This is a genomic window from Streptomyces sp. S063 (assembly GCF_002832675.1).
GTDB lineage: Bacteria > Actinomycetota > Actinomycetes > Streptomycetales > Streptomycetaceae > Streptomyces > Streptomyces sindenensis.
Genome location: NZ_CP021707.1, coordinates 7350927 through 7466269 on the forward strand (window position 1 = coordinate 7350927; position 115343 = coordinate 7466269).

The window sequence follows — 115343 nt, forward strand, 5'->3', positions numbered from 1 at the left end:
TCGCGGCGGCCCACGGTCACCACCTCACCGAGGCGGAGGGCGCCTCGGTCCTCGGCCGCACCTGCGCCGACACGGCCGTCACCCTCGCGGAGCTGTGCCCGGAGCCCACCACCGTCGCCGGGCTGGAGGCCGAGCTGGAGGACATGTTCCTCGCCTCGGTCGCGGCGGGCGTGGAACTCCGGCCCGGAGCACGCGCCCTGCTGGACCGGCTGGAGAGGGAAGGCCCGCCCGCGGCTCTGGTGTCGGCCTCGCCGCGCCGGGTGGTGGACACGGTCCTGCGCACCCTGGGCGGCGAGGCGTTCCGTACGACGGTGGCGGACGGCGAGAGCGACCGCTCCAAGCCCTTCCCGGATCCCTACCTCAAGGCGGCCGCGCGGCTGGGGCTGCCGCCCGAGGCCTGTCTGGCGGTCGAGGACAGCCCCACCGGGGTCGCCGCTGCGGAGGCGGCGGGCTGCCGGGTACTGGCCGTGCCGTCGGCGGCGTCGATCGCGCCGGCCCCGGGGCGGCGGGTACGGGCGGACCTGACGGCCCTGCTGCGGGACTGGGGGCCGGAGGGGCGGGCCTGACGAGCCGTCATGAAGACGCCGGGGCCGGCGGGCGCACCGCCCGCCGGCCCCGGCGTCCTCGTCGTCACGCGGCGTGCGCCCGCCCCGGGGCCAGCACCGCCATCAGCCGGGTCACGGTCCGGGCCATCGCGTCCCGGCCGTCCGCCAGATACCGGCGAGGGTCCACGCCCCGGTCGTCCTGGGCGAGCCGTTCCCGTATCGCCCCGGTCATCGCGATGTTCAGCGCGGTCCCGATGTTCACCTTGCGGATCCCGCCCGCCACGGCGCGGGCCAGCTCCTTGTCGGAGGCCCCGGACGAACCGTGCAGCACCAGCGGAACCGGCACCGCCGCACGCAGTCCGCCCAGCAGATCGTGGTCGATGACGGCGTCCCGTGAGGTCATGGCGTGCGAGGTGCCGATCGCCACGGCCAGCGCGTCGACCCCGGTGGCCGCGACGAACGACCGCGCCTCCTCGGGATCCGTACGCGCCCCGGGCGCATGGGCGCTCAGCGGCGGCTCCCCGTTCTTCCCGCCGACCTCTCCGAGCTCGGCCTCCAGCCACAGGCCCCGCTCGTGCGCCCAGACGACGGCGGCGCGGGTGGCCGCGAGATTCTCCGTGTACGGCAGCCGCGCGGCGTCGAACATCGCCGAACTGAATCCGCAGTCCGCCGCCCGGTGCAGCAGCTCCGTCGACTGCACATGGTCGAGGTGCAGGGAGACGGGGACGGCGGCCTGGTCCGCGACCTCCGCCGCGGCGCGCGCGATCGGCCGGGGCCGGCCCCGATGATAGGCGACGGCGTTCTCGCTGATCTGCAGGATCACCGGTGACCCAGCCGCCTCCGCGCCCTCGGCGATGGCTTCCGCGTGTTCCAGGGTGATGACGTTGAACGCGGCGACCGCACGGTGCTGTGCGGCGGCCTCGGCGATCAGATCGCCGGTGGCGGCGAGGGGCATGGCGACTCCGGGATGAGGCTGAGGGGCTGAGGACCGGCGGGCGGGGAAAGGACGGCCCGGCGCTACGAGCCGTGGTGCCGCCGTCAGGCCGTGGTGCTGAGGATGACCGAGCGGGTGAGGTGGCGCGGCCGGTCCGGGTCGAGGCCGCGCGTGTTCGCGATGGCCAGCGCCAGCCGCTGCACCCGGACCAGCTCCGCCAGCGGGTCGAGGCCGCCCGCCACCCATCGGGCGCCGGTCGCGTGCACCTCGTCCATCAGCCCCGACGGGGCCTCGCCGAGCATCCAGGTCGCGGTGGAGCGGGTGGAGATGCTGATCGGGCCGTGCCGGTACTCCATCGCCGGGTACGCCTCGGTCCAGGCGAGCGCGGCCTCGCGCATCTTCAGCGCCGCCTCGTTGGCGAGCCCCACGCTCCAGCCCTGCCCGAGGAAGGTGAACTGGCTGCACTCCACCAGACCCGCGGGCAGCGGCTCGGCGAGCGCGACCTGGGCGTCCTCGACGACCGCGTCGCTGTGCAGACCCAGATGGGCGCGGAGCAGGGTCAGCGCCGATGTCGCGAAGCGCGTCTGCACCACGGACTTCTCGTCGGCGAACTCGAGCACGATCGTGTCGTCGGCCATGGCGGCCATCGGGGTGTCGGGGTCGCCGATGACCACCGTGCGACGGGTCGTGTCACCGATCCGGCCGAGGAGCCCGAGCACTTCCGTCGTGGTGCCCGAGCGGCTGAGCGCCACGACCCGGTCGTAGGGGCGCCCGGCGGGGAACTCGGATGCGGCGAAGGCGTCGGTCTCGCCCTGGCCGCTGCCCTCCCGGAGGGCAGCGTAGGCCTGGGCCATGAAGTACGAGGTCCCGCAGCCGACCACGGCGATGCGCTCGCCCGCCGCCGGAAGCCGGTGGGCCAGCCCGTCCGCCATGCCGGCGGCCACCTGCCAGCAGTCGGGCTGGCTGGCCAGCTCCTGAGCCACGTGCGTCATCTGTGCTCCCTGTTCGTGGCGATCGATGCTCGAAGCTGCATATTAGGCAACCGTTTCAAGCAATATCAAGCAGACAGGTGTCGGGTTCGTGCGCCCGGCGCGACCCGCCCCGCCTCGGCCCACGGGCCGGGTCGCCGCCGGGTGCCCCCGCTGGAAGCGCGGTGGTCGCTCCTTCGCGGTCGCGCATTTCGTCGCGGCCGATGGGTAGGGTGAATGCGTTTCGCGAGATCTGCGGAAAGGCCGAGCCAGGGGGAACGATTCATGAGTTCGCTGACAGGAAAGGTCGCGTTGGTCACCGGTGCCAGCCGCGGCATCGGTCGGGCGATCGCCCGGCGGCTCGCGCGTGACGGGGCCCTGGTCGCCGTTCACTACGGTGTCCAGGGGGACAGGGCGCGGGAAGTGGTCGAGGAGATCACGCACGCCGGCGGACAGGCTTTCGCGCTGGGCTCCCTGCTGGGGGCGCCGGGAGACGTCGAAGCCCTGTACGAGGCGTTCGGCACGGGAATGGCGGACCGGGGAGAGGATCCCGTGCTCGACATTCTGGTCAACAACGCCGGTGTGAGCGGATCGGGTCGGATAAGTGACGCCTCGCCCGAGGTTTTCGACCGCCTGTTCGCGGTCAACGTGAAAGCGCCGCTCTTCCTCATCCAGCAGGGATTGACCCTGATGCGGGACCGGGGCCGGATCATCAACATTTCGTCGGCCGCCGCCCACCGGTCCTTTCCGGAGTCCGTGACCTATGCCATGACCAAGGGCGCGCTGGAGACGCTGACGCTTGCGGTGGCAAAGGAAGTGGCGGAGCGAGACATCACGGCGAACACCGTGGTGCCCGGTTTCGTGGAGACCGACATGAACGCCCGGCGACGCGAGACGCCCGAGGCCGCGGCGGTTCTCGCCGCCCACTCCGTGTTCGGCCGCATGGGCCGGCCGGCCGATATCGCCGACGTCGTCGCCTTCCTCGCCTCGGAGGACTCCCGCTGGGTCACCGGCCAGAGCATCGACGCCACGGGCGGCATCGGGCTCTGAGGGGCGGCGAGGCGACGGGGCAAAGTGGCGAAGAGGACGGTGCCGGGCTCGGAGAGGCCGACGGTGCGGCACCGGAACCTGAGCGATGCCCGGGCCGGTGCCGGGGCGACCCAGATCGCCCCGGCACCGCACACCACGCTCACGCACCCCTGAGCAGCGACTCCCACGCGATCGCGGTATCCGGGTGACGGGCCGCCAGCGCGGCGCCGTCCGGGCCCGCAGGGCCGTCGTCGGAAGCGGCCCACGTACCGTCGCAGCCCAGCAGCTCCGCGACCGCGTCGAGCGTGCCCGGGTGGGCGAAGAGCAGCGTGGCACCACGGCTTACGCCACCGGCCGCCCTCGTCCGGCCGCCGTCCGGCGCACCGGCCCGCGGCATCTCCCGCCACGGCGGCACCCACGCGTCCAGCGCCGCGAGCCGGGCCGGGAAGACCCGCCCCGCTTCCCGGATCAACAGGGGCGCCAGATCCGCGGCTCCGGCGCGCAGGGTCGTGATCAGGCTCGGCAGCCACGGCAGCAGAACCGGATCCGGCAGCCGCCCGAACGCGTTGGACACGGCCTCCACCACCACGTCCGCCAGCCCCGGCACCGGCACCAACGCGTGCACGAAACCGCTCAGATAGCGCGGATAGGCCGGCACCACCATCGGGTTGGCCAGCAGCTCACCGCAGCGCTCCCGCAGCTCGGCCCGCGACAGGGCGCCGAGCTGCACCTGTGCCGCCCACAGGAGCGCCGTCCGCTCCGGGTCGGTGGGGCGGGACTGGGCGACGGCCAGCTCCAGCTGGGCCCGGTCGCAGCCCAGGGACAGCGCGAGGCCCTCCATGCTGAACAGGAAGCCCAGCATCGCCGCCACCTGCCCCACGGTCGCGTCCTCGTCCGTGAACGCCGTCGGCAGCAAGGTGCAGTAGTGCGCGTAGCCGGCCTTGACGAAGGACTCCACCCACGGCGGCAGCACCGGCTCGGCGGTCCGGTAGTACGCCAGCAGCCCCCGCACCCGGCGCAGCACCTCCGGGGCCCCGTCCACCGTGCGCTCGGCGGCGAGGACCTCCAGCGCGCGGGCGCCCAGCTCATCGGCGAGCCGACGGCTGCCGAGATACAGCGTGGCGTCCTCGACGGCGGCGAGGACCACCGCCGTCGTCGCCCGCGGCCCGTACGCATCGCGGCGCAGCCGCTGTTCGAGGACCTGCTCGATGCTCACGCCCTCGTACCCCAGCTCGATGAGCGCCCGCTGATGGGTGCCCAGCGCCAGGTCCCACGACTCCTGGATCGACCGCTCGCCGAGCTTCCGCTCACCCATGATCGGCCGGGCCGCGCCGTGCGGCATCAGCCGGCGCAGCATCCACAGCACGTCCGAGCACGCCCCCAACTCGGGGCGGGAGTTCAGGTCCAGCAGGGCACGCTGCACGCCCCGCTGCTGGAGCTTCAGCTCCAGCGGGGCCAGCCGGTCGTGCACATCGCGGGCCAGCGGCGGCAGCGCGTCGTAACCGACCCGGCCGATCCGGTCGCCGCCCATCATGATCTCGACGAGCCGCCGCACATCGCGCCGGCCCGGCACCGCGTCCTTCTCGATGCAGGTGATCGCCGCGTCCTGGAAGTCGTACGGGGTGGGCTTGGCCCGGTCCCGCATCCCGGCGAGCAGGATCGACGTCTCGAACACCGCGATGGCGTCGGCGGTCGACGCCAGATAGCCACTGCGCCGCGCGGCGCGCACGATGTCCACCGACCAGCCCAGCAGCTCGGCCTCGTCCAGCGTGTCGAGGACCGGTGGCCGCCGCAGGAACCCGGAGAGCCGGTCCTCGGCCGCCCCCGGCGGGGGAGCGGCGAGGGCCGCGGCGGTCTTCTTCGTCGCGCGGGGCTTCTTCGCACCGTCCTGCCCCGCCAGACGGTAGGACTGCACCCGGGCGCGCTTCAGGTTCTTCGCCCACTGGGACGCGGCGATCGACACCGACCCCGGGGCCAGCCCGAACTGCGCCTCGATCGCGGCATGGCTGGACGGGATCAGCCCGTGCTGCCAGGTGGTGGCGGACCGGGGGGAGATGGCGAACGATCCGCCGCCCGCCACCCCGAACTCCTCGACCCGGCTGGCCGCGTGGAAGGCGCCGCACACGTACAGGCAGTCCTCCGGGTCCGCCCCGCCGGCCGTCAGATGTTCGCGGATCCGGGTCCACATGTACCGCTCGCGGTCCTCGTCCACCCGGACCCGGTCCCCGTCGCCCGGAGCGAGCCGCCGGAACAGACTGCCGACCAGGAACATCACCTGACGGTAGGCGTCGTGATCGCTGTCGCCGAGCGGCACCTCGACGTACTGGTGCCACCACTCCGACCAGTGCCGCACCTTGCCGTGGCGCAGCAGATGCTCCTCCAGCTCGGCGAAGCGGGGCCGGAGGTCGCCGATCTCCACGCCCACCGCCTCGCCGTGCAGCGCCGCTTCGGGCTCCGGCGCCCCGTCCGTCGGAGCGGGCGGCTCCTGCGGGGTGTGCTCGCCGTGGCGGTTGTCCCACTGGAAGACATGGTCCGAGGACCGGTCGACGAGGACCAGCTCGACGCCCGGGGTGTCCAGCGCGTACGCGATGGCCTGGTACTCGGCGGACGCCTCGGTGATCGGGGCGACGACCGACAGCGGCGCCCACTCGGCGGGGAACCCGTCGACGTCGCTCGCGAAGGCCTGGACCGCCACCGGCAGGCGGCAGTTGCGCAGCTCGTCCAGGAGTGGCGCCATGTCCTCGCACAGCTCCAGATACACCACCTTGGGCTGCTTCTCGCGCAGTCGGCGGGCCATGGCGAGGGCGGAGGCGGGAGAGTGGTGGCAGACCGGGAAGATCTCCAGCGGCTCGCGCACCGCCCGGTCGACGTCGTCGACCATGCCGAGGAGAATGCCCTCCAACGCGCCGGGCCCGTCGGCGAAGGCGGTCGCGGCCTCGTGCAACTGCTCGCGCAGCGCCGCGAAAGACGCCTGCCCGGGGCTGTTCGCGGACGTCGGGGCGGACCCGTTCGTGGCGGGCGACCGGCCGGGCCGGTTCGTCGGGGACCCGGTCATGACAGCGTGGCGATCGTGTCGCGGCCGCCGTCCAGGAACTCCGGCCAGGAGCCGCCCTCCTGCTTGCTGCGCGGCTCGACGACACCGTGCAGGTACTTGTTGAAGATGGCCAGGTCCTCGGGGTCGCGCCGGGCGAGGGAGCCGACGAGCGAGGAGGCGAGGGTCCGGGCGGTCAGCGTGCGCTCGCCGAAGAAGTTGCTGTGCAGGACGGCGTCCTCCAGCACACCGATCTGCTCGGCCGTCGACAGCGAGGACTCCAGCTTCTCGTCGTCGCTGCCCGCCGCCGCTGCGGAGGCCCGCAGATCGGCGAAGCTCTGGAGCAGAACGTCCAGGAGCGTCGGTGGCACGTCCAGGTCGATCGCGTGGCGGCGCAGCAGCTCCTCGGTGCGGAAACGGACGATCTCCGCCTCGCTCTTCTTGTTCGTCACGACCGGAATGCGTACGAAGTTGAACCGCCGCTTGAGCGCGGACGACAGGTCGTTCACGCCCCGGTCGCGGCTGTTGGCGGTCGCGATGATCGAGAAGCCGGGCTTGGCGAAGACGATGTTGTCGCCCGCGTCCGTACCGTCGCCCTGCAACTCGGGCACGGAGATGTACTTCTCCGAGAGGATCGAGATCAGTGCGTCCTGGACATCGCTGGTGGAACGGGTCAGCTCCTCGAATCGGCCGATGGCGCCCGTCTCCATCGCGGTCATGATCGGCGACGGGATCATCGACTCACGCGACTGCCCCTTGGCGATGACCATGGACACGTTCCACGCGTACTTGATGTGGTCCTCGGTGGTGCCGGCCGTACCCTGCACCACCAGCGTGGAGTTGCGGGAGATCGCGGCGGACAGCAGCTCGGCCAGCCAGCTCTTACCGGTGCCGGGGTCTCCGATCAGGAGCAGACCCCGGTCGGAGGCGAGGGTGACGATCGAGCGTTCGACGAAGCTCCGGTCGCCGAACCATTTCTGGGAGATCTCCCGGTCCAGGCCGTCGGCGCGCTCGGAACCCAGGATGAACAGCCGCACCATCTTCGGGGAGAGCCGCCAGGAGAACGGCTTGGGGCTGTCGTCGACCGACTCCAGCCAGTCGAGCTCCTCGGCGAACTTGGTCTCGGCGGGGGCACGCAACACGTCGGACATCGGAAAGCCTTTCTGAACAGGCGAGAAGAGCGAGAGAAGAAGCGAGAGAAGAAGGGAGGGCGCGGCGGGGGAGTGCACGCGATGACGGTCGGCGGTCACACCCCGCGGGGCCTCAGGTGAGAAACGTCTTGAGTTCGTGGACGAGCTTGTCGATGTGCCCGGAGACCACCGGCGTGCCCAGAGCCTTGAACCGCTCCCGGAACCACGGATTGACCTCCTGCCGCCCGGAGCTGGTCACCGAGCCGACGGGGATGAACTTCACCCCGGAGCGGTGAACGGCCTCGATGCCTTCGAACAGAGGCTGGGAACGGTCGAACTCGTAGAAGTCCGAGATCCACACCATGACGGTGTTCTTCGGCTCGGCGATCTTCGGGCGCGCCATCGCCATCGCGACGGGCCCGTCGTTGCCCCCGCCGAGATTCGTGCGCAGCAGCACGTCGAACGGATCGTGCACCCACGGCGTGAGATCGATCGAGCGGGTGTCGTAGGCGATGAGATGGACGTCCACCTTCGGCAGCCCGGCGAAGATCGAGGCCAGGATGGTGCAGTTCACCATCGAGTCGACCATGGAACCGGACTGGTCCACGACGACGATCAGCCGCTGCGGTGTCGTCCGGCGCACCGTGTGCCGGTAGTAGAGGCGGTCGACATACAGCCGCTCCTCCTCCGGACTCCAGTTGGTGAGGTTCTTCCAGATCGTGCGGTCAAGGTCGAGATTGCGGAAGACCCGCTTGGGCGGCACTGAACGGTCCAGCTCGCCGACGGTGGCCTTCTCCACCTGGGTACGCAGCACCTCGGCCACCTCGTCGACGTAACGGCGGATGAGGGACTTCGCGTTGGCCAGGGCCACACCGGACAGATTGCCCTTGTCCCGCAGCAGCTGCTCGATCAGCGACATGCTGGGCGTCAGCCGCGCGGCCAGCGCCGGATCGGCCAGCACCTCCCGCAGCCGCATGCGTCCCACGAGATCCGCCTCGATCGCCGCCAGCTCGGGCCCGAGACCGCCGGCGTCCAGGCCCGCCCCCGACGCCCGCCCGCCGCGAAGTCCGCCCGGCGGACAGCCCAGCGCACGCTCCAGCCAGCCGGCGTCGGACTGCCAGCGCGCCAACTGCTCGGCGGTCACCGCGCTCGAACCGGTCGCGAAGACATTGAGCAGCACCTTCGACACCAGCGCGGCACGCCGCACCTCCGCCGCCCGGTCACGGGCGCCGTCCGCACCGTCCTCCGGCGTCATCAGTCCGTCGAACTCGGCGGCCAGCTCCGGATGGCGCTGCACCACCGAGTCGAGCGACGTCCCCGGATCGAGCAGCGCCGACGGCAGGCCGATGTCCTCGACCACACCCAGGCTCGCCGACTCCAGGGAGGGCTGCTCCTCACCGTCGAGGAGACGGGCCAGGAGTCGCCAGTACAGCACCTGACGGCGGTTCTCGTACGGGTCGGGCCCGGCAGGCGACGGGTCGGCGACGGGGCCGGGCGACCGCCCGGTGAGGTCCTCGGTCATTTCCGCAACAGCCTTCCGGCGCGCTCGCGCAGCACGGCGACGGCATCGGTGGCGGCCTTCTCCGCCCGCACACCGGCCTTGTCGGTGGTGCCGCCCGCCCACGCCCCGGCGTGGACGGCGACGGTCTTCTTCCGCACGGTCGTCTCGACCGCGAGCGGCTGGAGGAGGAACTCCCCGGCATCCCAGCGCAGCAGCCCGACGCAGGCGCGGGAGGCGGCGACCGCCCCGGGCGTCAGCGGACCGGCGGCGGGTATCCGGTCGGTGTCCACGGCAAGGCGCTGCCCGGCGAGATCGAACGCGAGCCGCCCCTCCTCGCTGTGTGCGGCATACCCCTCCAGCAGCACCGGCACGGCGATCCGCACGGGATGCCGGTCCAGTGGAGCGACACGGGCGGCCGTCGCCGCCGACAGCCTCACCCGCGCCGTGGCGAAGGGATCGGCCGGCTCACCCGCACGGGCCCGCTCGTCGTCCCAGACCAGATCCCCCTCGGCCGTCACCGGCATGGCGTCCAGATCCATCGAGCGGCCCTCGCTCACGGCACCGAGCAACGACATCCGGGGACGCAGCAACTGCCACAGCCCCGCCCCGACGACCGTGTCGGGCTTCGGCGCCGACACCCCGGCACGCACCAGACGGGGCGCGCCCCCGTCCGCCGGCTCGAACACGGCATGGACCTGGGCCTGTACGGCCGTCGCATGCTCCTGCACATCGACACCGAGCGGCAGCAGCCGACCGGTCACCGAACCGTCGGGCCGATCCCCCGCGGAGCCCGGCACCGTCAACAGCAGGGCACGGGACCACAGATCGGCCCAGCGGCGCACCGGAACCCGCTCCAGGGCCGCCCCCGGGCAGGACGCGGCGAGTTCGGCGGCGAACCCGTCGAGCAGCGTCGCCCGGCGGCGCAGACCCGGATCGGGCAGCATCGCGGAGACCACCGGGGCGGCCCCGGCGACCAGCTCGTGGTCGATGCCCCGCCAGCCGCTGCGCGCCAGGTCGCACAGCCAACTGCGAGCCGCCGCGAGAAGGTTCGTCCCGTTCTCCGGCCCGGCGGCGGCCGGACCGGGCTTCTCCTCGGGGGCGGGCCTGCCGACGGCCTCGTCGATGCGCAGCGCCAACGCGTCGTGGACGGAGCCGAGCAGCGCGCCGCGGGCGGCCGCCAGCGCCACGAAGTGATCCTCCCCGGCGGCCCCGGCCGCCGCCTGCTCGGCCGCCTCCGCGACCCGGGCGGCCAACGGCGTCCCCGCGACGGACTCGGCGAGCCCGGCGACCGCGGCCGCCTGCGCGGCCCCCGGCCGCAGCAGACCGGCCACCAGCGCCTCGTCGAAGGTGTCGACGGCGGCGAGCGCCTCGTCGAGCCCCTCGACCGGATCGGACAGCAGATCGCCGCGCATCACGCCACCGCCCTCGTCGGCGGGAACCACTGCATCTCGGGCAACGGCGACGTGACCGGGACCAGTTCGAGATAGGCCAGCTGCCGCAGGAACCGGCTGAACACCTGGGCGGCCGCCGAGGAATCACTCTTCTCGGGCCGCGTCGCGGTCATGGCGGCGGTGAGCGACTGCGCGTCCGGTTCCCCGTCCGGGGGCTCCACCGCGAGATAGCGGGCGACGCGCCCGGCCCCGTACTGCAGCACCGCCTCGCCGACGAGCGCCTGGATGTGCTTGCAGAACATGCCGCGCGCACCGCCGCAGGGCCGGTTGTTGTTGGTGCTGCACGCGAACGCGTACGTCCGCGCCGCCACCGACGACACATACACCCGCCCGATGTCCGACCCGCTGGAGACGACCCCTTGCAACCGCCCGTCGGCCAGTTCGACGAACGGCACCTTGGCCAGCTTCCGCGGGCGCGCGGGCGCCATCACCCGCGCGGTACTCGACTGCTCCCAGACCGACAACGCGCCAACTCCCATGCATGCGAAAGGGGACGTCCACGCCTTCGTGGCGGGACATCAACGAACCTAATCCCGACCACTGACAACGCCGTCGATCATCCCCGGGCCGATGGTGCGGGTGAGGAGGTGCAGGGGTGCGGCGCGGATGCCCGCCGTCTCCGCCGCTTCCCAGTAGGCAAGCCCGGTGGCCGCGTCGACCGGGCCGTGGACGAGCGGCACCGCGGCGCCCGAGGCGTGGAGCAGGGACTCCAGCCGACAGGACGCGACGGTGTCCGCCACCATCGGCTGCGCCAGATAGCCGGCCTCCGCGGCGGCCGGCAGCCCCTCGGCCACCTGCCGCTCGGCGGGCCCGGCGCTCAGCAGCCCGCCCCCGACGACCAGGACGTCCTTCGCCCGTTCCATCCGCCCGAAGGCGCGCGTGGTGTCGAAGCAGTGCGGGAACGAGTCGTCGACCACCGTCGTCCCCGGGGCGAGAGCGTCGATGTCCAGGAGCGTGCCGCCCCCGCTGACCGCCGCGACGATCAGACGGGCCCCGTACACGGCGTCGGGCAGCCCCTGGTCCGACTCGAACACCTCCACGATTTCGGCGAGGCCGCGTTGCAGAAGACCGTCGGCCAGTTCCTTGAGACGCGGTCCGCTGCCCGGTACGTCACAGAGCAGCAGCCGGGAGGGCGGGTCCTGGGCCAGGGTGAGCAGCAGCTCCAGCGAGGAGGATCCGATCGAGCCGAGCCCCACGAACGCGACGGTGAGGGAGCCCAGTTGCTGCCGCGTCGCGTCGAGCGCGGCGTGCACGGTCCCGACGACGGACACGACGGTCGCCGCGTGACCGGTGGTGATGGCAGGAGCCGATCCGTCCGCCCCGACGGTCCGCAGGACGTCGAATCCGTAGCCGGTGAGCGACGGGATCATTCCGGCCAGGGACACGGCCCGCGCCCCGAGACGCGAGGCGAGCTCCACGCCGCGTGTGGTGTGCCCGAGCAGACCGTCGCCGGGGGCGAGTTCGTCCGCGAACAGCGGGACGCACACGAAGCCCGAACGGCCCAGCGGGGTGCGCAGCGTCTCCAGGAGCCGCGGTCGTCCGCCGGGGAACAACAGGGTCCGCAGCTCCTCGCGCGGCAGGGCCGCCGCCGGCAGTCCCGCCATCCGCGCGAGGTCGGCCGGGGAGGGCAGATAGCCGACGAGCGCGGCGTCCACCGGCTCGTCCCGGCCCGCACGGTCAGACGTGCCGGGCCCCTCGGGACGGCTCGTCAGGCCGAGCCCGCGAGGACCGGCGCCGGGCACGGCCGAGGCCGCCGCGTGCGCCAGACCGTCGCGTACCGCGTCCGCGAACGCGGCCAGCGCCCGAGGGGTGAACGCCGTGGCCGACGCGCGGACGGTGATCCGCAGCCGCCCGCCCTCCGGACCGGCGGCCAGGAACACATCCGTACCGGCCGGAGGTGGCGTGTACAGGCTGTCGCCGTCCTCCCGGGTGACGGTCAGCGTCTCTCCGCTCTCCGGGCCCAGGGCGGAGAAGTCCAGATAGGTGAAGAAGAACTGCGAGGCCAGAGGCAGCCCGTTGGGAAGCGAGGGAACCGCCCCCTCGTACGTCCGAGCTTCGGCGGCCTCCAGGGCGAGATGCCGCAGATCGTCCTCGAACCCGGTGCCGTCCCCCCGAACCGACGCCGGACCCGCGGGTCGGAGAGGAACGGCCGTGGCGAACGGGCCGAACACCCGGTGTACGTCGGGCAGGGCGTCGTCCCGGCCGCTCACCGCGAGACCGAGCACCAGATCCGCCCGGCCGGTGGTGGCTGCGAGTGCCCGGTAGTAGGCGGTGAGCACGGGGGCGTAGAGGGTGGTCCCGGTGCGCACGGCGAGACTGCGCAACGCCTCCACCTGTTCGGCGTCGACCGTGAACCCGTGCGTGTGGAAGAGCGGACTCGCCGCGGTGTCCGGCCGAGCGTCGGTGTCCGGCCGTGCGCCGGTGTCCGTACCGGCGGAGAACACGGGAGGCCGGTAGGGGGCACTCAGCCGCGCCCACCGGTCGTCGCGGGGCGGGACCCGGGGATCCGTCATGGTGGCATCCGCGGACTCCGCGAGGCGGACGGCGTGGTCGCGGAAGGTACTGCGCAGGGGCACCTGAGCAGGCACCTCACCCCGGGCCAGGACGTCGTACACGGTGATCAGCTCCCGCACCAGGAGCGCGGCGCTGTAACCGTCGCCGATGATGTGGTGGGCGTGTGCCACCAGGACGTGCTCGTCGGCAGCGAGGGTGAGCACCCGCAGACGCAGCAGGGGCCAGGCCCAGGGTTCGAAACGGCGTGCCCGCTCGGCGGTGACGCGCTCCTCCACCTGCTCCGGGTCGGTAAGCGTCTCGAAGTCGACCGGCAGACGCAGCGAGGACGGCAGCTCCTGCTGGACGGTCGGGCGCGCCCCGGCGGGGAAGACCGTGCGCAGCATCGGGTGGCGCCCGACGAGCGTGTCCACCGCGCTCTGGAAGCGGACCGTGTCGAGGCGGCCGCGCAGGCGGAACCGGGTGAGCCAGGACGATGTCGTGCCCGGCGCGATCGCCTCGGCCAGCAGGAAACCCCGTTGGGTGGGGGTCAGGGGGAAGGGAGCAGGCGCCCCGGTACCGGCGGCGGCGTCCGTGGAGGTCTCAACCGTGTGGGCGGAGGCCGCTGCCGCGTCCACGGCGGAGGCGAGGGCCGCGAGCGTGCGGTTGCGGTAGATCACGGTCGGCCGGGGGAGCGGCCCGCCCTGCTTCTCCAGCCGGTCGAACACCTCCAGCACGAGCAGGGAGTCGCCGCCCAGGACGAAGAAGTCGTCCTCGCGGCACACGTCGTCGGCCTGGAGCAGCGCGGCCCAGATGGCGGCGAGCCGGATCTCGGTCGGCGTGCGGGGCGCTGTACGGGCCGCTGCCGCACGGGACGGTGAACGGGGAGGCGCTTCCCGGAGACTCGCCAGCGCACGGCGGTCGATCTTGCCCGTGCCCGTGAGCGGCATCGCTTCGACGCGGGTGATCCGGGACGGGATCATGTACGCGGGCAGCGCCTCCGCCAGATGACGCCGCAGCTCCACGGCATCCGCTCCGGACGAACCGGAATCCCCGGATGCCCGCGACGGACCGGGCCCGGGGGTCACGAAGGCGGTGAGGCGTCCGTCCTCGGCGAGAACGACGGCGTGGGTGACACCGGGATGCGTCTGGAGCACCGCTTCGATCTCGCCCGGCTCCACCCGGTTGCCCCGGATCTTCACCTGGTCGTCCAGCCGTCCGAGGAACTCCAGGGTGCCGTCCTGTGAACACCGCACGCGGTCGCCGCTGCGGTACCAGCGCCGCCCGCGCCGAACGGTGAACGCGGCCTCGGTCAGGGCCGGCTCCCCGAGGTATCCCGGGGTCAGACCGATTCCGGCGATGAGGAGTTCGCCGGCCTCGCCGGGCCGCAGTGTCTCCCCGCCGGGTCCGACGACCTCCACCTCCGTGCCCGACACCGGGCGGCCGATGGGCAGCCGCCGCACCCGGTCGGCGGGCCGGTCGCCGATGATGTGGCAGCTCGTGTTGATGGTGGCCTCGGTGGGGCCGTACAGGTTGGCGATGCGCTGACCGTCGCCGAAGAGATCGAACCAGCGGCGTACGTGCGCGGGTGACAGGGCCTCGCCGCCGACGTGGACCCACCGCAGGGCGGAAAGGTCCGGCAGCGGCGCACCACTTCGTACGCGTGCCTCGGAGGCGCTGAGGAGTTGTTCCCAGAGTGTGGGGACCGAGCTCCAGACGGTGATCCGGCGGCGTTCGACGTGGGTCAGCAGCCGGTCGGGATCGCGCAGGAGGTCCCAGTCGACCGTGACCACGGTGGCGCCGACGAGCAGCGGGGCGAGGAGCTGGCGGACGGAGGCGTCGAAGCAGGGCGACGCGGTCTGGGCGAGCCGGTCGTGCTCGTCGTACCCGAAGGTGTCGATGGCCCAGTCGAGGTAGTTCTCCATGGACCGATGGGTGATGGGCACGGCCTTGGGCCGGCCGGTGGACCCGGATGTGAAGATCACGTACGCGATGCCGTCGGCAGCGGCGCAGGCATCGACCAAGGGGCCGGGCGTGGGCACCCCGCTCCCGTACCCCGGGGAATCCTGCGGGAGTGCCGACGCCGGTACGTCGACGGGGACCAGGGTCACGTCGCCGAGCGCTTCCCCCACCGCGCGGGTCGCGGCATGACAGAGCACCGCACGAACCCCCGAGCGCGTGAGCTGGTCCACCAGGCGCGCGGTCGGGTGTCCCGCGTCCAGCGGAACCCAGCCCGCCCCGGCGCGCAGGGCCGCGACGACGGCGACGACGGTGTCGGCGCCGGGTTCGGTGAGGAGCCCGACGAGGCTGCCAGGGGTGACGCCACGGGCGAGGAGCGACGCCGCGAGAGTCTGCGAGGCACGGTCGAGTTCGCCGTACGTCAGGGTGGCGGCGCCGGTGTCGACGGCGACCGCGTCCGGGGTGGCCCGGAACCGCTCGACCAGTCGGCGTACGAGCGTGGCGGACCCGGACCCGGACCCGGACCCGGACCCGGCCCCGGCGGCCGGAAGGGGCGCGACGGCCGTCGCGGCCAACTCGTCGTGGAATTCACGGTCCAGGCGGGCCACCGTCTGCGGAGCGAAGAGCCGGACGGGGAAGTTCCACGAGAAGCGCAGGGCCGCCCCGTCCTGCCAGCACAGCAGGCTCAGCCGGGTCGCGGCGGTGGCGGTCCCGGCGGCGGTCGGCCGCACGCTCACCGGACACCGCTCGTCGAGGGCGGCCGGGAAGCGCGAGAAGCTGAAGCCGGCCGGACCGACCGTCCGGGGCCCGGACCCGACCGGGTCCGACGGCAGCAGCCGTGCCAGGTCCAGGCCGGTGACCCCGGCGTGCCGCTCGCTCTCCAGCCAGATCCCCGCCAGCCGTTCGGCCAGGGCCCCGACCGGCTCGTCCGGGTCCGTCGAGCACAGCAGGGGGAGGGAGTCGGCGAGCGGTCCCACGAGCCGGTCGAGGCCCGCCAGCCGGTCGTCCCGCCGGGCGCGGGCGACGTTCACCGCGACCTCCCGCTGCCCGCTCCACCGGGCCAGACAGCGCACGTGCACGGCGAGCAGCAGATGGAACAGGCTCACCCCGTGGTCCGCCGCCCGCTTCTCCAACGCGGCGGTCAGCGCCGGGTCGAGACTGCTCTGATGCGTGGTCAGGGGAGCCGAGGGAAGGGCCCACGGATCACCGTCGTACGGCAGCCTCAGCGGTTCGCCGCGGGAGGCCAGCCGGTCCGCCCAGTACCGCCGGTCAGCGGCGAGGTCGCGCACACCGTCCGTGGAGGCCCGCTGTTCGGCGGCAGCGGTCGCGTACCGCGCGAAGTCGGTGCCGAGCGCGGGCAGCGTCGGAGTGTCCCCGTGGGCGAAGGCGGTGTAGAGGGACCAGAGTTCCCCGGCGAGGACGTTGAGGCTGTATCCGTCACCGGCCGCGTGGTGGATCACCAGCACCAGGTGGGACAGCTCGGGGCTCTCCCGCGCCAGGACCGCGCGAACGGGAGGCTCGGCGGAGAGATCGAACGGCCGGTTGCACAGGGCCGTTTCGAGTTCCTCGATACGACCGGGCAGCTCGCGGACCTCGTACCAGGTGGACGGATCGGCGGGCGGTGCGACGTACTGCACCGGTGACGCGGAACCGGTCCCGCCACCGGCGCCCGCGGAGTCGTCGATGCGGATCCGCAGCATGGTGTGGCGGTCGGCGAGCGCGGCGAGCGCCCGGCCCAGGAGCCGGGTGTCCAGGGGGCCGCGGACGGTCTGGCGGATGTAACCGTGGGCCGGGACGTCCGGGTGGAGCCGGCTGCTGGTGTGCAGGGCCAGTTGGACGGGGGTGAGCGGGAAGGGGGACCCGTCCGGGACGGGGGCCGGCGTACGGGGGAGGGCGGCGGCGACGACGGGTGTGCCGTCGAGGTGCGCGGCCAGTTCGGTGACGGTCCGGTACTCGAAGAAGAGGGTGGCGGGAAGAGACCTGCCCAGTTCCCGTTCGAGCTGCCTGACGAGGTCGACGGCGGCGAGTGAGTCGAGGCCGAGAGCGAGGAACGGCTCGTCGTCCGGAACCGCGGTGGCAGGCAGCCGCAGCGCCGAGGCGAGCAGCCGCCGAAGCAAGGCGGCGGTGCTGGAGCCGACGCCTGTGCCTCGGGAGGACACCGGCCCTGATCCTGTTCCCGTGGTTCCCGCGGTCGTGGGCGGGGCTTCCGGGGGCGCCGGGTTCCCGGGCGGCGAAGGCGGTGCCAGATCGGCGAGCAGCAACTGCGCCGCGTCGACACCGCACGCCGTACGGAGCGCCCCCAGCGCCGGAGCGAGAGCAACGGGCCGCTCCCCGGCGCTCCGTACGGTGGCGGAACCCCCTGTCGTCCCGGTGCCGAGGGCCGCCGCCATGCCCGTACCGGCCAGGGCGGCGAGGTTCACGGACTGCCAGGGCCTGCCCGCGTGTCGTTCCGAGGCGGCGAACGCGTCGAGGAAGGCGTTGGCACCGGCGTAGTCACCCAGCGCGCCCGCCGACCCGGGCAGTACGGCACTCACGGAGGAGAAGGCGACACGGACCGCCGGGTCGAGCCCGTGCCGGTGCAGGGCCAGGGAGAGCAGCAGGGTGCCCCGGGCCTTGGCGGCCAGGGCGTCCGCCGTCTCCCTGGGACGCCTGTTCCGCAGGGTGCCGGGCCGCACGACACCCGCGGCGTGGAAGAGGGCGTCGAGACGGGGCAGCTCGGCGAGGAGCGCGTCGACATCCCGCTCCACCGAGACATCGGCCACGCGGTGGTGAACGGTGGCGCCGAGCGTACGGAGCTCGTCGGCCAGGCCCTCGGGAAGCCCGGGAGAGCGCCCGGTGAGGACGAGGGTGGGCCGGCCCCGGCCCGCGAGGTCCCGGGCGAGTGCGGCGCCGATCCCGCCGCCGCCCCCGGTGATGAGGAAGGTGCCGTCGGGCGGCAGCGGTGTGCGCCTCGTCCCGGGGCCGCCCGTCGGCGTCGGCAGGGGGACGAAACGGCGGGTGAGCCGTCGTCCCGCGCGCCAGGCGACGACGGTCGTGCTGCCCGGGGTACCACCCGACTCCAGCTCGGCCAGCACGGCCGTCAGATGCTGGGACGGGGTGTCCAGCGAGCAGAGGTCGAGGGCGGTGGCCGCAGCACGCGGAGTCTCCCGCGGCAGCGCCAGCAGGAGTCCGCCGAGGACGGCATGGGCGGGCCGTGGCCGTTCCCGTACGGTGCCTGTGGCATGCACGTCCTGGGTCACCACCAGGAGCCGGTCCGCGTGCGTCTCGTCGAACCGTACGAGGGCCTCGTCGAAGGCGGCCGACGCGGCACCGAGGGCCCGGTCGAGGGCCTCGCCGGTGTCCTGGACGGGAGCAGGCCCCGCCACCAGGACCACGGCGTCCGGCCGCCCGTCGTCGCCCGCTTCGTACCGATGCACCCCTGCGGCGGAGAGCTGTGAGGCGAGCCGGTCGACCGACGCGGGGTCGGGCCCGGTCAGCAGCACCGAACGCACGGACCCCACTGCCCTCGCCCCCTTTCCGGGCAGGGCGTCGTCCTCCCACCGGACCCGGTGCAGCAGAGGACGCGGCGCGGGTGGTCCGGCCCAGTAGCGGCGGCGCTGGAAGGGATAGGTGGGCAGGGGAATCCGCCGGTGGCCCGCGTCGAGCGCGGTCCGGTCCAGGCGCATGCCGAGCGACCACAGCCGGCCGACGGTCTCCAGAAGGTCTCCGCGTCCGCCGTGCCGGTCATCGGCCGGCGGAGCGTCGTCCGACCGGTCGGCGGCACGCCCCGGCAAGGCGCACATCACCGAGACGCCACCGCCGGACTCACCTGGCGCGTACGCCTCGGCCGCCGCGCGGACCGCACCCGACAACGTCGCTCCGTGGCCGATCTCCACGAAGGTGTCGTACCCCTCCCGGGCCAGGCGTTCCACGGCCGCCCCGAACAGCACCGGGCGCTCGGCGTGGTCGCGCAGGTACTCCGGATCGAGGACCGGCTGCCACGCGCCGGTGACCGTGCTCATGAGGGGCACGGACGGGACCCGCGGCGTCAGCGCACGGGCCGCGTCGGCGAGCCGGCCGGCCACCGGACGCATCAGCGGTGAGTGGAAGGCCCGCGAGACCCGCAGGCGGCGGGTGGGGACGCCCTGGGCTTCGAGGGTGAGAGCGGCGTGCTCCACGGCGGCGACGGTCCCGGAGAGGACCTGGAGTCCGGGACCGTTGTACGCGGCCACGGTGAGGTTTCCGCCCGACTCCGCCACCGCCGCCGCGACGGCCTCCTCACCCCCGCGAACGGCGAGCATGGCACCGGGACCGGTGAACGCCCCCATGAGGCGACCCCGTTCGGCCGCGAATCGCACCGCGTCCCGGAGCGTCAGCACCCCGCTGACACAGGCGGCGGCGATCTCCCCGACGCTGTGCCCGGCGACCGCTTCGGGCTCCACACCCCAGGTACGCAGCTGGCGGGCGAGCGCCACCCCGGAGGCCACGAGGAGCGGTTGCGCCACCTCGGTCATGGCCTGCGCGGCCGGATCCACATCCGGGTCCAGCCCCCAGTCCAGCAGGGGGCGCCCGCGGACGGGCCCGAGGAGAGCGGACGCCTCGTCGAACGTGTCCCGGAAGACCGGAGCCGTACGGTACAGCGTCCGGTCCTGGCCGGGGGATTGCGCACCCTGCCCGGGAAACAGGAAGGCCACGCGCGGCCGGGAACGGACGACACGCGCCCCGGGCACGCCGGACCCGGCGCGCCCGCCCGCCCCGCCCGTTCCCGTGCCCCCGCCCGCTCCGCCCGTCCCGGCGGCGATGGCGGTGAGCCGTTCCCGTAGATCACCGTCGACGACGACGGCGAGCCGGTGCGGCCCCGCGTCCCGGGACGTGCTCGCGGTCCGGCAGACATCGCCGTCGCCCAGTTCCGGACGGCTTTCCAGATGCGCGGCCAGGCGGCCCACCGCGTCCCGGAGCGCACCCGCACTCCGTGCCGAGAGAGTCAGCAGGTGCGGCCCCTCGACCCCGGCCTCCCGGGCGCCACCCGGCGGCGAGGCCGGGGCCGCCCCGGGGGCAGGGGCGGGGCCTCTGCGAGAACGGCATGGGCGTTGGTGCCGCCGAAACCGAAGGCGTTGATCCCCGCGACGAGGGGCCCGGCGGACGTCCAGTCCCGGGCCTCGGTGACCACGGAGAAGCCCGCGGGGGCGAGTCCCGGCGCGGGCGGGGCGTGGTGCAGCGAGGGCGGCAGCCGACGGTGGCCCAGAGCCAGCACGACCTTCACCAGCGCGGGCAACGCGGCGGCGTTCAGCAGATGCCCGATGTTCGTCTTCACCGAGCCGAGCAACCGCGGCTCGCCGTCGGGCCGTACGGGAAACGCGTGGGCCAGCGACCGCAGCTCGATCGGGTCGCCCACGGCCGTGCCCGTCCCGTGGGCCTCCACATAGGTCACCGATGCGGGGTCGACACCTGCCGCCTCGTACGCCCGGGTGATGACCTCGCGCTGCCGCAGCGGATTGGGCGCCATGAGGCTCATCGACCGGCCGTCGTTGTTGACGGCCGTGCCCCGGACCACCGCGAGCACCTCGTCGTCCGCGAGCCGGGCCGCGTCGAGACGGTTCAGGACGATCGCCGCGCCGCCCTCACCGGGGACGAAGCCGTCGGCGTCGGCACTGAAGGCGCGGCTGCGCCCGGTGGGGGACAGGGCCTGGGCGTCATCCAGGAGCCGGTGCGGGGTCGAGGTCAGGTGGAGGTTGACCCCGCCGACGACGGCGAGGTCGCACTCGCCGTCCAGCAGGCTGCGCCGGGCCAGATGCAGGGCCACCAGACCTGACGAGCAGGCGGTGTCCACAGCGAGCGCGGGCCCGTCGAGGTCGAGGCTCTGCGAGACCCGGGCGGCTGTCAGGGCCGGCAGATTGCCGGTGAGCGCCGTCGGCAGGGGCGAGCCGTCGGCCGAGGCCCGGTCCAGCACCTCGCGGTAGCCGCTGTCGCCGACCGCCGCGAACACGCCGATACGGCGACCACGCCGACGCGGTCCCGCGTATCCGGCGCGTTCGAGTGCCTCGTGCGCCAGCTCCAGGAAGAGCCGCGCCTGCGGGTCGATCGCGCGGGCCTCGTCCTCGCCGATACCGAAGTAGTCGGCGTCGAAGGCCGCCGGGTCCTCCAGGAGCGCTGCCCAACGCTTTCGGGGAGCGGCCGGACGGTCGCGGGCGTCGTCGTCCCAACGCCCGTACGGTACGGGGGTGACGGCGTCGTACCCGTCGATGAGCAGGTCCCAGAAGTCCTCGGGGGTCTCGGCGCCGGGGAACCGGCACGCCATCCCGATGACGGCGGCGACGACTTCCCCGTCTGTTCCGTCTGTTCCGTCTGCGCCGTCTTCTCCGGTCCTCCCGGTGTCGGTGGCGGACGACGGCGGACCGGGCGCCACCGTCAGAAGGTGACCGGCGAGGGCGGCCACCGTGCCGTGGTCGCGGATGACCGCCGGCGGCAGCGTCACCCCGAAGGAGTCCTCCAGCGCCACCAGGACCTCCATCGCCTTGAGCGACGTCCCCCCGAGGCTCCCGAACGGCTCGTGCGCGCCGATCGACTCGGCGGGCCGCTCCAACACCCGGGCCCACACCTCCCGGACGGCCTCGACAGTCCGAGCCCGCGCCCGGGGCACGGCCGCGCGGGGAGCCGGGGACGGAACACCGTCGCCGCCGCCCGCCGGCCGCTCACTCTTCGACCACGCACCAGCCCCGAACGCACCCGCCTCGAAACGCTCCCGCAACCGCCGACGCTGCAGCTTGCCACTCGTCGTCCGGGGGAACGCCCCCGGCGGCAGGGCCAGCACCCGCACATCGTCATGGAGCAGCGCCTCGCGCACCCGGGCCGCGACGCGTTCGAGCACCTCCGCCGCCTCGCGCGGGGGCCGCGCCCAGGGGACGAACACGACGACACGCTCCGCACCGGTGACCGGGTCGGTCGAACCGACCACCGCCGGGGCGCCGGGCGGCAGCCCGGGTGTCCCCGCCGCCACCTCCTCCAGGTCCGTGGCGTGGAAGGTGCGGCCGTTGAGGAACAGCACGTCCTTGTGCCGGCCGGTGACGCACAGCCGGCCGTTCCGCAGGAACCCGAGATCACCGGTGCGCAGCCACCCCTCGGTGAACGTCTCCGCGCTCGCGCGGGGAAGGCCGTGGTAGCCACGGGCCAGTTGGGGACCGCGCACCATGATGTGCCCGACCCGCCGGTCCCCGAGGACCTCGCCCTCGTCATCGACGATGCGGACGGCGCAGCCGGCCACCGGCCGCCCGACGTCCATCAACTCGACCGCGCCCACGCCCGGTTCGGCGTCCACCGCCACACCGCCGCTCAGCGACGCCCGGTCCAGGACCAGCGGCTCGGCCACGTCCCCCGGCGGCGGAAAGGTCACGGCGAGCGTCGCCTCCGCCAGGCCGTAGACGGGCTGGGCCGCCGCCGGATCCAGCCCTGCGGGCCGCGTCCTGGCGGCGAAGGCACGCCACACCGCGGGCGCGATCGGTTCCGCCCCGACCAGGAGCAGCCGTACGGCCGAGAGGTCCAGCCGGGCCAGGACATCGGCGGGAACGCGGCGTACGGCCAGCGCGAGGGCGAAGTTGGCCGCGGACAGCACCGTCGCCCGGTGCCGGGCCGCCACCTCGAACCACAGGCGGGGCCGCTTGGCGAACGACAGCGGACCGATCTTGACCTGCCTGGCCCGGGCTGCCAGCGGAGCGAGATGCGTACCGATGAGCCCCATGTCGTGGAAGTACGGCATCCAGCTGACCACCACGTCGTCGGCGCTCAGCGCCGACGCGGCCCGTATCTGCTCCAGATTGGCCAGCACCGCACGGTGCGTCACCTCCACCCCCTTGGGCGCGCCGGTGCTGCCCGAGGAGAACTGCAGGAACGCGACGTCGTCGCGCCCGCCGGGCGCGGATTCACGCAGCACCGGCCCCTCGCGCAGGGCATCGAGGGCCAGCGCGCGGGCACCCTCGGGCAGCTCATCGAGGAGCGGCGCGGTCGAGGCGTCCACGACGAGGAGTGGCCGCCCCAGGTGCTCCCAGACCGGCAGGACCCGACGGGCATCGGGGGCCAGCGGAACGGGAACGAGACCGGCCGCCACGGCGCCCCAGAACATCGGCTGGAAGTCCTCGCTGCGATCGGCGAGCAACGGCACACAGGTCCCGGGCGCGACGCCCGCCTCCCGGAAGCCGCCGGCCACCCGCAGGGAATCGTCCAGAAGCTCGCGCAGGGTGACCGCCAGCTCGCTTCCGTCGCCCCGGACATGCACGACGATCTGCCCGGGGGTTTCACGGACAGCGTCCAGCAGTACATCCAGCAGCGTCATGTGGTGCTCCACCGGTCGATCGATCCGTTCTGCGCGAGTTCTCCGAAGTTCCCGGATGTTCTCCGAAGAATGATCTTAAAAACGCGCGGGACGGGGGGAATCACCCGCCGGGAGGAGACCGCGTGCACCCTGGGACTGACACGGCGGAGGGGTTCGGGCCCCGGCCCCGGCGCGGAGTCGCCGGCGTGATCGCTGTGAAGGTGGGCACGGCAGGGGGGAGCGGCCTGGCCGGCCGGTCCAGGACCGGCCGGCCAGGCCGGCACATCGGTGTGCGCTCGCCTACGCGCCGGTCGGCGCGGCCTGCTGCACGACCTCGAAGGACCACACCGTGGAACCGCTCGCCGCCGGCTTGGGGCGCTCGCCGCCGGAGGCGTCACCACCCTGGTGGGCCGCCTTCATCGGGCCCTCCATCCACGCCTGGAAGGAGGCCTCGTCACGCCAGCGCGTGTAGACGAGGTAGTCGTCCGTGCCCTCGACGGGCCGGAGAAGCTCGAACCATTCGAATCCGTCGGAGCTCTCCACGGCATGGGCACGGGACGCGAAACGCTTCTCCAGCGTCTCGCGCTGTTCCTGGGGGACGGTCAGCACATTGATCTTGACTACGCTCATGGCACCATCCTGCCGTACGAGGTCCGGACCTCGTCGCTTCAGGGGGAGGGAAGGGTCCGCGCCGATCCCCGATCCCCGCTCCCGCCGTCCGGGGGAAGTTCCACCCTGACGCGCAGCCCGCCGCCGGCGCGCGGGGCGAGGACGAGCGTCCCGTCGTGCGCGCGCGTGATGGTGTCGACGATGGCCAGGCCGAGGCCGACCCCCGCGTGGTGGGTCCGCAGACGCTCGGCGCCCCGCTGGAACGGTTCGGTGAGGGTCGAGACCAGCTCGGGGGAAAGGGGGGCACCGGAGTTCTCGACCGTCAGCACCACGGTCCCGGCGCGGACGCCCGCCGTGACCTGGACGGTGCCTCCTTCCGGCAGGTTGTGGACGATGGCGTTGTGCACGAGGTTGGTGGTCAGCTGGAGCAGCAGCGTCGGCGAACCGGTCGTGGTCGCGATGTCGCCCCGCGTCTCCAGGGTGACGCCGCGTTCTTCCGCGAGAGGGAGGAGACCCTCGGCGGCCTCTTCGGCGATCAGCGACAGATCGACGCGTTCCGGGGTGAAGGAACGCCGGTCCGCCCGGCTGAGGAGGAGCAGCGCCTCGGTGAGGTCGATCGCCCGGCCGTTGACCGTATGGAGCCGGTCGATGATCTCGCCGGTGTCGCGATCGGGATCGGCGCGGGCCACCTCCAGCAGCGTCCGGGAGACGGCGAGGGGCGTGCGCAGCTCGTGGGAGGCGTTGGCCGCGAAGCGCTTCTGCTCGGCGACGTGCGCCTCCAGGCGGGCGAGCATCGTGTCGAAGGCGTCGGCGAGTTCACGGAACTCGTCCTTGCGGCCGGGCAGCCGGATCCGGTGGGAGAGGGATCCGTGGGTGGCCGTGCGGGTGGCTTCCGTGATCCGGGTCAGCGGGGCGAGCATCCGGCCGGCCAGGAACCACCCGCCCACGAGCCCGAAGACGAGAAGGATCGCCAGCACGGTGCCCGCCGCGGGGGCGAAGGTGTACGCGAGGAGCTGGCGGTTGGGGTTCTGGTGCAGCATGCGCTGGTCCCAGTCATCGGGAACGTACTGCAGGAGGTACACCCACACCGCGGTGAGCAGCAGAATCCCCGCGACCATGAGGAACCCGGCGTAGCTGAGGGTGAGCTTGAGGCGCACACTCAACCCGGGCGGCCTGACCACGGCCTTGTCCGGTGCGCTGACCGCCCCCTCGGCCCCGTTCGGCTCGCCTCTAGCCACGGCTCTCTCCGCTCTCGCCGTCTCCCCGTCCGGCGTCGGCAGCCGGTTCGATGCGATAGCCGATTCCGGGCACGGTCGCGATGATCCCGGGTTCTCCGAGGCGTTTGCGCAGAGCCGATACGGTGATGCGCACGGCGTTGGTGAACGGATCGGCGTTCTCGTCCCAGGCGCGTTCGAGGAGTTCCTCGGCGCTGACGACGCCGCCGTCGGCGCCGATCAGGACTTCGAGCACGGCGAACTGCTTCCGGGTCAGCGCGACGTACCGGCCCTCCCGGTACACCTCCCGGCGGAACGGGTCGAGCCGCAGCCCCGCGATCTCCCGCACGGGAGGCCTGCTGTGGGCCCGTCGGCGGTCGAGTGCCCGGAGCCGGAGGGCGAGTTCCCGGAGCTCGAAGGGTTTCGTGAGGTAGTCGTCGGCGCCGAGTTCGAACCCGGAGGCCTTGTCGTCGAGCCGGTCGGCCGCGGTGAGCATGAGGATCGGGGTGCCGCTGCCGGAGGCGACGATGTGCCGGGCGATCTCGTCCCCCGAAGGCCCGGGGACATCACGGTCGAGGACGGCGATGTCATAGGTGTTGACGCTCAGCAGCTCCAGCGCGGTGTCGCCGTCGCCCGCGATGTCGGCGGCGATCGCTTCGAGACGCAGACCGTCGCGGATGGCTTCTGCCAGATAGGGCTCGTCCTCGACGATCAGCACACGCATGTCCCCGATGGTAGGAGTCGCCGCATGTCGTCGGCGTATCGAAAAGCGCATACGCGCCGGCAACCCCGCGCTGCCTTGACTGGGCAGCATGACTCGACCCCCGCCGTCGGCGCGTACGTCGACCTTCCGCTTCCGCAGACCCCTCGTCGTCGGCCTGGTGGCCGTCCTGGCGGGGATCGTCGTGGCCCTCGGCCACCCGCTGCTCAAGCCCTCCCCGGGCTCGGCGGCCACCCCGGACCAGGACTCCTCGACCCTTCTGCCCGCCCCGTCCCCATCCGGCCGGCCGCCCTCTCACGCCCCGCACCGCGGGGGCCGGGGCGCGCTCGCCGAGGCCGACGGTGTCGTACCCGACGGTGCGACGGTCCTCGACCACGAGGTTCCGGCGGTGGCCAACCTCGACGCGGAACTGCTCGACGCTCTCCGCCGGGCCGCACGGGACGCCGCGGACGACGGAGTCACGTTCACCGTCAACAGCGGCTGGCGTTCTCGCGCGTACCAGGAGGAACTGCTCCGCAAGGCGGTCGCGCAGTACGGCTCCGAGGCCGAGGCCGCCCGCTGGGTGGCCTCCGCGACGACCTCTCCCCATGTGTCGGGGGACGCGGTCGACATCGGACCCGACAGGGCGACGGACTGGCTCTCCGAACACGGCTCCGCGTACGGGCTGTGCCGGGTCTACCGGAACGAGCCCTGGCACTTCGAGCTCCGCATGGACGCGGCTGACCGAGGCTGCCCACGCATGTACGCCGACCCCGCACAGGACCCGAGGATGCGACAGTGACCGGCAGTGAACGAGGACAGACGACGGCGACGCGGGTGGACGCGGGATTCGCGGCAGACGTGGCCGACACGGGTGCCACACCGGAAGCAACCGAACCCTCCGGCCCGTCCGGCATCTGGCGCCGGGGCCGCGTGCTCGCGACGGCGGCGCTGCTGCTGGGCCTGCTCCTGCTGCTGCACGCGAGCATCCCGAACCGGACCGGGAACCTCGGCAGTCTGGTCGAGACCTTCCTGCCGTGGTGCGGCCTGCTCGTCCCGCTGCTGCTGGCCGGCGCGCTGCTGCGCCGCTCCGCCACCGCGGTGATCGCGCTGCTCCTGCCGGTCGCGGCCTGGCTGAACCTCTTCGGCGGACTGCTCATCGACAAGTCCCACCCGGGCGGCGACCTCACGGTGGTCTCCCACAACGTCGGCGCGGACAACCCCGACCCGGTCGGTACCGCCCGGGCCCTGGCCGGCTCCGGCGCGGACGTGCTGGCACTGGAGGAACTGGCCGCCCGGGCCCGGGGGACGTACGAGAAGGAACTGGCGAAGGCGTACCCGCACCACATGGTGCTGGGCACGGTCGGGCTGTGGAGCAGGTTCCCGTTGTCGGACACCCGACCGGTCGACGTGAAGCTGGACGCAGGACCGCTGGGGGACGCCAAGCCCGCCGAGGTCAAGATGGTCTACAACCGGGGGATGCGGACCACGGTGGCCACGGACCACGGGCCGCTCGCGGTGTACGTGGCACACCTCGGGTCCGTACGCGTGAACCCCAGGGCCGGGCTCTCGTCGGGGCAGCGGGACGCCGGCGCGCAGTCGCTGGGGCAGGCCGTCGCGGCAGAGGAGAACGAGCGGGTGGTGCTGCTCGGCGATCTGAACGGGACCATGGACGACCGCGTGTACGCGGGGCTCACCTCGCGGATGGAGTCGGCCCAGGAAGCGGCTGGGTCCGGCTTCGGCTTCAGTTGGCCGGCCACCTTCCCCGTGGTGCGGATCGACCAGATCCTGGTGCGCGGCGTGGAGCCGGAGAGCGCCTGGGTACTGCCCGCCACCGGCAGCGACCACCTGCCCGTGGCGGCCCGCGTCAGCTGGTGAAACCGGTGAACGCCGAGGGCTGCCCCGGCCCTCCCCGAGACCGGAACGGACGTACGCGCTAGGCTGCGGACTCGTCACGGGGGAAGTCCGGTCAAAGTCCGGCGCTGACCCGCAACGGTAGACGGACCCCCGGTCCGTGAGCCCGATCACCCGCGGCACGGAAGGCTCCTGACCATTCGCCGTGGACTGCGAAAAGGGACGCTGCGCGGGACGGCCGCCGTCCGGGGCCGCTCCTTCTTGTGCGACGCACGGCCCGAGGCGAAAGCGACCGGCCCGTGGCCACGTCTCTCGACCGCATACCCGCCAAGCCGCCGCGCCCCGCGCGCGTCGGCACCGGACCGGCGCCGCCCCGCCGTGTCCCCCTGCCGCTCCTCCTGACCGGCCTGGGTCTCGCCCTTCCCCTTTCGCTCGTCTGCGGGGCGGCGCTCGGGGCGTCAGGGCTCTCCTGGGCCGAGGTGACGCGCTACCTGTGGGCAGGGCTCACCGGCGGGCCCATCGGCGCCGACGAGGTCCCGGCCTACACCATCGTCTGGGAACTGCGCCTGCCACGAGCGGTTCTGGCAGCTGTCGTCGGTGCCGGTCTGTCCGCCATAGGCGTCGCCGTCCAGGCCATGGTCCGCAACGCGCTCGCCGACCCGTTCGTGCTCGGCATCTCCTCGGGCGCCGCGGTCGGCGCCAACGCCGTCCTCATCTTCGGGGCCCTGGGCGCTCTGGGCATCTGGGCGCTGTCCGCCGCGGCGTTCGGCTCCGCGCTCCTGGCCATGCTGCTCGTGTACGCGGTCGCCCGCACCGAACGCGGTCTCACCCCGCTCCGGCTCGTGCTGACGGGGACCGCGATGTATTACGGCTTCTCGGCCGTCACCACGTTCATGGTGTTCGCGGCCGAGCGCGGGGAAGCGGCCCGCTCCGCGATGATGTGGCTGCTCGGCAGCCTGAGCGGGGCCAATTGGGCCGCGGTGCCGATCGCCGCCGGGGCGGTGCTCGCCGGCCTCGCGCACCTCGGCTGGTCGGCGCGGCGCCTGAACGCCCTCGCCATGGGCGACGAGACCGCCGCCGCGCTCGGCGTCGACCCCGGTCGACTGCGCCGGGAACTCTTCCTCGTCTCCGCGGCCGTCACCGGGGCGGTCGTCGCGGTCAGCGGGGCGATCGGCTTCGTCGGCCTGATGGTCCCGCACGCCACCCGGATGCTGGTCGGCGCGGACCACCGGCGGCTCCTGGCCGTCGCACCCCTCGCCGGAGCCGTCCTGCTGATCTGGGTGGACATTCTCTCGCGCGTGGTGCTCGCCCCGGCCGAACTGCCGGTCGGCGTCCTCACCGCGGTCATCGGCGTTCCCTGCTTCATCCTCCTCATGCGCCGGCGCGCCTACTCCTTCGGGGGCATCTGATGAGGATCGACATCGACGCGCTCACCGTCGAGATCGCCGGCGCCCGCCTGGTCGACCACGTCACCCTGGGCGCGGCCGAGGGGCAGCTCGTCGGCCTGGTCGGCCCCAACGGCAGCGGGAAGTCGACCCTGTTGCGCTGCGTCTACCGCGCCCTGCGGCCGTCCGCCGGCGCCGTCAGGATCGGCGGCGAGGACCTCCACACCCTCTCCACCCGGGAAGGCGCCCGCCGACTGGCCGCACTTCCGCAGGACGCGGTCGCCGAATTCGACTTCACCGTCGCCGAGATCGTCGCCATGGGCCGTCTGCCGCACCAGGGACCGATGGCCCGCACGACCGACGAGGACCGCCGCCGCTGCGACGATGCGCTGGACGGTGTCGGGGCGAGGCACCTGGCCGAACGTGGCTTCCTCACCCTCTCCGGCGGCGAGCGGCAGCGCGTCCTGATCGCCCGTGCGCTCGCCCAACAGCCCCGGGTCCTGGTACTCGACGAGCCCACCAACCACCTGGACATCGCCCATCAACTGGAGGTCCTCGCCCTGGTCCGCGGCAGCGGCCTGACCGTGCTGACCGCCCTGCACGACCTGAACCTCGCCGCCCTGCACTGCGATGTCGTCCACGTCATCGACAGCGGCCGGATCGTCGCCTCCGGCCCCCCGCACGACGTCCTGACCACCGGGCTGCTGGCCGACGTCTTCGGCGTACGGGCGCACCGCGTCACACACCCCGAGACCGGTGCCCTGCAACTGCTCTTCGACCTTCCCCCGGCCCGTCCCACCTCCTGAAGGAGATTCGCCTCCCATGCCCCACCCCCTGCGCCCCGCGGCCCTCGTCCTCGCCGCCGCCCTGGCCCTCACCGGATGCGGAGCGGACGTCACACCGGCAGTCGACGGGAAGGACGGCACCGCACAGCCCGACCGCCACTACCCGGTGACCGTGGAGAACTGCGGTGAGGAGAAGCGCTACGACAAGGCCCCGCAGCGCGTCGTGACCAACGACGTCGGCATCACCGAGATCATGTTCGCCCTCGGGCTCGAGGACCACATGGCCGGATACGTGATGCCCGACGACAAGGGCGACATGACGTCCGTCCCCTGGAAGGACGGCTACAAGAAGACCAAGTGGCTCTCCAAGGAGCGCATCAACAAGGAGCTGGTCCTCGACGCCCGGGCCGACCTGGTCTTCGCCGGCTGGAACTACGGATTCAACGAGGGCGAGGGCTTCACCCCCGCCGAGCTGAAGCGCGTGGGCGTCGACTCCTACCTGCTCAGCGAGTCGTGCCGGAACGGCCAGGGCAAAGCCCGCGGCGTCATGCCCCCGCTCGAAGCGCTCTACACCGACCTGCTGAACCTCGGGAAGATCTTCGACGTCGAGGAGCGGGCGAAGTCCCTCGTCACCTCGTTCCGGAAGGAGGTCGCCGACGCGCGCTCCCGTGCCGCGACGGGCGACGACCGCCTCCGCGTCTTCCTCTACGACGACGGCAAGGACAAGCCCCTGACCTCGGGCGCGTACGCCGGACCGCACGACATCATCACGAAGGCCGGCGGCGATCACATCATGAAGGACCTCAAGGACAGCTGGACCACGGTCGGCTGGGAGACGGTGGTCGACCGCGACCCCGAGGTCATCGTCATCAACAACTACGGCGACACCGGCGCGGACGAGAAGCGGAAGTTCCTGAAGTCCTACAAGCCCCTCGCCGGCGTATCGGCGATCAAGAACGACCGCATCGTCGTGCTCGACTACGTGGACCTCGTCGAGAGCCCGCGCAATCCGGCGGCCGTCAGCTCGCTCGCCGAGGACCTGAGGCACTTCGCACGGTGAAGGAGCATGGCGTGCGTACGCGGCAGGGATCACCGCGTACGCACGCCGTGCCGCCGGGCCGGGTCAGCCGTTGAACGTGTCCGGGTCGGGCCCGGTGCGCTCGTCACGGTTGAGGGCGGAGATCTCACCGATGTCCCCCTCGGTGAGCTCGAAGTCGAACAGCGCGAAGTTGTCCTGGATGCGCTTCAGCGTCACGGACTTGGGGAACACGATGTCCCCGCGCTGCACATGCCAGCGCAGCACCACCTGCGCCGGCGTCCTGCCCACCCGCTCGGCGATCCGCGTGATCGTCGGGTCGGAGAGCACCTTGCCCTGGGCGATGGGCGACCACGCCTCCGTGGCGATGCCGTGCTCCGCCCCGAAGGCCCGCAGGGGCTCCTGCGTGAGGTACGGGTGCACCTCGATCTGGTTGACGGCGGGCACCACCGTGCTGCTGTCCAGCAGCCTGCGCAGATGGTTCTCCTGGAAGTTGGAGACCCCGATCGCCTTGGCGCGCCCGGACCGGTAGATCTCCTCCAGCGCCTTCCACGTCTCCACGAAGTCGCCCGGACCACCCGGCAGGGGCCAGTGGATGAGGAAGAGGTCCAGGTAGTCGAAGCCCAGCTCCTCCAGGGAACGGTCGAACGCCCGGCGCGCCTCGTCGGGTGCGTGCGCGCCGTTGTTCAGCTTGCTCGTGACGAAGACGTCGGCGCGGTCGAGCCCGGATTCCCGGACCGCTTGGCCGACCTCCTTCTCGTTGCCGTACATCTGCGCCGTGTCGATGTGCCGGTAGCCGGTCTCCAGAGCGGCGACCGTGGTCTCGCAGGTCTCGTCCGGCGGGATCTGGAAGGTCCCGAAGCCGAGCTGCGGGATCGCCACACCGTTGTTGAGGGTGATGGGCGGTACTGAGGGCACGGTTGCTCCTTGCTCTGTCGACGGCCTCGGAGGGCGGTGAGAGGGATGGACGCTTGGGATGAGGCGGTCAGCCGCCTCCCACAGGGGTACCCGACTGCCCAAGCAGAAAACTGCTCATAGGCATCTATATCGGTAATAAGTCGCGTTCGCAGAGTGACGGGGAGAGGGGGAGCGAGAGGGGGCGCGCGTCGCTCCCTACGCGGGTCCTGCCGTCGCGTCGGCGTGGACGGGAACTCCGAGCCGGGCCGCCGCGGCGGTGAGGGCCGATCCCAGCGGAAGCGCGATCCGGGTCACGGCGTGTCGGTCGCCCCGGGTCGCATCCCGGTTGACGATCAGCACCGGCGTACCGGCCCCCGCGGCCTGGCGGACGAAGCGCAGCCCCGACATCACGGTCAGCGAGGACCCCAGGACCAGCAGGGTGCGCGCTCCGCGGACCAGGGTGCGGCAGTGCTCGACCCGCCGCGGGGGCACGGCCTCGCCGAAGAACACCACGTCCGGCTTGAGGACGCCCCCGCACACGGCGCAGGGCACCACCCGGAAGTCCCCGACCTGCTCGTCCGTGAGATCCGCGTCGCCGTCCGGGTTCATCGAGGAGGCCACCGGCGCGAAACCCTCGTTGGCCGCCTCCAGCCGGTGCGCCAGCTCGCGGCGCGGGCTGAAGGAGCCGCAGGAGAGGCAGACGACCCGGTCCAGACGTCCGTGCAGGTCCACGACGTCCTGGCTGCCCGCGGCCTGGTGCAGGCCGTCGACGTTCTGGGTGATCACCCCCGCGAGCAGGCCCTGTCGCCCGAACGCGGCCACGGCCCGGTGTCCGGCGTTGGGCCGGGCGCGGCCGAACGTACGCCAGCCGAGGTGGCTGCGCGCCCAGTAGCGACGCCGGGCCCCGGCATCGGCCGTGAAGTCCTGGTAGGTCATGGGAGTGTGGCGGCTCAGGCTCCCGCCCTCGCCCCGGTAGTCGGGGATGCCCGACTCCGTGGAGATGCCCGCCCCGCTCAGGACCAGGACACCGCCACCGCGCAGCGCCTCGGCGACCGGCTCCAGATCCGTCGTACCCGGCGGAGGCTCCTCGGCGGAGGTCCAGCTCAGGGTGGGTCGCATGCGCATGCCCTCCAGGGTACGGAACGGACCCCGGAGCCGTCGGTCTCGCGCCACCACGGGGTGGGGGTCGAATTCCGGCCTCATTTCATGACAGGGGCATGACCAAGACGCGATCGCGGCATAGCTCCTGCGGCCCGGGAGGAACGGCAGCCGGCCATCGAGGCCGTTCGGTTCCCCGCGAACCGGCCGTTCTCCCACTCGCCCGGCTCCACGCGGAGCCGGGCCCCCCATGAGTGAAGGGACGAACAATGCTGGATTCCCGATGGTTCAAGGCGGCCGGTGTCGCCGTGGCGCTCACCCTGGCCTCGGTCTCGGCCACGGCGGCGCACGCCGCTCCCGCGCCCGACCCGGCAGCGGAGAGCACGGCGGCCGTGGTGACGCTCCGCTATGACGACAGCCGGGCCGGCGGCTGGGAGGCTGCGATCGCGGCAGGAGTCGCCTCCTGGAACGGACACGTCGGCAACGTCAAGCTCGTCGAGGCCGCCCCCGGCACGCGGGCCGAGATACAGATCGTGGCCACCAGCGGCTGGCCGCAGGCCACGCTCGGCCCGGTCCGCCCCGGAGGCCAGGCCCGGGTGGAGCTGGGCAGCCTGGCGGTCGCCCAGGGCCACGACAAAACCCGTATCGCCGCCCATGAACTCGGCCACAGCCTGGGCCTGCCGGACACCAAGCCCGGCCCTTGCTCCCAGCTGATGTCGGGCTCCAGCGCCGGTACGAGCTGCGCGAACGCGGTTCCGAACGCGGCCGAGCGCGCCCGCGTGGAGTCCGCCTACGCGGGCGGTCTCGCCTCCCGCGTCCCGGCCGACGGCCGCGTCCTGGTGGACGCCCCGTAATCGGCCGTACGGCGAAGGGCGGGGAGCCGGGCTCGCACCGAACCGGCTCGCCGCCGAGCGGCGGGCGAGGACCGGGGAATCACCGGTCCCTCGGGGCGAAGGGCCCGCCGCAGCCGAAGGCGTGCCGAGCGAAACGTTCGGCGATACGCCGGTGGGCGGCGGGATCCGGGTGCAGACCGTCGGGCAACGGGAGCTCGGCGTGGTCGTCCGCGCCGTAGAGATCCAGCCCGTCGAGGTGGTGCAGATGGGGATCGGTGGCCGCACGCTCCTCGACGATCCGGGCCAGCTGGTCCCGGATCACGGTCAACGTGAGCTTCCCCGCGGCGACCTCCGCCGGATCGCCGGTGGCCATGAACCCCACCCGCCCCTCGCTCATCGCGGTGAAGTCCGGGGCGAGCGGCCCCGGGGTGTTCTCGTGGATGGGGCAGTGGATGGGCGAGATCACCAGCAGCGGTGCGCTGGGGTGCCCGTCGCGAAGGGTGTCGAGGAAGCCGTGGACGGCCGGACCGAAGGCGCGCAGCCGCATCAGGTCGGCGTTGACGATGTTGATGCCGATCTTGACGCTGAGCAGGTCGGCGGGGGTGTCGCGCATGGCCCGGGCGGTGAAGGGATCGAGCAGGGCGCCGCCGCCGAACCCCATGTTGATCAGTTCGGCGCCGCCCGAGGCCGCGGCCAGGGCGGGCCAGGTGCCGGTCGGGGTGGCGGCGTTGGAGCCGTGGCTGATGGAACTGCCGTGGTGCAGCCAGACCGGTCGGCCGTTCGGCCGGGGGCTCCCGAGCGGCGCGTCGGTGCGCAGGGCGACGAGGAGCGTCGTCTCGTCGTGGGGCAGCCAGATCTCGACGTCCTTCTCGCCGTCCGGCAGGCCGTTGAACCGGAGCGTCTCCACGGGGCCCGGCCGGGTCTGAGCCGTCCCCGTGGACATGTCGACGGTGAGCGTGTCGCCGCCGGAAGCGCAGGTCCGGCCCATGAGGCGGCCGTCCACGAGGAGTTCGTACACCCCGTCGGGGCGCGGCGGCGCTCCGACGTAGACGCGCTTGGTGGCCACCACGTCCAGTTCGACGGCGGTGGCCCGGGTGCGGAACGCCAGCCGGACGCCGGCGGGCTGCGATTCGGCCATGGCCAGCTGGGCGTCGGAGATCTGCGCCCGAGCCCGGGCGGGCAGCCGGTGCGGCAGTACCCCACGGTCGGTCTGCTCGAGGTCGAGCGCGCCCCGCAGGATGTCGGCGCTGATGGGGGTCGTCGTCCAGCCGTGCCGGGTGGTCATGTCCTCGGTCTCTTCGTTCGTCGGGAGGGGAGGGGCGCCCGGGTCAGGAGGAAGCGGGCCAGTTGCGCAGCAGGGAGTCGAGTGCGTCGAGGATCCCCGTCCAGCTCTCCTCGGAGGAGGGGGCGCTGTGGCCGAAACTGCCCGACATCTCCAGCTCCACGTAGCCGTTGAAGACGCTGCCCAGCAGACGTACCGCGTGTGTCTCCTGCAGTTCGGTCAGGTCGTAGCCGCGCAGGATCGCCCGTGTCATCCGGGAGTGGCGCACGCCCGCGCTCGCTGCCGCCGCGTCCGCGTCGAGGCGGAACCGGGCCGCGGCGAAGCGGCCCGGGTGCTGGAACGCGTAATGCCGGTAGGCGTTGGCGAAGGCGACGAGCGCGTCCCGGCCCGCCCGCCCCGCGATGGCCGCCGACGCCTGGTCGGCGAGTTCCTCCAGGACCAGCAGGGCGATCCTGGTCTTGAGATCATGGGCGTTCTTGACGTGCGAGTACAGGCTCGCGGTCCTGATGTCCAGCTTCCGGGCGAGCTCGGAGGGGGTCACCTGCTCGAAGCCGATCTCGTCCGCCAGCTCGGCGCCCGCCCGCACCACGCGCTCCACGGTCAGCCCCGCTCGTACCATGCCGTCCTCCGAACGTTTCCTGACTCTCGCCTAAAGAAATATACGTTTGCCTAACACTCTTAGGCAACTTAGCGTGGAACGCATGAAACCCCTGACCGAGCGAGAGATTCGCAGTGCCTTCGTGAACTGCACCAAGGGCGAGGCCAAGCGCCTGTCCGTCCCCCGTGACCTGGCCGACCGGCCCTGGGACGACCTGGACTTCCTGGGGTGGCGCGACCCCCAGGCCCCCGACCGGGCCTACCTGGTGATGGAGTCCGGCGACGGCCACACGGCCATCCAGTTGCGCTCGACCGACGCCGGCTCCTGGCAGACCCGCCGCAGCATGTGCTCGTTGTGCATGACCGTCCACACCGGGGGAGTCTCCCTGCTGGTGGCCCCCAGATCCGGAAAGGCGGGCCAGCAGGGCAACTCGGTCGGCGCCTACATGTGCAGCGACCTCGCCTGCTCGCTCTACGTGCGCGGGAAGAAGGACGCGGGCACGGGCGGACGGCTCCGTGAGTCCCTCACCCTGGAGCAGCAGATCGAACGAACCGTCGTGAATCTCGCGGCATTCATCGCCAAGGTCACCGCGTGACGCGCTGAGCGTCCCGCAGCCGCGCGGACTGTGCGATTCCGGACAGCCGGGTGAGCGGATTCGGGCCCCGCGTATACCTGGGATCTGTCCGAATCCCGCCCGTCACTCCCTCCCGGCCTGAGGGGATGCGTAAGCGTTCGATCATGTGCGAAGAAGACCGGCCAGATCCGATGCTCCGCGATGTGGCCGGTCCACGTGTCGACCAGATAGGTGCCTGGGGCATCCAATTGGTGGTAGGTGCGGAGCGACCCGCTCCGCACCTACCACCGAGCACTGCGAGGCGACCGCTCCATGACGGAACCCATGACGGAACCGGCCCGCCAGGACCGTGCCTTCACCGGCACTTCCACCGAACCGACCCCCGCACCACCGTTCCCGCAGGACCGTGAGTGCCCCTACCACCCGCCCACCGGCTACGAATCACTGCGTGCACAGGGCCCGTTGAGCCGGGTCACGCTCTTCGACGGACGCCCGGTCTGGGCCGTCACCGGGCACGCGCTCGCTCGTCGCCTCCTCGCGGACCCCCGGCTCTCCACCGACCGCACCCACCCCGGCTTCCCCATTCCGGCCGAGCGGTTCACGCAGACGCGCCAGCGGCGCGTGGCGCTCCTCGGCGTCGACGACCCCGAGCACAACGCCCAGCGCAGGAAGCTCATCCCGAGCTTCTCGGTGAAGCGGATCGCCGCGCTGCGCCCACAGATCCAGGAGACGGTGGACGGGCTGCTGGACGCGATGGAGCGGCAGGGGCCGCCCTCCGAACTGGTCGCCGACTTCGCACTGCCGGTGCCGTCGATCGTGATCTGCGCGCTCCTCGGCGTGCCCTACGCCGACCACGCGTTCTTCGAGGGCTGCTCGCGCCGCCTTCTGCGCGGCCCGGCTGCGAGCGACGTGGAGGGCGCGCGGATCGAACTGGAGGAGTATCTGGGCGCGTTGATCGACCGCAAGCGCGCGGAACCGGGCGATGGGCTGCTGGACGAACTGATCCACCGGGACCATCCGGACGGGCCGGTCGGCCGCGAGGATCTCGTCTCCTTCGCCCTGATCCTGCTCGTCGCGGGACACGAGACGACGGCGAACATGATCTCGCTCGGCACGTTCACGCTGCTGCGGCATCCCGGTCAACTGGCGGCGCTGCGGTCCGGGGAGACGACGACGGCCGCGGTGGTCGAGGAACTCCTGCGTTTCCTCTCCATCGCCGAAGGCCTGCAACGGTTGGCGGCCGAGGACATCGAGGTGGACGGGACGACGATCCGCAAGGGCGAGGGCGTCTTCTTCTCGACCTCGCTCATCAACCGCGACGCCGACGTGTTCGATCATCCCGAGACGCTGGACTGGGACCGGTCCGCCCGCCACCATCTCGCCTTCGGCTTCGGCGTCCACCAGTGCTTGGGCCAGAACCTGGCCCGGACCGAGCTCGACATCGCCCTGCGCACCCTCTTCGAGCGGTTGCCGGCCCTCAGGCTGGCCGTACCCGCAGACGAGATCCGGCATAAACCGGGCGACACCATCCAGGGTCTGCTCGAACTGCCCGTGGCCTGGTGAGGGGTATGGGCATCCGGGTCGACAGGGAACGCTGCGTGGGCGCCGGTATGTGTGCGTTGACCGCGCCGGACGTGTTCACACAGGACGACGACGGGTTCAGCGAGATGCTCCCCGACCGCCCGGCGGTGACGGGGAGTCACCCACTGGTACGGGAAGCCGCACGAGCCTGCCCGGTCGGGGCGGTGTCCCTCGCCGACGACTGAACCCCGACGACTGACGACGGCGGGGGATGGTCCGGGACGCGGGGTCCGGACCGGGCCGGACCCGGCGGGGGAGAGAGGCACCTGCCCCGCCGGGTCCCGGCCGCTACGCGGCGGGGGTCGGGTTGACCGTCACCCATCCCGTGTTGTTGCGGGGCTTCGGGTCGTGCGGGAAGCCGGTACCCCTGATCACCGGACGCAGGGCCACCTGCCCCTTCGCGTCGGGCACGACCGTGTCGACACGGAGATCGAAGCGGAAGGTGCGCACGGTGTCCTCCAGCACCCAGTACGGCATCTCGCACACGTAACGCGGAGCGCCCAGACGCCCGGACCGGTCATTGCCGTCATCCAGCGTGCGGGGGTCGCACGCGGCGGGTGCGCGGGTGACGGTGACACCCTCGGGGACCGTGAAGTCGACCAGGGCGACCGAGTCACCCGAACCGAGGTTGCCGATCCAGCCCGGCCCCTTGTTGCGGAAGGTGAGCGAGGCCTTCACGGTCTCGCCCACGGCGCCGCTGACCCGGGAACCGCGTACCGCGAAGTCGGCCGTGTTCACCGCGTCCACCGCGAGAATCCTGTAGTTGTTCTCGTCGTTGATGTCCGCGACCCCGTCGGCGGGCTGCACGCCGACGTCGAGACGCTCCCGCAACGCGTGGTCCGCCAGGGCGATCCGCAGCGGCTCCGGCAGGGTGAAGCTTTCACCGGACTGGAGCACCCGGTCGAAGGCGCACTCGGCACGGGACATGGGCGCGTAGTCGCCGCCCGTCTGCGTGTACGTGCACGCGTCGTACCGCGAGTCGAAGCCGAGGCCGTACGACGCCATCATCCCGAGGGTGAAGCCTCGTGCGGGCTCCTTCCCCTCGTTGGTCACCCTGAGCGGCGCCGTGAGCACCGTCCCGGGGGCGGCGCCCTTCACCGGGTCGAGCCCCTCCAGGACGAGGTCGGGGCCGGAGGCCACGGTGAGCGTGGTCTCGAAGGAGTCCAGCGGCGCCTCCAGCGTCCCCTCCGGGCCACCGGTCGCGGTCGCCGCGTACGTGATCCGGCCCTGCGCTCCCGCCTCGGAGCTGTCGGCGGCGCGGACCTCCAGCAGCACCTGCGGGCTGTAGTCCGAGCCGAGCACGGGCACCTGGGCGACGGAGCACACGGCGGTCGTCCCCGTGGGCGCGCAGTTCTCGGGCCAGGTCACCTCGGCCACACCCGCGAGCCCGGAGGCGTCGACGGTCAGACGGCCGTCCGTGACGGTGAAGTTGGAGTTGTCGTGGTACAGGCCGACCTGGACCGGGGTACCGGTCTCGGCACCTATCTGCAGGTTCTTCTCGGACGGCGCGGCGATCCACAGCTGGTCGGACTCGGCGGCGGACGCCGGTACGGACAGAGAGGCGAGCAGGATTCCAGCGGTCGCGACGGCGCCGGCGCCGAAGCGTACGAACGGGTGGACGGAGACGGGTCTCATGGTTCTCCAGTGACTGGGCACAAAGCACTCCTGCCGGGGCGTGGGATGCCCCGGCAGTTCGTTTGACGATCAAGGAACGCCCAGGGTTGTGCTGGGCCCCGCTCGAACCCCGGACGGGCCGTCGGAGAAGAGACCTGGTCACTCCGACGACCCGTCAGGCCGGCCCGCCGCCCGGCAACGAGAGCCGAGGCGACAGGGCACTGGACGGCTCAGAGGCCGAACTCCTGCGGGGAGACGCCGAGCGCCACGCACGCCTCCCGCAGAACCTGCGCCTCCGCCGGGGCGATGTACCCTTCCGCGCCGGCGATCACGAAACCGGTCTGGACGACCGCCTTGGCCTCCACCGGCTTCTTCGCCGCCTTGGCGATCTCCTGCATGGCTTCGGCCCTGCCCTGCTGGAAGTTGAACATCAGCTGGTCGACATGTTTGTTGAACCGCTGCCGAAGCTGCTCGGGAGGGAAGTTCTGCAGTACGTCGTTCTGCAGGATCAGGTTCTCCACATGGTGCCGCTCGGCGGGGTCGACGGACCCGTCGGCGGCCGCGACCAGCGCGCACATCGCCATGCTGGCATCCCGGTAGGCCCCACTCTTGAGCTCCGTCTTCAGGGAGCCGAGCTGCGACTTGAGCAGTCCGACCAGCTTCTCCTTCGAGCCCCCAGAGCCCCCTGCCCCCGGCTGCCGCTGACCGGCGGGCCCCCTCGCGCCCTGGGCCTGCTGCTGCAACCCCTTGGCCTGGTCCTTGATGCGATCCCACATTGCCATGTCTGCCACCTCGTCGATCGGATCGATGGGCCGCGCATCGCACGCGGCCCCTTGACGTTCATGCCTGCAAAACGGTCATATGCGGTGGGTCTGCCGCTCGCCCCGGAGACCAGACTGAATAGGGAATGCGCAGGCGCGGTGCGCGCAGATCGGGACGCGCCGGCCCCTGTCGGTGAGCGGAGGATCGGCGTTCGCATTCCGGAGGGTCACCGGGTGACCGGGCGACCTCGCTCAGCAGCGAAGGACCCGGGCCTGGGCAGGGCTTCGCGAACCCGTGGACGAAGCATGGTGCCGGGAGACGCCCGCCGCGCAGTCGTGCAGATCCGGTACCGAGGAAGGAACGCCTGCCTGAACGGAGGGCGAGGCCGTCGTGCTTCCCGCCTTGTGGCGCTGCTGGAGCGTGACGTCACCGTCCACGCCGTCCAACGGAACACTCGGCCCGGTCGTGTCGAACACGGACACGGCGTGGGCCGGAGAATGTGCTGCCGCGTCGACCGCCCCCAGGGTGGGGGAGGGGAACCCAGGGCGAACGCGGAAATCATCAGGAGCACGGCGATACCGGCGTAGAGGGCCGGCATCTCCCTGCAGCGCATTCCAACGCTCCTTGTCCCGGTCGATTCGGCCCGTAGAACGAACTGTCAAAGCTTTGCGGCGAATTGCCCCCGCAGGGCTGCACCCTAACAGCCCGGATCGAAGGGAATCGGAAGCCCATTTCGCCCAACGCCCACGGGGTCAGTACGGCAGGCCCTCCGCCGCGGCCCGCAGTGCGGCGAGGACGCACGCCCTGATCTCCTCGCCCGACGCCTCGGGATCGTCCGCGTAGCGGTGCGCGAACTCCTCCGCCGCCGCGCGCAGCGCGCCGTTGACGGTTGCCGCGTGCACCTTCGTGCGCAGGTCGTCTGCGCTGCCACCGGACCTTCGGGCGAGGAGTTCCGCGAGCACCGGCAAGGCGTCGTCGTGGGCCTGCAGCCAGACGGCCCGGAGCGCGGGCTCGGTGGACGTCATACGGATCAGGTCGAGGATGGCCGGGGCAGCGGGGGGCAGGGTGCCGCTCCGGCCGGTCCGCGTCACGAAGTCCACCAGCGTCATCCCGGGCGGCCACCAGGCCAGTTGCTCCACGGCGAACTGGAGCCCCGCCGACAGCACGGGCAGGACGCAGGCCTCCTTTGTGGGGAAGTGCCGCCACAGAGTGCGGGACGAGATGCCCACGGCCCGGGCGATCTCCTCGCCCGTGGTGCCGGTGACACCCTGCGAGGTGAAGAGGCGGACCGCCTCGCCGGCGATCTCCAGGCGGAGAGCGGCCCGGCGCCGCTGAGCTAGCGACTGCCTGCCGACGGCCTCCGCCATGAGGCCGCCCGCCTCGAACCGGCGTCCCGCGGGCGGGAGTTCACTCACCTGCGCCCCCGCCTTCCGTTCCCGTCCCCGGCCCCGTTCCGTCCCGGCAGCATAGCGAGCGGTGAAGGAAATGGCGCATGCAGACGTCTTGTCGCTGAGTGACACCCAGATCTACGCTGCCGAAACTGACTGGTAAGTAACAAGCTGGTTCCGAGGGGGACTTGGCGTGCGGGGTCGTTCCCCTCACTTCATTCTCAACGGCTCGGCCGCCACCACAACCCTCAACCCTCCGCACAAGAAGCGAGGAGCACACCGTGAGCCGCACGAGAACCCGTCCCCGTTCCGCCACCCCTGTTTTGGGCCCGGACCGGGGCGCCGCCCGGCCGGAAGAGGCCGACCGCCGCCCCTCGTCCCGCCTGCGCGTCCTGGCCTGCGTCCTGGCCGCCGGAACCGCCTGTGCGGGTCTGTCGGCCGTCCCGGCATCCGCAGCCGGGACCCCTCCCGTGGTCTCCCGGGGCGTCACCATCCCGACGTTCTACACGCCCCCGGCCGAACTGCCCGCAACCAACGGTGCGTTGATCCGCACCGAGGCCCTGCCCCTGGGGCTGGACATTCCCGGCCTCGACGGCCGCCCGATGCCGGGGACCGCGACCCGCCTCATGTACAGGTCCACCGACGCCGCCGGGCAGCCCGTCGCCGTGACCGGCGCCTACATCGAGCCCTCGGCAGCGTGGAAGGGATCCGGCCCGCGCCCCCTGGTCGCCGTCGCCTCGGGCACCATGGGCCAGGGCGACCAGTGCGCGCCGTCCTTCGCCCTGCAGCACCCGCTCACCCTCAACGGCGACACCGTCTCCGTGGGCTACGAGGCGCTGGCCATCTACCGCATCCTGGCCACCGGGGCGGCCGTCGTCGTCACCGACTACGTGGGCCTGGGTACCACGGACCGCCTGCACACCTACGTCAACCGCCTCGACCAGGGACACGCCCTGCTGGACGCGGCCCGTGCCGCCCGCTCCGTGCCCGGCGCCTCGGTCACCACGGCCTCCCGGACCGGCCTGTACGGCTACAGCCAGGGTGGCGGCGCCAGCGCGGCGGCCGCCGAACTCCAGCCCTCCTACGCCCCCGACGTACCGCTCGCCGGGACCTACGCCGGCGCGCCGCCCGCCGACCTGACCTCGGTCATGAAGGGCATCGACGGCAGTGCGCTCGCCGGCGCGCTGGCCTGGTCGATCAACGGGTTCGCCCAGTCCGACCCCGACCTGCGCGCGGTCGTCGAGGCGAACATCAGCACCACCGGGAAGGCCGCCCTGGCGGACGCCTCCACCATGTGCGTCGGTGACGCGATCTTCGGCTACGGATTCACCACGAGCAGCAAATGGACCACCAGCGGCAAGACCATCGGAGAGATCATCGCCGCCGAGCCCCGGGCCCGGGCCGCCCTGGACAAGCAGCGCATCGGAACGCTCAAGCCGTCCGGTCCCGTACGCCTGGCCACCGGCGTCAACGACGACATCGTCCCCCACGCCCAGGCCCGCCGGCTGGCGGTCGACTGGTGCCGCAAAGGCGGCGACGTCACCTACGACGCCGTCGTCCTGCCCAATCTCGGTGACAAGATCCTCACCAACCACCTCGTGCCCCTCCTCACCGACCAGGGCGAGGCGATCGGCTGGCTGACCGACCGCCTCGCGGGCAAACCGGCCACGTCCAACTGCTGGTCCATGCCGATCCAGCCCTGAACCCCCAGGGCCTTCCGCCCGCTCCGGGGGTGTCCCGCCGTGCACCGGTCGGCCTCGGCCACGGCGAGCCCCGGCCGAGCGGAAGCCGGCCGGCGAAGGATGACCGCGGGTGGCCCCGGACCGGGGCCACCCGCACCACCGCTGTCGCCTGGAGCGGCCCGGCCATGGAACTGGGGGTGGCCGTGGACCGCGACGTACGGTTCCTGCACGCACGCACGCTGGGGACTCCGCGTGAGCGGCTCGGTTATGCTCCCGCTGGGGGAGGGCGAACCGGAAGGCATGCGGAAACATGACAGGGCAGAGCGACCGTTGGGCGGAACTGACCGGTGGACAGGCGGGGAGGAGTACGCGCGGCGATTTGCCCGCCTTGCCGCATCGGGCCATGACGTCCACGGCGAAGCCACTTTCTGCACCGCGCTGCTGAAGCCCGGGGCCCGTGTGCTCGACGCCGGCTGCGGCACCGGCCGCATCGCGATCCGGCTCGCCGAACTGGGCCACCACTGCACCGGCGTGGACGTCGACTCCTCGATGCTGGCCGTCGCACGCCGTGAGGCGCCCGCACAGGACTGGCTCCTCGGTGACCTGGCCCGGCTGGACGCCCTCGGCCTGGATACGGACTTCGACCTGGTGCTCGCCGCCGGCAACGTCATTCCTCTGCTGGCTCCCGGCACCGGAGCGGCCGTCGTCGCGCAACTGGCCGGCGCACTGCGCCCGGGCGGCCTCCTGGTCACGGGCATGGGACTGGACGCCGCCCATCTGCCGCTGGAGGACGCGTCGGTGACCCTCGCCGAGTTCGACGAGTGGTGCACCCGGGCCGGACTGTCCCTGCGTCAGCGCTACGCGACCTGGAGCGGCGACCCCTACAGCGACGGCGGCGGCTATGCCGTCAGCGTGCACACCCGCCCGGCCACCTGACTGCTCACCGGGGACGGGGTGCGGCCGGGCTCCACTCGCCGAACCACTGCTCCGCGCCGAACTCCTCGAACCGCGTCACCTCGGTGAAACCGAGCTTCAACGCGAGGCGCATCGAAGCGACGTTGGCGATCTGGGTGCAGAGCCCCACCGGCTCACCGGGGCGCGCGGCGGCGAACCAGTCGAGCGCGGCGGCGCACGCCTCGGCCGCGTACCCCGAACCCCATGCCTCCGGCAGGAACATGTAGCCGATTTCGGTGCGGCCGCCCTCCGGACGGAGCCGGCCCGGACGCCCGGGGTCCCGCTGTTCCAAGGTGACCGTGCCGATCATCGCTCCATCGAGCTCCACGACGAAAAGTCCGGCCCGCCGCCCAGGCACCTCGGGCACAGCGCGTTCGAGCTCGTCCCGCGGATGGGGACCACCGAGGTAGACGCGCACGTGCGCCGACGCGAACAACTCGACGAACGCCGCACGGTCACGGGCCTCGGACTCACGGAGCACGAGCCGTGCCGTCGCGATCGGAGCAGGTGGCCAGGCGAACGATCCAGGTTCCGTCATGACGGAGAATTTATCGCACGCCTGTGCGTGTATGAGGGTGGTCTGCACGGCCCCGGTCACCACGCGTCGAGGACCGGAACCCCCGGGTCGTACCGCCGCCAGGCCTCGTCGAGGCGCGTGAGCCGGTGCGCGGCGGCAATGCCGTACAGGGCCGAAACCCTGCCGTCGGTGACGTCGAACGCCACGGCCCCCACGACCCGCTCCCCGACCACGGCGATCACGGCCGGGGAGCCGTTGACCCGCGCGAGATACATCGTCGTAGGGCCACCGGCCAGCCGACGCTTCGCCGGGGTGGGCTTGAACCCGGCCCGCACGAAGGAGGCGACCCGCTCGGGCGACCGGTACCGCAGCAGCCGCCTGGCCAGTCCCGCGCCGTCCGAGACCGCCGTCACGTCGTCCGTGAGCAGCGCCACCAGCCGGTCGGTGCGCCCCGACGTGGCGGCGGCCAGGAACTCTTCGACCACCCGGCGCGCCGCCGTGGGGTCGGGCGCACCGCCGCTGCGACGCCGTTCGTCCGCGAGCCGGATCCGGGCCCGATGGGCGTGCTGCTGGCACGCCGCCTTTGAGATCTCGAGGATGGCGGCGATCTCGGCATGGCTGTACGCGAAGGCCTCCCGCAGGACGTAGACGGCCCGCTCGTTGGGCGAGAGGCGCTCGACGAGGGTCAGCACGGCCAGGGAGACCGACTCCCGCTGCTCGAACGTGTCGGCGGGCCGAGCATCGGGTCGCCGTCGAGGAGCGGCTCGGGCAGCCACGCGCCGGCCGTCCGCTCGTGACGCGCGTGCGCCGAACGGAGCCGGTCGAGGCAGACATGGGTGAGGACCTTCGTCAGCCACGCCTCCGGCACCTCGATCCGCTCGCGGTCCGCGGCCTGCCAGCGCAGGAAGGTGTCCTGCACGGCGTCCTCGGCGTCGGCCGCCGACCCGAGCAGGCGGTACGCGAGCGAGGCCAGCCTGCCCCGGCCGGCCTCGAACGTGTCCACCGCCGCACTGTCCATGCGGAACACCCTAGGCGGCGGCCCGGACAGCGGCCCGGTCGGACGCCGGAGCCGCCCGCCGCCTGCGCGTCGGCAGGCCGAACGTCGGATGGGCGATGCCCCATTCGGCCCCTTCAGAATCCCCGACTTGAGCCGCGCGGCCGTCCGGCCGCCCAGGTACCAGTGCTTCGACCGGACATCCTCGCCCACCATCTGGAAGATGGCGTCCCGGCGGCCGAGGCTGATGTGGTTGCCGACGTACTTCAGCCCGGTGGCCGGCACTTCGTCGCCCGTCAGGCGCGCGATGATCGCGGCGGTCGCCTGCATATTGGTGAGCCCGGCCGAGGCGCAGGACATCGGCAGGGGCCGACCGTTCTCCCCGATCGCGTAGGCGCAGTCGCCGGCCGCGTAGACGTCCGGGTGCGAGACCGAACGCATGGACCGGTCGACGACGATCTGCCCGGTGGCGGCGACTTCCAGGCCGGCGGCGGCCGGGATCGGGTGCACGGCGAACCCGGCCGACCACACGGTCACCTCGGCCGGAAGGACCGTACCGTCGGCGGTCGTCACCCGGTCCGGTTCGACGGCTGCGACGGCGGTGCGCTCGTGCACCGTGACGCCCAGCCGGTCGAACGCTTCCCGCAGATGACGCCGGGCCCTGGGGGAGAGCCAGGCGCCCGGCTCACCACGGGCGGCGAGCGCGACCGAGAGACCGGGCCGCGACTCGGCCAGCTCGGTCGCGGTCTCGATGCCGGTCAGCCCCTCCCCGACGACCAGGACGGACCCGCCCTCGCCGAGGTCGTCCAGGCGTTCACGCAGACGCAGCGCCGAGCCCAGACCGGTCACGTCGAAGGCGTACTCGGCCACGCCGGGGACCCCGTGGTGGGCGGCGGAGCTGCCGAGCGCGTAGAGCAGAGTGTCGTAGGACAGTTCCCCGGGCCCGTCCTCGCCGGTCACGGCGACCGTCCTGCGCTCGGGGTCGAGACCGGTCACCCGGGCCAGGCGCAGTCGCACCCCGGTGCCCGCGAACACGTCGGTGAGCTTGCGGCGCGCGATGTCCTGTCCGGCCGCCACCTGGTGGAGCCGCATCCGCTCGACGAAGTCGGGTACGGCGTTGACGACGGTGATCTCGGTGTCGGCGGGGGAGAGCCGGCGGGCCAGATTCCCGGCGGCGAAGGCCCCGGCGTACCCGGCGCCGAGTACGACGATGCGGTGCTTCATGAGCGTCATGACGGGCTCCTGTCTCGTTCGCGTACTCCTTGAACGGGACAGCGTGTCGATTGCTGACAGGATGCGGATGTGACGTGGGTCACCAGGACGCGGCGGCGCGGGCCCGCCCCGGTCACCCGCGCCGCGGAACCTGCCGGGACCAGCTCAGTCGGCGGGCCCCCGCACCGCGAACGGGTTCGGTGCCGCACCCGTCCACCGGTGCAGCACCGCCCGGCCGGTCCGCAGCGTGGTCCCCCCGGAATCGACCGTGCCCGCCTCGGCCACGTAGTAGCGGCCGTCGTCCAGGGAGACCAGACCGTACTGACCGGCCGACTCGTAGCCGTACACACCGGACGGCTCGTGGTGCAGCCCGCGCGGGAGGAGGGAGACGATGCGGCCGGACTCGGGGCGCGGCTGCCCCTTCACCTCCCCCGGTGGGCGGGCTTCGAGCCGTCCAGCACATAGAGCGCGTAGTTGGGGAAGGCCGCCTTCTTGCCCTTGTACACGGCCATCAGCCAGTTGCCGCTGTCCCCGTCGTACTCCAGGTTCTGGACCCCGTAGGTGGTGTTGCCGGTGTAGGCGAAGAACTTGCCGGCGGGGGAGGCGGGACCGCTGGTGTGCAGCGCGTCCTCGCTGAGCGGCCGCTCGTACGTCCGCCAGTCGCGCACGTCGTACTGGAGCAGCACCTGGTAATCGTTGTCGGTGCGGGCGGTGTTGGAGTACACCCCGTACGCGACCGTGAGCCGTCCGCCACCCCTGCCGTTCAGATCGGGACCGAAGGCGACGCCGTCGATCCCGCTGCAGCCGTAGCGGTGGTCGGGGGTGTTTCCGGTGTCGCCGTCGAAGACCCCGTCGCCGTTCATGTCGGCGGTGTAGTCCCGCACGACCTCCCGGAGATGGACGGTGGACAGCACATCGGTGGTCCGGGCGTCCATGTTCATCCGGGTGATCCGGGACCCGTCGAAGATCGCCACATAGAAGGCCCGGGCCGCCTTGTACTCCAAGGAGCCGTACACCCGGCCGTCCGCGCTGTTGAAGTCCAGATCGCCCAGATGACCGGTGAGACCCGTGACCGACCCGATCGGTCTGCCCGCCAGGTCGGTCTTGACCAGCAGATCGGTGAAGGAGAAGTACATGTGGTTCCGGCGGCGGTCGATGGCCGTGCCCTGGAGATGGCCGGACGACCAGGCGCCGCCGTCCACGGAAGCGGGCAGGCCGATTGCGGAGGACAGCGACGAGGGCGGGGACGGCGTACGGGCGTGGGCCGCGCCCCCGCCCACCGCGAGGCCGGCCGAGGCGAGGACCGTGGACAGGAGCAGGGTGGCGACGTGCGTGCGTGCTCGGCTTCGCATGGTTCCTCCGAGGTCGTGATCCTGGGGTGGGCGGGCGTTGCCGGATACGAACGGTGTCTCAGGCCCTGCCGTGGGAGACCCGCGAACGCCGGGCGACCGCGTCCAGCGACACCGCCAGGAGCAATACCCCGCCGGTGACCATGAAGCGGTAGGCGGAGTCGAGATTCAGCAGAGTGAGTCCGCTGGAGATGGACTGGATGACGAGCACGCCGAGCAGAGCGGCGAAAGCGGTGCCCCGGCCGCCGAACAGACTGGTGCCGCCGATGACGGCCGCGGCGATGGCGTTGAGATTGACGTCACCGCCGCCGCTGCTCTGATTGGCCGCGGCGAGCCGCGACGCGGAGAGCATCCCGCCGACACAGGCGAGCGTCGTGCACAGCACGAACGCGGAGGTGAGGACGGCCTTCACATTGACGCCCGCACGCCGGGCCGCCTCCATGTTGCCGCCGACCGCGTACATCGACTTGCCGAACGAGGTGCGGGCCAGGACGTAGTGCAGCACCAGCACCAGAGCGAGGAAGAACACGAACATCCACCCCACCCCCCGGTCCCGGTTGAGATACCAGACCGCCGCGCCGAGACCGGCCAGCAGCGCCAGGCTCCGCCCGAAGAGCAGACGCCGGGACGCGGCGGCCAGGCCTGCCCGGCGGCGCTCCGCGGCGCGGGCGGCGCCGGTCGCGTACAGGACCGCCGCGCCCACGACGACCAGCGTGTACGCCAGCCAGGGCGGCAGGAACTGAAGCTGGGCGAAGGACACGAGACCCGAGTCGAAGGGCAGGTTGATCGATCCCTTGGGCCCGAGGATCCACAGCTGGACACCGAGGAACCCGAGGAGGCCGCCGAGCGTGATGACGAAGCTCGGTACCCCGATCCGGTTGTGGACCTGGGCGTAGAACCAGCCGATCAGAGCCGCGAGGACCAGTGACGCGGTGACAGCGAGCCAGGCCGGGAGCCCCCGGTCCACGAAGAGAACCGCCAGGACGGCGGCGCTGAGCCCGCTGACCGAGCCGACCGACAGATCGATCTGGCCGACGAGGAGGACGCAGACGACCCCCAGGGCGATGACGCCGACCGGCACGCTCTCGAGGGCGAGGTTCGTGAGGTTCGCGCTCGAAAGGAAGACGGGGTTGAGGATCTGCATGACGACCCAGATCACGACGAGCCCGGCGAGGACGGGCAGGAGGCCGAGGTCTCCGCCGCGCAGCCGTTCCGACACCACACGTCGGCGACTCCGCGCCCGACCGGACCAGGTCGTCGGTTCGCCGGCCCCGGCGTGGGCCGGTTCCGGGCTCGTGACAGCGGCCGACTCCGTCATGACGCGTCCCCCTTGAGCGCCGCTTCCGTTCCCCTGTCCGCCGCCGCTCGCTCGTCCACGGCCCGGCCCCGTCCGGCGCGGCGGCTGACCACGTTGTCGGTGGCTCCGGTGATGGCGGCCACCAGATCCGCCGCCGTCGCCTCGGCCGCGTCGAAGACGCCGTTGTTCCGGCCGAGCCGCAGGACGGCCACCGTGTCGGCGACGGCCCGTACGTCGGCCATGTTGTGGCTGACCATGATGACGCCCAGCCCGCGCTCCCTCAGCCGCTCGATCAGGTTGAGCACCTCCGCCGTCTGCGCCACCCCCAGCGCCGCCGTCGGCTCGTCGAGGATGATCACCTTGGGGTCGCCCAGCAGGGTCCGCGCGATGGCCACGGTCTGCCGCTGGCCACCGGACAGGGCCGCGACCGGGACCCGTACCGAGGGGATCTTCGCCGACAGCTCTCCGAGAAGAGCGCGGGAACGGACCTCCATGGTCACCTCGTCCAGACGCAGCCCGCGCAACTCCCGTCCGAGGAAGAGGTTTTCGACGACGTTCAGGTTCTCGCACAGGGCGAGGTCCTGGAACACGGTCGCGATGCCGAGCCGCTGCGCGGTGGCGGGGGAGGGGATGGATACGGTCCCGTGGTCGAAACCGACGGTTCCGGCGTCCGGCTGGTGCACTCCGGAGAGAACCTTCACCAGGGTGGATTTCCCCGCGCCGTTGTCGCCCACCAGGGCGACGACCTGCCCCGCGGAGACGTCGAGATCGACAGCGGTGAGTGCGGCGACGGCGCCGAAGGATTTGCTGATCCCACGGAGCGAGAGCAGCGGGCCTCCTGACGGCTCGTGAGGGGAGGGCGAGGGCTCAGCGGTCATGACCGGCCTTCCGAGGCAGGCGCGCGGACGGGCAGAAGGGCAGGCGGAGAGAGGGCCCGCGCCTACGTGATGCCCACCTCGGCGCAGGCCGCCGCGTACGTCGCCGTGCACACCTCGGCGGTCTTGAGCGGCTTCCCGTCGCCGACCAGAACCTCCGCGATGTTCTCGCGGGTGACCACGGTGGGGGTGAAGAGTTCCGAGGGGGTGTCGAAGAGCGTGGTGTCCCCCTTGGGCTTCTTCCCCCGGGCGAAGGAGAACGCGGCGACGGCCGCCGCTTCCGCGACGGTCCTGATGGGCTTGGAGATCGTGTTGAACTGGTCGCCCTTGACGATCCGCTGGGCCGCGGCGAGCTCGGCGTCGTTCCCGGTCACCGGTGGCACGGCCGCCCCGGCCGCCTTGAACGCCGCGATGGAACCGCCGCCCGTGCCGTCGTTGGCGGCCGCCACTCCGGCGATCCTTCCCGGGAACTTGGATATCTGGCCGCTGACCCAGCTCTGCGCCTTCCCCGGCTCCCAGGCCGGCGTGTCGTACTCGGCGAGGAGCCTGAACCCGCTGGAGTCGACCGCGCTGTGGATGCCCTTCTTGATCAGCCCCGCGGCCGCGTCGGTCGGCGATCCGTTGACCTGGAGGAGGCCGCCCTCGGCCGAGGTGGCCTTGAGGTGGTCCACCAGCGACTGGCCGATCATGGCGCCGATCTTCTCGTTGTCGAAGGAGACGTAGTAGTCCGCCCTCACCGCCGGGATCGGCCGGTCGTACGCGATGACGGGGACCCCTCGTCCCTGTGCCGTACGGACGGTGCTGGCCGCTGCGGCGGAGTCCACCGGGTCGATCACGATGACGTCGGCACCCTGCGCGAGAGCGGAGTCGGCCTGCTGCTGTTGCTTCGCGGCGTCGCCGCCCGCGTTCTGGTAGAGCACCTCGCAACCGCCGCACAGATCCCTCACCTTGGCCTTGAAGAGCGGCGCGTCGTACAACTCGTAGCGGGTGGAGGCGATGTCGGGCATCAGGAACGCGATCTTCGCGTCCTTCGACGACTTGCCCTCCGAGCTGTTGGGCGCCTTCGTCGAACAGGCGGCGGCGGAGACGATCACCGTCATCACCGACAGAGCCGCGGCAAACGATCTGACAGAGCGTTGCTTCACTGGAATCTCCCGGTCTTCAGGCGGAGAGCCTCCTTCGCGTCAAATTAACATCGAGAATGTTATGAGTGTCAATGGGCATGTCATAAATAACAGACGGGTGGGAGCGCTCAGAGGGGCCGGACCGCATGGTGCTGTCCGGCCGGCCTCGCGTGAGACCCCCACGCCGTCCGGGCGGCCGCCAACTCCGCTCGATAGCGCGCGTATCCGTCCTCGTACAGCGCCCGCACGTCCTCGCGCGGATCGACCACCTGGTGGCGTCCCGGCGGCGCCTCGTACCCCGGCGACAGCGAGCCTCTGGCGACGGACACCACACCGAGCGCGCCGACCTGCTCCTCCAACGGGATGCGGACGGGGCGGCCGAGGACGTCAGCGATCAGCCGGGCCCACGTCAGCGACCGCGTGCCGCCGCCGCACAGGGCGAGGGTGCCGCTCAGCCCCGCCGCGTCCAGGCAGTGCCGGGCCGCGTAACCGATGGCCTCGCAGACGGCCCGGACCGCGTCCGCCCGGCCGGCCGCCAGGCTGAGCCCGTCGAGTCTGCCCTGCGCAGACGGCTCGACGAAGGGGGCCCGTTCGCCCGCCTCGGACAGGAAGGGGAAGGCATGGACGCCCCGGGCGCCGGGCGGACTGTCGGCCAGCAGGGCGTCCACATCGGCCGTGGTCGCGCCGACGAGAGCGAGCACCCACTCCAGCGCCGCCGTCCCCACCATCGCGGGCATGGCACGCAGCCACCGGTCGGGAGCCGGGGTGCACAGCCACATGCCGGCGGGCTCGGCGAGCGGATCGAGATCGACCCGGTCGGTCAGCACCTGGCTCGCGAGGGTCGTGCCGAGGATGAGGACGCCGTCCCCCACCTCACGTACCCCGCTGCCGATCGCGCAGGCCGGCAGGTCGTACGGCCCCGCCACGACCGGCAGTCCCTCGGGCAGCCCCAGGAGTCCGGCGCCCTGACCGTGGAGTGCGAGCACCGTGCCCGGAGGGGCGGGAGCCGGCAGCAGGCCCGCCCGGTCCGCGACCCCGCACGCCGCCAGCGCCTCGGGCGCGTAACGGCGGGTACGGGGGTCGAGGAACGGCAGCGTCGCGTCGGAGGCGTCGAGGCACACCCGCCCGGTCAGGCGCTGGGCGACCGCGTCGACGCAGTACCCCGCGACGGCGGCCCGGTCCAGCGAATGGGGCTCGTACTCCTGGAGCCAGTTCAGCAGCGGGCCGTGGCAGCCGGGGAACATCCCGGACCCGGTGTGCGCGTACGCCGTGCCGATCGTGCCGTCCGTCAGCCAGCGGGTCACCACGTCGGAGGCCCGCGCGTCCATCCACGAGATGGCGGGCCGCACCGCGCTGCCGCCGGAGTCCCGCAGCCACAGCCCGTCCCCCTGCCCGGTGAGCGCCACGGCGTCCGGCAGCCTGCCGAGCTTCGCGGCGACCTCGCGCACCACCTCGCCGACGCCGGACACGACATCGTCGAGATCCTGCTCGACGCGACCGCCCGGCAGCATCTCCAGGTGCGAACGCCGGCTCGCGGAGGCCAGGGCCCCGCCGCCCTCGTCGAACGCCACCGCCTTGGTGACCGACGTACCGATGTCCACGCCGATGATGGTCCTCAACCCTGCTACCTCCTGTGCGAGCCGATGGATTGCGGGGCGCCGGCGGCGAAGGATCCGGTCAGGACCGCCCGTTCACCAGGACGTCCCCGTTCGCGAGATGCCGCAGCTTCTCCCCCCGTACGAAACGGCCCACCTCGGCGGCGGTGATGGCCGCCGCCCGGTGCGCCGTCTGCCGCGTCGCGCCCGCGAGATGAGGCGTGGTGATCACATTCGGTACGTCACGCAGGGCCCAGTCGGCGGGGATCGGCTCGATGTCGTACACATCGAGGGCGAGCGCCCCGAGAGCCCCGCTGCGCAGCAGCTCCGGCAGCGGCGCGTGGTCGAGCAGCCCGCCGCGGGCGGAATTGACCAGGACCGCACCGGGCGGCAGCAGCCCGAGGCGGCGGCCGTCGAGCAGATGGCGGGTCTCCTCGGTCAGCCGGGCGTGCAGGCTGACCACCGAACTCCGGCTCAGAAGATCGTCCAGCTCGACGAGTTCGACACCGTCCGCCGCGACCGCCTCGGGGTCGGCGTACGGGTCGGCAGCGAGCACGTGCGCCCCGAAGGCGCGCATCACCCGCGCCACGATGCGGCCGATGGCCCCGTAGCCCACGAGCCCGACCGTGGCCCCGCCGAGCTCGCCGCCGACCTCCTCGTACGCGTAGAGATCGCCCCGCCAGACGCCCCGCTTCAACTCCGCGTCGGCGGCGGCGATGCGCCGCATCGCGGCGAGCATCAGCCCTACCGCGAACTCCGCGGCGGCCGGGGCGTTGCGGCCGGGGGCGAAGCTGACCCTGACCCCGTGCCGGGTGGCGGCGGCCAGGTCCACATTGACCGGCCCGCCCCGCGAGACGGCGACGAGCCGCAACCCGGGCGACGCGGCGAACACCCGCTCGGTGAACGGGGCCATCTGCGTCACACAGACGGACGCCCCGTCCAGCGCCTCCACGAGCTCGGCCTCCGTACCGCTCGCCTCACGGACCTCTCCGACCGGACCGAAGGGCTCATGGGGCCAGGGGAGAGTCAGCTCCGAGAACTCCGGCGGCTCCCCGCCCGCGTGGGACAGCTCCTGACTCACCGCCGCGCGAATCAGCGCGGGACGGACGAAGTGGTCGCCTGCGGCGAGGATGCGCATGACGTCGGATTCCTTCTGCGAGGAGAGCCGCTGGGGTGGATGCCGAGCAGGTCGGAGCCTTGATTCACGCCTGGTCCGAGCCCGATCCGTGCCGCGAAGGGCCCGTCCCGGCTGTGGAATGTCTGTTAAATTTAACAGCGCCCACGTGAACCGGCAATGCACCCGCCCGACACGGACAACGGCAACCCGGCACCTCCGCGCGCTTCGCCCCGGTCCGGCCTCGACCCAGAAAGGGCGGTCTCCATGACCTCTCGTCTCCTGCTCGTACGGCACGGCGAGACCGAGTGGCACGCGGAGAACAGGTACGCCGGCGTCACCGACGTCGCCCTGACACCCCGGGGTGTGGCCCAGGCGGCCGGCCTCGGAGCCTGGGCCACGAAGAGCGGCGTGGACGCGGTCGCCTGCTCCCCGCTCAGCCGCGCCCGCCTGACGGCGAGGCCGGCGGCCGAGGCGCTGGGCCTGGCGGTGGAGGTCCAGGAGGGCCTGCGGGAGGTGGACTTCGGATGGGGCGAGGGCCGGACCATCGGGGAGATGGCCGAGGAGGACCCCGAAGCCGTACGGCGGTTCCGCGAGGACGCCGCATCCGGCGCCTTCCCCGGCTCCGAACCCGTCGCCCGGGCGGCGGCACGGGCGACCGCGTCCCTGCGCGACCTCGCAGACCGCCACCCCGGGGGCAGGGTGCTCGTCGTCGCCCACAACACCCTGCTGCGCATCGCCCTGTGCGACCTCCTCGGACTGCCCCTCGGACGCTACCGGCGCATCTTCCCGCGCCTGGACAACGGGGCCGTGACGGAGATCGAGATCCGGGGCACGGAGACGGCGCTGCGCTCGCTGAACGTCCCCACAGCACCGCCCCCCGGCCCCGCGCCCGGCCCGAGCCCTGCGGGAGACTGACCCCCATGACCAAGAGATCCGCCGAAGAGCGCCGACGGTTCATCGCCGACCATGTCGTGGAGCAGGGCACGGCCACGGGCGCCGCCCTCGCCCAGCTCACGGGCGTGAGCCTGATGACCGTCCACCGGGACCTCGACGACCTGGCGCGGCAAGGGGTGCTGCGACGCTTCCGCGGTGGCGCGTCCGCCCTGCCCTCCACGGTGTTCGAATCGAGCCTCGACTACCGGCTCGGCGTCAACAGGGCGGAGAAGAAGGCCGTCGCGCGGGCCGCCGCCGCGTTGGTGGAGCCCGGCATGTCGGTGATGCTCGACGATTCCACCACGGTGCTGGTCATGGCGGGACTGCTGGTCGACCTCGCCCCGCTCACCGTGGTCACCAACGCCCGCCGGGTGCTGGACGTCTTCGCCGGATGCGAGGGCATCCGCCTGATCGCCCTGGGCGGGGAGTACTCACGCACCCACGACTCCTTCCTCGGGATGCCCTGCGTCGAGGCGGTCGAGGCGCTCTCGGTGGACCTCGTCGCGGTCTCCACGTCGGCCCTGGACGCCAGGACGGCCTACCACCAGGAGCAGGACGTGGTGCTGGTCAAACGGGCCATGCTCACCTCGGCGGCGACGAAGGTGATGCTCATGGACCACACCAAACTCGCCCGGACCGCCCTGCACCGGGTAGGGCCCGTCGGCGACCTGGACCATCTCGTCGTGGACGACGGAGCGGACGCCGAACTGCTGGGCAAACTCCGCGAACGGACGCGGGTCACGGTGGCAGCCACCGCACCATGAGCGCACCTCTCACCACGGGGAGAAGATGTTGACTTCACATACGGGCCACCACGGTGATGGACGGCCACCCGACCGGTGGACCGACGCAGACACGTGAAGCCCCCGGGAAGGACGCTTTCCGTATGAGCAGTGAATCCCGTCGCCCCCACCCCTCCCCTCCGGCCGTGATCGGCATCGACGTGGCGACCGCGTCCGTCCGCGTGCTGTGCGTGGACGGACAGGGGCGCGCCCTCGCCGAGGCGCGGGCGGATCTCCCGCCCCCCGTACGGACCGCCGCGGGAACGAGCGAGCAGGACGCCCGGTCGTGGTGGCCCGCCGTGCGGTCGGCCCTGCGCCGCACCACGTCCGCGCTGCCCCGCGGCGGCCGCGAGGTGGTCGCGGTGGCCGTCTCCGCCACATCCGGCACCATCGTGCCCACCGGGCCCCACGGCGAACCCCTCGGCCCGGCCCTGATGTACGACGACCGGCGCGCCGCCGACATCAACGCCGAGGCCCAGCGGGCGGGCAGCGCCCGGTGGGACGCGCTCGGCCTCTCGGTGGGCCCCACCGCCGCGCTCGGCAGGGCCGTGTGGTGCTGGCGAACGTACGGCTCCGCTCTGCGTCACGTCCTCCACACCCCCGAGCTCGTCGGCCGCGAGCTGACGGGCCACCCCGTGCCCACGGACTGGAGCCACGCGCTCAAGTCCGGCTACGACGCCCGTGCGGGCGAGTGGGCGCACGAGGTCTTCGACGCCCTCGGCCTCCCCCTCGCCTTGCTCCCCTCCGTCGGCGCCCCCGGCACCGAGGCCGGGCTCGTCGGCCCGGAGGCGGCCGAGGCCACCGGCCTGCCCGAAGGGTGCTCCGTACGCCTCGGGATGACGGACGGCTGCGCGGGCCAGATCGCCACCGGGGCGGTCGAGCCGGGCCGCTTCGTGGGCGTCATCGGCACGACGTACGTCCTCAAGGGGGTGTCCGAGCGCCTGGTGCGCGATGCGACCGGGGCGTTCTACAGCCACCGCCACCCCGACGGCTGGTGGCTCCCCGGCGGGGCGTCCAACACGGGAGGGGAGTGTTTGGCCGACGTGGACCCCGCCCGCCTGCCCGCGCTGGACGCCGCCGCGACGGCCCGGGGACCCGCGACGTACGTCCGCTACCCGTTGTCCCGCGACGGTGAACGGTTCCCCTTCGTCTCCGGCGCGGCGCGCGGCTTCAAGCTGGGCCGCCCCCGCGACGAGGCGGACGCCCACCGCGCCGCACTGGAAGGAGTCGCCTTCCTCGAACGCCTGGCCCTGGAACGGGTCGAGGGTCTGGGCATCCCGGTGATCGGCCCCCTGCACGCGGCCGGCGGGGGAAGTCGCAGCGCCGCGTGGACGGCGATCCGGGCCACCGTGCTGGACCGCCCGGTCCGGGTGGTCGGGCGCGCGGAGACGGCGTTCGGCGCCGCCTTGCTCGCCGCGGCCGGCACGCTCCACGAGGACCTCACGGCGAGCGCCGCCGCGATGGTGCGCACGGGGACGCTCGTCGGGCCGGTGCCTCGGGAACGCCCTGCTCTGGAGGAGAACTACGGTCGTTTCATAGCGGCGCTGCGCGGGCGCGGCTGGCTCCCCGACGACTGACGCGACGGCGCCCCGACGGTGCGAGCACGGTCGCGTGTGCTGTACACAGCCATCGATGGCGCGGGCCATCCAAGGTGTGCCGCGTGCCAGGCGAGCCGAGCTGCATCCGGTCGCGGCGTCCATCGCCATGCGGAGCGGCAGTTGCGACACGGCGCGAGTGATCTCACCGACCCCGACGCCCGCCATCACGTTGCTCACCGCGTCGGCGTCGAAGAACGCCTTTTCGTACAGCCCCCGCTAGCGGACGCCGCGGCCCAGTGCGTCGAACGCGTCCCTGGTGCTTCCCGAGGGCATGGCCACGTACTGCGCCTTGGGGCCGCCTCGCACCGGGCGAGGTCGAGGGCCTCGGCGCCGCGCCTGACACGCGGCAGCAGGGCCGCGTCCGGGGCGGCCGCCACGCAGAGGTGCGAGGTTCCGTCGGTCGGGCCGACGAGTCGCGGTGAGGGCCTCGAGGCCGCCCGCTGGTAGGGCCGCCGGCCGAAGCGCTGCTCACGGGCCCAGCCGCGGACACCGTTGTCGGCGTACGGGGTGGGTACAACGCGCTGTTGGACGCGGACACCGTGTGCACCACCTCCCGCTGCACCTGCTGCCGCGCCACCCGCATCGCGTCGTAGAGGTAGGGGCTGCGGGCGGTGCCGGAGAATTACACCGAGGCCGAGCCGCGGGCGACGCGTCCGAGCAGTTCGGCCCTCTCTGACGCCCGATCCGTATCGTGGGCACGGCCCAGCGCTCGCCCATCGGCTGCCGGCGGGTCCCAGGGGTTGTCGTCGTAGTGGACGACCAGCACCGCTCGGGCACGGGCCTTCGCGGCACGCTCGACGGAAGCCTGGCGACTCCGGAGGTAGCAGGCACCCAGGCTGGCGTGCGCCTTCTTCCCGACGGCCAGTGCGGGGCCGGCCGGCATGGCCGCCAAGAGGCGCAACCGTCTCATCAGGTGCAGCGTTTCTCATGATCGCCATAAGTGAGTGCCGCCCGGAGAAGGTAGGACATGCCGCAAGAGCGACAGTCCCGAACCGGCTATAAGTTGATGGATCAACCATCTAGGGTTAAGGTGGGATCATGATCGACGGACATCCGTCGATTCGGTTGTGAGCAGGCTTTCGAGGAGGAAACGTGGCGGTCGAAGTGAGTGACGTCCCCGGGGCGAGCCGCTATGAGGCCCGCGTCGACGGAGAGTCCGAGCCGGCGGGCATCGCGCAGTACATCCGTACGGCGGAGCTCATCGCCTTCGTGCACACCGAGGTCGAGCCGGCGTACGAGGGCAGGGGAGTGGGGTCCGCCCTGGTCCGGGTCGCTCTCGACGAGGCGCGCGCGGCGAACCTTCGCGTGCTGGCCACCTGCCCCTTCTTCGCGGGCTGGATCGCCCGGCACCCCGACTACCAGGACCTGCTGTACCAGTCCCGCAGCAAGGTCAGTGACTGAAGGACCGCACGTGGCGCGAGGCGGACTGCGGCATGGTCGCCGGTCGCCGCAGTCAGGTTGACGAGTCGACTATCTGGTCATTGGCTTCCCCGGTACGCCTCCGCCTCCCAGGGCGAGGCGGAGGCTCGGCAGTCATCCCGAGGAGGGAACCATGGGAACTCACGTGGCGGACAACTCCGATGAGTCGCGTTTCGAGATCTTCGACGGCGGTGAGCGGGCCGGATTCGTCGAGTATCACCGATTCCGGGACGAGATCGCCTTCCTCCATACGGAGATCGATCCGCGGTTCGGGGGCCGAGGCCTCGGCGGCACACTGGCCCGCTCGGTTCTCGACGAGGCCAGGAAGGGGGAGCTCAAGGTGCTTCCCTTCTGCCCCTTCATCCGTGGCTGGCTCCGCAAGCACCCGGAATACACCGACCTGGTGCCGGAGGTGCAGCACGCGCGATTCGGGCTGTGACACCCGCTGCAGGAGCCGCGTCGCACGAGGCTCGCGAACCGGCCGCGCGGGATGTGGAGGGGGCGCCGGCCCTCGGCAGCCCGGTGCCCAGAAGCGCGCAGGCGGCGATCAGCGTTCAGGGTGGACGCGAGCCGGGTCGTGCAGCGCGACGTGCAAAGTGGGGCCAGAACTGCCCGGCGAAAACAGGGACGAGGCCGTGTCCGTCGGGTAAGGGACGCGCCGGGCCCTGTACCTTCGGTCCTCACTCGGCGGCCGAGAGCCTGCATCTTCACCACGAATCCGAGTGCAGGCTGAAGGGCGACACACAGAGTCACGGGATACGGACGCAAGACGGGGGCTTGTGGGACGACGTGTCGTCCCCACCCGAGGCGGGTCCGAGGTCAGCGCACGGCGGTTACGGCGTGGCGAGCTGTGCGAGGAGGTTGTTGATCGTTGCCGGGTCGGTCAGGACGGGCAGGGTGTCGAAATACAGCTCCCACTGCCCGTCGGGGCCGAAGCGTTCCACGATCCCGAAGGGCACGGCCTGATTCTGCTTCCCGCCCGCGGTGGCATGCTTCCTGGTGACGCTGCCATGCCACTCGATGTAGGTGGTGCTCGTGCCGAACGCGACCTGGCCCGCCTTGAGGTTGAGATCGGCCTTGCCGAAGAGGCGCTTCAGGTACGCCTGCTTGCCCGCCTTGGTCACCAAGGGCTTGGCCAGTCCGGGCCCAGCAAGCCTGGTCCCGGCCACCCGGCGCAGCAGCGCATCGGTGTTCCCTGCGTTCCACGCGGCCAGACGGGCGGGGAGGCCGTCTGCGGTGACGCGTGCGGGGGCCGGCCTGCGGGCGGGGTCCCTCGGTCCGCGATGCCGTCGAACAGGCCTTTCGGCGCGTTCGGGAGGGTGTCGCGGACCAGTACGTGGCGGTCGTAGTAGCGGCGGGCCTGAATCGTCCGGCCCTCGTCGCCCAGAACGTTGCGGGCGATCTGCGGGTAGGCCACCTTGTGGCCTCTGACGGTGGCCGTGTTCCACTGGCCGAACATCACCGTGCCGCCATCAGCGACCACGTCGGTGCCGGTGTAGTGCAGGTCCGGGACCATTCTGAGCGAGCCCGCGATGGCGGCGCCGATGACCAGTCGACCGGTCTTAGGGGTGCTGCCCGCCTCCCACAACGTCGCTTCCGGGTCGAAGATGTCGAGGTAGGCCGCGACCCGGGGATGCCCGACGGCCTCCTCCGGTATCTGCTCCGCGGACGGCGGGGTACCGGTCGCCATCCGACCGAACGCCAACTGGCGCTCCAGGAAGGCGCAGACGTTCGGCGTGATGCGCCCCTCCAGCCGCTCAATCCCGGCCCGCGCCCCCGCGCAGCCCACCCCCGTGGCCCCCGGCTCCCGGGCCGATCCGCCCGGCAGAGCAGCCGCCGAGGAAGTCACCCCCACCATGACAGCCGCAAACGACAGTCCCCACGCCTTACGTCGATGCGCGAACATCCGCCCGCCCCCTCCGATGCAACCCGGCGCGCCCCGTCGGCGTCCCGGTCAGCTCAGCCTGCCCGGTTCCTCCCTCCGAGATCGATTACCTCCGGGGTAATGGCTCCACGGCGAACCCGCGGCTACGTTCGGCGCACCGTCCCGCACAGGGCGATCGCCACACCCGCAGAGGAATCCGGCATGACCGCCTACGGCTTCGCGCACCTGCGCAAGCGTCGCCACCACCCCGACATCCTGGAATACCTGAACCGCATCCAGCTCACTCTCGACCCCTTCCACGGACGCTTCGTGATCCACGGCCCACCAGCCGAAGTCGTGGAAGGCACCTGGCCCGGCAGCATGGTCCTGATCGAGTTCCCCGACCTGCAAACGGCACGGGCCTGGTACGACTCCCCGGCCTACCAGGAGATCAAGCGGCTGCGCACCGACCACATCGAAGGGGACCTGCTGCTGATCGATGGTGTGAGGCCGGCCTACGACCCGCGCGAAAGAGCAGCAAAGATCGAGGGACCAGCGGGAGGTGCAACCGGAAGTGCTCCCCCGTAGAGCCCGCACCTTCACATCCGCACCCTCATCGCCACCGACACCACCCCCACTCGCATCCGACTCCAACCACGACCCAAGACCTCCAAGCCCCTGATCGCGACCTCCCGCCGCCACCGCACCTGGGCATGGGGATGAGCCAACAGCCCAGAGAACCCGTTCCCGTCGGCGGACCCGTGCTCGCTCCGGCGCTCGCGATGCGTCCCACGCCGCAGCGAGCACGCGGCGGCGGTGCAAGAGGGCGGGCGAGCCGGCCGTCGTGAGCGGCGCCGACCTCGACTGGGTAGACCGCCCCCGCTCCCCAGGACGGTGAGGGCTGCTGGGGCGGTTGAGCCATCGGCCAAACCTCACCTGCTCGTCAGCCAGCGCACCGCACTCGACCCCGACCACTCGCCGGTCGGCATGGCCATGCTCCACAGGCACCTGCCCAAGGGGTTCACGCTGGACGGCCTGCGACAGGACCGAATCCTGGACGAGGGGTTAGAGACCCGTCGGCGTGGCCCATCCGGAGAAGATCTGCCAGCTTCCCCGGTGACGGCCGGTGCGAGACCGCCAAGGACGGGTCCGCCGGAATTTCCTGACGGCCCCGCCTGCGAATGCACCTCAGACGGCGACAGCGGCGGTCGCCGATTCGGTCTCGGCCGCTCTACGGGGCATAGACCCATCGTTACACCGTGTCGGCGATGATCACCTTGGGGGGTGGTCGGCATCCGGCTTACTGACCAGGCGCTCGCCCTCGGCCGCACACCGGCGGCGTGCCTGCGCTCGTCCGGTCTCCCAACCAGCTCACTGCCGCATACGCGGCACTCCGCCATCAGCTCCGGCTGCCGGCGCCGAGGGGCCGGACGATCTCGCTGGCTTGGGTGATGCGGTCGGCGTCCTGGGCGGGTGAGGTCGCCGCTCGTTGGCCGATTGCGACTGACCGGACGGCCGCCAGCCTCGCCTGAGCGCGCCTTCGCGCGTTCGGCACGAGAGGCCCGCACTGAAGCGGGCCCCTCGTCATGTCACGGCGCGATCCGTGGAATGGACGTAAGGCTCACTGGGGTCAGTTGAAGATGTCGGTCTTCCACTTGAGCGTGTCCGAGGTGCTGGTGTTGTCCCAGTACGCGAAGAGGGACTGCGAGCTGGGGCTGGTCGAGCGGATGGGTCCGGCGTCGAGTGCGTAGCCGGTGGCGACGTTGACGATGTGCTGCCTGTCGGCGTCCCACCTCCACTTCAGGTTGTTCGACGGGCTGTTGGCGTCCTTGTAGGCGTAGACCTGTACGACGGCCCTGCTGGTGTCGCCGCCACTGTCCAGAACGTAGCCGGTCGCGATGTTGATGATGTGCTGGGTGGCGGGGTCGTACCTCCACCGCAGGTTGTCCGAGGGATTGGTGGCGTCCTTGTAGATGTAGACGGGCACCCGATCGCTGCCGGTCTTCCCGGCGCTGTCGATGACGTAGCCGCTGATGACGTTCGTGATCTGGTTGGTCGGCAGCGGTGCACGGCCGGGCTGCCCGTTGGCCTGCGCGGTTCCGGTCAGCGCAGCGACCAGGCCGACGGACATGGCGAGGGAATGGATCTTTTTCACGGCTGCCATAACGACACACTGCTCTCGCAGACACGCCCCGGAGCCGCCTTTCCGGTCGGCGCCACGAATCTCAGGGAGGGTCGGTACGGCGATGACAGTCGTGATCTGCTGGTAGGCGGGGACGTCCGGCAAGGCCGGAGTCGATGCGATCATCCCGGGGGGTTCGGCGGGCAGTTCCAGCAGGAGCGTCTTGCAGGGGACCGTGATGTGCTCGGCACTCTGGGCGAGTTCGTCGAGCAGCGCGGCCAACTGCGCGAGCTGATCGTGAGCGGCCTGCCGCTTCTGCAGCGATCTGCCGCTCGCGGACCTCCTGAGGTGCCGGCCGGGCACCGAGGGTCTGCTGGGGCGGCGCTCACGCGCCGCGCCGAGACGGTGTGAAGGTACCGGTCAGCCGACGGCCGTCACCGCCCCGCTGCACTCGGCACTCGGGTCCGGAGGGAGAGGGGGAGGGGCGTGGTCATGGTGCGCGGTCCTTCGGGGCGATCGGCTGTCGGTGCCACCGCTGTGGATCGGGGCGTCCGGGCGTCGTCATGGGAAACTGACAGCAGCTCGTACATGAGCCCGATCACTGGCGACTCCGTTCATAACTGAGCCTACTCAGAAATGATTCCCCGAAGGGAGGGCCGAATGTCACATGCTTCCCAGCCGGTCGGCCGGCGCGAGCGGAACAAGCAGCAGAAGCTGGAGCGCATCACCGCCGCCGCCCGCGAGTTGTTCGCCGAGCGCGGCGTCGACGAGGTCACCACCCAGCAGATCGCCGACAGGGCCGACATCGGCACCGGCACCCTGTTCCTCTACGCCAAGACCAAGGGCGAGCTCCTCCTGCTCGTCCAGAACTCGCTCTACGTCAAGGCCCTCGCCCGGGGCCGGGCGGACGCCGAGGGCGTCCCTGGCGCGCTGGACGCGGTGATGGCGATCGTCCGGCCGATCGTCGAGTGCAACCGCACCCAGGTCGACAACGGGCGCACCTACCTGCGCGAGATGGTCTTCGGCGACCCCGAGGAGCCCCGCCACCACGAGGCCCTCACCATCGCAGAACAGACCGAGGAGGCCATAGCCGCCGTCCTGCGCCGCGACGGGCGGACGGGCGAGAGCGAGGCCGCGACGACGGCGCGTGTCGTGTCCGCCATCATGCTCCTCGCCATGTCGCAGACCGTGAACGCGGCCGTGAGCGCCGACGCGATCCTGCGGGAGATCCGGGCCCAGGTCGGCGTGCTGCTGCCGCGCTGACGGTGACGGCGGCCGCCGCGCCCGCGACTCCGGATGGGCGCGCGCCCTCGATCAGGCCGTCTCCATCAGGGCCGCACGCGCGGCGGCGAGGATCTCGTCGGAGAGCGGGGAGCCCTGGGTGGCCCGGGAGAGGAGCAGCGCACCGACCAAGGTGCACAGCCGGACGAGGCCCTCCTCGCCACCCTCGCCACCGTGCGCATCGGCGGGGGCGAGGTACGCGGCGAGTTCGGCCACGCCTTGCGTGTAGGTGCGGCGGGCCTCGCGGTCTTCGGGTTCACGTGCGACATCGGCGGCAAGTGCCGCGACCGGGCAGCCGTCCGCGGCGTTGTCGCGGTGTTCCGAGGAGAGGTAGGCGTCGATCAGGTCCCGCTGAGCGGCGTCCCGGCGCCCTCCGTTCTGCTCGAAGTGGGCCGCATGGGACCGGACCCATTCATCGATGGCGTGGGCGGTGGCCTCGTCGACGAGCGCCTCCTTGGAGGCGAACTGCTTGTAGAAGGCGCCGTGAGTGAGGCCGGCCGCCTTCATGAGATCGGCGACGCTGAGGTGCGTGCCCTGCTCCCGGAACAGCCGCGACGCGGTGCCCACCACCCGCCTGCGGTTCTCCTGCGCCTGCGCCTGCGATACGCGGCCCATGGCCACCTCCCGCTCTCCCGTTTGGATGTCGATTGGCATCTATCGTAGTCTAGTGTTTAGATTGGTAATGCAATCTAAACGGTGGGGTGCCCCGACGGCGCCCGACAGAACCTGGAGCGGACATGGAACTCAAGAACGCGGTCGCAGTGGTCACCGGCGCCAACCGAGGCCTCGGACGGCATCTCGCCGCCCAGCTCGTGGAGCGCGGCGCGAAGGTCTACGCGGCGGCCCGCCGCCCCGAGACGGTGGACCTGCCGGGTGTAGGCCCGCTGCGCCTCGACGTGACGGACCCGGAGTCGATCCACGAGGCCGCCCGCATCGCCTCGGATGCGACGCTGCTGATCAACAACGCGGGCCTCGCCACCGGCGCGACGCTCATCGGCGGCGACCTGGACGACGTGCACCGCGAGATCATGACCAACTACGTCGGCCCGCTCATCGCGACCCGGGCCTTCGCCCCGGTCATCGAGGGCAACGGCGGCGGCGCCGTGCTCAACGTCCTGTCCGCCCTGTCCTGGTACCACCCGGCCGGCGCCGGCTCTTACGCGGCCTCCAAGGCCGCCGCCTGGGCGATGAGCGACGCAACCCGTGAGGAGCTGGCGCCCCGCGGCATCACCGTCTCGGCGCTGCACGTCGCCTACATGGACACCGACATGGCCGCCGACGTCCCCGCCGACCAGAAGGTCTCCCCCGCCGACGTCGCGGCGCAGGCACTGCTCGGCATCGAGGCGGGCCTGCCCGAGATCCTCGCCGACGAGATCACCCGGCAGGTCAAGCAGGGCTTGGCCGGCACCCCCGGGACGGCCGCGGCCTGACGCCCGCCCCCCTCCGTCCGTGCCGACGCGGAATGCGCCGACACGGACGACGCCACAGACTTCCGCTTACCGGCAGAAGCCCGTAACGGACACACCCCCGTCCCCGCTCGCGCGGGAGACCGAACGAACACCGAACGAACGGAGACATCAATGAAGGCCTTCATGGTCGAGAAGTACGGCGACCCGGCCACGGTGCGCGCCGGGGATGCACCCGAGCCCCAGGTGGGTGCCGAGGATGTCCTGGTCAGGATCGACGCGGCGAGCGTCAACCCGCTGGACTACAAGATTCGCAAGGGGGAGTTGAAGGCGATCGTGCCGTACCGTCTCCCGCTCGTCCTGGGCAACGACTTCGCCGGGACCGTCGTCCGCGTCGGATCGTCCGTCACTCGCTTCTCGGCGGGCGACGAGGTCTACGCGCGGCCCGACAAGGACCGCATCGGCACCTTCGCCGAACGCATCGCCGTCCACCAGAACGACCTGGCCCTCAAGCCCGCCACGCTCACCGCGACCGAGGCCGCCTCCCTCCCTCTGGTCGCGCTGACCGCCTGGCAGGCCCTGGTTGAGCGGGCGAACGTGCAGCCCGGCCAGAAGGTCCTCATCCACGCGGGCGCCGGTGGCCTGGGATCCATCGCCATCCAGCTGGCGAAGTCCCTGGGTGCGCACGTGGCCGCCACCGCGAGCACCGCCAAGGTCGGCCTGGTCAAGGAACTTGGCGCGGACGAGGTCATCGACTACCGCACGCAGGACTTCTCCGAAGTCCTCCACGGCTACGACGTCGTCCTGGACTCCCTCGGCGGCGAAACCCTCAACAAGTCCCTGCGCGTCCTCAAGCCCGGCGGCCAGGTCATCTCCGTCGCGGGCCCGCCCGACCCGGCCACCGGCGTCGAACTCGGCGCGAACGTGGTCATGCGCCTGGGCGTCGCCGTGCTCAGCGCGAAGGTCCGGCGCCAGGCCAAGCGCCTCGGCGTCAGCTACTCCTTCCTCTTCATGAAGGCCAGCGGCGACCAACTGCGCGAACTCGCCGCACTCATCGACGCCGGACAGATCCGCCCCGTCGTCGACCGGGTCTTCCCGTTCGACGAGACCCTCCAGGCCATGGAGTACGTCGAAAAGGGCCGCGCGAAGGCCGGCAAGGTCGTCGTCTCGAGGGCGTGAGCGCGGGCACCGATCCCACCGGACACCAGAGGGGTGCCCCTTCACCCACGAGAAGCCCCCTCCCTGCACCCCCCTCCCTCCACGATGTGCACACCGCCGAGCTTCCCCACGCCCACCCGGGCGACGTAAGAGAACGCGCCGATCCGTTCCGTGTCCGTGCACGGCGTGGGCTTCGCCTACCGGCAGCACGGTCCGGACGACGGCGTACCGCTGATCCTGCTCAACCACCTGTCCGCGGTCCTGGAAAACTGGGATCCCGGCACCTGTCCCAGGTGCCGGACCGGGCCCGTGGCATCGTCCCCGGCGTACTTCCACGTCGCCGTCCACCGATCCGGCCACCCATCGGACAGGTCCATGCCTCCCCCCTTCCGCGTCCAGCCCGAGGGAAGCCGCCCGCCTCCCCAGGGAGGGGTGATCTTCGGAGTTGACGCCAACTTGCCTGCGAAGAGTGCGGATCACGTCAGGAACGATGCGAATGCGGCAACAGATGTCGCGCTCAGAGCTTCGCGAAAGGGCAGGTCCACCCCGCCTCGCCTACCTGCTGAAGGATCTGCCCCTGCAGGTGCTGGCCCGGACGCGCTCAGACCGTGTCCTGCGCCGCCGCGGGAGCCTCACACCAGGGGCCGGCCGCCCCGGCACGGTGGCGAGTTCGTCTTCGGACGGCCCGACACCTGGGGCGCCCCGGACACCGAAAACGTCACCGACACACGCTCTACAGCACCGCTCTGGCCCGGTCCTGGGACCGGCTCCGCCCCAAGCTCACCCACCGCTCGTCCTGGGCCGCGGCCGACGGCACCCTCCCCATCATCCAAGGGGCGGTGATCCGTCTGGACATCGGGCATCTGCCCAGCGGAGCCACCCCGAAGCCGGTCTGGCTGTAGTGGTCGGACACCAACGCGGACGCAGCGGACACCGACCGGCTCTGGCAGGCATACCTGCGACGCTTCGACATCGAGCACACCTTCCGCCTCTTCAAGCAGACCCTCGGCTGAACCTGTCCGAAGATCCGCACCCTCGAAGCGGCCGACGGCTGGACCTGGCTGATCCTCGCCGCCTACACCCAACTGCCATTGGCCCGGCCCCTGGCAGCCGACCGGCGCCGCCAGGGGAGAGGCCCATCTCGTCGGGCAGGTTGACCCCGGGACGTGTCCGCCGCGACTTTCGGCACATCCGCGCCAAGGCCATCTGCCCGGCCCAGGCGCCGAAACCCACCCACCCCAGACCGGGACCCCCGGCCGAAAGAACACCCGGCCCACCCCACGCCACGACGTCCACACACCCCGCAAGACGGGCACCACCACGTCCCGGACCAAGAAATCGACCAACCCACGGCCCAGCCGCACAGGGTTAGAGATCAAGTTGGTGGAAGCAGACGTTCAACACGTCCCACAGCCAAGTCCGTGCCCGCGTCGAGCACGTCTTCGCCCGCATGAAGACCTGGAAGATCGTCCGCGACTGCCGCCTCAAAGGAGACGGCGTCCGCCGCGCCATGCTCGCCACCGCCCGCATGCACGACCTTGCACTCGCCGGATGAGGCAGCGGGCACAGCGTCCGACCATGCCTGAGGCGACCAGAAGATCATTTACGGTGCAACCCTGAGGCCGTTGATCTGCGTGACAGTCGCGAAGGGACGACGCGACGGCCGACCGGCAGTGGTCCATGAGATAGCAGGCGATGCCGGAATGTCAGGCACCGTCGTCCCTTCTGTCGGAGCGAGGGTCGGTGGGGCCGGTGTCTCCCATGGCTCTGCGGTCCTCGTCGGTCCACTTGCGGGTGTCGCGGGGGTCGACGTACGGCTCCTCCGTTGGCGGGTGGCCGCTGATGACAGCGCGCTCACGGCCCATTTCGGCGTCGAACTCCAAGCCGAGCAGGATCGCCAGGTTCGTGATCCACAGCCAGACCAGGAAGATGATCACGCCTGCCAGAGCGCCGTAGGTTTTGTTGTAGGAACCAAAGTTGGCGACGTAGAAGGCGAAGGCGGCCGAGGCCACCATCCAGATCAGCAGCGCCAGCAGGCTGCCCAGCGATACGAATCGAAAGCCTCGGCCCTTGGCGTTGGGCGCTGCCCAGTACAGGAGTGCCAGCATGATGGTCACCAGCAACACCAGGACGGGCCATTTGGCGATCGACCAGACGGTCATGGCCGTGTCCCCGGCCCCCAGAGCGGTGCCCACCTGGCGGGCGATCCCGCCCGACAGCACCACGATCAGCGCGCTCACACAGGCCAGCACCATCAGCGCCAGCGTCAGGCCGACGCGGACCGGGAGCACCTTCCAGGCCGGCCGGCCCTCCGGCACGTCGTACACGGCGTTGGAGGTGCGGATGAACGCGGCGATGTAGCCGGACGCGGACCACAGCGCGGCCAGCAGACCCGCGATGGCTACCACCCAGCCGGTCCCGCTACTGGACTGCAACTGGGTCACCGCGTTCGTGAGGACGTCTCGCGCCGCCCCCGGGGTGAGTTTCTGCATGTTGTCCAGAACGGTCTGGGTGGTCTCCTTGCCCGCGATGCCGAGAAGTGAGACCAGGACCAGGAGCGCCGGAAACAGGGCCAGGATGGCGTAGTACGTCAGTGCTGCGGCCCGGTCGGCCAGTTCGTCCCGCTTGAACTCGCTCAGCGTGCGCTTCAGGACCGCCCCCCCACGACCTCTTGCCGAGCTTCGTCGGCGATTCGGGCGGGGTAGAGCCGGCTTGCGGGTGTGCGTCGGCACTCAGCCGGTTGCTGTCCGGTCCCGGGCTCTCCATACCGTGCTGTTCCTCCGCCATGGGAACCACACAACCTCAGTGGGGGCCGGCCGGCGACCTCATGGCTGCGCCATGCCGCTGACTGGGCGAGACACCCACCGGACGAGGCCCGCGGAGGGGCCACGCCCGGCGCGCCGGCCGCATCGTGTACCCGATCCTTTGGAGCGACCGGGTCAGGTGAAGACGTTCCAGGTGTACGGGGCGGGGTCGATGCGCAGCACGGTCTGTGAGCAGTGTGCAGCCAGTCCGCCGAAGGCCCGGCCCAGGGCGAGACCGCTGCCGGACGGGGTGGTGTGGGTGTCGGCGTACGCGCGGTAGGCCGGTTCCTGAAGGGTGTGGAAGGCGCGGAACGCCAGACAGGACGGTGCCCGGGACTCCGGGGGTGCGTGACGCGGGCGGCGCGGTCGCCCGAAGGCCCCGGCGGGAATGGTGCGGGTGGAGCTGGCGGCAGCCGTGCACGCGTCCCCTGTTGAGGAACCATGAGTGGTGTCATCGCCCACTTCCTGATCGATTTGTTCAAGAACGAGGTGGAGGAATCGATGAAGGGCATCAAGCCCGAACGTCACCGGCAACGCGGCGGTCATCAGCCGCCGGGTCTACCCCGTCAAGCAAGTGGGTGAGGTCATCACCCGTCAGGACCGCCGGAACTTCGGCCTCGCCGAGGTGGTCCGGGCGCTGCCCGAGCTCGGCTTCACCTGCCAACCTGCCACACCGCCGAGTCGGCCGTGCCGGCTCCGGCCCCCGCCCCGTACCCCGCTGGAGACGGATTTTAGGCTTTTGGGGGCTCCGGACGCGGCGCGAAGCGAGGTCCCGAGCGGTGTCCGCGCCCCGGGCCCGTCGAGGTCTGAAACCTGTTCCCCCGCTCTGCGACGCCGACTTCGGGCGTTGCGGGTCGTGCGATGATCGCCGCCATGATGAGGAAGCTGACGGTGTTAGGTGTGACCGTGGCGTTCATGATGCCCGCCACCGCCGCGTACGCCGACGAGACACACACGAACGCTCACAACGGCCCGCAGGTGGCCCTGATCTCGACCGGCCAGATCGACGATCCGCTGGAGGACGTGCTGGAGCACGTCGCGGTCCTCGGCCACAACATCATCGTGGACTGAACCTACCGGCTGCTCGTCTCCCCCCTTCGAACCGGGTGGACGGGCCCTGCTTCGGACCTGCCGTGGCACCCTGGCGCAGGCACGTTCCGGGACCTGGTGGCCGCGACCGGTCAACAAGGCGCGTGGAGTCGGGGCGGGACCGGAAGGACCCGCCGGGAGCCGGGCAGGCGGTGAACCGGTCCCATCCGAAGAACAGGGCCCCTCGTCGAGCAGCCCGTCGCCGCTCTCACGTCCTGGCGCCTCCTTCGCAAACTGCGGCACTTGACCACCCGCGTTGCCGGCCTCGTCCAGTCCATCCTCACCCTGCATCTGGCCAACTCAGAGTGAGGATGGAGACGGTTCCTGGACCGCATGCACCGACGCCCCTGACACAGGGACGCGGCAGTCTGTGGAGATCGGCGGCTTCAGAGCTGGCCCCCGAAGGGCTGTCGGCCCGGCAGAGGCTCGGTGCAGCTCGCCCGGCGACCGAGCCATAGGGGCGACGACTGCGCTGCACCGGTGGGTCATCGTGTTCAGCTCGGCAGCCCAGGCCGGTGGCGGCGTACGCGGCCTCGTCGAGCGGCCGGTACTGCTCGACGACGGCGGCGAGCGCCTTGCGTATGGGGCTCAAGCGCGGTAAGGACGGCGGCCGGACCAGGCAGCAGGCCCGGCTCGTCCGGGAGGGCGAGCGCGTAGACCGGCTCGACCGACGCATACCCCCGCGCGGCCACGGCATCCCGGACCATTCGCTGTTGCGACAGGTTTGAGGAGCAAGCCACCGGTCAGGCGGAGGAGGCTGCCGACTGGACCGCCGACGGGCCTTCGATCGACCCCTGCCGCCACTCAGGTGGGAGCCGCAGCTGAGGGCGAGTCCGGCCTCGACCATCGGGATACGGTCGGATAGCAAGTATCTCGCCCGGCCCGCCGGTGTGAAGGAATCGGCTTCGCACAGTGAGGGTTCGTCCGACCGTGAGGAAACCGTGCCTGCTGACTTCGATGTCGTCATCGTGGGAGCCGGCGCGGCTGGGCTGAGTCTGGCGCACCACTTGTGCGCCCCGGGCAGCGCAACACCGCTGTCGGTCGCCCTTGTCGATGCCCCTCCTGGGCTGCTGCGGCCGCCGCCCCGGACCTGGTGCTTCTGGGAACCACCGGGCGGAGCCTATGACTCGTCCCTGGCATCTTCCTGGCCTCAGTTGCGGATCCGGGGGGCCGACGGGTCCTGCACGGTGTCACGGTTCTCACGGCTGCGCTACAAGATGCTGCGGTCGGACACCTTCGAAGCACTGGTCGAGCAGCGGTTGTCTCGCACACCGGCTCTGTGCCGGATCGAGGCGAACGTGAGCTCCGTACGCGACGTCCCGTACGGCGGCGAGATCCTGACGGGGGCCGGCTGCGGCGAACGCGTCCTCGCGCGCGGCCGTCTCGTCTTCGACTCCCGTCCTCTCCGCCGCCTGCCGCCCGCTCGCACCACGCTGTTCCAGCACTTCACCGGCTGGTTCGTCCGCACCGAGCGGCCCACGTTCGATCCGGCGACCGCGGAGCTGATGGACTTCCGTACGCCGCAGCCCGCTCGCGGGCTGTCGTTCGGCTATGTCCTGCCTCTGGATCACCGCACGGCGCTGGTCGAGTACACCGAGTTCTCTCCGCTTCCGTTGGACGCCGAAGGCTACCGGCGCGCCTTGCGCCACTACACCGACGACGTCCTGAGGCTGGGGCGGTTCCACGTCACCGCGCGGGAACACGGCGTCATCCCCATGACGGACGGCCGCCTCGCGCTCCGTGCGGGGCGGTCGGTGTACCGCATCGGCACCGCCGGCGGCGCGACGCGCCCCTCCACCGGCTACACCTTCGCCGCCGTGCAGCGGCAGACCCGGGCCATCGCCGCCCAGCTGCGGGCCGGCCGGCCGCTGCGCATGCCCCTGCCGTATGGGCGACGGGCGCGGGCGATGGACGCGGTGATGCTGCGGGCTCTGGACTCCGGACGGGTGGACGGCGCCGAGTTCTTCAGCCGTCTCTTCCGCGACGTTCCCGCCGAGCGGTTGCTGAGCTTCATGGACGGCAGCTCCCGGCTGCACGAGGATCTGCTCATCGGCCTGCGCACCCCGGTGGTCCCCATGCTGCTTACCGTCGCCGAGCTCCCCTTCATCCCCCGGAGAGAACACCCGACCGCTTCGTTTCCCCCTGCACCGGCCTCCCCGACCGACCCCGAAGGGGGCACTTCCCCATGACGTTCTCAAGCCGCTGTTGTGGCGGACGGTACGGCTTGGCAGCGCCGTCCGTCAGGCAGGAATGGCCACAGGACGTGGACGCGTCGGCGTGCGAGCGCGAGCACTGCCTGGGTATGGCGTTAACCTTCCGCTCCCTTCCGGTCGTAGAACCGACGGGACTCCGCGCAGCTGCGGATACTGATGAGTGCGGGCGTACAGAAGACGCGTTGCAGCCCACGGTGGTAGCGCTTGGGCCTGTGGGGGTTGCCCCTGGACCGGCCGGAGCCACGTGGACCCGACGCCGGGTCGGCGAACCCCGCCAGACGGTCGGGCGTGGCGAAGAATGCCATGCCGCCGTTGGTGGCCGCCACGAACTCGGCGCCCAGCAGAGGCCCGATACCAGGCAGACTGGTGATTCCTGCGGTGAGGGTGTCAATCAGGTCCAGAGCGCGTGCGAGGAGGAGAAAGATCTGGGTCTCGCCGGCATCGGCCCCGGCCCATCGGCTCATCGTGCTCCCGGGCGTCGTCGTGACAGTCCAACCCGCAGACGACCTCGCCGACGTCGCCCTACGCGGCGACCTGTTCGCGATTCACGATCCGCGGCCGAGTCGTCACGGCATGTCGGGCGGCCAAGCGCTCTGAGCCACCGATGGCAACCCCATGAAAGCCACACCCGACACCCCTGGGTGAGCCAACCCTACGAATGGCTCGCTCAGCCCGATCATGAAGGCAGGACCCCATGACCCTGTTGCGCGGTGACGCCTTGTCCACGGCCTTCGACCACGGCTCCGCCGCCTACGACCGGCTCGTCGCGGCCAGCCCCGGCTACCACGCGCACCTGCGCCGATCGGCTCGCCGGCTCGGGCTCGCGGAGGGAAGACGCGGTTTGCGCGTGCTTGACCTGGGATGCGGCACGGGCGCCTCCACAGCCGCGCTCCTCGCCACCGCCCCGCACGCCCGAATCACCGGCGTTGACGCGTCCGCAGGGATGCTGGACCGGGCGAAGGCCAAAAGCACGCTGGCGGGCGTCGACTTCGTGCACGCCCCGGTGGAGGAACTGGCCGACCGGCTGCGCCCCGGCTCCTTCGACGCGGTATTCGCCGGATACCTCTTCCGCAACCTCGACGACCCCGACACGACGCTCGACCTGGTACGCCGCCTGCTCGTCCCCGGCGGCCACCTCGCCGTGCACGAGTACACGTTGAGCGGATCAACCGTTCACCGGACCGTCTGGAACGCGGTCTGCTCGATGATCATCCAGCCCGCCGGACGGCTCGCCGGAGACGCGGACCTCTACCGTCACCTCCGGGACAGCGTCGCCCGGTTCGACACGGCGCCCGCCTTCGCCCAGCGGCTGCGCCGGGCCGGCTTCGCCGACGTCCGCGTTTCTCCGCTGCCCGGCTGGCAGACCGGGATCACGCACACCTTCACCGCCCGTACCTCCGAGGGCACGGGGGAGGCGGCATGAGGCTCCTGCGGGGCAACGGCAGGAACGGGAAGCCCACACGGGACCGCCGGGCGGCCGTCGTACCGGCCCCCGTCGGCCGCACCCGGTTCACGGGCGAGGCCCCCGCGGTGGGCGTCGTCGGAGGCGGAATCGCCGGGATCGCGGCGGCCACCCTGCTGGCCGAGCGCGGTGCGCGCGTCACGCTGTACGAACGCGAACGGGGCCTGGGCGGAAGGCTGGCGGGGTGGCCCACGAAGCTCGCCGACGGCTCCACCGTGACGATGAGCCGCGGCTTCCACGCCTTCTTCCGGCAGTACTACAACCTCCGCTGCCTGCTGCGCCGGGTGGATCCGAACCTCGGGTCCCTGACCAGGCTGCCCGACTACCCGCTGCGGCACAGCTCCGGCCTGCACGACAGCTTCGCCCGGGTGCCCCGCACCCCTCCGCTCAGCGCGATGGGATTCGTCGCCCTCAGCCCCACCTTCGGCCTGCGGGACCTGGTCCGGATGAACCCGAGGGCGGCTCTGCCCCTGCTGGACGTGCGGGTGCCCGAGGTCTACGACCGGATCGACTCCGTCAGCGCCACCGACTTCCTCGACCGCATCCGCTTCCCCGAAGCCGCCCACCACCTGGCCTTCGAGGTGTTCTCGCGCAGCTTCTTCGCCGACCCGCGCGAACTGTCGGCCGCCGAACTGGTCCTGATGTTCCACATCTACTTCCTCGGCTCCAGCGAAGGCCTGCTCTTCGACGTCCCCGACGAACCGTTCCCCACCGCCTTGTGGGACCCGCTCCACCGCCACCTCGAAAGCCACGGCGTCCGGGTCAGGACCGAGTGCGCCGTCCGGGAGGTGCGGCCGCTGCCGGGCCACGGCCTCGACATCACCACCGACGACGGTGCCGACCGCCACGACGCTCTCGTCCTCGCCCTGGACAGCGGCGGCCTGCGCCGCGTCGTCGCTGCCTCCCCGGACCTGGGCGACGCCGACTGGCGCTCACGGATCGCACGGCTGCGCACCGCGCCGCCGTTCCTCGTCTCCCGGCTCTGGCTCGACCGGCCCGTCGCGCGGGAGCGGCCGGGCTTCCTGGGCACCAGCGGCTACGGTCCCCTGGACAACGTGAGCGTCCTGAACCGCTGGGAGGGCGAGGCCGCCCGCTGGGCAGAGCGGACCAGGGGCTCGGTCCTCGAACTGCACGCGTACGCCGTCGCCCCGAACGCCGACCGTTCCGCCGTACAGCTGGACGCGGTGCGGCACCTGCACCGGATCTATCCGGAGACCCGCAGCGCCCGCATCATCGACGAACGCCACGAATGGCGGGACGACTGCCCGATGTTCCCCGTGGGCGGCTACCGGGACCGGCCGGGCGTACGCAGCCCTGACCCCGCTGTCACCGTGGCCGGGGACATGGTTCGCACGGATCTGCCGGTGGCCCTGATGGAACGCGCGGCCACCAGCGGGTTCCTCGCCGCCAACGCCCTCCTGAAAGGGTGGGGCGTACGCGGGCAGACGCTCTGGACCGTCCCTCGCGCCGGGCGTTCGGCTGTCCTGCGCGGACTCGCGGCACTGGGGTCCCACTGACGGGCTGCCGTCCGGGCCCCACAAAGGCGCCGCACCCCGCCTGCCCGACCGTCAGCCCGGGAACCGCCCGCTGTCGCGAAGCTCCCAGCGCCTCTGGGCGTACGCGAGGTCGTCCCGCCACAACCGGCCGGCCGAAACACGCATCAGCGGGCGCAGCAGCGGCGCGGCCGCCTTGGCCACCGCGAACCCGAGCCGGTCCGACGCCGCGACCAGCGCCTCCGTCACGGCGGTACGGGGCCGCCCCCGCTCGTCCGGAGCGAGGGGCGTGGCGTGCGTCTCCACCACGGACCCCGCTCCCTCACCCTCGACGATGTGCATGACGACCGTGCGGGGCTCGGGTGCCGTGAACCGGGCCCGGACCGGCACCACCAGTCGACCGGCCACCCTGAACGAAACGTCGACCATGAACCCGTCGTCGTCCCCCGTGGAGCCGTCCGGGGTACCGGTGACCGTCAGGTCCACGAAGGAGTACGGGTGGAACCACGCGCCGTGCCACGGATCGAGGCGATTGGCCACCACATCCTCCGGCTCGCAGCGCCCGACGCCGGAGTAGACCGCGTCCACGGCGTCCGAAACCCTCGGCCGGACCGGGACGTACGGCCGCTGCGAAGGCGTCTCGCCGCCCACCCGGTCGAGTCGCACCCAGAGCAGCACCCCGTCGTCGAAGGCCGGGAAGGGCTCCCATCCGGCGAACGGCTCGCCGTCCAGGGCCAGTCCGTGCCAGTGGCAGACCAGCTTTCCGCAGCGCACAGGGCTGTCGCGCAGCGGCGCCCCCAGATGCGGGCACGCCCCCGGGCCCGCGCGGAGATTCCCCTCGCCGTCGCGCCACGCCACCACTTCGGTGGAGCCGACCGTGACTCCGAGGGTCCGGCCGGGCGGCAGGCCGCGCGAGGCGCCGACGACGTACCAGTTGCCGGACGGCCGGCTCCGCGCACGCTTGAGCGCCTCCGCGATCAGAGCCGGTTTCGCGTCCCGCCACGTGGGCGCCTGCCGCTCCCACGGGACGGGCGCGCGCCGCAGCCGCAACGGAAATCGGCCGGGGCGTCCTGCCGGGGGGCTCATACCGCCTCCTCGCGTACGGAGACGACGCGTGACCGGGTCGACGGAGACGCACAGGAGGACCCCGCTACGGACGCCTCGACGGACGCCTCCTCGCCACGCCGCCTTCCCGTGCGGGCGGCGACCGCACGTACCAGCCCGTCCAGCGCCACCACCGCCCGTCGCCTCCGCGGGACGACGGCCCGGCGGTGCAGGACCGCGTACCCCTCTGCCTCGATCGCGTCCAGAATGCCGCTGTACAGCACGAATGCCGTACGGATGCAGGGCCGCGAGACCGGGTCGAGCATGGCGATGCCGGGCAGCGCGGTCCGGTAGACGGCCCGGTTGTGAGCTGCGGCGGCCCGCAGGACGTCGGTGATCCGGTCGTCCCGAATTCCCGTGCTCCGGCTCCACTCGAAGCGTTCCCGGTCCACCCCGTGCGCCGCCAGCAGTTCGGCCGGCAGATAGAGCCGGCCCCGGTCCAGGTCCTCGCCCACGTCCCGCAGGAAGTTGGTCAGCTGGAAGGCGACACCGAGTGCGGCCGCGGGCACTGCCGCCTCCTCACCCGGTACCACCGTCCCGAGCACCGGAAGCATCTGAAGGCCGATCACCGCGGCGGAACCGTGCATGTAGCGGCCGAGCTCCTCATAGGAGGCGTACCCGCCGACCGTCAGATCGCTGTGCATCGAGGACAGGAAGTCGGTGAAGTGCTGATGGTCGATGCCGTACCGGCCCGCCGTATCGGCGAGCGCGCGGATCACCGGCTCGGTCGCCCGCCCGGACCGCAGCCCCTCGGTCAGCTGGGCCTCCAGCGCGAGCAGGGCGTGGGCGCGCTCCCCGGGTGTGGCCGTGCTGTCGAGATCGTCGACGATGTCGTCGGCCCAGCGGGCGAAGCCGTACAGGGCGTGGACGGCGGGTCGACGGTCGGCGGGAAGGAGGCGTGTCGCGAGGAAGTACGTCCTGCCGTGCCGGGCGTTGAGGCCCCGGCACCGGGCGTACGCGGCCCGCAGTGCCGGGTCGCGGACACCCGCGGCATCCAGTTCACGGGCGGTCATGCGGCAGAACCTCTCGGGCGGGGGCGCGGAACGGGGGGCGGGCCGGTGATCCTCTGCGCCGCCAGTTTCCCGGAGATCAGGACGGTCGGCACGCCGACGCCGGGCGTGGTGCCGCAACCGGCGAGGACGGCGTTGACCGTGCCCCGCACCAGGTTGCGCGGCCGGAAGGGGCCGGTCTGCGGAAACGTGTGGGCGACGGCGAACGGGGTGCCCGCCGCGTGGCCCTGCGCGGTCCAGTCGATGGGAGTGACCAGCCCCTCCTCCTCGATCGCCGTGCCGAGGCCGGGCATCTCGCGGCGCTCCAGTTCGGCCAGCAGCTCGTCCCGGTAGCGGGGCCCCAGCTCGCGCCACTCCCGTACGCCGGGCCCGACCTCGGTGTTCGGGCAGGGAGCCAGCACATAGTGGAGGTGCTTGCCCGGCGGCGCGAGAGAGGGATCGCTGGCGGTGGGCCGGGTGATCAGGAGCGAGGGATCCGACATCAGCTTCCCGCTCCGGGTGAGTTCGTGGAACGTGCTCTTCCAGGCCGCGCCGAACGAGAGGGTGTGGTGCGCCAGATCCGGCCAGGTGCGGTCCGTGCCCGCGTGCAGGATCACCGCGGACGGCGAGTGCCGCAGGGGGAGCGGTCGGTGCGGGCTGCGGCCGAGCAGGCGGTAGCTGACGGGCAGATCGGGTGTCAGGACGACCGCGTCGCAGGCGATGCGCTCCTGGTCGGTGACGACCGCGGTGACCCGGTCACCCGAGCGCTCCAGCCGGGTCACGCTCTGCCCGTACCGGAAGGACGCCCCCGCGTCGGCGGCCGCGTCCGCCATCGCACGGGGCAGCGCGTGCATACCGCCGCGCGGGAAGTACACCCCCGCCACCGTGTCCATGTAGGCGATGACCGCGTACGCGGCCAGTGCCCTGGCCGGAGGCACACCGGCGTACAGCGCCTGGAAGGAGAAGACCCTGCGCAGCCGTTCGTCCGAGACGAAGTGCCCGATCCGCGCGTCGAGCCGGCCGAAGCCGCCGAGGGCGGCCAGCCGGGCGAGGTCCGGGTGGGCGAGCTGGAGCGGCGAGTCGAAGTTGGCGTCGATGAAGCGGCGCATCTGCACCCGGTACAGGCGCTCCAGCCAGACCCGCAGCCGCCGGTAGCCGACCGCCTGCCGGGCCCCCGCGAACTGCTCGACGGCGGCCTCCATCGCGGTGCCGTCGGTGTGCACGTCGAGTTGCGATCCGTCCGCGAACCGGGCCCGGTAGGCAGGATCCAGCCGGATCAGCTCCAGCCGGCTGGCCATCCGTTCCCCGACCGCGGCGAAGGCCTCCTCCACGAGATCCGGCATGGTCAGGACGGTCGGCCCGGTATCGATCCGGAAACCGCCCGCCTCCCGCAGTCCGGCCCGGCCGCCGGGCACGTCTTCCCGCTCGACGACCGTCACGCTGCGGCCCGCGCCGAGCAGGTGGAGCGCGGCGGCCAGTCCCGACAGTCCGGCGCCGACCACCACCACATGGTCGACGGGCCCCTCGACAGTGATCACCGTGTCCTGCCTTCTTCGGCGGCGGCCAGGACCGGGCCCGCAGCAGCTGCCCGACCGCCGTGCACTCGTGTCCCGCCGAGACCGGCGGGAGGGTCCCGCCGGTCTCCGGAGACCGTCCGCAGCAGACCGAGCAGCTGGCGGCCACCGTGCGCATCCGTGTCGACGGCCTGCCCCAGACTGCGCACGGCCCGATCGTGGAGGCGCTCCGCCTCCTGCTCCACATGGGCGCGCGCTCCCGTCACCTCGAAGACGCCCCGTACGTCCGCGAGCTCCTCCTCGGTGAGGTCCGCGTCGCCCGTGACGCGGCCGAGAACGGCCGTCGCTTCCTCGTCTCCCGCCGCTTCGGCATACGTCCGGGCGACGGCCAGCAGATAGGTCGGCTTGCCGTCCCGGATGTCGTCGCCGGACGGTTTCCCGGTCAGCGCCGGGTCGCCGAAGACGCCGAGCAGATCGTCCCGCAGCTGGAAGGCGATCCCGGCGCACCGGCCGGCTTCGCGCAGGGCGTCGGTGGTCTGCTCGTCGGCGCCCGCCAAGGCGGCCCCGATCGCCAGCGGCCGTTCCACGGAGTACGAGGCGCTCTTGAGACAGGTAGTCCGCAGAGCCTGGGCGACGGACGATCCCCCGCTGAACTGGCCGTGCAGGTCCAGGTACTGTCCGGCCACCATTTCGGTGCGCATGGCTCGCCAGTGGGTGCCGATTCTCCGACGCTGGGTGGCGGAGAGTACGGTCTCCGCCACCGTGTCGTCGGCCCAGACAAGGGCGAGATCCCCGGCCAGCACGGCCGCCGAGGATCCGAACGCCGAAGCCTGCGCGGAATACGGTGGGAGCCCCGCGTGTTCGGCCAGGCCGATGTGCAGGGCAGGCTTCCCGCGGCGAAGTCGTGAGCGGTCCATGACGTCGTCATGGACCAGCGCGCAGGTCTGGATCAGTTCCAGAGCGACGCCGAGCCGCAGAGCGGCCCCGGTCTCCGCCGCACCGCAGGCGCGCATCGCCCACCACAGAAGGCGGGGCCTCATCAGCTTGCCGCCGTCGAGCGTAAAGTCGGCGACCCGCCGCGCCAGCTCCTCGGCGAACAGGACGTCGTTGTCCATCGCCTCGGCGGCCCGTTCGGTCAGGACCGCCCGCGCGGTGCGCAGGACAGCCTCGACCACGTCTGCGTCCACGTCCTCGGACGACGGGTCGGGGTGGCAGTGCCCGAACGACTCGTACGGTGGAGAAGGCTCACCGAACGAGTGCTCCGCGGGCTGGAAACGGCCCATCTCACGCCTTTCCGAGATCACTGGTGATGACGAACGGCTCGTCACTCCGCGCACGAGTACCCCGTTCGCGTACGTTCGTGCGCGGCCGATCAGAGTTCACGCCGTATGGCAGCAGGCATGGACAAAAGACGATCACGCCGGGCGTACGTTCCCCGGGGAGAAACACCCCGGACACGTCATGACGGCGGCCACCACGCCCATATGGCCCACGTGCCGCCTTCCGGACGAGGACCACCCCGCGGCAGCTGCGACGGCCCAGCGACGTGGCCGGACCGCGAGCCCCGCAAACGCCGAGCCACCGAACGCGCCGGGCTGAGCAGCATCACCCCTACGGCCGCGGCAGGCCCCTGGACCGCACGACGCGGGCCCGAAAAGTCGAGGAAGCCTGAATTTGTCAGAAAATAGGACGCTCCACGACGGCATCGCCGACTTCCTGCGGTGGCTCGCCCTCGGCGAGCGCAGGACTGTCTTGTAGTTGATGTCGTGTCGCGCTCCGCCTCCGGGTGACCGGTGCCGCTGACGTCCGGTGACTGGTTCTCCGATCCGACCCGGCCCGAGCTCGGTGCTCGGCGCTGACCGCCGGTGCAGGGATTGCCGGTTTCGCCTGGGTGCTGGGTGCTGGGTGCTGGGTGCTGGGTGCTCCCGATTCCAGGGTCAGTACAGGACTGGAGGAGGAGTTTGGATGCACCACGGCTTGGGCGAACTGCGACATGTTGCCGGGATCCTGAATGAGGTTCTCGCTCTGTTCAAGGACTCCTGATGAAATGATCTTCGAGGTGATTGGATCGCTCCGAGCCTGACGTTGTGGGGGTGCAGGGTGGCTCGGCCGGAGCTGTGGGATGTCGATGAAGAGCGGTGGGTGGCGTTGGGGCCGCTGGTGCCCGGGGTTGAGCGCTGGACGCGGTACCCCGGGCGCAAGCGGCATCCGGACCGGCTTGTGTTCCAGAGCATCCTGTTCGTCCTGCGCGCCGGGGTTGGCTGAGAACAGGTGCCGCATGGGCTCGGTTTCGGCATGACCTGCTGGCGCTGCTTGGCCGAGTGGGTCGAGGCTGAGGTGTGGCTGCGGTTGCGCGGATTCCTGGTCGCCGGACTCTGGAGTGCGAAGGCTCTGGGCTTTTTCCGGGTGGCCGTCGACGGCTCTCGTGTCCGCGTCTTGAAGGGTGTTTTGTCCTGCTGGGGGTGCTTCATCATAGTTCAGGTGACGGACTGTCTCGGGGCGGCTGGGGCAGTAGACGTGTCTTGTGACAGGTGAGGGGGATGACGGCCTTCGAGGGCCCGTTTCGGTCTTCTCGCTCCTGTCTGATCCCAACGCGCCCCCGGTCGCGCCCTGTGGCGGGGCGGCGGCCATCGGTACTACGGAAGCATGCCTCGTAAGCAGCGGCCCTGTCCGAGTGACCTGTCCGATGCACGTTGGGAACTGCTCGAACCAACCCTGACAGCCTGGCGAGCAGAACGCAGAGGGAAGGGCCTGGGCATCGGCCGGCCGGAGCACGATCTGCGCCGGATCATGGACGCCATCCTCTACGTCGACCGGACCGGAATCCCGTGGAGGTATCTGCCGCACGACTTCGCCCCGTGGGAAACCGTCTACGGATACTTCGCCGCCTGGCAGAAGGACGAGGTCTTCGACCAGCTCAACGGTCTCCTGCGGCGACTGGCGCGGGAAGCCAAAGGTCGCGACGCCGAGCCGAGCGCCTGCGTCCTGGACGCCCAGAGCATCAAGACCTCAGCAAACGTGCCCTCGGCCGGCCAGGGCATCGGCGCGGGCAAGAAGATCGCAGGCCGCGAACGGCACATCGGCGTCGACACGCTCGGCCTCCTCCTGGCCGTGCTGGTCACCGCCGCCAGCGTCTCCGACAACGCCGGCGGCATCCATCTGCTCTCGGACATCGCCGCAGGCCGCCCCCGCATCACCAAAGCCTGGGCCGACACCGGCTACCGCACCAAGGTCATCGAGCACGGCGCCCGCCTGTGCATCGACGTCGAAGTCACCCGCCGCAGCCCTGCTCAGAAGGCTTCAAGGTCATCCCGCGACGCTGGGTCGTCGAGCGGACGTTCGGCTGGCTCATGCACCACCGCCGCCTCGCCCGCGACTACGAGACCCACCCCCACTGCTCCGAAGCCATGATCAAGGTGGCCATGGTCGACCTCGTGAGCCGACGGCTCACCCGCGAATCGACCCCGAACTGGCGCGACACATGACCACTGGCCGCCGTGTCATCACGAGCTCGCCGCCCTCTGCCGCAACACGCTGAATCGCTGATCCACCAGGTCAACACACTCATGCAGACCCGGAGTCGGACGACCGGCACGCTCACGCATCACGGCAATGGCCTGCACATTCCGCCCGGCCGAAACAAGACCGTCCACCTCCGCCTGCGCCTCAACGGAGAGCCGGTCCCACAGAGCATTCCCCATAGCCGCAGTGAACCCCACGAATCGTACCCAGGAGCGACCGCGATCCGCCGCCTTACCAAACACCCCCGGCAGGACAAAACACTCTTTAAGCTCCTGGAGTGCTGATCGGACGCCGACGCCACCGGGCCCGGTCGGCTAGCTTGATCTTTAACCTGTTGGCGGTTCCGCGTCCCAGCGGAAAGAGGCACGGTCCTGATCGATGTGGAGGAGGAAGTTGCCAACAGGCCCTGTCGGCGACACCAGAATTAGGGCACTTTCGATGCGATCTCCTCGGGTCTGCTGACGTTGCGGCGGGCGAGAACCCAGTGCCGGCGGTCCTCGTGGTGCCAGGGCCGCACCTCAACGCGGGCCCAGTCGTAGATCCGCCGGCCGTGGGCTCCCTCGCTGCAGGAACGACGTTTCCACTTCTGCCGCGGCAGCCCGGGAAACAGGTCGTGGACGGGGTGGTCGAGGGCGAAGCGGGTGACGACGGTGTCGTGGCGGGTGGTGGCCATGACGTGGAAGACGTCCGCCTGTTCGAGCTCGTAGCGCCAGCCCTTGGAGAAGCCGTAGGCGGCGTCCGCAGTAACCCATCGGAAGGGCACCTTGCCGGCGATCGCGCGGAGGACCATCGACTTGGCCATGGCCACCTTCGTTTCGAAGACGACCGTGTCGTCGATGCCCGCCCGTCGGCAGCGTTCCCGGTCGTCGGTCCAGGAGGTGGGCAGATACAGCCGCCGGTCGATCAGGGTGCGTCCGCGGCTGGTGGTGTATGCGAGGAAGACGCCGATCTGGCTGTTCTCGGTGCGGCCGGCGGTGCCCGAGTACTGCCTTTGCACCCCGGCCGAGCGGACGCCCTTCTTCAGAAAGCCCGTGTCATCGACGATCAGGACGGAATCTGGGTCTCCGAGGTGTTCCACGATGTAGTCGCGCACGTCGTCCAAAACCTCGTCGGCATCCCACTCGATCCGGTTCAGCAGCCGCTGAATGCGGTCAGGACCCGCGTGTCCGGCCTCCTCCGCAAGCGTCCAGCCGTTCTTCCGCTCCAGCGGCGCGATCAGCCCTCGCATGTACGCCAGAGCAGATTGCCGTGGCTCTTCCCGGTTGAAACGGTGCACGAACCGCTCATGCAGAGCACTCAGTTCACCCGCCCACAGCCTGGCATCAGCAAGGTCCCCACCCATAACCACACCAACGAACGAGCTGGCCAACAGTCACGGCAAACACCGTTGCAGTAGGTTCCATGGACACACCCGCGCACGAGCACTGGACCGACCTCACCGTCCGCCGTCCCGACGACGTCCGCACGATCACCGGCAGACGGGTCTCGCTCTCCTGGCGGATGGAGAAGCGCGCAGGTCATATCGACCGGCTGATGAACAGAACACTGCCTGAAGACTTCCCCGACCCTGTCGAGCGTGGTGACGCCGGCGATGTGCTGGCTGTGCTCGCCCTGTCGGAGTCGATCCGGCGCGACCTCGCCGCCCGCCGCGGGGGCGACATCTGAGAGGCCATCCTCCTCGGGGCCACCTGGACCGAGATCGCAGCCGCGATCGACGCCACACCGGACGAGGCCCGCGCCGTCCTGCGCGACTGGACTGAGCGTCAGCACCAACTCCACCAGAGAGAAGTCGAGCGCGGCCGGCCGCTAGGCAGCGACGCGGACCGTCATGCCTCGGTGCTCGCTCTGATCGAGTTGGCAGACGACGAGCCGAAGCAGCCGGAGCATGAGCACCCACGGCGGTGAACGTCACGCCCTGCACCACGTCACCGACTCTCCGACCCGGCAGCGCCGGGGGCCTCGTGCTGCCAGGAGGGTTCGCAGGACGAGATCAGGACGAGGCAGTGCCACCGGACTTGGTCGCGATCCTCTCAACCCCCTTCGGCTGGCGGTCGACGACCAGCCCGGTCGGCTACCTTCGCGTCGGTGGTGTCCTCGCCTCGGCCAGAGCGGGTGTAGACGACCGGTACGCCCCCACGGTGTCTATGGAGCCGACAGTAGCCAAGCCGAAGGCAAGGTAACCCCCGAAGGAGGAGGTGTGCCCACGGCAGTAAGGAGCCCCTGAGGAGCCGGACCGGTCGCGCCGTCGAAGGACATGTCGCCGCTGGAGAACGTCGTGCTGCCGAAGTACACGGCGCCGTCGGAGAACGTTGCGCTGTCGAAGTGCATGCCGCAGCCGGAGAACGTCGCGTGGCGGAATGAGACCGTGCCGCCGGAGAACGTCGCGCCGTCGAAGTAGATGTCGCCGCCGGAGAGCGTCGCGCCGCGGAAGTGCATGTCGCCGCCGGAGAGCATCGCGCCGTCGAAGTGCATGTCGCCGTCGGAGAACGTCGTGCTGTCGAAGGTCACGGTGCCGTCGGAGAACGTTGCGCTGTCGAAGTGCATGCCGCAGCCGGAGAACGTCGCGTGGCGGAATGAGACCGTGCCGCCGGAGAACGTCGCGCCGCCGAAGTCCATGTCACCGCCGGAGAACGTTGCGTTCTCGAAGGTCACGTCGCCGCCGCCGGAGAACGTCGCGCCGTCGAAGGACACGTCGCCGTTGGAGAACAACGCGCCGTCGAAGGACACGGTGCCGCCGGAGAACAACGCGCGGGCGAAAGACGTGCTGCCGCCGGAGAACAACGCGCCGGCGAAAGACATGATGCCGTCGGAGAACGTCGCGCCGCCGAAGTCCATGTCACCGTCGATGGTGACGCCTGTGAGGTCGAGATCGCAGCCCTGCCAGGAGCGATGGGTTCCCTTGGGTCGTCGGTAGTGGTCACCGATGAGGCGCAGGATCGTGTGCCTCACCTTACGGAAGGCCAGGTAGCGGTGGTGCTCCTCCTGATGGGCGGGATCGGTGCCAGGGTCAGGGGTGAAAGGTAGCTGGAGGTAGGCGCACAGGACGTCGATGCAGGTCTGGCGAAGGCTGTTGTCGGGGGCGTCGTCGGCCAGGCCGGCCAGCGCGTGGACGCCACCAAGTCGGACGGCTGGCGAGTCGGAGCCGAGTTTGTCGACGGCCTGGGAAAAGCGTTCTGCGTGCAGACGGGTGGCTTCGCGGTGGGCTCCGGCCTCGTCGACGCGCTGGCGCCGGTAGGCGACGACCAGAGCGACGAGCGCGCCGGCCCCGGCAACCACCCCGAAGGAGAGCTTCACCAAGTCGAAGAGCGTCTTCGCGTCGAGCTTCGCGGTGGAGTCGAGCTCCTGGAAGTCGAGCAGCACCACCAGGCCGTAGAAGATGCCGCCTGCGACCAGAACCGCGCCGACGAACGTGAGGCCGAACGCCCACCTCGGCTTCATCAGCCGCAGCTTCTGTTCGTTCGGTGAGGACTGCGGCCTTCGGCTGGCTGTCATGACGATGAAGACAAACCGCGAAGGCCCGTGGTTGCAACGGGTACAGCCCGGTAAACCAGGAGCCCGTTCCGCAAGGGACGTGCACGGCCCCATCCCCGCGGCGCTTGCTCCGGCGGTCGGCGCTGATTCGTCGGGAGCATGAGCGAAGGGCCTGTGCCGCAATGGCGCAAGCCCTTCACCCGCATCAGGAAATATGGAGTTGTGCGCCCGGGTTCGGGGTCAGCGGACCATCCAGCCGCGCTCCGCGTCGAAGTAGGCTGCCTGCCCCTTGACGGTGGTGATCCCGTACGGGCCGCCGAGGTTCTGGTACTCGCCGCTGGCCCAGCCGGCCTCGATGCCTGCGTGGCCGCCGGCGTGGGCGTCCCAGTCGTTCGCGGAAGCCGGGGCTGCGGCGACGAAGCCGGCTGCGGCAACAGCCGCCAGGGTGATCGCGATACGACGGATCATGAATGTTCTCCTCATGTCATAGGCATGTGCGCGTGCAGCTACCTTGACCACCAGACCGATCGACGGCACACGCGGCACGCAGAGAATCCAGGTAGAAAGAACCCGATCGGCTGCCCTACGGCCCTGACTCGTCCCCCAGGGAAACGGTGCCCACATCTCCGCCGCAGCTCTCAGCCGACGCCTGGCCGCCTGTCACATCCCCAACCGGCCCGCCCGGTACCACCGCCCTGGTGACCCTCGCCGGCGACCTGCCGCCCGCGGTCCTCGGCCCGATGCCCGGCCTCCACCCGATCACAGCCGCCCATGGCGTTACCGCGCCGCCACCGACTGGACCGCCTACCTACCAGCACGCCAGCGTGCCCTTGCCGACGGGCCTCCATACCCCGGCCCTGATTCGGTCGCCATGCACGTGCGCCAGGACGTGCCGACTGTTCTCCGCCCCGACGGGGCCGATTTCGGCAGATCTACTCTGAGCTGCGAGAACGCTACGGGGGAACAGGATCATGGGCGTGGGCACGGGCACGGGTATGAGCAATGCGGTGGACGGCCAGCCGTCCCTGATCTCCGCGGTCCAGGCTGGAGACACGGACCTGGTGAGGATCCTCCTCCACGAGCACAGCGACTCCGACTACCTGGACGCCGCGTTCTGCCTGGCCGTCCGGATGCACGCCGGGCGCATCGCCCAACTGCTGCTTCAGTACGGTGCGGATTCAGGCCAGAGCCGCCCCGGTGACCTCATCCCTCTGAGGGAGGCGGTCGACTCGGGGTCGCCCGCTCTGTTCGAGGCGCTCCTGGACCACGAGATCCGCGGCAGGTATCCCGAGACCGAACTCCTGGAGGCCCGGGACCTCGCGCGCCGCTGGCACGAGACGGGGGTCGAGGCCGAGCTGCGACGCCGTACCGGATGCCGGGACGCTGTCGGCCGTAAGCAGGTTCAAGACGGCGAGTACGACAGAGTCGTCGAGTTCACCCTTGGTGGCATGACTGTGCGGGACGGCCATGGGGCGATCCTCACGTACGTCGAGGAACTGCTCGGGGTACGAACCTCGTTCGAGGAGCTGATGGACCGCGCGTTGGCCCAGGGCGATCAGCAGGCCCATGCAACGTGGAGCCGTGCCAGCCTCCAGTTGAGTGGACGGCGGGAGGAGGCGACCTGGGCCGCTGCGGCGGTACTGCGTACGAGCCCGGACCCATCCCGCCGATTGTTCGGTGCCGAGGTGCTCCGCCTTATTCATCTGTTCGACGACAGCGACGAGGATGCGTTCGCTGGTCCCGCTCTGGACCTGTTCACCGGCTGGGCTGCCGCCGAGACGGACATCGCCGTCCTCACCGAGGTGCTGGTCGCCCTTGGAGAACACAGCGACCCCCGCGTGGAAGCGGCCCTACTGCCCCACGCCGCCCATTCCGATGCCCGGGTACGGCGCGCGGCGGCGCAAGGGCTCAGCGCCTTGTCCTCGCCGCCGGCCTTTTCCCGCGATGCTCGCACGGCGTTGCTGGGACTGATGGCCGATCCGGACGCGGTGGTACGGAAGACCGCCTGCCGCGTGGTTGCCGAGGGCAGGGACCACGATCCCGTCTTCGCGGACGCCATGGCAGCTGTGCTGGACGATACGGATCATCTGGTCCAGCTGGCTGCCGTCTACGGGCTTGCCCTCCACGACGACGAACGGTGCGTGGAAGCAGCACGCCCTCTCGGCCCGCCGCAGCGCGGTTCTCTGGAAGAGGAGGGCTACCTCGACGCGGTGTGGCGCTACGAATGGCGCCGCGACGGCCGCTGAACGTTTCCGGCTGTGCCTGTCAGCTGCCCGGAAGCCGGGAATACCGCACGGTTCGAATGACGCTCCCCGCCAGCTGGTGCCTCCGCGTGGACGGCGGCGCGGCGGGAGGCGTACGCGAACGACCAAGGCGCGGACGTCTCCTTGGTCGCGGTGACGGCGCGCACCAACCGGTCGAAGTCGGATCAGGATCCGGCGGACTGGATGCCGCCGGCCCCACAGGCGCAGTGCCGGTACGTGGGGGAGTGGGTGTCCACCAAGCTCCGCTGGCGTCTCACTGCGGATGACCGGGAGCTGGAGGCGCTGAAGGTGTATGCCGAGGGGCCGTGCGAGGACACCATCGTGCGTTACGCACCGGCCGCCTGACCGCTCGCCTGCTGAGGGTGTTGGACGGTTTCAGCTGACCCGGGGCCCCACTGCTATGGCGGTGGGGGCCCTTCATCATCCTGCGGACTTGCTGGCCGGGCGCCGCACGGCCTGCTTGACGGCCATCTCCAGGTCCAGGCGCGACACACCGGTGGCCGCGGCGTGTTCCCGGTACGCAGCCTGCACCGCGTCCGCAGCCGCGAACGTCAGCGCGCCCTGCCGCTGCTCGGCCCACGCGGCGGACTCCAGCTCGATCAGGTGCGCGGGGATGTCGATGTCGGCCGTGCCCGGATCGTACGTCCGTGCGCATTCCCGCCGAGCGGCGGCCCGACCGGTCGGTCCGTGCTGCCGCCGGGGTATCGCCTGCAAACCGTCCCGCGCCCCCGGGCGGTGGGTCAGGGAGCGCGAACGGGAGGCGCCCCGGAGCAACCGGAGGCGACGCCACGCGCCGGCGGCCGCCTGCAGAACCGAGGGGCGGCCCGGCTGCCGGGCCGCCCTCCAGGCTGCCTACTCGTTGAACCCTGCGGAGTGGGTGCAGTTGCTGTGGTTGGGCCACGGGTCCGGCGCATAACTTCCGGAACAGACGGTCATGACGTAATGACCCTTGTTGCCGATGTCGTGCACTGCACTGTCGCAGCCGGCGTCACCGCCGTCCGACAGCTTCAGGACGATCTTGTAGCCGCCGGTGGCGTAGAAGGAGTCGTACCAGAGTTGGCCGTAGATGCCTTTCCCGTCCGCTCTGGTGTCGCAGACCTTGAAGATGTCGCCGTTGTCGACGTGCTTCATGTAGCCCCCGGGGACCGACATCGTCCGATCCGCCGCGAAAGCGGGTGACGCCACCGCCCCGACCAGTACGAGGGCGCTCGCGACCACGCCTATGCGCTTCATTACAGACATAGATCCCTCTTCGTTCTCGGACAGACCACTTACTACGGCGCGGAACGCTACCGCATTTCACGGAAGTTGACGCTTCCAGTTCCGGATCGCACCGAATCAGCAGATCTTCTCCGACCCCGCCAGAGACAACGACCACGTGCTGCTGAGGTTTTCAAACAATCCGTCTTCGCATCGGCGGCTTCGTGCCTGAGCTATTGTCAAATCCTGTGGACTGATCCGACAGCCCAATGTGCGGTCGATCAAGCAAGCGGCTTGCGGTAACGGACGTACTCGTTCCTCCGTCGGAACCCGACACTCTCGTAGAGGTCGTAGGACCGGTGTGGATTTGCCGTGCCAGCCGCCTCGACCTGGGCCTGGAGTTGACCCCAGCAGCGACGGTGCCCGGCCCGCGCGCTTCCGAGGGCCGGGGCGCCACGGCATCCACCTGACCAGAGCCGGGCGCACGGTGGAGGCATGGCCGGGCGGGTGCGCCGCTGTGCGTACATCTTCTGAATCCACTCCGCCGCCCCGCCCTTGGCGGTGATCTTTCCGCGCTTGTCCTGCAGGTACAGGTCCTCGGATGAGGACGGCGCCAGCCGGGGAACGGAAGTGGCAGTGCTCAGAGCGCGGGGCTCTCGGCGCGGCCAGCATGTTCTCGATGAGGTCGGCGGCGCGCGGGGTGCCGCCCTCGGCCCGGGCGGCGGCCTGCAACTGCTTGGACCGGTCGACGCGTTCCGGATCCGTGACCAGGTCGTTCAGCGCCGCGCGAAGGGTCTCGGCGATGGCGTCAGCGGTGTCCACACGGCGGGCGACGCCGAGTTCCACGAGCCGGTCGGCGTTCATGCCCTGCTCGGCTCCCTGCGGCACGGCGATCATGGGAACGCCGGCGAGGAGCCCTTCGCCGCAGCCGCCCATGCCGGCGTGGGTGACGAAGGCGTCGGCCTGTTCCAGGATCGCCCGCTGCGGGACCCAGGAGTGCACTTCGACGTTGGGCGGGATGGTGCCGAGTTCCTCGGGGTCGGTGTACTTGCCGATCTGGAGTACGACGTGCCAGCCGGGAAGGTCGCCGAAGGCCGCGATGCACTGGCGGTAGAACGCGGGCTGGCGTGTGTACGCCGAGCCGAGCGAGATCAGCAGCACGTTGTCCGCGGCCGCCGGGCGAGTCCAGCCGTCCGTGTCTGCTCGGGTGTCGAAGCAGGGGCCGACGAAGGTCACCGTGTCGGTGTCGACTCGATCGGCGTGCGGCTGTATCGCTCGCGGGATCAGGGCGAGGGCCCGGGCGGGCGGGCCGGAGAACGTGTCCACGTCCGTGGTGGTCGCACCGCAGCCGGCGAGCCACCGCGCGAACCTGTCCCGGTACGCGTCGGCGCCCGGCAGCTTCCGCAGATGCGCCGCGACTTCCTCCTGGTAGCCGTCCCAGCCGACGAACGTCGGGGACAGCTGCACGAGGGGACGGCCCTGCGCTTCGGCGAGGGCGCGCGTGGCATAGGCGCCGATGTCGTAGAGGTACAGGTCGGCCGGATCGTCGTCGTAGGCGGCGCGCAGTTGCGGGAGCGCTTGGACGGCGTCGTCGAGGAAGAGGCTCGCCGCGGCGATGGGATCGGCAGGCCAGTCGTTGTCCGCGACGGGCAACGTGGAGGTGCAGGGTACCAGCTCCGCGCCAGCGGACTCGATCCGGTCGGCCACGAACGGGTCGTTGGCGTAGGTGACCCGGTGCCCGCGGGCCACCAGCTCACGGATGAGCGCGAGGCTGGGCAGGACATGGCTGACGATGGGGACGCCGACCATCGCGATATGGGCGCGGCGACGGGACATGGGCTATTACTTGTTTCTGGCGCGGGACGGGTGCGGGCGGTGTGGCGAGGACGGTGTCAGGGCTGGTCGATCTGCGCGGCGGCCTCCTCCAGGTCGGCGACGGTCCCCGACATGATCGTCCGTACATGCCTGGTGATGTGCTGCACTGGCCAGTCCCACCACGCCACGGCGAGGAGCCGGGCGATGTCCGCAGCGTCGTAGCGGGTGCGGATGAGCCGGGCGGGGTTGCCGCCGACGATGCCGTAGTCGGGGACGTCGCCCGTGACCACGGCGCCGGCGGCGATGATCGCGCCGTGACCGATGCGTACCCCGGGCGTGACCGTGGCGCCGTGGCCGAACCACACGTCGTTGCCGACGACCGTGTCGCCCCGGCCGGGCAGGTCGGTGATCAGGTCGAAGTGCTCCGCCCAGGCGCCCCCCATGGTGGGGAACGGGAAGGTGGAAAGCCCGTCCATGCGGTGGTTGGCGCCGTTCATGATGAACCGGGTGCCCGTCCCCAGCGCGCAGTACTTGCCGAGGACAAGCCGCTCGGGACCGTAGTGGTACAGGACGTTGCGCGTCTCGAACGCGGTCGGGTCGTCCGGATCGTCGTAGTAGGTGAAGTCACCGACCTCGATCAGCGGCGACTTCACCAGCGGCTTGAGCAGAACCACGCGCGGGTGCTCGGGCATCGGGTGGAGCACGGTGGGGTCAGCGGGAACGGGCGGCATCGTGGAGGCGGTTCCTCTCTAGTGAGCCTAGGGCGACAACTGTCGCGTTAAGATGCTGGCACGGCCCTGCCGCCTTGATCAACCGGATACTGATTGCCGATGACAGACTCACTGGACACGACGTCGGACCGCCGTCCGGGCGGTCGCACCGCTCGCATCCGCGCCCAGGTTCTCGATGCGGTGCGCGCCGAACTCGCTGAAGGCGGTCACGAAGGACTCACGATGGAGGGTGTCGCGACGCGGGCCGGAGTGCACCGCGCCACGGTCTACCGGCGTTGGCGCGATGTCGGCGGCCTGCTCGTCGACGTCATCGAGGCCGCCGGCGAGATCGACTGGCAGCCGCCGGACACCGGCTCGCTGCGCGGCGATCTGACAGCCCTCAACCAGGAGATCCAGGAATCCCTGGTCGTACAGCCGTCGTTCGCCGTCGCCCTGATGGCCGCCTCGTTCCACTCCGAACAGGCCGCGCGGGCCCAGACGCAGTTGTGGACGGACCGGTACGCCCAGTGCGAGATCCTCGTCGAGCGCGCCATCGGGCGCGGTGAACTCCCCGCCCAGCACACGGACGCGCGGAGCCTGCTGATCGCCGCCACGGCGCCGCTCTACCACCAGCTAGTGCTCCTGCGTGCCAATCCGGACCCGCAACTCCCGAAACGGGCCGCGGAGGCGGCAGTCCAGGCGGCTGCCGCGGGTGCCTTCTCCGTCCGTCGGGAAGAGAGCGTGTGATCGAGGAGACAGGGAGCGAACGCAAGCGCAATCAAGAGCGCGACAAGACCTGGATCACGGTCCAGTAGCCCCGCGACACGGCGCAGCAGGCCCTGACCCGGCTGCGGGCCGACCGCATCGCCGACCACATCGAGGCCCACCCGACCCTGACCCCGGCGGAGGCCGCCGCCCAGCTCGGGTACCCGGCCGGACAGGTCCGCCGCGCCACCGCCCGCGCCGAAACCGTCCTGCGCGCCCGCAACATCGCCCCGTACCTGACCGACGTCGCCGCCGCCCTCCACCGAGCCGGCTGGACCACGCAGCAGGCCGCGCCCGACGTCCAGTTCCCCGGGGAGGACCGCGTCGTCGCCGCGCTCGTCCTCGACGACGACCAGGCCCCGGCCCCCGCTCTCGTGTGGGACGAGCGGTACGGGTGGCGCACCGCCGCCTCCCGCCGCCACCCCATCACCAAGGGGGCCGTTCCCCCCTCGGAGGGAGGGGGAGTGCGCTACCTGACCGGGGGCATCACCCCGCCGCCCGGCGACGTCGTCACCGCCCTCACGACCACCGACGCATAGCCCAGGAGGCACCCGTGCACGTCTCACCCGACCCGATCACGAACCCCGAGCAGGCCGCCCAGGAGTGGGAAACCCTCCTCGACCTCATCGCGCGCGGCCTGTACTGCACCACCGCCAGCGCCCTCGGGGCCGGCCACGACGAACCGAGCGCGGAAGCGCTCACCACGGCGCGGGCGGTGGCCGACGACTACGTGGCCGCCTACGAAGAGTGGCTGGTCAAGCTCGCCGCCGACAACGCCGCGCCCTGACATGCAGGAGGGCCTGCTCTGGATCCCGTTGCCGGGATGCAGAGCAGGCCCTCCTGCATTCCGGTCCGATCGCGCCAACCTGCTGCCGAGCGGATTGGATTGGGTGATGGTGCGGGTACCTACCGTGTTTTCGCCCTGCTCAATCCTGGTGATCCTCACGCCGCTAGGAGTGATCAATCAGGCTAGCTTTCTACGGTGTGACTGACTCTCAGATTCCGGATTCCGCATCCGTCTCCTCTGTCCCCGTTTCCGCCTCTCTTGCCGACGTCCTCTTCACCGGTCAGCTAGGCACGATCCATGCCCGGTGGCGGAGCCTTTTCAGCTCCGCCCCGTTCCGTTTCCAGGAGGGGCTGACGCACCAGGAGCGAATACGCCTCAGCTATGACCGGCTCCGGCTCGTGAACCGGGTCGTCGAGGCGCCGCAGGCCCTGGCGGCTGACCCGGTCGAGCTGACCGCGATCCACTAGTGGGCCGGTGCGGTCGACCCGGGCATGGCCACGATCATCTCCATCCACTACAACCTGTTCTTCGGGAGCCTTGCCGACCACGATGCTGCCGGGCGGGACCTGGGCGAGTACGTCCGCGGGGACCGCATCGGGACGTTCCTGTGCACCGAGGTTGCCCACGGCAACGACGCCGCGCAGATGGAGACCACCGCGACGTACGACCCGGGCGGCGAGGGAGTTCGTGCTGCACACCCCGCACCCCGCCGCGGCGAAGTTCATGCCCAACACCGGCCCGGCCGGCGGGGCGAAGGGCGCCGTCGTCGCGGCCCGTCTGATCGTCCAGGGCACCGACCGCGGCGTCTTCCTCTTCCTCGTGCCGCTCAGCGACAACGACGGCACCCCACTGCCGGGCATCGGAGTCAGGCCGCTGCCCCAGACAACCAGCAGCCCTGTCGACCACTGCGCCACGACGTTCGACAACGTTCGCCTGCCGTTCGGCGCGCTCCTCCAGGGCGACCACGGCCGCCTCACCCCGGACGGGGAGTTCACCAGCGCGCTCGGCAGCTCCCGCCGCCGGTTCCTGGAGTCCATCGGCCGGGTCACCATGGGCAAACTCTGTATGACCGCCCACGGGCTCGGCGTCATGCGGCACGCGCTCGACGTCGCCATGCGCTACGCCCACACCCGCCACACCTCCGGTATGACGAAGGGGCAGCGGGTGCCCCTGATCGCCCACCGCGGGCATCACACGCCGTTGCTCGACGCCGTGGCAACGACCTACGCCGCCACCCTGCTCCAGCGCTCGGTCGTACGGCAGTGGGACCGGGCCGGCGGGGAGGACCGCGAAGCGTACGAGCGGCTGACGGCGATCACCAAGGCCTGGATCACCTGGCAGTCGAGGGCGGTCATGTCCGAGTGCCGCGAACGGTGCGGCGCCCAGGGACTGATCCAGGCGAACGGCATCGCGCTCCAGCTCGCCTCGATCGAGGGCACGATCACGGCCGAGGGCGACAACACCGTGATCCACCAGCATCCCGCACATCGACGCTGACCTCACCGACCCCGACCCCGACGCCGTCCTGGCCCAGGCCGCCCGGCCCCTGGACCTGGACCAACCGGTCGCCTTGATGTTGCTGTCCACCATCGGGCACGTCACCGACCCCCGTCGCGGCCGCCGACCTGGGCAGACGTATATGGGGCTCCTGGCAGCGGAAAGCTGTCTGGTGCTGTGCACGACGCTGGCTCCCCGAGGTCTCCGCCGCGAGCGGGTGGCGCAACCGGCTCCGGGGCAGGTGTCAGGCCAGGCGTGTGGCCCTCAGCCCGTCGAGCGGATACTCGCTCGGGAGCCTGGCGGGGTCGCCCGGCACGGTGATCTGTACGGCGATGGGCCGCGAGTTCCCCGCTGTCAGCAGCTGATCTGCCTGGGAGTCGATGTACACCTTGCCGTCCTCGTGCGTGACGTCGACACCGGACGCCACTACCTTTGCCCCGCGAGCCGTTCGCAGGTCGAACGAGATTCGGAACCTGCGTGTCTCTTTCCCCTCGCCTCCGGCCTTGCTCGCAGCGGTGACGGTCAGCTCGACGCTGTACACCTTGCCCTGCGGATCGGAGCTCTGCCACGATCCGGAGGACTTCTTCGTCACGCGGATCTCGTCGTAACTGGGAGGTACCGGCATCGGTGTAATGCATCCGGCTCCGTTCACGACCTCCAGGCCGTCGACGGGGATCTTCCCCTTCCCGATCCGCTCGGCACGGTCGGGAACGGTGCTGCCGCTCAGGTCGAGGTGGTTGACGTTGCCCGCGGAGTCAACGGCGTAGAAGTGGCCGGCGGAGTCAAAGAACGTGGCCGAGTAGGACTTCCGGGAACCGCTGGACTTGCTGGCCTCGGCAGGGGGAAAGACACCCTTCCTGAGCACGGTCTTCATGGGGTTCTTCCGGGGGTCCACGTGCAGCAGGTCGCCGTTGTCGCCTTCGACCGAGATCAGTCGGCCGTCCTTCGGGTGGTGGGCGAAGTCGTCCCACCGGCCGGAGCCCGGGCGAGGCCCCTCTGTCGCCGTCCGGGCCACCACGTCGATCATGTAGCTGGGGACGTCGGGGCCGCTCGCGACGAAGAGTTTCTTCCCGTCGTCGTCCATGTCACCGTCGTACCACTTCAGCCCGCCCGGCAGCCCAGCGACGGTCTTGTCCGAGACCGTGCCGGCCTCCACGTCGATGGTGACCAGCCGGTTGCCGCTGACGGCGAAAAGCAGGGGCTCCTTGTCATCACCCCGGTACTGCGCGCCCATGGCGGTGTAACCGTCCTTGTACGCAGGCACCTTCTCCACCACACGGGTGTCCCCGTCGATCGGGTCGAAGCGGTAGATCCGCGTGTTCGTCCTGCCTACCGCCAGATAGACCTTACGGTGCGCCATGAATTGGTTCCTTTCGGTGATGCCTTGGGTGCCGCCCACAGCATCGGTAGCTGCGCATTTCTCCGCAAGGCCACAAAGTGGTTGACCGGCGACAAAAGGTCAATCCTGATCGTTGTGCGCTCTACCGGCGCGCCTGCTCGACAGGTTCCTCGGTTCTCCGTACTACGGCCAGGTCGGCGGCCGCCAATGCCCTGATGGGCCACGTGCCGGAGTCGTCTGACCAAAGACTCCGGACCGCGGCCCAACCGGTTCGGGGTTGTTCTCCTGCCAACCGGCCGGGCGCGCGCGATCCCAGGATGGGGCCGGGACCCTGGCGACGGTCGGAGCGCAGTCGCCGACGAGCTGGAGCGTTGACGGTTTCTCCCTTTGTCGGCGCATGGCCTCGAACGTTGATCCCGTATACGGGACAGCTGGCGCCGGCAGGTGCCCAAGGCGTGCGAGAACGCGGCACCTGGAGTAACTGACTAGTACTCGCGAGTGCCATCTCTCGTAGCGTCGTATGTGGCGTGCAAAAGCCCCGGGTGCCGCGTTCAGCTCGCTCGTCCGCGCGGGACAGAGCCCTACAAGTTGGGAAGGCCGCACCGTGAAGAACCCCGACGTGCTGGTCGCCGGAGCAGGCCCGGGCGGTTGTGCCAGCGCACTGGGGCTTGCCGGACGAGGAGCCGAGGTGCTTCTGATGGACCCCGGCCCAGCCCGGCAGCCGTATCTGTCCGGTGAGTGGATTCATCCCACGGGCGTCGCCGCGTTGCGGCGTCTGGGTGTCGAGTTCGACGGCGCTGCCTGTGCGCACCATCGCGGCTTCATCGTCCACCCTCCAGACGGCGAGCCGCCCATCACGCTGGAGCACCCCGGCGCCATGGCCCTGAGCATGCCGCACCAAGAATTGACTGCCGCGCTGCTCAGGATGGTGGTCGACCACCGGGGCATTACCCTGCTGTCCGGGCACCGGTTGCTCTCGGCCACCGAGCACGGCCTCGCGCAGACCACCGACGGCCACTTCCGGTCAGCCCTCGTCGTCGGTGCAGAAGGCCGCAGCTCCGCCGTTCGCCGGGCTCTTTGCCCGACGGAAAGCGCACCGGTCAAGCTGAGCCGTACGGCAGGGATCGTGCTACCCCTCGCAACGCTGCCAACGGAGGGCTATGGTCACGTCGTGCTCGGTGCTCCGGGGCCGATCCTCCTGTTCCGCCTCACTCCCGACCGGATCAGGATCACCTTCGACATTCCCATGCCGGGGCCTTCTCGACAGACGCTGATACGTCATCTGCTGGAGGAGTACCTGCCGCACCTACCTGGTGCACTCCGGCCGGCGGCCCGGATCGCCCTGACCTCGCGGCTGGTCCAGTGGGCGTCCAACACCTACCGGCCGCGCGACTTCCACGGCCGCGGGCGCTGTGCCCTCGTGGGCGATGCCGTCGGTCACAACCATCCGCTGGCCGCACACGGCCTCTCCCTCGCCCTCCTGGACGCCGAGCAACTGGCAGAGGCTCCCCACCTGGGCGCCTACCGCCGACGCAGCCGCAGTACCTCCTGGGCTCCGACGCACGTCTCCGCTGTACTCGGCAGACTCTTCCTTGCCCCCGATGCCCTGTCGGCGGATCTACGCCGCAGTCTCTTCGCCGAATGGCGCAGCAGCCCTGTACGCGCCCGGCAGGCGATGCGGCAGCTGGCACTTCTGGACACCCGCAGGTGGCCGCTGGCGACGACCTTTGCACGCACTGCCGGACGCGCGCTGACCGACAGCGGCCAATCGAACCTCCCCGCCCTGCCCCGCCGGACCCGGGAACTGCTCGCCTGGGGCGGGTGGCTCGGTCGCACTCATCCGCCCTATACCGAGGGAGCGCCACGTGACCACGTCAGCTGACCGGCCCGGACACGGGGCAAGAACCACGCCTCCTGCCGCCCTTGAGGACCAGATCAAGCCCTGGCAGGCCATCCCTGCGCTGCCACAGGGCTCCCGCCTGCTGGGGAACTCCGTGGCCTTCGGGAAGGATCCCGTGGCTTTTCTGGAAGCGGGACGGGCGTATGCAGGTGACCTGTTCCGCTTCCACCTGCTGGACCAACAGACGGTGTTCGCCTGCGGTGCGAGGGCCCACGAAACCGTGTTCAAGGCTGCGGACAGCACGCTGAATCCGGGCGACGCCTATCCCTTCATGAAGCCCATCTTCGGCGCAGGCATCGCCTTCGATGCCGAGCCCGAGGAGATGGACCGCCAGATGGGTCTCCTGGCGCAGCACCTCACGGCGCCTCACCTCCGCCGCTATCCCGCCCTCATGGAAACCGTGATCGACGAGTGCATCGAGGGGTGGGGGCCCGAAGGGGAAATCGGGCTCGTTCCTGCGATGGCCGAGCTCGTAGCCGCTGTGAGCGGCCGCTGCCTGCTCGGTCGTGAGATCCACCGGACCATGGGTCCTGACACCATCGGCCGCTACCGCGACTTGGCGAGCGGCATGCGACTGGCCGGGCTGCTCGACGTACGGCTCCCTCTGCCGGCGTTCCGACGCAGGGACCGTGCGCGTCGGCACATTGCCCAGCAACTGCAGCAGGTCATTGACGCGCGCAGAAGATCTTCGGACGCACCGGAGCAGGACTTGCTGCAGCACCTGCTGGAGTCGCGGACTCCAAGCGGACAGCTCACGCCGGACGAGACGGTGATCGGGATGCTGATCTCGATGACGTTCGCAGGAGTGCACAACAGCGTCGGCCTCGCCTCGTGGGCGGGTGTGGTGCTCCTGGAGCAGGCGGGGATGCTGCCCCAGCTGCTTGAGGAGCAGGAGCGCGTCGTATCCCCCGGGGCCCGCTGACGGTGGAGCAGCTGCACGGTATGGAGTGGATGGGGCACTGCATCCAGGAGGCGGAACGGCTCCATCCGCCCACGATGGTCCTGATGCGCAAGGCCCGCACGCCCTTCATCCTTGAGGGGCATCACATTCCCCAAGGCACGCTTGTGATGGTGTCACCCTCCGCGGCCCATCGGATGGAGTCGGTCTTCGCCGACCCGGCGCGCTGCGATCCGACCCGGTTCGCCGCAGGCCGGGAAGAACATCTGGGTCCGTATCGCTTGATCGGTTTCGGCGGGGGCAAGCACCGGTGCATCGGGTTCGCCTTCGCGACGCAGGAAGTCAAAGCGATCTGGAGCGTCCTGCTCCGGCGCTTCGACCTGCAGCTCCTCGGCGCCCCCCACCGGCCGTCCTACTCCACGGCCTTCATCTCCGAGCCGTCGGATCCCTGCATCCTGCGCTACCGCAGACGGCAGCAGGGCTAGCCGCGGGTCATGCGACAGATCAGGGAGAACCTCATGGGCCTGTCCGCCCCCGAGAACCCGCTGGGATACGCCACCGATCGTCAGCGGTCGGCAACCGATCCCCGGTCGGCTCACCGCCTGGCACGCCAGCGTGTGCTGTCCCTTCAAGGGTCCGACGGTTCCTGGGAAGGCGAGATGTCCTGGAGCGTCATGATCCTCTCGCAGTATGTGATCACCAGGCACCTCCTGGGCAGACCGCTACCACCGGACGAAATCGATCCGATCGTGCAGCACTACCGGGTCAAGCGCCTCCGGCAGACAGGCTGGGGACTGCACCCCGCCTCCGCAGGACCGTCGCCCTACTGCACCAGCCTGGCCTACATCGCCCTGCGCCTGCTAGGCCTCGCCCCCGACCACCCCCTGTGCCGCCCCGCACGGCAGTGGCTGCGCGCCCAACCGGGCGGGGTCGCGGCTATTCCCTCCTGGGGAAAGTTCTGGCTCGCACTGCTGGGCCTCTACGACTACCGGGCCATGCACCCCCTCCTGCCCGAGCTCTTCCTGCTGCCGAAGTGGTTGCCCATCCATCCCGACCGCCTCTACTGCCACACACGCACCATCTCCCAGGCCATGACCTACCTGTACGGCACCCGCTTCCAAGGGCCGCAGGGCAGAGTCGTCGAAGATCTCCGCAGGGAACTCTTCGACCGCCCGCTGCGGCGCAGTGACCGTCACCGCATCGGCATCGACGCGGCAGTTTCACCCACCGCCCCGCTACGACTGCTCCAACGAGTTCTGGCCGCCTACGAGAACCGCACTTCCCCTGCGCTGCGCCGCCGCGCACTGGATCGCTGCCGTGCTCGGGTCGAGCACGAGCACGCGGTGACCGGACGCCTGGGGCTGTCTCCCGTTAACTCGTTGCTCGACATCCTGGTCCTGCACGCCAGCGGTGAGAGGCCCGACGAGGTCGACCGCTCGCTGACGGCCTTCGACTACTGGCGCTGGACCGACCCGCATGAGGGAACCCGCTATGCCGGGGCACGTTCCCAGACCTGGGACACCGCCTTCGCCGTCGAGGCTCTCCTCGCCGACCACTCACCCTGCCCGGACACGGGCCGGGCAGTCAAAAGAGCCGACCGTTTCCTCACTGGCGCACAGATCACCGAGGAGATCCCCACACCCCACCTGACGGCCCGCTCACCCGCCCGCGGCGGCTGGTGCTTCTCCGAAGGCGGCCATCGATGGCCGGTCAGCGACTGCACGGCCGAAGCCGTCGGCGCTCTGTTCGCCGGGGCCGGCGCAAGCCGTGCCGCCCCCTCCTTCGATGCGTCCGCCGCTACGCAGTTCCTCCTGGCCCGACAGAACCGCGACGGAGGTTTCGGCACATACGAGGCCCGCCGAGCACCGCGCCTGCTGGAGCACCTCAACCCGGCGGAAATGTTCACCCACTGCATGGTCGAGGGCTCCTACACGGAGTGCACGGGTTCGGCCGCCGTCGCCCTGGCGCAACTGCGTGAGCGCGGCGACAGCACGCAACGACAGGCATGCGAAAAAGCACTGAGCAGAGCCCGCGCCTTCCTGCTGTCCCAGCAGAAAGCAGATGGATCCTGGCCCGCAGCGTGGGGAGTCAACCGGATCTACGGCACCCTCTTCGCGGTCCGCGGGCTGCTGGCCGCAGGAGTGCCACGCACTCACCCCTGTTTCGTCCGGGCCGGCTGGTGGCTGGAGAGCATTCAGCTCCCGGACGGCGGCTGGGGCGAGGACCACACCGGCTGCATCGAGAACCGATACGTGCCTGGCGCCACCAGCCAGCCCGTCAGCACCGCCTGGGCGCTCCTCGCACTCCTTGAGCTGACCGGCAGCCGAAGCCGAGCCGTCAAATCAGGTATCGCCTGGCTCTGCGACCGCCAACTCCCCGACGGAAGCTGGCCGCAGACCGCAGTCACCGGAGTCTTCTTCGGCACCGCCATGCTCGACTACCGCCTCTACCGCGAGTACTTCCCGCTCTGGGCTCTCGGCCGCTGGCTCGCTACGCACCCCGGCCCCGAACTTCCGGTCGGCAGCCCCGCTACAACACCCCGCCTCCCCAGCGACCCAGGAGCTCGTCATGACAGCTGAACCCCAATTCGCACGCCTCCAACGTCTCGTATCCAGCCCGCACACCCGCCATCACCACACCACGGAGATGGTCACGACCTACTACGAGCTGGTCAACGACATCTGCCAGGCGGGCTGGGGCGACTCGCATCACTTTCCGCCGCTGCGGCCCCACGAAACGCTGGCCGCCGCCCAGACCCGCAGCGAACGTGCTCTCGCGGACCGCGCTCGACTCACTACGGGCCAATGGGCACTCGACATCGGCAGCGGCGTCGGCGGCCCAGCCGTCACCATCGCCCAGCACTCCAACGCCCAGGTCGTCGGCATCGACCTCAGCCACCTGCGCACCACCAAGGCCGGGAACGAGCTGCACGCATCGGCCCAGCCCTCCCGGTGCAATTCATCGAAGGCGACGCTACTCGGCTGCCCTTCCCCGATGCGACCTTCGACGTCTGCTACAGCTTCGAGGCCATCTGCCACATGCCTGACAAGCTCCAAGTCCACACGGAGGCCTTCCGGGTCCTCAAGCCGGGCGGCCGATACCTCGGATACGACTGGCTTGCCGCCGACGGCCTCGACCTGGCGGACCACGAGCGATACATCGAGCCCATCTGCCGCTACCACGGTATTCCGGACCTGGATACCCCCACCCAGCTCGACGAGCGCCTGCGTCAGGCCGGCTTTGCCGAACCACAGGTGACACCCGTCGAATCCCCTGCCGACATGCACCGCACCTGGGACCTACTCGAACGCCATGACCGACTCGCCCACGGTCTGAACGACCCGGTCATCGCCTTCATGAGCAGCGGTGCAAAAGCCCTCTATCAAGGGGCTCGCGCCGGCAAATTCACCATCGGACGATGGGATGCGGAGAAGCGCCCGGATCCTTCCGGCCTATGACCGCGCTGCTCTGCCCCGCCTGCTCCCACGCGGGACTGTAAAACGTTCGGTGTAACTCCCGATCATGGAAGATGCATCGATGACCAGCAACAACGTGACCGAGGCCGAGACCGTCGAGCCGTCTGAGACGGCGCCGTCGAAGTCCATGGACGACCGGCTGATCGACGAGCTTGTGTGTCGGGCTCAGGCCGAGGGCCTTCAGCTGACTGGCGAGGGTGGGTTGCTCCAGCAGCTGACGAAGCGACTGCTGGAGTCCGCTCTCGAGGGCGAGATCACCGACCACCTCGGCTATGACAAGCACGATCCGGCCGGGAAGAACAGCGGCAACTCACGCAACGGCACCCGCGCCAAGACCGTTCTGACCGACGTCGGCCCGGTGGAGATAACCGTGCCCCGCGACCGCGAGGGCTCCTTCGAGCCGAAGATCGTCAAGAAGCGTCAGAAGCGCCTTTCCGGCGTGGATGAGATGGTCATCTCACTCGCGGCCAAGGGCCTAAGAGGTCGTTTTCACCTTGGATGCCCGTGTATCCATCGGTTCTTGGAGTGCGGAACTGCGGTGCTGGTGGGGCTGGAGGTGTGGTTGAGGTCTGTTGGCCGGGTGGGGTGACGGCAGGGGCGGGAGGCGGTCCGTTCCTGTCTCTTCCCAGGATGTCCAGTCCTTGACGGTGTGCTTCCGTCGCTGTTGCCGTGCGCCTGGGCGCACTCCGTCCGGAGCGGTACGCCAGGAGCATGCCTACGCGACGTCCGTACCCGAGTGATCTGTCCGATGCCCGCTGGGAGCTGATCGAGCCGGTTCTTGCCGCCTGGCGGCTCGAACGCCGGGGCAGGGCCCTGGACTTCGGCCGGCCACCCGAGCACGACCTGCGCGACATCATGGACGCGATCTTGTATGTGGACCGCACCGGCGTGCAGTGGCGCTACCTTCCGCACGACTTCCCGCCCTGGAACACGGTCTACGGATACTTCGCGAAGTGGCAGCAAGAAGGCGTGTTCGCCCAGCTCAACGGCCTGCTCAGGCAACTGTTGCGGCAGAAGGAAGGACGGGACACCGAACCGTCGGCCTGCGTGATCGACGCGCAGAGCGTCAAGACCTCCACCAGCGTCCCCGCCTCCGGCCAGGGCGTCGACGCCGGGAAGAAGATCGTCGGACGGAAGCGGAGCATCGTCGTCGACACCATCGGCCTCCTGCTCGCGGTGCTGGTCACCGCGGCGAGCGTGCAGGACTCCGTGGCCGCCGGCACCCAACTCCTCGACCAGGTCTCCGCCGAACACCCCGCCATCCGCAAGGTCTGGGTCGATGGCGGCTACCGCCGGCACCTCGTGGAACACGCAGCCACACTCGGGATCGACGTGGAGATCACCGCCCGCACCCCCGGAACCAGGGGCTTCACCCCCATTCCGAAGCGATGGGCGGTCGAGCGGACCTACGGCTGGCTCATGCTCCACCGCCGCCTGGCCCGTGACTACGAGACCCTGCCCACACCTCCTGTGGGCGTTCGGGGATGAGGAGACCCGTCTGGTGATCGAGGCCGCGCACGAGTACGCGATCGTTCGGGTGTTGGAGTGGATCGAGGACGAGGTCGCGGTGATCCGGTATGGCAAGGACGGCAACTACCGTGTCCGGCCGCCCGGCGGCCTGGTCGCCGCCCGCTTCCGCCACTACGAGGCCCGATCCGGCCGACCCTTGCTCCATGACCATCTGCTTCTGTCGGTGAAGGGACAGCGCCTGGACGGGAAGTGGGGCTCCATCCACACCACGGCCCTGCACGAGAACACCGTGGCCGCCTCCGCGCTCTACAACGAGTGTGACGGGTCAGTGATCTTCAGAGGGCTGGGCTGGGCTGTTCTGGTCTGGTGTTTCGTCTTTGGGGGTGGGATTCGGGGCGGGGTGAAGTGGTTGCGTTCAGGGTGATGAGCGTGGTCTGGGGGCGTGTTCGGTTTGGTTGTTCGGGTGCTTAGCCTGCGGTCCGGTAGTTGTGTGGGATTGATCTTGGTCTTCTCGTAGGTGTGGTGGCACGCCTTTAGGCGGTTGCGTTCTCTGAGAGCTCGGGATTCCGGATGGTGCTGGTCAGTGGCGTGTGTGGGTGAGGAAGGCATGGAGCGGATCGTTCGCGTTGAGGGGCAGGCGGGGTAGTCCGAGTCGGTGGGCGATGAGGTTGAGGGCGTTGCCGGCGTCGCGGTGTGGCCGGTTCGGCAGGGTGGCGAGTGCGCGGGCGAGAGCAACGGTTTCGGGATAGGTCACCAGGTCGCGGGTCAGCAGGGCGGGGGAGGCACTGCCTGTGGTGGCCAGGTGGGGGCTGTCAGCGATCAGTGGGGTGAGGCGGGTGTGCCAGCGGTGGGTGAGGTGTTGCTGGTGGTCGTACCAGCGGGTGGTGATGGCGCGCGCAGCGGTCCAGGCGGTGGCGGCTCGGGGGTGTCGTAGGAGTCGCTGGTGTGCGTGGTGCGCGGCGGTAAGCTCCGGCACGGCCCAGGTGCGGACGGTGGAGGTGAGCCGCGGGTCGGGAGCGGCTTGGTGGTGGCGTGGGCACATCAGTCGGTGCGGCGGCCGATGAGCCCAGGCGGTGTCGGTGGCGCCGTGGCTGCGGTGGCGGGTGCACAGGGTGCAGGCGCGGACGGGCTGCTGCCCGGCCTCGAGCAGCTTCCAGCGCGCGGTGGCAGCGATGTGATGGGCCTCGTCGTGGGGGGCCAGGCGGGGCAGGGCGCGCGTCAGGTGGGGGAGGGGCGTGCGGGCGAGGACGGCGAGGTGCCTGCTGACTCTCACTTCCCTGCCGTAGATGATTCTCATTCCAATGTCATTTGGGCTGGCGCATGTTAGCTGCTGGAGCAGGGGTGATATGAGGTTGCTTCAGGCATGCCGTGAGAATTACTGATGCAGGTACATGAGAATCGCCTGTTCGCTCCGCTGAGAGTTGCAATACGATGATGCCTTAGACCTGCGGCTTTGTGCTGAGGTTGCCTCTCCACGGCTCGGTGTCGCTTGCGCCCGGGCGAACTTGCCGATCGGCGAACGGGTTGCCACCTCGCACAGGCCCCGCTCAGTGAGCGGCAGGTCAAGGCCATCGAGAGCCGGTTCGCTCCTGCTCGAGCCAGCTCTCCGAGGATGCCAGCGGCCGCGCCGAACACGCCAGTGGATCACCCAGCTTGCCTGGGATCGGCAGAGGCTGTCACTACTCTCATGGGGAGGAAGTTCGGACAATCCCCGCACGCGCGGGCCGCAGGCCGCACGAGTCTGTCTTGAGTGGCCACGGGTGCCTGAGCTGGTCACTCCCGCTCGCGCGGGCTCCACTGGGAGAGGCCGGCCAGCCAGCAGCCGGGAGTCGAGTCACTCCCGCTTGCGCGAGTTGTCCCTCTCCTGAATGTCTGTGCTGCTATCCCTGCCAAGTTCATCCCGTCTCTATGAGCCTCCCCGTCGTCGAGTTGAACTTCGAGTACATCGCCGAGGTACTGCCGCTCGCGCAGGCACGTGTTGACGGCGAGGGTCGAGTCAGCCCCGCTTACGCAGGCTCTGCACCGCGCCGGTCGGCACGATAGACGACGGACGCGAGTCAGCCCCGCTTGCGCGGGCTCCGCGTTCGAGCTTGACGTGCTGGAGATCCGTGACCCAGGGTCACTCCCGCTCGCGCGGGCTCTACGTCTTGATGCCGGTGGAGACCGGAAACCGGGAAGGGCCACTCCCGCTTGCGCAGGCTCCACTGGGAGAGGTCGGCCAGCCAGCAGCCGGGAGTCGAGTCACCTCCGCTTCGTGTGGGCTCAACAGCGGAATTACTCGCATTGAATCGGACGACGGGTCAGCCCCGCTCGCGCGGGCTCTACAGTCGCAAGACGTTGACATGGGTACCGCAACTCGAATCACTCCCGCGCGGGCTCTACGGCCGGCAGATGAACGATCGGCGAACGAGTTGCCCCCTTGCGCGGGCCTTCGTTCGGTGAGCGGAGGGTCAAGGCCATCGAGAACTGGCTTGCTCCCGCTCGAGGCGGCTCCCCGAGGATGTCAGCGGCCACGCCGAACACGACAGCGGATCATGCCGTTTGCGCGGGCTCCGCAGCGCTGTCGCCAATCTCCTGCACAGGAAGTTTCGGGTAACTCCCGCTCGCGCGGGCGCTACAACGGCAAGGTCAGCCGCATCATCGTGCCGGTTGAGTCATCCCCGCTCGCGCGGGCTGCACCCGAACTCCCTGACGAGGTCGGCGAGCGGCTGCGGTCCACTTCCTCGCGCGGGCTGCACGGATCGACTAGGGAGGAGACGCCCCAGCAGGTCGGTCCACTCCCGCTTGCGCGGGCTCTACGCTCCGAGCCTCTTGATCGACCCGAGACGGGCGGGCCACTCCCGCTAGCGCGGGCTCTACCCTTTCCGGCGGCCTGGTCGTCCGGACGCGTCCTGCGCGTTCTCTCACTTGGGTTGGTAGATGAATGGTGCCACTGCGGTGGGGTCTGGGTGGGGTGATTGAGGAACCGGCGGACTGCTTGCGGCACGTATGGGAAACGCGGCCCAGGCCGCGCCCCTTCCGTCGGGTCGGTGACGCTGATGTTCTGGGGGTGCGACCGTGGGCGTAGCTGACGGGGTCCGTGGCGACCGGAGGGAGTACGTGGTCGAGGCGGTGGGGGAGGTTGGGGCGATCTCGATGCCGTGGATGTCTGGGCGGCATGCTGCGTCCCGGCAGCGAGACCGCGTCAGGCCGGTGCCGTACCGGTGGTTGGGGCCTGTTCGGCCGGCTGGTCCAGTTGCTGCTGCCGGCGCCGTTGCTCGTTGCGGTGGTTCTCCACTTGCTGGGTGAACAGCTTTAGAGCCTCGTGCTCCTCGTCGGGAGAGAAGTCTTTGTACGGGCCGACCCCGAGGGTGAACGCATTGGCTTCCTCCTCGATAGCGTCCGCGGTCTGCAGCAGAAAGTAGCTGCGCTCGCGGTACTTGTAGTAGCCGGTGAAGGCCGCTGCCACGGTGACGGTGAACCCGATGGACACAATGGTGATGTTCTGCCACGTGTACTGATTGCGGGTGTCCAGCGCGGCGACGACCGTCGTGGCTGCGGAACCCACCGTGATGAGGTTCTGCAGGGTGTTGTGGACACGCCGGTACTTGCGGCTGTCACTCCGGTGCTGCTCGATCGTTCCGGCAACGTCCTCACGGTAAAGACTGCGCCTCTCGTGCAGGCTCGGGTAGTAGAGCGCGCTCAGAAACCGCAACGATTCGCGGTTGCTGTCCAGAGCTTCCTCAAGGTCGGACAGAGGCACACTTTCCTGAACTCTCCCAAGCACCGAGGCCGCCGTCCCCGAAAGGAGCAGCACCGCGCCGCAGACGATGCCGACGCGGACGAGGACCTGGGGAGAGTCCCACTGCAGGGCGGCCCAGACGGTGCCGGTCAGGAACGAACTCGCCGTGATCAGCACGCATATAAGCCGCAGGAGCGCTTTTCTCCGACGGCGGGCCACACCCCGCTCCAGGTTCTTCACGACGTGACGGAGGCTCTGCAGCGCGACACGCTCGTTCTCGGCAGTCTCCCGCTGATCGGCGCTTAACCGAGCCTCGGCAGTGCCCATACGGCGCGTCGCGTCGTTGTCAGGATCACGGGGCACTGCGTCTGCCTCCCTTCCTCCGTGCCAGCGGGCCAACGCCCCGGGCGGGCGGCTGCGTTAGATGTCCTCTTCCCTCGCGCCGACTGACACGGCGATGTCTACGGGTTCGACGGTCCCGGCGAGCGCGTACTGGACCGCGTTGAGTGGGCGGCCTTCCTGAGCCACCTACCACCAGCCCGACCCACTCGTCGTGCCCCGGGAACATCACGAGCGGGCGCGGCACGATCCCCTCGCCACGCGCGGCCGGGGACATGTCCTTCACGACGGCGACCATCCCACTCCATACCCGCCCCTCCACGGGACCCCAACTGTCCGCCGACCCGATCACCGCACCCTGCCACGAATACCGAGGCCGTGTCAGCGAGATGACCAGCCACCTCCCCGCCGGATGCAACCCGTACCAGATCCGTGACCCGCACCGATGGGAAAGTCCGCCCCCACGCCCGTCGGCACGACTGCTCACCCCACCCCATCGCCCCGTCCAGGCAAGGGCCGCTGCTGGACAACCAGCGAGATCGATGGCACGTCCGGCGGCAGCGCCCATTCGACAACATGCAGCCCGGCCAGCTCGATCACCTCCTCCGGGATACCCAGCCGATGCAGAGGCGTCCGGCCGTGACGGGCCAGCCAAGCCCGGCGCCGCTGCTGCTCCGCCGTACTGAGATGAGCCCACACATCGACCATCACCCCAGGCGGCACACCAGGAACTGGCAAGGCCCGGCGGCGCGCGTAAGGCAGGTTGGCCGGGTCGTCGGCGAGCGCGACCAGACACCAAGCGGCCTCGTGGGACAGCGCGGGCCCGTGGTCGGCACGCAGACGGCGGGCACGCCACCGCCAGCGCGGTGCTAGCAGCCAGCGAATCACCGACAGCGAGACGGCCCGCTCCCGAAACCCTTCGGCCTTGTCCCCGCCGCCGCTCATTGCGCCGAATGTTCGTCGCGTGAGGTGCTCTGCTCCAGCTGAATCTCTCGTTTACGCTGCTCTTCTTTGATCCTCTCGACCGATCCGGCGTAGAGAACGAGCCGAGGACCCTCCTCCAACCCCACATACTCACCGAGCTGGAACGCGCTGGCATTGTAGTTCTTCTCGATCTCATCCGCCGTCGACTGTGAAGTGGTGCCGCGCTCCCTGAACTTGAAATAACCGGTGACCCCGGCAGAGATTCCGACGAAAGCACTCAACGACGAGGTGAAGATCGCCATCAGCTGGTTGGATCCCTGGTTCATCGCCGTGAGGGTGGAAACCACGATCGATCCCGTGATGATCACGAGCTGGAACAAGTTGTGCACGCGCCTGTTGCGGCCCGCCTGCGCCCGGTAGGAGGCGATGACGTCGAGCGAAGCCTCGCGGTAGACACGCAGCCCTGATGTCGTGTCAAGAGGCAGTCCGGCCGCTGCCGTCTGGCGCTCCTGGAGCGCGTCACGGAAAGCACTTGCCTTGGTCGCCAGGGTCTTGTGGTTGCGGTACAGCCAGTAGGCGCACGCAACCCATAAGACATTGACGATGGCCAGGGAAACCCACCGGGTGAACCCGTCGTTCGACTTCCATAGGCCAATAGCAACGGTGTACCCGAGCACACCTGTCAAAGATAACGCCCCTGCGAGAATCAGCCATCCGATCCTCTGAAGCGCCTTCGCCGCCCTCAGATCCGCTTCTTTCATGCTGTAGGAAGCGAACTTCGCTCTGTACTCCTCATGTGGATCAGATGGCAAGTGACTCTCCCCCGGGATACGCGAACATCCGAAGCTACGAGGCGTGACGAAGGAGCTGCAACGGCGCGTTGTGACGGGTGATGCCCAATGCGGCACCAGCTGGCCAGAGGAACGAATGAGAATCAAGTAACTCAGGACAGAGCCAGCGCCGGCACATGTTCCCGAACCCAAGCACTGCCACGCGCCACAGAAGGGCAGAGGTATCACCACGAGCTCACAGCCCATGTGCAGCGCTGGTTCACTCCCGCACATGCGTGCTCTACAGCACCGCGACCAGATCGGGGACGGACGCCGCCGGAGCACCCCACAGGCTTTGGGGATGTCCGGCTCGACTGCGGAGAACCCCCGCTGGCTCGGCCCTACCCGAACCGGGTGAGCTGACGCGAGTCATTCCCGCTCGCGCGGACTCCGCCCCACGCTGGACAACAAGACCTACTCTCAGCGCGCGACACCCCCGCTCGCGCGGGCTCTATGACCTGTGGGCCGGGTCCGGGCCGGTCGTCGTGGTGACACCCCCCTCGCGCAGACTTTGCTACGCCAGGGCTCCGAGGTCTGGCTCTCCGGCGGGCACTCGCTCGAAAGGGCTCTCCCCCGAGACAATCGTCGTCGACCGGGGCAAGGTCGCGTCACTCCTGCTCGCGGGCGCTCCGCAGCGCGGCGGCGACTGTTCTGGACAAGGCGTCCGAGGTGCTCCCGCTGGCGCGGGCTTCAGCCGATGGGACCGCAGTGCGGGGTGCGGAAGAGCACGTCACCGCCGCTGACGCAGGCACTTGCGGGCCACTTTCACGCCGCGAGTTCTACCACGCAGGCATTGACGTCACCACCACGCCCCTTGGGTCACTTCCGCTCGCGCGGACTATTTCTCACCTGCACTTCTCTGCTGTCATACCTGCCCAGTCCCCCCGTCCCTACGAGCTGGCCCCCGTCGTGGAGTTGAACTTCGAGTACCTCGCCGAGGCACTGCCGCTCGCGCAGGCACGTGTTAACGGCGAGGGCCGAGTCAGTCAGTCCCCCTCGTGCGGGCGCTACGACCCTGCCAGCGGCCTGGCGCTCCTTCTCGCCGAGCCAGCCCCGCTCGCGCGGGCTCTACCGCTTCCCCCTGACACACACCCAGCAGACCGCCGAGTCAGCCCCGCTCGCGCGGGCTCAGTAAGAGATGCCTCGAGGTGGCGGGGTTCACCTCCCACTTGATTCGGCGCTAGACCCGTGCCCATGGCTCAAATCTCCGCGGCCCACACCCGCTCGCGCGGGCTCCACATGCAGTCCTCGTATCGAGGCGCCCCTGCTCGCGCGGGCTCTAGCCCACGCTGGACAACAAGACCTACTCACAGCGCGCGGCACCTCCGCTGGCGCAGGTACGTTAACGGAGAGGGCTGAGCCAGCCCCGCTTTTGCAGGCTCTACACGCGCCGGTCGGCACAACCGACGACGGACGCGAGTCAGCCCCGCTCGCGCGGGCTCTATGTCTCCCATAGGCGGCGCTCGGTGCGCCGGTTTGAATCAGTCCCGCTCGCGCAGGCTGTCACGCGGCCAGCAAGGACATCGTCGGCTACCGGGTCGCGTCATTCCAGCTCGCCTGAGCTGGACTCGAGGCAGGGTAGGCAGCTCGCTGGCACTCTCTGATCGTGCGGGCTCTACGACGAGGAGACGTAGTCCCGCCTGCCCAACACCGAGCACTCCTGCTCGTGCTGGCGCGGGCTGGCTCCACGGCAGCAGCCATGTCGGGGGTGCGGATGCCGACGGGTCATCCCCGCTCGCGCAGGCTTTACAGGCGCCGGTCGGCACAACCAACGAAGGACGCGAGTCAGTCCCGCTTGCGCGGGCTCTACCTCGATGACATTCAGGTCGGCGGCGCGGTGACGGAATCAGTCCCGCTCGCGCGGGCTCTTCGCGGCCTGGGGTGCGTTGCGGGTCTGGCCGTACGAATCAGCCCCGCTTGCGCGGGCTCTACCCTTTTTGAGCTGGGCTTTCTCAGGCGCTTTGCCAGTCATGCTCGTGCTGGCTAGTCGAATGATGCCACAGAGGTTGAACGCCAGGTTGGGTTCTCCGCCTTTTCCGCGATCTTGCTCTGGGGAGGTCGGTGGGGTGGCAGCGTGGAGGAATGGGAGTTGTTGAGGATGTTCGGTTTGAGGGTGTTGATCTTCGTCCGTGGGGGAAGTTCGATCGCGCGACGCGGATGGTGTACTCGCTGCTGTTCCACTTGATCGATGTGGGGGCGGTGGCTGGGGTGTTATGGGACCGGTTCCTGACTCCGAGCCAGCGCGAGGTCATCAGCACAGGACTCAGCATGTCGCAGGAGCGGGCGCGTGCACTGGTGTCGTTTCTGGCTGCCATGCATGACATCGGCAAGCTGATCCCGTACTTCCAGTCTCTCGAACCCGTGGCGCAGATACGGCTGGGGGAAGACCTGCTGGCGGACGCGGGCCGTGTGGTGGAGCTGCCGCACGCGCGCGCGTCGATGCATGCGGGTCTGCATTTGCTGGGCGAGCTTGGATTCGAGCTCGCTGGTAACGACAGCCCCGCAGTCCGTGCTGCGCAGTGTCTGGGCGGGCATCACGGCCGGTTTCTGCAGCTCGATGTTGACGGAGCAGCCTCCGCTCACCGGGTGCAGACTAGCTTGGGCGGGCCGGGGTGGCAGGATCTGCGCCGCCGCTACACCCGCCTGCTCTGGCACCTGTTCTGTGCCGATGCGGCTCCCAAGCAGATGACGGTTGAGGCTGCGGTGTTGATCACGGGGCTGACGATGGTCGCTGACCGGGTCGCGAGCCAGCGCCGGTACTGGGTACCGAACGCACACACTCCGTCCTTCGGCGCCGCGGAACATCACAGTCAGGCCCGCCGGCAGGCTGAGGAGGAAGTTGAGCGGCTCGGCCTTGCCCGCTTTTCGTTGGATTGCGTCCCGTTTACCACTGCCAACCCGGGACTCGTGGAACCGAATGCTCTGCAGGCTTCCGTGATGGAGGAGTTGCCGCGTCTGGTCGTCGGGCGGGGGAGTGGCATCGCGGTGGTCACCGATGCGATGGGGGCGGGGAAGAGTGTGGCCGCCCTGGAGATGGCGCGGATCTTCAACGAGCACTGCGGTACGCAGGGGGTGGTGTGGCTGCTGCCGTCAACTGCTGCCGCCGACCAGGCCTACGAGGTCCTGGACCGGTACGTGCGCGCACACCGGCCCGAGTACGCTCCGGTGACGCTGGTGCACCACCACAGCGATCTCAACGAGGCTTACACCCAGCGGAGTCTTTCCCCGGAGGACGCTTCCGTCCTGGACGGGCCGCCCGACGGCCCGTTCGCTGACGATCAGGACGGGCTGTTCTCCGACGACGAGAGGGAGTGCGGGCCGGGGGCAGCGGGCCCGGACCGGTGGCTGCGCGGACGGGACAACGTGCTCCTGGCCCAGTACACCGTGACCACCATCGACCAGGCCCAGATGGCCGTTCTCCCGGTCCGGCACAGTGCTTTGCGCATGCTGGCTCTGTCGGGCAGGACGGTCGTGGTCGACGAGGCCCATGCCCTGGATGCGTTCAGCCAACTGCAGTTGCTGCGTCTGCTGCACTGGCTGGGAGCCCTGAACAGTCCGGTTGTTCTGCTGTCGGCGACGATGCCCGCATCCACAACGGCCGAGCTGGTGCGGGCCTACCTGTCCGGAGCGGGCCGCACCGGACTCCATGGCGTTCCGTTCGCGCCCGGCTATCCCGGCTGGCTGTTCGCGGACGCGGCCACAGGCACCGCTCACCTCATGCCCGAACCCGCCCGGGACCGGCAACGGGCCGCTCAGCGCAGGACCGCCCGGATCCGTACCCGGCCGGTCATCTACCGTCGCCTGGGCCAGACCGGCCGTGGCGTGGAGGCCGGGGAGCGCCTGGCCGTGATCGCCGACACCCTTCAACCGGTGATCCACGACGGCGGGTGCGCGGCGGTGGTGTGCGCGACCGTCGCTGATGCGCAGGACACCTACGCGTACCTGCGCAGCATCTGGACCGGCCCGGCCCACGACCTGGTCCTGGTCCACTCCCGGGTGGGGGAGCGGCGACGGCAGAACACCCTGGCAGACCTCCGCCGCGAACTGGGGCCCACAGGCCCGCGTCCGCTGCGGCGCGTCGTGGTCACCACCAGCCTGCTCGACATGAGCCTGGACATCGACGTCGACGTGATGGTCAGCGACCTCGCGTCCGCGGCACGCCTGCTGCAGCGCCTGGGCCGCCTGGGACGGTTCACGCGCCGGTGGGCCGGCCAAAGCCGCCGCCCGGTCTGGTGGGACGGTGACGACAGCCCTGCCCTGACGGTGCTGCATCCGGTCAACTCCCGCGGGGCTACCTCACTGCCACCCGGCTGGGGCACGATCGAACCTCCTGTCACCCTCCACGAAACCGCCCGGCTCCTGCCGCAGCTGGAGAAGCAGCCGCTCGTCGTGCCCGACGACGTGCAGGCCCTGGTCGAACAGGTCCACGGCGTCACATCCGGCTTCGCCGCAGAGACGGCGCGTCTTCAGCGGATGGCTGCCGCACACCGGGGGCGGACCAGCTGCCTGCAGCAGCTCAGCGCACTGCACCTGGTGCCCCCGCCGAAACGGGTCTCCTCCCTGGCCGACCTGCACCGCCAGTACCTCACCACCGCCCAGGCGGCTACCCGCCCAGATGTCCTGCCCCGCCGCCTGCTGCCCTGCTACCGCACCGCCGACGGCCACCTGACCCTCGACGCCGCCGGTCTGGTTCCGCTGCCGGACCAGGAGCATCTCAGCCCCCGCCACCTGCGCAGCATCCTGGAACACACGGTGCCCGTCCCGGCCGCCTGGGCAGCCCGCGCCGGAGCCCGCCACCAGCCGCCCGCCAGCTGGAAACAGCACCCCCTGCTCACCGACACACTGCTGCTGCCCACCCAGCTGGTCACCCGGGAGAGTGAACGTGACCGGGGTGAGCAATTCGGCCATCACTGGCTGCGCATGGACGACGAACTCG

83 protein-coding genes and 18 pseudogenes (2 of these 101 cut by a window edge) are annotated in these 115343 nt (G+C 70.7%); 48 read left to right on the forward strand and 53 right to left on the reverse strand.

What is annotated here, in order from left to right; all coding sequences use genetic code 11:
* Positions 1 to 566: the 3' portion of an HAD-IA family hydrolase gene (locus tag CCZ36_RS33420; RefSeq protein WP_128819252.1), read on the forward strand. It extends 922 nt beyond the left edge of the window; only the last 566 of its 1488 coding nucleotides appear in the window; the start codon falls outside the window, past its left edge; it ends in the stop codon at positions 564 to 566.
* A 64-nt stretch (positions 567 to 630) separates the two neighbouring features.
* On the opposite strand, the gene CCZ36_RS33425 is transcribed toward CCZ36_RS33420, so the two are convergent.
* Both CCZ36_RS33425 and CCZ36_RS33430 read right to left on the reverse strand, forming a co-directional pair.
* The gene (locus CCZ36_RS33425; RefSeq protein ID WP_128819253.1) at positions 631 to 1500 is read right to left on the reverse strand and encodes a class II fructose-bisphosphate aldolase; all 870 of its coding nucleotides are present in this window, start codon (positions 1498 to 1500) and stop codon (positions 631 to 633) included.
* Between the two features lie 83 nt (positions 1501 to 1583).
* Entirely contained in the window at positions 1584 to 2471 is an 888-nt protein-coding gene (locus tag CCZ36_RS33430) for an SIS domain-containing protein (RefSeq protein WP_069735900.1), read from the reverse strand.
* Between the two features lie 261 nt (positions 2472 to 2732).
* Between CCZ36_RS33430 and CCZ36_RS33435 the strand changes: the two genes are divergently transcribed.
* Positions 2733 to 3497 (forward strand): SDR family oxidoreductase, encoded by a 765-nt coding sequence (locus tag CCZ36_RS33435; protein ID WP_069735899.1) that lies wholly within the window; start codon positions 2733 to 2735, stop codon positions 3495 to 3497.
* A 139-nt stretch (positions 3498 to 3636) separates the two neighbouring features.
* On the opposite strand, the gene CCZ36_RS33440 is transcribed toward CCZ36_RS33435, so the two are convergent.
* The 10 genes from CCZ36_RS33440 to CCZ36_RS33480 all read right to left on the reverse strand — a co-directional run bounded on the left by CCZ36_RS33440 (position 3637) and on the right by CCZ36_RS33480 (position 25869).
* Positions 3637 to 6531 (reverse strand): hypothetical protein, encoded by a 2895-nt coding sequence (locus tag CCZ36_RS33440; protein WP_069735898.1) that lies wholly within the window; start codon positions 6529 to 6531, stop codon positions 3637 to 3639.
* Positions 6528 to 7658 carry an ATP-binding protein gene (locus CCZ36_RS33445; RefSeq protein WP_069735897.1) on the reverse strand — a complete coding sequence of 377 codons (1131 nt, stop codon included), beginning with the start codon at positions 7656 to 7658 and terminating at the stop codon, positions 6528 to 6530. The genes CCZ36_RS33440 and CCZ36_RS33445 overlap by 4 nt, the downstream gene beginning before the upstream one ends.
* A gap of 112 nt (positions 7659 to 7770) precedes the next feature.
* Positions 7771 to 9159, reverse strand: a complete 1389-nt coding sequence (locus CCZ36_RS33450; protein ID WP_128819254.1) for a VWA domain-containing protein — start codon at positions 9157 to 9159, stop codon at positions 7771 to 7773.
* Positions 9156 to 10580 (reverse strand): hypothetical protein, encoded by a 1425-nt coding sequence (locus CCZ36_RS33455; protein WP_128819255.1) that lies wholly within the window; start codon positions 10578 to 10580, stop codon positions 9156 to 9158. Before CCZ36_RS33455 ends, CCZ36_RS33450 begins: the two co-directional genes overlap by 4 nt.
* Entirely contained in the window at positions 10550 to 11068 is a 519-nt protein-coding gene (locus CCZ36_RS33460; protein WP_128819256.1) for a hypothetical protein, read from the reverse strand. The genes CCZ36_RS33455 and CCZ36_RS33460 overlap by 31 nt, the downstream gene beginning before the upstream one ends.
* 48 nt (positions 11069 to 11116) lie before the next feature.
* Positions 11117 to 19963 (reverse strand): non-ribosomal peptide synthetase, encoded by an 8847-nt coding sequence (locus tag CCZ36_RS33465; protein ID WP_237302782.1) that lies wholly within the window; start codon positions 19961 to 19963, stop codon positions 11117 to 11119.
* A 38-nt stretch (positions 19964 to 20001) separates the two neighbouring features.
* Entirely contained in the window at positions 20002 to 23343 is a 3342-nt protein-coding gene (locus tag CCZ36_RS36165; RefSeq protein ID WP_237302783.1) for a beta-ketoacyl synthase N-terminal-like domain-containing protein, read from the reverse strand.
* Between the two features lie 279 nt (positions 23344 to 23622).
* Entirely contained in the window at positions 23623 to 23952 is a 330-nt protein-coding gene (locus CCZ36_RS33470; protein WP_030590653.1) for an antibiotic biosynthesis monooxygenase family protein, read from the reverse strand.
* A gap of 38 nt (positions 23953 to 23990) precedes the next feature.
* On the reverse strand, positions 23991 to 25094 hold the full coding sequence (locus CCZ36_RS33475) for a sensor histidine kinase (protein ID WP_128819851.1): 1104 nt from the start codon (positions 25092 to 25094) through the stop codon (positions 23991 to 23993).
* A gap of 67 nt (positions 25095 to 25161) precedes the next feature.
* A complete protein-coding gene (locus CCZ36_RS33480; protein ID WP_128819257.1) occupies positions 25162 to 25869 on the reverse strand; it encodes a response regulator transcription factor in 708 nt (235 codons plus the stop codon).
* A gap of 88 nt (positions 25870 to 25957) precedes the next feature.
* On the opposite strand from CCZ36_RS33480, the gene CCZ36_RS33485 reads away from it, so the two are divergent.
* The 5 genes from CCZ36_RS33485 (at position 25958) to CCZ36_RS33505 (ending at position 30929) form a co-directional block, all read left to right on the forward strand.
* Positions 25958 to 26647 (forward strand): M15 family metallopeptidase, encoded by a 690-nt coding sequence (locus CCZ36_RS33485; RefSeq protein ID WP_128819258.1) that lies wholly within the window; start codon positions 25958 to 25960, stop codon positions 26645 to 26647.
* A 113-nt stretch (positions 26648 to 26760) separates the two neighbouring features.
* Complete coding sequence (locus CCZ36_RS33490; RefSeq protein ID WP_443069853.1) at positions 26761 to 27723, forward strand: endonuclease/exonuclease/phosphatase family protein; 963 nt, start codon at positions 26761 to 26763, stop codon at positions 27721 to 27723.
* 275 nt (positions 27724 to 27998) lie between these two features.
* Positions 27999 to 29108 carry a FecCD family ABC transporter permease gene (locus tag CCZ36_RS33495; RefSeq protein WP_069735891.1) on the forward strand — a complete coding sequence of 370 codons (1110 nt, stop codon included), beginning with the start codon at positions 27999 to 28001 and terminating at the stop codon, positions 29106 to 29108.
* Complete coding sequence (locus tag CCZ36_RS33500) at positions 29108 to 29890, forward strand: ABC transporter ATP-binding protein (RefSeq protein ID WP_069741618.1); 783 nt, start codon at positions 29108 to 29110, stop codon at positions 29888 to 29890. The genes CCZ36_RS33495 and CCZ36_RS33500 overlap by 1 nt, the downstream gene beginning before the upstream one ends.
* 16 nt (positions 29891 to 29906) lie before the next feature.
* Complete coding sequence (locus tag CCZ36_RS33505) at positions 29907 to 30929, forward strand: ABC transporter substrate-binding protein (protein WP_128819259.1); 1023 nt, start codon at positions 29907 to 29909, stop codon at positions 30927 to 30929.
* A gap of 63 nt (positions 30930 to 30992) precedes the next feature.
* Here CCZ36_RS33505 and CCZ36_RS33510 read toward each other — a convergent pair whose 3' ends face one another.
* Both CCZ36_RS33510 and CCZ36_RS33515 read right to left on the reverse strand, forming a co-directional pair.
* Positions 30993 to 31823 (reverse strand): aldo/keto reductase, encoded by an 831-nt coding sequence (locus CCZ36_RS33510; RefSeq protein ID WP_128819260.1) that lies wholly within the window; start codon positions 31821 to 31823, stop codon positions 30993 to 30995.
* A gap of 195 nt (positions 31824 to 32018) precedes the next feature.
* Positions 32019 to 32921 carry an NAD-dependent protein deacetylase gene (locus CCZ36_RS33515; RefSeq protein ID WP_443069854.1) on the reverse strand — a complete coding sequence of 301 codons (903 nt, stop codon included), beginning with the start codon at positions 32919 to 32921 and terminating at the stop codon, positions 32019 to 32021.
* A 248-nt stretch (positions 32922 to 33169) separates the two neighbouring features.
* Between CCZ36_RS33515 and CCZ36_RS33520 the strand changes: the two genes are divergently transcribed.
* Complete coding sequence (locus CCZ36_RS33520) at positions 33170 to 33754, forward strand: snapalysin family zinc-dependent metalloprotease (RefSeq protein WP_128819262.1); 585 nt, start codon at positions 33170 to 33172, stop codon at positions 33752 to 33754.
* A gap of 79 nt (positions 33755 to 33833) precedes the next feature.
* Here the strand turns inward: CCZ36_RS33520 and CCZ36_RS33525 are convergent, their stop codons facing one another.
* Positions 33834 to 35018 carry a GDSL-type esterase/lipase family protein gene (locus CCZ36_RS33525; protein ID WP_069735885.1) on the reverse strand — a complete coding sequence of 395 codons (1185 nt, stop codon included), beginning with the start codon at positions 35016 to 35018 and terminating at the stop codon, positions 33834 to 33836.
* 43 nt (positions 35019 to 35061) lie between these two features.
* The gene (locus tag CCZ36_RS33530) at positions 35062 to 35634 is read right to left on the reverse strand and encodes a TetR/AcrR family transcriptional regulator (RefSeq protein WP_069735884.1); all 573 of its coding nucleotides are present in this window, start codon (positions 35632 to 35634) and stop codon (positions 35062 to 35064) included.
* An 82-nt stretch (positions 35635 to 35716) separates the two neighbouring features.
* On the opposite strand from CCZ36_RS33530, the gene CCZ36_RS33535 reads away from it, so the two are divergent.
* The 3 genes from CCZ36_RS33535 (at position 35717) to CCZ36_RS33545 (ending at position 37953) form a co-directional block, all read left to right on the forward strand.
* Positions 35717 to 36208, forward strand: a complete 492-nt coding sequence (locus CCZ36_RS33535) for an FBP domain-containing protein (protein ID WP_069735883.1) — start codon at positions 35717 to 35719, stop codon at positions 36206 to 36208.
* Between the two features lie 291 nt (positions 36209 to 36499).
* Positions 36500 to 37750: a cytochrome P450 gene (locus CCZ36_RS33540; protein ID WP_128819263.1), complete on the forward strand. Its 1251-nt coding sequence runs from the start codon at positions 36500 to 36502 to the stop codon at positions 37748 to 37750.
* A gap of 5 nt (positions 37751 to 37755) precedes the next feature.
* The gene (locus CCZ36_RS33545) at positions 37756 to 37953 is read left to right on the forward strand and encodes a ferredoxin (RefSeq protein ID WP_069741612.1); all 198 of its coding nucleotides are present in this window, start codon (positions 37756 to 37758) and stop codon (positions 37951 to 37953) included.
* A 103-nt stretch (positions 37954 to 38056) separates the two neighbouring features.
* On the opposite strand, the gene CCZ36_RS33550 is transcribed toward CCZ36_RS33545, so the two are convergent.
* The 3 genes from CCZ36_RS33550 to CCZ36_RS33565 all read right to left on the reverse strand — a co-directional run bounded on the left by CCZ36_RS33550 (position 38057) and on the right by CCZ36_RS33565 (position 41511).
* Positions 38057 to 39403 (reverse strand): hypothetical protein, encoded by a 1347-nt coding sequence (locus CCZ36_RS33550; RefSeq protein WP_128819264.1) that lies wholly within the window; start codon positions 39401 to 39403, stop codon positions 38057 to 38059.
* Positions 39404 to 39612: 209 nt separating this feature from the next.
* Entirely contained in the window at positions 39613 to 40164 is a 552-nt protein-coding gene (locus CCZ36_RS33555; protein WP_206515787.1) for a tellurite resistance TerB family protein, read from the reverse strand.
* Between the two features lie 732 nt (positions 40165 to 40896).
* Positions 40897 to 41511, reverse strand: coding sequence for a TetR/AcrR family transcriptional regulator (locus CCZ36_RS33565; protein WP_128819857.1), 615 nt, complete (start codon positions 41509 to 41511; stop codon positions 40897 to 40899).
* Positions 41512 to 41813: 302 nt separating this feature from the next.
* On the opposite strand from CCZ36_RS33565, the gene CCZ36_RS33570 reads away from it, so the two are divergent.
* Positions 41814 to 43235, forward strand: a complete 1422-nt coding sequence (locus tag CCZ36_RS33570; RefSeq protein ID WP_128819265.1) for a lipase family protein — start codon at positions 41814 to 41816, stop codon at positions 43233 to 43235.
* Positions 43236 to 43524: 289 nt separating this feature from the next.
* Positions 43525 to 44150: pseudogene (locus tag CCZ36_RS33575) on the forward strand (class I SAM-dependent methyltransferase).
* A gap of 4 nt (positions 44151 to 44154) precedes the next feature.
* Here the strand turns inward: CCZ36_RS33575 and CCZ36_RS33580 are convergent.
* The 9 genes and pseudogenes from CCZ36_RS33580 to CCZ36_RS33620 form a co-directional block, all read right to left on the reverse strand.
* Entirely contained in the window at positions 44155 to 44706 is a 552-nt protein-coding gene (locus CCZ36_RS33580; protein WP_128819266.1) for a GNAT family N-acetyltransferase, read from the reverse strand.
* Positions 44707 to 44762: 56 nt separating this feature from the next.
* A pseudogene (locus CCZ36_RS33585) lies at positions 44763 to 45703 on the reverse strand (sigma-70 family RNA polymerase sigma factor).
* 10 nt (positions 45704 to 45713) lie between these two features.
* Positions 45714 to 46903: pseudogene (locus tag CCZ36_RS33590) on the reverse strand (NAD(P)/FAD-dependent oxidoreductase).
* Positions 46904 to 47056: 153 nt separating this feature from the next.
* Positions 47057 to 48243 (reverse strand): annotated as a pseudogene (locus CCZ36_RS33595) (hypothetical protein).
* Between the two features lie 58 nt (positions 48244 to 48301).
* Complete coding sequence (locus CCZ36_RS33600) at positions 48302 to 49558, reverse strand: sugar ABC transporter permease (protein ID WP_164873577.1); 1257 nt, start codon at positions 49556 to 49558, stop codon at positions 48302 to 48304.
* Positions 49555 to 50415: an ATP-binding cassette domain-containing protein gene (locus CCZ36_RS33605; protein ID WP_128819267.1), complete on the reverse strand. Its 861-nt coding sequence runs from the start codon at positions 50413 to 50415 to the stop codon at positions 49555 to 49557. The genes CCZ36_RS33600 and CCZ36_RS33605 overlap by 4 nt, the downstream gene beginning before the upstream one ends.
* Before the next feature lie 62 nt (positions 50416 to 50477).
* Entirely contained in the window at positions 50478 to 51512 is a 1035-nt protein-coding gene (locus CCZ36_RS33610) for a substrate-binding domain-containing protein (RefSeq protein WP_164873578.1), read from the reverse strand.
* Positions 51513 to 51664: 152 nt separating this feature from the next.
* On the reverse strand, positions 51665 to 53155 hold the full coding sequence (locus tag CCZ36_RS33615) for an FGGY-family carbohydrate kinase (RefSeq protein ID WP_128819269.1): 1491 nt from the start codon (positions 53153 to 53155) through the stop codon (positions 51665 to 51667).
* 58 nt (positions 53156 to 53213) lie between these two features.
* On the reverse strand, positions 53214 to 54269 hold the full coding sequence (locus CCZ36_RS33620; RefSeq protein WP_069735868.1) for a 2-hydroxyacid dehydrogenase: 1056 nt from the start codon (positions 54267 to 54269) through the stop codon (positions 53214 to 53216).
* Positions 54270 to 54512: 243 nt separating this feature from the next.
* On the opposite strand from CCZ36_RS33620, the gene CCZ36_RS33625 reads away from it, so the two are divergent.
* From CCZ36_RS33625 to CCZ36_RS33635, 3 genes are all read left to right on the forward strand, one after another.
* Positions 54513 to 55163: a histidine phosphatase family protein gene (locus tag CCZ36_RS33625; RefSeq protein WP_069741600.1), complete on the forward strand. Its 651-nt coding sequence runs from the start codon at positions 54513 to 54515 to the stop codon at positions 55161 to 55163.
* Positions 55164 to 55168: 5 nt separating this feature from the next.
* On the forward strand, positions 55169 to 55945 hold the full coding sequence (locus CCZ36_RS33630) for a DeoR/GlpR family DNA-binding transcription regulator (protein WP_128819270.1): 777 nt from the start codon (positions 55169 to 55171) through the stop codon (positions 55943 to 55945).
* A 122-nt stretch (positions 55946 to 56067) separates the two neighbouring features.
* Positions 56068 to 57540, forward strand: a complete 1473-nt coding sequence (locus CCZ36_RS33635; RefSeq protein ID WP_128819271.1) for an FGGY-family carbohydrate kinase — start codon at positions 56068 to 56070, stop codon at positions 57538 to 57540.
* A 643-nt stretch (positions 57541 to 58183) separates the two neighbouring features.
* Here the strand turns inward: CCZ36_RS33635 and CCZ36_RS33640 are convergent.
* On the reverse strand, positions 58184 to 58471 hold the full coding sequence (locus CCZ36_RS33640; protein ID WP_128819272.1) for a hypothetical protein: 288 nt from the start codon (positions 58469 to 58471) through the stop codon (positions 58184 to 58186).
* A gap of 182 nt (positions 58472 to 58653) precedes the next feature.
* On the opposite strand from CCZ36_RS33640, the gene CCZ36_RS33645 reads away from it, so the two are divergent.
* Entirely contained in the window at positions 58654 to 58962 is a 309-nt protein-coding gene (locus CCZ36_RS33645) for a GNAT family N-acetyltransferase (protein WP_069741598.1), read from the forward strand.
* Positions 58963 to 59113: 151 nt separating this feature from the next.
* Positions 59114 to 59419 (forward strand): GNAT family N-acetyltransferase, encoded by a 306-nt coding sequence (locus CCZ36_RS33650; RefSeq protein ID WP_128819273.1) that lies wholly within the window; start codon positions 59114 to 59116, stop codon positions 59417 to 59419.
* 394 nt (positions 59420 to 59813) lie between these two features.
* Here the strand turns inward: CCZ36_RS33650 and CCZ36_RS33655 are convergent, their stop codons facing one another.
* Both CCZ36_RS33655 and CCZ36_RS33660 read right to left on the reverse strand, forming a co-directional pair.
* Entirely contained in the window at positions 59814 to 60107 is a 294-nt protein-coding gene (locus CCZ36_RS33655) for a hypothetical protein (RefSeq protein ID WP_164873579.1), read from the reverse strand.
* Complete coding sequence (locus CCZ36_RS33660; RefSeq protein ID WP_128819275.1) at positions 60101 to 60829, reverse strand: nuclear transport factor 2 family protein; 729 nt, start codon at positions 60827 to 60829, stop codon at positions 60101 to 60103. The genes CCZ36_RS33655 and CCZ36_RS33660 overlap by 7 nt, the downstream gene beginning before the upstream one ends.
* 237 nt (positions 60830 to 61066) lie before the next feature.
* On the opposite strand from CCZ36_RS33660, the gene CCZ36_RS33665 reads away from it, so the two are divergent.
* Positions 61067 to 61432, forward strand: coding sequence for a DUF1330 domain-containing protein (locus CCZ36_RS33665; protein WP_128819276.1), 366 nt, complete (start codon positions 61067 to 61069; stop codon positions 61430 to 61432).
* A gap of 1042 nt (positions 61433 to 62474) precedes the next feature.
* Here CCZ36_RS33665 and CCZ36_RS33670 read toward each other — a convergent pair.
* Positions 62475 to 63008 carry an RICIN domain-containing protein gene (locus CCZ36_RS33670; protein WP_164873580.1) on the reverse strand — a complete coding sequence of 178 codons (534 nt, stop codon included), beginning with the start codon at positions 63006 to 63008 and terminating at the stop codon, positions 62475 to 62477.
* 618 nt (positions 63009 to 63626) lie between these two features.
* On the opposite strand from CCZ36_RS33670, the gene CCZ36_RS33675 reads away from it, so the two are divergent.
* The gene (locus CCZ36_RS33675; RefSeq protein WP_128819278.1) at positions 63627 to 64229 is read left to right on the forward strand and encodes a TetR/AcrR family transcriptional regulator; all 603 of its coding nucleotides are present in this window, start codon (positions 63627 to 63629) and stop codon (positions 64227 to 64229) included.
* A 51-nt stretch (positions 64230 to 64280) separates the two neighbouring features.
* On the opposite strand, the gene CCZ36_RS33680 is transcribed toward CCZ36_RS33675, so the two are convergent.
* Entirely contained in the window at positions 64281 to 64862 is a 582-nt protein-coding gene (locus CCZ36_RS33680; RefSeq protein ID WP_128819861.1) for a TetR/AcrR family transcriptional regulator, read from the reverse strand.
* 122 nt (positions 64863 to 64984) lie between these two features.
* Between CCZ36_RS33680 and CCZ36_RS33685 the strand changes: the two genes are divergently transcribed.
* From CCZ36_RS33685 to CCZ36_RS33705, 4 genes and pseudogenes are all read left to right on the forward strand, one after another.
* Complete coding sequence (locus CCZ36_RS33685) at positions 64985 to 65677, forward strand: SDR family oxidoreductase (protein WP_128819279.1); 693 nt, start codon at positions 64985 to 64987, stop codon at positions 65675 to 65677.
* A gap of 150 nt (positions 65678 to 65827) precedes the next feature.
* Positions 65828 to 66832, forward strand: a complete 1005-nt coding sequence (locus CCZ36_RS33690; RefSeq protein WP_128819280.1) for an NADP-dependent oxidoreductase — start codon at positions 65828 to 65830, stop codon at positions 66830 to 66832.
* 523 nt (positions 66833 to 67355) lie between these two features.
* Positions 67356 to 68179: pseudogene (locus CCZ36_RS36730) on the forward strand (transposase); the annotation flags it as partial.
* 16 nt (positions 68180 to 68195) lie between these two features.
* Positions 68196 to 68366: pseudogene (locus CCZ36_RS33705) on the forward strand (transposase family protein); the annotation flags it as partial.
* 151 nt (positions 68367 to 68517) lie between these two features.
* Here CCZ36_RS33705 and CCZ36_RS33710 read toward each other — a convergent pair.
* Both CCZ36_RS33710 and CCZ36_RS33715 read right to left on the reverse strand, forming a co-directional pair.
* Positions 68518 to 69598 (reverse strand): annotated as a pseudogene (locus tag CCZ36_RS33710) (YihY/virulence factor BrkB family protein).
* 152 nt (positions 69599 to 69750) lie between these two features.
* Positions 69751 to 70077, reverse strand: a complete 327-nt coding sequence (locus CCZ36_RS33715; protein ID WP_128819282.1) for a hypothetical protein — start codon at positions 70075 to 70077, stop codon at positions 69751 to 69753.
* Positions 70078 to 70189: 112 nt separating this feature from the next.
* Here CCZ36_RS33715 and CCZ36_RS37075 point away from each other — a divergent pair, with 112 nt between their 5' ends.
* The 3 genes from CCZ36_RS37075 to CCZ36_RS33735 all read left to right on the forward strand — a co-directional run bounded on the left by CCZ36_RS37075 (position 70190) and on the right by CCZ36_RS33735 (position 72893).
* Complete coding sequence (locus tag CCZ36_RS37075; RefSeq protein ID WP_443069832.1) at positions 70190 to 70480, forward strand: hypothetical protein; 291 nt, start codon at positions 70190 to 70192, stop codon at positions 70478 to 70480.
* Positions 70477 to 70686: a hypothetical protein gene (locus CCZ36_RS33725; RefSeq protein WP_128819283.1), complete on the forward strand. Its 210-nt coding sequence runs from the start codon at positions 70477 to 70479 to the stop codon at positions 70684 to 70686. The genes CCZ36_RS37075 and CCZ36_RS33725 overlap by 4 nt, the downstream gene beginning before the upstream one ends.
* A 959-nt stretch (positions 70687 to 71645) precedes the next feature.
* Positions 71646 to 72893 (forward strand): lycopene cyclase family protein, encoded by a 1248-nt coding sequence (locus CCZ36_RS33735; RefSeq protein ID WP_128819284.1) that lies wholly within the window; start codon positions 71646 to 71648, stop codon positions 72891 to 72893.
* Positions 72894 to 72898: 5 nt separating this feature from the next.
* Here CCZ36_RS33735 and CCZ36_RS33740 read toward each other — a convergent pair.
* A pseudogene (locus CCZ36_RS33740) lies at positions 72899 to 73288 on the reverse strand (transposase); the annotation flags it as partial.
* Between the two features lie 323 nt (positions 73289 to 73611).
* Here CCZ36_RS33740 and CCZ36_RS33745 point away from each other — a divergent pair.
* Both CCZ36_RS33745 and CCZ36_RS33750 read left to right on the forward strand, forming a co-directional pair.
* Positions 73612 to 74340 carry a class I SAM-dependent methyltransferase gene (locus CCZ36_RS33745; protein ID WP_128819285.1) on the forward strand — a complete coding sequence of 243 codons (729 nt, stop codon included), beginning with the start codon at positions 73612 to 73614 and terminating at the stop codon, positions 74338 to 74340.
* A complete protein-coding gene (locus CCZ36_RS33750) occupies positions 74337 to 75896 on the forward strand; it encodes an NAD(P)/FAD-dependent oxidoreductase (protein ID WP_128819286.1) in 1560 nt (519 codons plus the stop codon). The genes CCZ36_RS33745 and CCZ36_RS33750 overlap by 4 nt, the downstream gene beginning before the upstream one ends.
* A gap of 51 nt (positions 75897 to 75947) precedes the next feature.
* Here the strand turns inward: CCZ36_RS33750 and CCZ36_RS33755 are convergent, their stop codons facing one another.
* The 4 genes from CCZ36_RS33755 to CCZ36_RS33770 are packed head-to-tail and all read right to left on the reverse strand — an operon-like array spanning position 75948 to position 80762.
* A complete protein-coding gene (locus CCZ36_RS33755; protein ID WP_128819287.1) occupies positions 75948 to 76958 on the reverse strand; it encodes a DUF5914 domain-containing protein in 1011 nt (336 codons plus the stop codon).
* Complete coding sequence (locus CCZ36_RS33760) at positions 76955 to 77989, reverse strand: phytoene/squalene synthase family protein (RefSeq protein ID WP_128819288.1); 1035 nt, start codon at positions 77987 to 77989, stop codon at positions 76955 to 76957. Before CCZ36_RS33760 ends, CCZ36_RS33755 begins: the two co-directional genes overlap by 4 nt.
* The gene (locus CCZ36_RS33765) at positions 77986 to 79503 is read right to left on the reverse strand and encodes a phytoene desaturase (protein ID WP_128819289.1); all 1518 of its coding nucleotides are present in this window, start codon (positions 79501 to 79503) and stop codon (positions 77986 to 77988) included. The genes CCZ36_RS33760 and CCZ36_RS33765 overlap by 4 nt, the downstream gene beginning before the upstream one ends.
* Positions 79500 to 80762, reverse strand: a complete 1263-nt coding sequence (locus tag CCZ36_RS33770) for a polyprenyl synthetase family protein (RefSeq protein WP_128819290.1) — start codon at positions 80760 to 80762, stop codon at positions 79500 to 79502. Before CCZ36_RS33770 ends, CCZ36_RS33765 begins: the two co-directional genes overlap by 4 nt.
* 1363 nt (positions 80763 to 82125) lie before the next feature.
* Between CCZ36_RS33770 and CCZ36_RS33780 the strand changes: the two are divergent.
* A pseudogene (locus CCZ36_RS33780) lies at positions 82126 to 82964 on the forward strand (IS5 family transposase).
* 476 nt (positions 82965 to 83440) lie between these two features.
* Here CCZ36_RS33780 and CCZ36_RS33785 read toward each other — a convergent pair.
* Positions 83441 to 84343, reverse strand: a pseudogene (locus tag CCZ36_RS33785) (IS701 family transposase); the annotation flags it as partial.
* A gap of 59 nt (positions 84344 to 84402) precedes the next feature.
* Here CCZ36_RS33785 and CCZ36_RS33790 point away from each other — a divergent pair.
* On the forward strand, positions 84403 to 84666 hold the full coding sequence (locus CCZ36_RS33790; protein WP_128819291.1) for a hypothetical protein: 264 nt from the start codon (positions 84403 to 84405) through the stop codon (positions 84664 to 84666).
* Positions 84667 to 85143: 477 nt separating this feature from the next.
* On the opposite strand, the gene CCZ36_RS33795 is transcribed toward CCZ36_RS33790, so the two are convergent.
* Positions 85144 to 86493: a pentapeptide repeat-containing protein gene (locus tag CCZ36_RS33795; protein WP_128819292.1), complete on the reverse strand. Its 1350-nt coding sequence runs from the start codon at positions 86491 to 86493 to the stop codon at positions 85144 to 85146.
* 219 nt (positions 86494 to 86712) lie between these two features.
* Entirely contained in the window at positions 86713 to 86940 is a 228-nt protein-coding gene (locus tag CCZ36_RS33800; RefSeq protein WP_069735847.1) for a hypothetical protein, read from the reverse strand.
* Positions 86941 to 87443: 503 nt separating this feature from the next.
* Here CCZ36_RS33800 and CCZ36_RS33805 point away from each other — a divergent pair.
* On the forward strand, positions 87444 to 88718 hold the full coding sequence (locus CCZ36_RS33805) for a HEAT repeat domain-containing protein (RefSeq protein ID WP_128819293.1): 1275 nt from the start codon (positions 87444 to 87446) through the stop codon (positions 88716 to 88718).
* Between the two features lie 72 nt (positions 88719 to 88790).
* Positions 88791 to 89081: pseudogene (locus CCZ36_RS33810) on the forward strand (HNH endonuclease); the annotation flags it as partial.
* Between the two features lie 75 nt (positions 89082 to 89156).
* Here CCZ36_RS33810 and CCZ36_RS36175 read toward each other — a convergent pair.
* The 5 genes and pseudogenes from CCZ36_RS36175 to CCZ36_RS33840 form a co-directional block, all read right to left on the reverse strand.
* Positions 89157 to 89450, reverse strand: coding sequence for a hypothetical protein (locus CCZ36_RS36175; protein ID WP_237302785.1), 294 nt, complete (start codon positions 89448 to 89450; stop codon positions 89157 to 89159).
* A 138-nt stretch (positions 89451 to 89588) separates the two neighbouring features.
* Complete coding sequence (locus tag CCZ36_RS33820; RefSeq protein WP_128819294.1) at positions 89589 to 89978, reverse strand: hypothetical protein; 390 nt, start codon at positions 89976 to 89978, stop codon at positions 89589 to 89591.
* A gap of 239 nt (positions 89979 to 90217) precedes the next feature.
* Positions 90218 to 90313 (reverse strand): annotated as a pseudogene (locus CCZ36_RS36180) (GNAT family N-acetyltransferase); the annotation flags it as partial.
* A 277-nt stretch (positions 90314 to 90590) separates the two neighbouring features.
* Positions 90591 to 91772 (reverse strand): annotated as a pseudogene (locus CCZ36_RS33835) (macrolide family glycosyltransferase); the annotation flags it as partial.
* 56 nt (positions 91773 to 91828) lie between these two features.
* Positions 91829 to 92482, reverse strand: a complete 654-nt coding sequence (locus CCZ36_RS33840; RefSeq protein WP_069735842.1) for a CatB-related O-acetyltransferase — start codon at positions 92480 to 92482, stop codon at positions 91829 to 91831.
* A 99-nt stretch (positions 92483 to 92581) separates the two neighbouring features.
* On the opposite strand from CCZ36_RS33840, the gene CCZ36_RS33845 reads away from it, so the two are divergent.
* The 5 genes and pseudogenes from CCZ36_RS33845 to CCZ36_RS36190 form a co-directional block, all read left to right on the forward strand.
* On the forward strand, positions 92582 to 93208 hold the full coding sequence (locus tag CCZ36_RS33845; RefSeq protein ID WP_128819295.1) for a TetR/AcrR family transcriptional regulator: 627 nt from the start codon (positions 92582 to 92584) through the stop codon (positions 93206 to 93208).
* Between the two features lie 254 nt (positions 93209 to 93462).
* Entirely contained in the window at positions 93463 to 93765 is a 303-nt protein-coding gene (locus CCZ36_RS36185; protein ID WP_237302871.1) for a DUF6292 family protein, read from the forward strand.
* 14 nt (positions 93766 to 93779) lie between these two features.
* Complete coding sequence (locus CCZ36_RS33850; RefSeq protein WP_069735839.1) at positions 93780 to 94013, forward strand: hypothetical protein; 234 nt, start codon at positions 93780 to 93782, stop codon at positions 94011 to 94013.
* Positions 94014 to 94210: 197 nt separating this feature from the next.
* Positions 94211 to 95489: pseudogene (locus CCZ36_RS33855) on the forward strand (acyl-CoA dehydrogenase family protein); the annotation flags it as partial.
* Between the two features lie 49 nt (positions 95490 to 95538).
* Positions 95539 to 95637: pseudogene (locus tag CCZ36_RS36190) on the forward strand (SAM-dependent methyltransferase); the annotation flags it as partial.
* 117 nt (positions 95638 to 95754) lie between these two features.
* On the opposite strand, the gene CCZ36_RS36195 reads toward CCZ36_RS36190, so the two are convergent.
* Positions 95755 to 96870, reverse strand: a complete 1116-nt coding sequence (locus tag CCZ36_RS36195; RefSeq protein ID WP_069735838.1) for a DUF6923 family protein — start codon at positions 96868 to 96870, stop codon at positions 95755 to 95757.
* Between the two features lie 583 nt (positions 96871 to 97453).
* Between CCZ36_RS36195 and CCZ36_RS33865 the strand changes: the two genes are divergently transcribed.
* From CCZ36_RS33865 to CCZ36_RS33905, 9 genes and pseudogenes are all read left to right on the forward strand, one after another.
* Complete coding sequence (locus CCZ36_RS33865; protein WP_164873582.1) at positions 97454 to 98731, forward strand: FAD-dependent oxidoreductase; 1278 nt, start codon at positions 97454 to 97456, stop codon at positions 98729 to 98731.
* Positions 98715 to 99671 carry a cytochrome P450 gene (locus CCZ36_RS36335; RefSeq protein ID WP_164873583.1) on the forward strand — a complete coding sequence of 319 codons (957 nt, stop codon included), beginning with the start codon at positions 98715 to 98717 and terminating at the stop codon, positions 99669 to 99671. The genes CCZ36_RS33865 and CCZ36_RS36335 overlap by 17 nt, the downstream gene beginning before the upstream one ends.
* Positions 99672 to 99673: 2 nt before the next feature.
* On the forward strand, positions 99674 to 100132 hold the full coding sequence (locus tag CCZ36_RS36340; RefSeq protein ID WP_128819298.1) for a cytochrome P450: 459 nt from the start codon (positions 99674 to 99676) through the stop codon (positions 100130 to 100132).
* Between the two features lie 9 nt (positions 100133 to 100141).
* Entirely contained in the window at positions 100142 to 102226 is a 2085-nt protein-coding gene (locus CCZ36_RS33880; RefSeq protein WP_079149454.1) for a prenyltransferase/squalene oxidase repeat-containing protein, read from the forward strand.
* Between the two features lie 67 nt (positions 102227 to 102293).
* A pseudogene (locus CCZ36_RS37080) lies at positions 102294 to 102569 on the forward strand (SAM-dependent methyltransferase); the annotation flags it as partial.
* On the forward strand, positions 102452 to 103105 hold the full coding sequence (locus CCZ36_RS33890; protein ID WP_128819299.1) for a class I SAM-dependent methyltransferase: 654 nt from the start codon (positions 102452 to 102454) through the stop codon (positions 103103 to 103105). The pseudogene CCZ36_RS37080 and the gene CCZ36_RS33890, both read left to right, overlap by 118 nt.
* A gap of 145 nt (positions 103106 to 103250) precedes the next feature.
* Positions 103251 to 103601 (forward strand): annotated as a pseudogene (locus tag CCZ36_RS33895) (transposase); the annotation flags it as partial.
* A 233-nt stretch (positions 103602 to 103834) separates the two neighbouring features.
* Positions 103835 to 104587 (forward strand): annotated as a pseudogene (locus tag CCZ36_RS33900) (IS5 family transposase); the annotation flags it as partial.
* A gap of 37 nt (positions 104588 to 104624) precedes the next feature.
* Positions 104625 to 105017: a relaxase domain-containing protein gene (locus tag CCZ36_RS33905; RefSeq protein WP_164873584.1), complete on the forward strand. Its 393-nt coding sequence runs from the start codon at positions 104625 to 104627 to the stop codon at positions 105015 to 105017.
* 156 nt (positions 105018 to 105173) lie between these two features.
* Here CCZ36_RS33905 and CCZ36_RS34980 read toward each other — a convergent pair whose 3' ends face one another.
* The 4 genes from CCZ36_RS34980 to CCZ36_RS33930 form a co-directional block, all read right to left on the reverse strand.
* The gene (locus CCZ36_RS34980) at positions 105174 to 105866 is read right to left on the reverse strand and encodes a hypothetical protein (RefSeq protein ID WP_164873585.1); all 693 of its coding nucleotides are present in this window, start codon (positions 105864 to 105866) and stop codon (positions 105174 to 105176) included.
* A gap of 1911 nt (positions 105867 to 107777) precedes the next feature.
* A complete protein-coding gene (locus CCZ36_RS33920; RefSeq protein WP_237302787.1) occupies positions 107778 to 108677 on the reverse strand; it encodes a DUF4231 domain-containing protein in 900 nt (299 codons plus the stop codon).
* A 459-nt stretch (positions 108678 to 109136) separates the two neighbouring features.
* Positions 109137 to 109598, reverse strand: a complete 462-nt coding sequence (locus CCZ36_RS33925; RefSeq protein WP_128819302.1) for a hypothetical protein — start codon at positions 109596 to 109598, stop codon at positions 109137 to 109139.
* Complete coding sequence (locus tag CCZ36_RS33930; RefSeq protein WP_164873586.1) at positions 109595 to 110338, reverse strand: DUF4231 domain-containing protein; 744 nt, start codon at positions 110336 to 110338, stop codon at positions 109595 to 109597. Before CCZ36_RS33930 ends, CCZ36_RS33925 begins: the two co-directional genes overlap by 4 nt.
* Before the next feature lie 2151 nt (positions 110339 to 112489).
* Here CCZ36_RS33930 and CCZ36_RS33935 point away from each other — a divergent pair.
* On the forward strand, positions 112490 to 115343 hold the 5' portion of the coding sequence (locus CCZ36_RS33935; protein ID WP_128819304.1) for a CRISPR-associated endonuclease Cas3''. It continues 26 nt past the right edge of the window; 2854 of the gene's 2880 nt are visible here — the first part of the coding sequence; its start codon is at positions 112490 to 112492; the stop codon falls past the right edge of the window.

Excerpts from the sequence above, each read along its gene's own strand:
- CCZ36_RS33425 (WP_128819253.1), bottom strand. The coding sequence starts at position 1,500 with ATGCCCCTCGCCGCCACCGGCGATCTGATCGCCGAGGCCGCCGCACAG.
- CCZ36_RS33430 (WP_069735900.1), bottom strand. The coding sequence starts at position 2,471 with ATGACGCACGTGGCTCAGGAGCTGGCCAGCCAGCCCGACTGCTGGCAG.
- CCZ36_RS33435 (WP_069735899.1), top strand. The coding sequence starts at position 2,733 with ATGAGTTCGCTGACAGGAAAGGTCGCGTTGGTCACCGGTGCCAGCCGC.
- CCZ36_RS33440 (WP_069735898.1), bottom strand. The coding sequence starts at position 6,531 with ATGACCGGGTCCCCGACGAACCGGCCCGGCCGGTCGCCCGCCACGAAC.
- CCZ36_RS33445 (WP_069735897.1), bottom strand. The coding sequence starts at position 7,658 with ATGTCCGACGTGTTGCGTGCCCCCGCCGAGACCAAGTTCGCCGAGGAG.
- CCZ36_RS33450 (WP_128819254.1), bottom strand. The coding sequence starts at position 9,159 with ATGACCGAGGACCTCACCGGGCGGTCGCCCGGCCCCGTCGCCGACCCG.
- CCZ36_RS33460 (WP_128819256.1), bottom strand. The coding sequence starts at position 11,068 with ATGGGAGTTGGCGCGTTGTCGGTCTGGGAGCAGTCGAGTACCGCGCGG.
- CCZ36_RS36165 (WP_237302783.1), bottom strand. The coding sequence starts at position 23,343 with ATGACGCTGCTGGATGTACTGCTGGACGCTGTCCGTGAAACCCCCGGG.
- CCZ36_RS33470 (WP_030590653.1), bottom strand. The coding sequence starts at position 23,952 with ATGAGCGTAGTCAAGATCAATGTGCTGACCGTCCCCCAGGAACAGCGC.
- CCZ36_RS33480 (WP_128819257.1), bottom strand. The coding sequence starts at position 25,869 with ATGCGTGTGCTGATCGTCGAGGACGAGCCCTATCTGGCAGAAGCCATC.
- CCZ36_RS33485 (WP_128819258.1), top strand. The coding sequence starts at position 25,958 with ATGACTCGACCCCCGCCGTCGGCGCGTACGTCGACCTTCCGCTTCCGC.
- CCZ36_RS33500 (WP_069741618.1), top strand. The coding sequence starts at position 29,108 with ATGAGGATCGACATCGACGCGCTCACCGTCGAGATCGCCGGCGCCCGC.
- CCZ36_RS33505 (WP_128819259.1), top strand. The coding sequence starts at position 29,907 with ATGCCCCACCCCCTGCGCCCCGCGGCCCTCGTCCTCGCCGCCGCCCTG.
- CCZ36_RS33515 (WP_443069854.1), bottom strand. The coding sequence starts at position 32,921 with ATGCGACCCACCCTGAGCTGGACCTCCGCCGAGGAGCCTCCGCCGGGT.
- CCZ36_RS33520 (WP_128819262.1), top strand. The coding sequence starts at position 33,170 with ATGCTGGATTCCCGATGGTTCAAGGCGGCCGGTGTCGCCGTGGCGCTC.
- CCZ36_RS33525 (WP_069735885.1), bottom strand. The coding sequence starts at position 35,018 with ATGACCACCCGGCACGGCTGGACGACGACCCCCATCAGCGCCGACATC.
- CCZ36_RS33530 (WP_069735884.1), bottom strand. The coding sequence starts at position 35,634 with ATGGTACGAGCGGGGCTGACCGTGGAGCGCGTGGTGCGGGCGGGCGCC.
- CCZ36_RS33535 (WP_069735883.1), top strand. The coding sequence starts at position 35,717 with ATGAAACCCCTGACCGAGCGAGAGATTCGCAGTGCCTTCGTGAACTGC.
- CCZ36_RS33540 (WP_128819263.1), top strand. The coding sequence starts at position 36,500 with ATGACGGAACCCATGACGGAACCGGCCCGCCAGGACCGTGCCTTCACC.
- CCZ36_RS33545 (WP_069741612.1), top strand. The coding sequence starts at position 37,756 with ATGGGCATCCGGGTCGACAGGGAACGCTGCGTGGGCGCCGGTATGTGT.
- CCZ36_RS33550 (WP_128819264.1), bottom strand. The coding sequence starts at position 39,403 with ATGAGACCCGTCTCCGTCCACCCGTTCGTACGCTTCGGCGCCGGCGCC.
- CCZ36_RS33555 (WP_206515787.1), bottom strand. The coding sequence starts at position 40,164 with ATGGCAATGTGGGATCGCATCAAGGACCAGGCCAAGGGGTTGCAGCAG.
- CCZ36_RS33565 (WP_128819857.1), bottom strand. The coding sequence starts at position 41,511 with ATGGCGGAGGCCGTCGGCAGGCAGTCGCTAGCTCAGCGGCGCCGGGCC.
- CCZ36_RS33580 (WP_128819266.1), bottom strand. The coding sequence starts at position 44,706 with ATGACGGAACCTGGATCGTTCGCCTGGCCACCTGCTCCGATCGCGACG.
- CCZ36_RS33600 (WP_164873577.1), bottom strand. The coding sequence starts at position 49,558 with ATGACGGAGTCGGCCGCTGTCACGAGCCCGGAACCGGCCCACGCCGGG.
- CCZ36_RS33605 (WP_128819267.1), bottom strand. The coding sequence starts at position 50,415 with ATGACCGCTGAGCCCTCGCCCTCCCCTCACGAGCCGTCAGGAGGCCCG.
- CCZ36_RS33610 (WP_164873578.1), bottom strand. The coding sequence starts at position 51,512 with ATGACGGTGATCGTCTCCGCCGCCGCCTGTTCGACGAAGGCGCCCAAC.
- CCZ36_RS33620 (WP_069735868.1), bottom strand. The coding sequence starts at position 54,269 with ATGCGCATCCTCGCCGCAGGCGACCACTTCGTCCGTCCCGCGCTGATT.
- CCZ36_RS33625 (WP_069741600.1), top strand. The coding sequence starts at position 54,513 with ATGACCTCTCGTCTCCTGCTCGTACGGCACGGCGAGACCGAGTGGCAC.
- CCZ36_RS33630 (WP_128819270.1), top strand. The coding sequence starts at position 55,169 with ATGACCAAGAGATCCGCCGAAGAGCGCCGACGGTTCATCGCCGACCAT.
- CCZ36_RS33635 (WP_128819271.1), top strand. The coding sequence starts at position 56,068 with ATGAGCAGTGAATCCCGTCGCCCCCACCCCTCCCCTCCGGCCGTGATC.
- CCZ36_RS33640 (WP_128819272.1), bottom strand. The coding sequence starts at position 58,471 with ATGAGACGGTTGCGCCTCTTGGCGGCCATGCCGGCCGGCCCCGCACTG.
- CCZ36_RS33650 (WP_128819273.1), top strand. The coding sequence starts at position 59,114 with ATGGGAACTCACGTGGCGGACAACTCCGATGAGTCGCGTTTCGAGATC.
- CCZ36_RS33665 (WP_128819276.1), top strand. The coding sequence starts at position 61,067 with ATGACCGCCTACGGCTTCGCGCACCTGCGCAAGCGTCGCCACCACCCC.
- CCZ36_RS33670 (WP_164873580.1), bottom strand. The coding sequence starts at position 63,008 with ATGGCAGCCGTGAAAAAGATCCATTCCCTCGCCATGTCCGTCGGCCTG.
- CCZ36_RS33675 (WP_128819278.1), top strand. The coding sequence starts at position 63,627 with ATGTCACATGCTTCCCAGCCGGTCGGCCGGCGCGAGCGGAACAAGCAG.
- CCZ36_RS33680 (WP_128819861.1), bottom strand. The coding sequence starts at position 64,862 with ATGGGCCGCGTATCGCAGGCGCAGGCGCAGGAGAACCGCAGGCGGGTG.
- CCZ36_RS33685 (WP_128819279.1), top strand. The coding sequence starts at position 64,985 with ATGGAACTCAAGAACGCGGTCGCAGTGGTCACCGGCGCCAACCGAGGC.
- CCZ36_RS33690 (WP_128819280.1), top strand. The coding sequence starts at position 65,828 with ATGAAGGCCTTCATGGTCGAGAAGTACGGCGACCCGGCCACGGTGCGC.
- CCZ36_RS33725 (WP_128819283.1), top strand. The coding sequence starts at position 70,477 with ATGATCGCCGCCATGATGAGGAAGCTGACGGTGTTAGGTGTGACCGTG.
- CCZ36_RS33745 (WP_128819285.1), top strand. The coding sequence starts at position 73,612 with ATGACCCTGTTGCGCGGTGACGCCTTGTCCACGGCCTTCGACCACGGC.
- CCZ36_RS33750 (WP_128819286.1), top strand. The coding sequence starts at position 74,337 with ATGAGGCTCCTGCGGGGCAACGGCAGGAACGGGAAGCCCACACGGGAC.
- CCZ36_RS33755 (WP_128819287.1), bottom strand. The coding sequence starts at position 76,958 with ATGAGCCCCCCGGCAGGACGCCCCGGCCGATTTCCGTTGCGGCTGCGG.
- CCZ36_RS33760 (WP_128819288.1), bottom strand. The coding sequence starts at position 77,989 with ATGACCGCCCGTGAACTGGATGCCGCGGGTGTCCGCGACCCGGCACTG.
- CCZ36_RS33770 (WP_128819290.1), bottom strand. The coding sequence starts at position 80,762 with ATGGGCCGTTTCCAGCCCGCGGAGCACTCGTTCGGTGAGCCTTCTCCA.
- CCZ36_RS33790 (WP_128819291.1), top strand. The coding sequence starts at position 84,403 with ATGGACACACCCGCGCACGAGCACTGGACCGACCTCACCGTCCGCCGT.
- CCZ36_RS33795 (WP_128819292.1), bottom strand. The coding sequence starts at position 86,493 with ATGACAGCCAGCCGAAGGCCGCAGTCCTCACCGAACGAACAGAAGCTG.
- CCZ36_RS33800 (WP_069735847.1), bottom strand. The coding sequence starts at position 86,940 with ATGATCCGTCGTATCGCGATCACCCTGGCGGCTGTTGCCGCAGCCGGC.
- CCZ36_RS33805 (WP_128819293.1), top strand. The coding sequence starts at position 87,444 with ATGGGCGTGGGCACGGGCACGGGTATGAGCAATGCGGTGGACGGCCAG.
- CCZ36_RS33820 (WP_128819294.1), bottom strand. The coding sequence starts at position 89,978 with ATGTCTGTAATGAAGCGCATAGGCGTGGTCGCGAGCGCCCTCGTACTG.
- CCZ36_RS33840 (WP_069735842.1), bottom strand. The coding sequence starts at position 92,482 with ATGCCGCCCGTTCCCGCTGACCCCACCGTGCTCCACCCGATGCCCGAG.
- CCZ36_RS33845 (WP_128819295.1), top strand. The coding sequence starts at position 92,582 with ATGACAGACTCACTGGACACGACGTCGGACCGCCGTCCGGGCGGTCGC.
- CCZ36_RS36195 (WP_069735838.1), bottom strand. The coding sequence starts at position 96,870 with ATGGCGCACCGTAAGGTCTATCTGGCGGTAGGCAGGACGAACACGCGG.
- CCZ36_RS33880 (WP_079149454.1), top strand. The coding sequence starts at position 100,142 with ATGCGACAGATCAGGGAGAACCTCATGGGCCTGTCCGCCCCCGAGAAC.
- CCZ36_RS33890 (WP_128819299.1), top strand. The coding sequence starts at position 102,452 with ATGGGCACTCGACATCGGCAGCGGCGTCGGCGGCCCAGCCGTCACCAT.
- CCZ36_RS33925 (WP_128819302.1), bottom strand. The coding sequence starts at position 109,598 with ATGAGCGGCGGCGGGGACAAGGCCGAAGGGTTTCGGGAGCGGGCCGTC.
- CCZ36_RS33930 (WP_164873586.1), bottom strand. The coding sequence starts at position 110,338 with ATGAAAGAAGCGGATCTGAGGGCGGCGAAGGCGCTTCAGAGGATCGGA.